Source organism: Klebsiella michiganensis (genome assembly GCA_000963575.1).
GTDB lineage: Bacteria > Pseudomonadota > Gammaproteobacteria > Enterobacterales > Enterobacteriaceae > Cedecea > Cedecea michiganensis_A.
This window is the reverse complement of record CP011077.1, coordinates 4,208,212-4,323,554: the sequence shown is the minus strand read 5'-3', so window position 1 is coordinate 4,323,554 and position 115,343 is coordinate 4,208,212. Positions and strand designations below refer to the sequence as shown.

Annotated in this window: 113 protein-coding genes, 1 tRNA gene and 3 pseudogenes (1 of these 117 running past the window's edge); 70 read left to right on the top strand and 47 right to left on the bottom strand. The window is 52.8% G+C overall.

What is annotated here, in order from left to right:
• On the top strand, positions 1–246 hold the 3' portion of the coding sequence (locus VW41_19980) for a ribose 5-phosphate isomerase (GenBank protein ID AJZ91131.1). The gene continues 414 nt to the left of window position 1, outside the view; 246 of the gene's 660 nt are visible here — the last part of the coding sequence; its start codon lies beyond the left edge, outside the window; the stop codon is at positions 244–246.
• 303 nt (positions 247–549) lie between these two features.
• Complete coding sequence (locus VW41_19975) at positions 550–1,788, top strand: D-3-phosphoglycerate dehydrogenase (protein AJZ91130.1); 1,239 nt, start codon at positions 550–552, stop codon at positions 1,786–1,788.
• Between the two features lie 38 nt (positions 1,789–1,826).
• Here the strand turns inward: VW41_19975 and VW41_19970 are convergent, their stop codons facing one another.
• Both VW41_19970 and VW41_19965 read right to left on the bottom strand, forming a co-directional pair.
• Positions 1,827–2,423 carry a 5-formyltetrahydrofolate cyclo-ligase gene (locus tag VW41_19970; GenBank protein ID AJZ91129.1) on the bottom strand — a complete coding sequence of 199 codons (597 nt, stop codon included), beginning with the start codon at positions 2,421–2,423 and terminating at the stop codon, positions 1,827–1,829.
• 245 nt (positions 2,424–2,668) lie between these two features.
• Positions 2,669–2,998 (bottom strand): Z-ring-associated protein, encoded by a 330-nt coding sequence (locus VW41_19965; GenBank protein ID AJZ91128.1) that lies wholly within the window; start codon positions 2,996–2,998, stop codon positions 2,669–2,671.
• A 168-nt stretch (positions 2,999–3,166) separates the two neighbouring features.
• Here VW41_19965 and VW41_19960 point away from each other — a divergent pair, with 168 nt between their 5' ends.
• The 8 genes from VW41_19960 to VW41_19925 all read left to right on the top strand — a co-directional run bounded on the left by VW41_19960 (position 3,167) and on the right by VW41_19925 (position 13,459).
• Positions 3,167–3,745, top strand: a complete 579-nt coding sequence (locus VW41_19960; protein ID AJZ91127.1) for a hypothetical protein — start codon at positions 3,167–3,169, stop codon at positions 3,743–3,745.
• A 23-nt stretch (positions 3,746–3,768) separates the two neighbouring features.
• Complete coding sequence (locus VW41_19955) at positions 3,769–5,085, top strand: proline aminopeptidase P II (GenBank protein AJZ91126.1); 1,317 nt, start codon at positions 3,769–3,771, stop codon at positions 5,083–5,085.
• Positions 5,082–6,260, top strand: coding sequence for a 2-octaprenyl-6-methoxyphenyl hydroxylase (locus VW41_19950; protein ID AJZ91125.1), 1,179 nt, complete (start codon positions 5,082–5,084; stop codon positions 6,258–6,260). The genes VW41_19955 and VW41_19950 overlap by 4 nt, the downstream gene beginning before the upstream one ends.
• Positions 6,261–6,272: 12 nt before the next feature.
• Positions 6,273–7,472, top strand: a complete 1,200-nt coding sequence (locus VW41_19945) for an oxidoreductase (GenBank protein AJZ91124.1) — start codon at positions 6,273–6,275, stop codon at positions 7,470–7,472.
• A 583-nt stretch (positions 7,473–8,055) separates the two neighbouring features.
• The gene (gene gcvT, locus VW41_19940) at positions 8,056–9,153 is read left to right on the top strand and encodes a glycine cleavage system protein T (protein AJZ91123.1); all 1,098 of its coding nucleotides are present in this window, start codon (positions 8,056–8,058) and stop codon (positions 9,151–9,153) included.
• Positions 9,154–9,182: 29 nt separating this feature from the next.
• Entirely contained in the window at positions 9,183–9,572 is a 390-nt protein-coding gene (locus tag VW41_19935; protein ID AJZ91122.1) for a glycine cleavage system protein H, read from the top strand.
• Positions 9,573–9,627: 55 nt separating this feature from the next.
• Complete coding sequence (locus VW41_19930) at positions 9,628–12,501, top strand: glycine dehydrogenase (protein ID AJZ91121.1); 2,874 nt, start codon at positions 9,628–9,630, stop codon at positions 12,499–12,501.
• Positions 12,502–12,715: 214 nt separating this feature from the next.
• Positions 12,716–13,459: an NAD(P)-binding oxidoreductase gene (locus VW41_19925; protein AJZ91120.1), complete on the top strand. Its 744-nt coding sequence runs from the start codon at positions 12,716–12,718 to the stop codon at positions 13,457–13,459.
• 43 nt (positions 13,460–13,502) lie between these two features.
• Here the strand turns inward: VW41_19925 and VW41_19920 are convergent, their stop codons facing one another.
• The 3 genes from VW41_19920 to VW41_19910 are packed head-to-tail and all read right to left on the bottom strand — an operon-like array spanning position 13,503 to position 15,194.
• Entirely contained in the window at positions 13,503–13,775 is a 273-nt protein-coding gene (locus tag VW41_19920; GenBank protein AJZ91119.1) for a pentapeptide MXKDX repeat-containing protein, read from the bottom strand.
• 36 nt (positions 13,776–13,811) lie between these two features.
• A complete protein-coding gene (locus tag VW41_19915; protein AJZ91118.1) occupies positions 13,812–14,573 on the bottom strand; it encodes an oxidoreductase in 762 nt (253 codons plus the stop codon).
• Positions 14,574–14,582: 9 nt separating this feature from the next.
• Entirely contained in the window at positions 14,583–15,194 is a 612-nt protein-coding gene (locus VW41_19910) for a cytochrome B561 (protein AJZ91117.1), read from the bottom strand.
• 144 nt (positions 15,195–15,338) lie between these two features.
• Between VW41_19910 and VW41_19905 the strand changes: the two genes are divergently transcribed.
• Together VW41_19905 and VW41_19900 are read left to right on the top strand one after the other, a co-directional pair.
• Entirely contained in the window at positions 15,339–16,052 is a 714-nt protein-coding gene (locus VW41_19905; protein AJZ91116.1) for a chemotaxis protein CheY, read from the top strand.
• Positions 16,053–16,056: 4 nt separating this feature from the next.
• Entirely contained in the window at positions 16,057–17,523 is a 1,467-nt protein-coding gene (locus VW41_19900; GenBank protein AJZ91115.1) for a histidine kinase, read from the top strand.
• 193 nt (positions 17,524–17,716) lie between these two features.
• Here VW41_19900 and VW41_19895 read toward each other — a convergent pair whose 3' ends face one another.
• From VW41_19895 to VW41_19885, 3 genes are all read right to left on the bottom strand, one after another.
• On the bottom strand, positions 17,717–19,150 hold the full coding sequence (locus tag VW41_19895) for a 6-phospho-beta-glucosidase (GenBank protein ID AJZ91114.1): 1,434 nt from the start codon (positions 19,148–19,150) through the stop codon (positions 17,717–17,719).
• Positions 19,151–19,315: 165 nt separating this feature from the next.
• Positions 19,316–20,044: a transcriptional regulator gene (locus VW41_19890; protein ID AJZ91113.1), complete on the bottom strand. Its 729-nt coding sequence runs from the start codon at positions 20,042–20,044 to the stop codon at positions 19,316–19,318.
• 42 nt (positions 20,045–20,086) lie between these two features.
• Positions 20,087–20,680: a hydrolase gene (locus tag VW41_19885; GenBank protein AJZ91112.1), complete on the bottom strand. Its 594-nt coding sequence runs from the start codon at positions 20,678–20,680 to the stop codon at positions 20,087–20,089.
• 175 nt (positions 20,681–20,855) lie between these two features.
• Between VW41_19885 and VW41_19880 the strand changes: the two genes are divergently transcribed.
• Entirely contained in the window at positions 20,856–21,509 is a 654-nt protein-coding gene (locus VW41_19880; GenBank protein ID AJZ91111.1) for a hemolysin, read from the top strand.
• A 54-nt stretch (positions 21,510–21,563) separates the two neighbouring features.
• On the opposite strand, the gene ygfZ is transcribed toward VW41_19880, so the two are convergent.
• A complete protein-coding gene (gene ygfZ / locus VW41_19875; GenBank protein AJZ91110.1) occupies positions 21,564–22,550 on the bottom strand; it encodes a global regulator in 987 nt (328 codons plus the stop codon).
• Between the two features lie 246 nt (positions 22,551–22,796).
• Here ygfZ and VW41_19870 point away from each other — a divergent pair, with 246 nt between their 5' ends.
• Together VW41_19870 and VW41_19865 are read left to right on the top strand one after the other, a co-directional pair.
• The gene (locus tag VW41_19870; protein AJZ91109.1) at positions 22,797–23,063 is read left to right on the top strand and encodes a hypothetical protein; all 267 of its coding nucleotides are present in this window, start codon (positions 22,797–22,799) and stop codon (positions 23,061–23,063) included.
• Entirely contained in the window at positions 23,044–23,466 is a 423-nt protein-coding gene (locus VW41_19865; protein ID AJZ91108.1) for a membrane protein, read from the top strand. The genes VW41_19870 and VW41_19865 overlap by 20 nt, the downstream gene beginning before the upstream one ends.
• Here VW41_19865 and VW41_19860 read toward each other — a convergent pair.
• Entirely contained in the window at positions 23,463–23,984 is a 522-nt protein-coding gene (locus VW41_19860) for a flavodoxin FldB (GenBank protein ID AJZ91107.1), read from the bottom strand. The two genes, VW41_19865 and VW41_19860, sit on opposite strands and share 4 nt — an antisense overlap.
• Positions 23,985–24,086: 102 nt before the next feature.
• Between VW41_19860 and xerD the strand changes: the two genes are divergently transcribed.
• From xerD to lysS, 5 genes are all read left to right on the top strand, one after another.
• Positions 24,087–24,983 (top strand): site-specific tyrosine recombinase XerD, encoded by an 897-nt coding sequence (gene xerD / locus VW41_19855; GenBank protein ID AJZ91106.1) that lies wholly within the window; start codon positions 24,087–24,089, stop codon positions 24,981–24,983.
• A 26-nt stretch (positions 24,984–25,009) separates the two neighbouring features.
• On the top strand, positions 25,010–25,726 hold the full coding sequence (locus tag VW41_19850) for a protein-disulfide isomerase (protein AJZ91105.1): 717 nt from the start codon (positions 25,010–25,012) through the stop codon (positions 25,724–25,726).
• Between the two features lie 6 nt (positions 25,727–25,732).
• Positions 25,733–27,466, top strand: coding sequence for an ssDNA exonuclease RecJ (locus VW41_19845; protein AJZ91104.1), 1,734 nt, complete (start codon positions 25,733–25,735; stop codon positions 27,464–27,466).
• Positions 27,467–27,822: 356 nt separating this feature from the next.
• Entirely contained in the window at positions 27,823–28,704 is an 882-nt protein-coding gene (locus VW41_19840) for a peptide chain release factor 2 (protein AJZ91103.1), read from the top strand.
• 9 nt (positions 28,705–28,713) lie between these two features.
• A complete protein-coding gene (gene lysS / locus VW41_19835; GenBank protein AJZ91102.1) occupies positions 28,714–30,231 on the top strand; it encodes a lysine--tRNA ligase in 1,518 nt (505 codons plus the stop codon).
• A gap of 84 nt (positions 30,232–30,315) precedes the next feature.
• On the opposite strand, the gene VW41_19830 is transcribed toward lysS, so the two are convergent.
• From VW41_19830 to VW41_19815, 4 genes are all read right to left on the bottom strand, one after another.
• The gene (locus VW41_19830; GenBank protein ID AJZ91101.1) at positions 30,316–30,945 is read right to left on the bottom strand and encodes a GntR family transcriptional regulator; all 630 of its coding nucleotides are present in this window, start codon (positions 30,943–30,945) and stop codon (positions 30,316–30,318) included.
• Between the two features lie 100 nt (positions 30,946–31,045).
• Entirely contained in the window at positions 31,046–31,852 is an 807-nt protein-coding gene (locus VW41_19825) for an amidohydrolase (protein AJZ91100.1), read from the bottom strand.
• Complete coding sequence (locus VW41_19820) at positions 31,852–32,511, bottom strand: 4-hydroxy-4-methyl-2-oxoglutarate aldolase (protein ID AJZ91099.1); 660 nt, start codon at positions 32,509–32,511, stop codon at positions 31,852–31,854. Before VW41_19820 ends, VW41_19825 begins: the two co-directional genes overlap by 1 nt.
• A 9-nt stretch (positions 32,512–32,520) precedes the next feature.
• The gene (locus VW41_19815) at positions 32,521–33,843 is read right to left on the bottom strand and encodes a glucarate transporter (GenBank protein ID AJZ91098.1); all 1,323 of its coding nucleotides are present in this window, start codon (positions 33,841–33,843) and stop codon (positions 32,521–32,523) included.
• Between the two features lie 295 nt (positions 33,844–34,138).
• Between VW41_19815 and VW41_19810 the strand changes: the two genes are divergently transcribed.
• From VW41_19810 to VW41_19765, 10 genes are all read left to right on the top strand, one after another.
• Positions 34,139–34,852: a lipoprotein gene (locus VW41_19810; GenBank protein AJZ91097.1), complete on the top strand. Its 714-nt coding sequence runs from the start codon at positions 34,139–34,141 to the stop codon at positions 34,850–34,852.
• 87 nt (positions 34,853–34,939) lie between these two features.
• Positions 34,940–35,013, top strand: a tRNA-Gly gene (locus tag VW41_19805).
• A gap of 164 nt (positions 35,014–35,177) precedes the next feature.
• Entirely contained in the window at positions 35,178–36,371 is a 1,194-nt protein-coding gene (locus tag VW41_19800) for an integrase (protein ID AJZ91096.1), read from the top strand.
• A 206-nt stretch (positions 36,372–36,577) separates the two neighbouring features.
• On the top strand, positions 36,578–37,726 hold the full coding sequence (locus VW41_19795; protein AJZ91095.1) for a hypothetical protein: 1,149 nt from the start codon (positions 36,578–36,580) through the stop codon (positions 37,724–37,726).
• Complete coding sequence (locus tag VW41_19790; protein AJZ91094.1) at positions 37,723–39,498, top strand: nucleotidyltransferase; 1,776 nt, start codon at positions 37,723–37,725, stop codon at positions 39,496–39,498. Before VW41_19795 ends, VW41_19790 begins: the two co-directional genes overlap by 4 nt.
• A gap of 192 nt (positions 39,499–39,690) precedes the next feature.
• Entirely contained in the window at positions 39,691–40,044 is a 354-nt protein-coding gene (locus VW41_19785; GenBank protein ID AJZ91093.1) for an arsenic resistance operon repressor, read from the top strand.
• 47 nt (positions 40,045–40,091) lie between these two features.
• Positions 40,092–40,454, top strand: a complete 363-nt coding sequence (locus tag VW41_19780) for an arsenic resistance operon repressor (GenBank protein AJZ91092.1) — start codon at positions 40,092–40,094, stop codon at positions 40,452–40,454.
• Between the two features lie 17 nt (positions 40,455–40,471).
• Positions 40,472–42,223, top strand: a complete 1,752-nt coding sequence (locus VW41_19775) for an arsenic ABC transporter ATPase (protein AJZ91091.1) — start codon at positions 40,472–40,474, stop codon at positions 42,221–42,223.
• 46 nt (positions 42,224–42,269) lie between these two features.
• Positions 42,270–43,559 carry an arsenical pump membrane protein gene (locus tag VW41_19770; protein ID AJZ91090.1) on the top strand — a complete coding sequence of 430 codons (1,290 nt, stop codon included), beginning with the start codon at positions 42,270–42,272 and terminating at the stop codon, positions 43,557–43,559.
• A gap of 12 nt (positions 43,560–43,571) precedes the next feature.
• Positions 43,572–43,997 (top strand): arsenate reductase, encoded by a 426-nt coding sequence (locus VW41_19765; GenBank protein AJZ91089.1) that lies wholly within the window; start codon positions 43,572–43,574, stop codon positions 43,995–43,997.
• Between the two features lie 30 nt (positions 43,998–44,027).
• Here the strand turns inward: VW41_19765 and VW41_19760 are convergent, their stop codons facing one another.
• The 8 genes from VW41_19760 to VW41_19725 form a co-directional block, all read right to left on the bottom strand.
• Positions 44,028–45,785 (bottom strand): arsenic ABC transporter ATPase, encoded by a 1,758-nt coding sequence (locus VW41_19760; GenBank protein AJZ91088.1) that lies wholly within the window; start codon positions 45,783–45,785, stop codon positions 44,028–44,030.
• Between the two features lie 20 nt (positions 45,786–45,805).
• On the bottom strand, positions 45,806–46,168 hold the full coding sequence (locus VW41_19755; GenBank protein AJZ91087.1) for an arsenic resistance operon repressor: 363 nt from the start codon (positions 46,166–46,168) through the stop codon (positions 45,806–45,808).
• 75 nt (positions 46,169–46,243) lie between these two features.
• Entirely contained in the window at positions 46,244–46,789 is a 546-nt protein-coding gene (locus VW41_19750) for an RNA polymerase sigma 70 (protein AJZ91086.1), read from the bottom strand.
• 8 nt (positions 46,790–46,797) lie between these two features.
• Positions 46,798–47,511, bottom strand: coding sequence for an NADPH-dependent FMN reductase (locus VW41_19745; protein AJZ91085.1), 714 nt, complete (start codon positions 47,509–47,511; stop codon positions 46,798–46,800).
• A gap of 1 nt (position 47,512) precedes the next feature.
• A complete protein-coding gene (locus VW41_19740; GenBank protein ID AJZ91084.1) occupies positions 47,513–47,836 on the bottom strand; it encodes an ArsR family transcriptional regulator in 324 nt (107 codons plus the stop codon).
• Positions 47,837–48,021: 185 nt separating this feature from the next.
• Positions 48,022–48,597, bottom strand: a complete 576-nt coding sequence (locus VW41_19735; GenBank protein ID AJZ91083.1) for a hypothetical protein — start codon at positions 48,595–48,597, stop codon at positions 48,022–48,024.
• 102 nt (positions 48,598–48,699) lie between these two features.
• The gene (locus VW41_19730; protein AJZ91082.1) at positions 48,700–48,906 is read right to left on the bottom strand and encodes a Rha family transcriptional regulator; all 207 of its coding nucleotides are present in this window, start codon (positions 48,904–48,906) and stop codon (positions 48,700–48,702) included.
• A 103-nt stretch (positions 48,907–49,009) separates the two neighbouring features.
• Positions 49,010–49,591 carry a hypothetical protein gene (locus tag VW41_19725; GenBank protein ID AJZ91081.1) on the bottom strand — a complete coding sequence of 194 codons (582 nt, stop codon included), beginning with the start codon at positions 49,589–49,591 and terminating at the stop codon, positions 49,010–49,012.
• Positions 49,592–49,969: 378 nt separating this feature from the next.
• On the opposite strand from VW41_19725, the gene VW41_19720 reads away from it, so the two are divergent.
• Positions 49,970–50,767 carry a hypothetical protein gene (locus tag VW41_19720; protein ID AJZ91080.1) on the top strand — a complete coding sequence of 266 codons (798 nt, stop codon included), beginning with the start codon at positions 49,970–49,972 and terminating at the stop codon, positions 50,765–50,767.
• A gap of 232 nt (positions 50,768–50,999) precedes the next feature.
• Here VW41_19720 and VW41_19715 read toward each other — a convergent pair.
• A pseudogene (locus VW41_19715) lies at positions 51,000–51,242 on the bottom strand (hydrogenase).
• A 638-nt stretch (positions 51,243–51,880) separates the two neighbouring features.
• Between VW41_19715 and VW41_19710 the strand changes: the two are divergent.
• Together VW41_19710 and VW41_19705 are read left to right on the top strand one after the other, a co-directional pair.
• Positions 51,881–52,453, top strand: coding sequence for a hypothetical protein (locus VW41_19710; GenBank protein AJZ92029.1), 573 nt, complete (start codon positions 51,881–51,883; stop codon positions 52,451–52,453).
• A 199-nt stretch (positions 52,454–52,652) separates the two neighbouring features.
• Entirely contained in the window at positions 52,653–53,576 is a 924-nt protein-coding gene (locus VW41_19705; GenBank protein AJZ91079.1) for a cation transporter, read from the top strand.
• A 172-nt stretch (positions 53,577–53,748) separates the two neighbouring features.
• Here VW41_19705 and VW41_19700 read toward each other — a convergent pair whose 3' ends face one another.
• Both VW41_19700 and VW41_19695 read right to left on the bottom strand, forming a co-directional pair.
• Entirely contained in the window at positions 53,749–54,351 is a 603-nt protein-coding gene (locus VW41_19700) for a phage integrase family protein (protein AJZ91078.1), read from the bottom strand.
• A gap of 91 nt (positions 54,352–54,442) precedes the next feature.
• On the bottom strand, positions 54,443–54,634 hold the full coding sequence (locus tag VW41_19695; GenBank protein ID AJZ91077.1) for a hypothetical protein: 192 nt from the start codon (positions 54,632–54,634) through the stop codon (positions 54,443–54,445).
• 209 nt (positions 54,635–54,843) lie between these two features.
• On the opposite strand from VW41_19695, the gene VW41_19690 reads away from it, so the two are divergent.
• Together VW41_19690 and VW41_19685 are read left to right on the top strand one after the other, a co-directional pair.
• Entirely contained in the window at positions 54,844–55,929 is a 1,086-nt protein-coding gene (locus VW41_19690) for a hypothetical protein (GenBank protein AJZ91076.1), read from the top strand.
• Positions 55,929–57,581 carry an AAA domain protein gene (locus VW41_19685; protein AJZ91075.1) on the top strand — a complete coding sequence of 551 codons (1,653 nt, stop codon included), beginning with the start codon at positions 55,929–55,931 and terminating at the stop codon, positions 57,579–57,581. The genes VW41_19690 and VW41_19685 overlap by 1 nt, the downstream gene beginning before the upstream one ends.
• Before the next feature lie 342 nt (positions 57,582–57,923).
• Here the strand turns inward: VW41_19685 and VW41_19680 are convergent, their stop codons facing one another.
• Positions 57,924–59,216, bottom strand: coding sequence for a hydrolase (locus VW41_19680; GenBank protein ID AJZ91074.1), 1,293 nt, complete (start codon positions 59,214–59,216; stop codon positions 57,924–57,926).
• On the opposite strand from VW41_19680, the gene VW41_19675 reads away from it, so the two are divergent.
• The 14 genes from VW41_19675 to VW41_19610 all read left to right on the top strand — a co-directional run bounded on the left by VW41_19675 (position 59,215) and on the right by VW41_19610 (position 68,967).
• Positions 59,215–60,108, top strand: coding sequence for a LysR family transcriptional regulator (locus VW41_19675; GenBank protein ID AJZ91073.1), 894 nt, complete (start codon positions 59,215–59,217; stop codon positions 60,106–60,108). The two genes, VW41_19680 and VW41_19675, sit on opposite strands and share 2 nt — an antisense overlap.
• A 150-nt stretch (positions 60,109–60,258) precedes the next feature.
• The gene (locus VW41_19670) at positions 60,259–61,122 is read left to right on the top strand and encodes a hypothetical protein (GenBank protein AJZ91072.1); all 864 of its coding nucleotides are present in this window, start codon (positions 60,259–60,261) and stop codon (positions 61,120–61,122) included.
• Positions 61,123–61,216: 94 nt separating this feature from the next.
• Positions 61,217–62,041 (top strand): hypothetical protein, encoded by an 825-nt coding sequence (locus VW41_19665; protein AJZ91071.1) that lies wholly within the window; start codon positions 61,217–61,219, stop codon positions 62,039–62,041.
• Between the two features lie 208 nt (positions 62,042–62,249).
• Positions 62,250–62,960, top strand: a complete 711-nt coding sequence (locus VW41_19660; GenBank protein AJZ91070.1) for a transcriptional regulator — start codon at positions 62,250–62,252, stop codon at positions 62,958–62,960.
• 25 nt (positions 62,961–62,985) lie between these two features.
• The gene (locus VW41_19655; protein AJZ91069.1) at positions 62,986–63,522 is read left to right on the top strand and encodes a membrane protein; all 537 of its coding nucleotides are present in this window, start codon (positions 62,986–62,988) and stop codon (positions 63,520–63,522) included.
• Between the two features lie 41 nt (positions 63,523–63,563).
• Entirely contained in the window at positions 63,564–64,001 is a 438-nt protein-coding gene (locus VW41_19650) for a hypothetical protein (protein ID AJZ92028.1), read from the top strand.
• Between the two features lie 66 nt (positions 64,002–64,067).
• Entirely contained in the window at positions 64,068–64,478 is a 411-nt protein-coding gene (locus VW41_19645) for a hypothetical protein (protein AJZ91068.1), read from the top strand.
• Positions 64,479–64,555: 77 nt separating this feature from the next.
• A complete protein-coding gene (locus VW41_19640; protein AJZ91067.1) occupies positions 64,556–64,792 on the top strand; it encodes a hypothetical protein in 237 nt (78 codons plus the stop codon).
• Positions 64,793–64,877: 85 nt separating this feature from the next.
• Positions 64,878–65,336: a hypothetical protein gene (locus tag VW41_19635; protein AJZ91066.1), complete on the top strand. Its 459-nt coding sequence runs from the start codon at positions 64,878–64,880 to the stop codon at positions 65,334–65,336.
• Between the two features lie 15 nt (positions 65,337–65,351).
• Positions 65,352–65,828, top strand: coding sequence for a hypothetical protein (locus tag VW41_19630; protein AJZ91065.1), 477 nt, complete (start codon positions 65,352–65,354; stop codon positions 65,826–65,828).
• An 8-nt stretch (positions 65,829–65,836) separates the two neighbouring features.
• Positions 65,837–66,058: a hypothetical protein gene (locus VW41_19625; protein AJZ91064.1), complete on the top strand. Its 222-nt coding sequence runs from the start codon at positions 65,837–65,839 to the stop codon at positions 66,056–66,058.
• A gap of 18 nt (positions 66,059–66,076) precedes the next feature.
• Positions 66,077–66,394 carry an antitoxin gene (locus VW41_19620; GenBank protein AJZ91063.1) on the top strand — a complete coding sequence of 106 codons (318 nt, stop codon included), beginning with the start codon at positions 66,077–66,079 and terminating at the stop codon, positions 66,392–66,394.
• Between the two features lie 20 nt (positions 66,395–66,414).
• A complete protein-coding gene (locus tag VW41_19615) occupies positions 66,415–66,738 on the top strand; it encodes a toxin (protein ID AJZ91062.1) in 324 nt (107 codons plus the stop codon).
• Positions 66,739–67,035: 297 nt separating this feature from the next.
• Positions 67,036–68,967: an integrase gene (locus VW41_19610; GenBank protein AJZ91061.1), complete on the top strand. Its 1,932-nt coding sequence runs from the start codon at positions 67,036–67,038 to the stop codon at positions 68,965–68,967.
• 115 nt (positions 68,968–69,082) lie between these two features.
• Here the strand turns inward: VW41_19610 and VW41_19605 are convergent, their stop codons facing one another.
• Together VW41_19605 and VW41_19600 are read right to left on the bottom strand one after the other, a co-directional pair.
• The gene (locus VW41_19605; protein ID AJZ91060.1) at positions 69,083–69,415 is read right to left on the bottom strand and encodes an NIPSNAP family containing protein; all 333 of its coding nucleotides are present in this window, start codon (positions 69,413–69,415) and stop codon (positions 69,083–69,085) included.
• A 1,285-nt stretch (positions 69,416–70,700) separates the two neighbouring features.
• Positions 70,701–71,429 carry a hypothetical protein gene (locus tag VW41_19600; protein AJZ91059.1) on the bottom strand — a complete coding sequence of 243 codons (729 nt, stop codon included), beginning with the start codon at positions 71,427–71,429 and terminating at the stop codon, positions 70,701–70,703.
• A 222-nt stretch (positions 71,430–71,651) separates the two neighbouring features.
• On the opposite strand from VW41_19600, the pseudogene VW41_19595 reads away from it, so the two are divergent.
• The 3 genes and pseudogenes from VW41_19595 to VW41_19585 all read left to right on the top strand — a co-directional run bounded on the left by VW41_19595 (position 71,652) and on the right by VW41_19585 (position 74,591).
• A pseudogene (locus VW41_19595) lies at positions 71,652–72,206 on the top strand (resolvase).
• A 668-nt stretch (positions 72,207–72,874) separates the two neighbouring features.
• Positions 72,875–73,666, top strand: a complete 792-nt coding sequence (locus VW41_19590; protein ID AJZ91058.1) for a hypothetical protein — start codon at positions 72,875–72,877, stop codon at positions 73,664–73,666.
• 1 nt (position 73,667) lies between these two features.
• Positions 73,668–74,591, top strand: a complete 924-nt coding sequence (locus VW41_19585) for a hypothetical protein (GenBank protein AJZ91057.1) — start codon at positions 73,668–73,670, stop codon at positions 74,589–74,591.
• 14 nt (positions 74,592–74,605) lie between these two features.
• Here VW41_19585 and VW41_19580 read toward each other — a convergent pair whose 3' ends face one another.
• The gene (locus VW41_19580; GenBank protein AJZ91056.1) at positions 74,606–75,103 is read right to left on the bottom strand and encodes a membrane protein; all 498 of its coding nucleotides are present in this window, start codon (positions 75,101–75,103) and stop codon (positions 74,606–74,608) included.
• Positions 75,104–75,342: 239 nt separating this feature from the next.
• Between VW41_19580 and VW41_19575 the strand changes: the two genes are divergently transcribed.
• Both VW41_19575 and VW41_19570 read left to right on the top strand, forming a co-directional pair.
• Entirely contained in the window at positions 75,343–75,807 is a 465-nt protein-coding gene (locus VW41_19575) for an XRE family transcriptional regulator (GenBank protein ID AJZ92027.1), read from the top strand.
• Between the two features lie 174 nt (positions 75,808–75,981).
• A complete protein-coding gene (locus VW41_19570) occupies positions 75,982–76,854 on the top strand; it encodes a hypothetical protein (protein ID AJZ91055.1) in 873 nt (290 codons plus the stop codon).
• A gap of 205 nt (positions 76,855–77,059) precedes the next feature.
• Here VW41_19570 and VW41_19565 read toward each other — a convergent pair whose 3' ends face one another.
• The 3 genes from VW41_19565 to VW41_19555 all read right to left on the bottom strand — a co-directional run bounded on the left by VW41_19565 (position 77,060) and on the right by VW41_19555 (position 80,012).
• Positions 77,060–77,479, bottom strand: coding sequence for a GCN5 family acetyltransferase (locus tag VW41_19565; protein ID AJZ91054.1), 420 nt, complete (start codon positions 77,477–77,479; stop codon positions 77,060–77,062).
• A gap of 60 nt (positions 77,480–77,539) precedes the next feature.
• The gene (locus tag VW41_19560) at positions 77,540–78,181 is read right to left on the bottom strand and encodes a hypothetical protein (GenBank protein ID AJZ91053.1); all 642 of its coding nucleotides are present in this window, start codon (positions 78,179–78,181) and stop codon (positions 77,540–77,542) included.
• A 115-nt stretch (positions 78,182–78,296) separates the two neighbouring features.
• Complete coding sequence (locus VW41_19555) at positions 78,297–80,012, bottom strand: acyltransferase (GenBank protein AJZ91052.1); 1,716 nt, start codon at positions 80,010–80,012, stop codon at positions 78,297–78,299.
• Positions 80,013–80,543: 531 nt separating this feature from the next.
• On the opposite strand from VW41_19555, the gene VW41_19550 reads away from it, so the two are divergent.
• Positions 80,544–82,070, top strand: a complete 1,527-nt coding sequence (locus VW41_19550; protein AJZ91051.1) for an amino acid transporter — start codon at positions 80,544–80,546, stop codon at positions 82,068–82,070.
• 65 nt (positions 82,071–82,135) lie between these two features.
• Here the strand turns inward: VW41_19550 and VW41_19545 are convergent, their stop codons facing one another.
• On the bottom strand, positions 82,136–82,972 hold the full coding sequence (locus tag VW41_19545) for a short-chain dehydrogenase (GenBank protein AJZ91050.1): 837 nt from the start codon (positions 82,970–82,972) through the stop codon (positions 82,136–82,138).
• Positions 82,973–83,133: 161 nt separating this feature from the next.
• Here VW41_19545 and VW41_19540 point away from each other — a divergent pair, with 161 nt between their 5' ends.
• Positions 83,134–84,075, top strand: coding sequence for an AraC family transcriptional regulator (locus tag VW41_19540; protein ID AJZ91049.1), 942 nt, complete (start codon positions 83,134–83,136; stop codon positions 84,073–84,075).
• A gap of 5 nt (positions 84,076–84,080) precedes the next feature.
• Here the strand turns inward: VW41_19540 and VW41_19535 are convergent, their stop codons facing one another.
• Together VW41_19535 and VW41_19530 are read right to left on the bottom strand one after the other, a co-directional pair.
• Positions 84,081–85,349, bottom strand: coding sequence for a chloride channel protein (locus VW41_19535; GenBank protein AJZ91048.1), 1,269 nt, complete (start codon positions 85,347–85,349; stop codon positions 84,081–84,083).
• Between the two features lie 120 nt (positions 85,350–85,469).
• Positions 85,470–86,813 (bottom strand): MFS transporter, encoded by a 1,344-nt coding sequence (locus VW41_19530; GenBank protein AJZ91047.1) that lies wholly within the window; start codon positions 86,811–86,813, stop codon positions 85,470–85,472.
• Positions 86,814–86,943: 130 nt separating this feature from the next.
• Between VW41_19530 and VW41_19525 the strand changes: the two genes are divergently transcribed.
• Positions 86,944–87,837 (top strand): LysR family transcriptional regulator, encoded by an 894-nt coding sequence (locus VW41_19525; GenBank protein AJZ91046.1) that lies wholly within the window; start codon positions 86,944–86,946, stop codon positions 87,835–87,837.
• 112 nt (positions 87,838–87,949) lie between these two features.
• Here the strand turns inward: VW41_19525 and VW41_19520 are convergent, their stop codons facing one another.
• The 4 genes from VW41_19520 to VW41_19505 are packed head-to-tail and all read right to left on the bottom strand — an operon-like array spanning position 87,950 to position 92,396.
• On the bottom strand, positions 87,950–89,233 hold the full coding sequence (locus tag VW41_19520) for a 3-oxoacyl-ACP synthase (protein AJZ91045.1): 1,284 nt from the start codon (positions 89,231–89,233) through the stop codon (positions 87,950–87,952).
• Positions 89,234–89,251: 18 nt separating this feature from the next.
• Positions 89,252–90,814, bottom strand: a complete 1,563-nt coding sequence (locus VW41_19515) for a DSBA oxidoreductase (GenBank protein AJZ91044.1) — start codon at positions 90,812–90,814, stop codon at positions 89,252–89,254.
• Positions 90,811–91,854, bottom strand: a complete 1,044-nt coding sequence (locus VW41_19510; protein ID AJZ91043.1) for a hemolysin D — start codon at positions 91,852–91,854, stop codon at positions 90,811–90,813. The genes VW41_19515 and VW41_19510 overlap by 4 nt, the downstream gene beginning before the upstream one ends.
• On the bottom strand, positions 91,854–92,396 hold the full coding sequence (locus VW41_19505) for an HxlR family transcriptional regulator (protein ID AJZ91042.1): 543 nt from the start codon (positions 92,394–92,396) through the stop codon (positions 91,854–91,856). Before VW41_19505 ends, VW41_19510 begins: the two co-directional genes overlap by 1 nt.
• A gap of 272 nt (positions 92,397–92,668) precedes the next feature.
• Here VW41_19505 and VW41_19500 point away from each other — a divergent pair, with 272 nt between their 5' ends.
• From VW41_19500 to VW41_19475, 6 genes and pseudogenes are all read left to right on the top strand, one after another.
• Complete coding sequence (locus tag VW41_19500; GenBank protein AJZ91041.1) at positions 92,669–93,832, top strand: chemoreceptor protein; 1,164 nt, start codon at positions 92,669–92,671, stop codon at positions 93,830–93,832.
• Between the two features lie 267 nt (positions 93,833–94,099).
• Positions 94,100–95,650: a chemotaxis protein gene (locus VW41_19495; GenBank protein ID AJZ91040.1), complete on the top strand. Its 1,551-nt coding sequence runs from the start codon at positions 94,100–94,102 to the stop codon at positions 95,648–95,650.
• 249 nt (positions 95,651–95,899) lie between these two features.
• Complete coding sequence (locus tag VW41_19490; GenBank protein AJZ91039.1) at positions 95,900–96,751, top strand: short-chain dehydrogenase; 852 nt, start codon at positions 95,900–95,902, stop codon at positions 96,749–96,751.
• Positions 96,752–96,847: 96 nt separating this feature from the next.
• Entirely contained in the window at positions 96,848–97,417 is a 570-nt protein-coding gene (locus tag VW41_19485) for a hypothetical protein (GenBank protein ID AJZ91038.1), read from the top strand.
• A 104-nt stretch (positions 97,418–97,521) separates the two neighbouring features.
• A pseudogene (locus VW41_19480) lies at positions 97,522–98,441 on the top strand (oxidoreductase).
• A 58-nt stretch (positions 98,442–98,499) separates the two neighbouring features.
• Positions 98,500–99,177 (top strand): semialdehyde dehydrogenase, encoded by a 678-nt coding sequence (locus VW41_19475; GenBank protein AJZ91037.1) that lies wholly within the window; start codon positions 98,500–98,502, stop codon positions 99,175–99,177.
• Here the strand turns inward: VW41_19475 and VW41_19470 are convergent.
• Positions 99,174–100,367 carry an MFS transporter gene (locus VW41_19470; protein ID AJZ91036.1) on the bottom strand — a complete coding sequence of 398 codons (1,194 nt, stop codon included), beginning with the start codon at positions 100,365–100,367 and terminating at the stop codon, positions 99,174–99,176. The two genes, VW41_19475 and VW41_19470, sit on opposite strands and share 4 nt — an antisense overlap.
• Before the next feature lie 65 nt (positions 100,368–100,432).
• Between VW41_19470 and VW41_19465 the strand changes: the two genes are divergently transcribed.
• Both VW41_19465 and VW41_19460 read left to right on the top strand, forming a co-directional pair.
• On the top strand, positions 100,433–101,071 hold the full coding sequence (locus tag VW41_19465; GenBank protein AJZ91035.1) for a TetR family transcriptional regulator: 639 nt from the start codon (positions 100,433–100,435) through the stop codon (positions 101,069–101,071).
• Positions 101,072–101,135: 64 nt separating this feature from the next.
• Positions 101,136–101,756: a lysine transporter LysE gene (locus VW41_19460; protein ID AJZ91034.1), complete on the top strand. Its 621-nt coding sequence runs from the start codon at positions 101,136–101,138 to the stop codon at positions 101,754–101,756.
• On the opposite strand, the gene VW41_19455 is transcribed toward VW41_19460, so the two are convergent.
• The gene (locus VW41_19455) at positions 101,753–102,526 is read right to left on the bottom strand and encodes an AraC family transcriptional regulator (GenBank protein AJZ91033.1); all 774 of its coding nucleotides are present in this window, start codon (positions 102,524–102,526) and stop codon (positions 101,753–101,755) included. The two genes, VW41_19460 and VW41_19455, sit on opposite strands and share 4 nt — an antisense overlap.
• A 111-nt stretch (positions 102,527–102,637) precedes the next feature.
• Between VW41_19455 and VW41_19450 the strand changes: the two genes are divergently transcribed.
• The gene (locus VW41_19450) at positions 102,638–103,747 is read left to right on the top strand and encodes a major facilitator transporter (protein AJZ91032.1); all 1,110 of its coding nucleotides are present in this window, start codon (positions 102,638–102,640) and stop codon (positions 103,745–103,747) included.
• A 259-nt stretch (positions 103,748–104,006) separates the two neighbouring features.
• Here VW41_19450 and gabD read toward each other — a convergent pair whose 3' ends face one another.
• The 4 genes from gabD to VW41_19430 are packed head-to-tail and all read right to left on the bottom strand — an operon-like array spanning position 104,007 to position 108,393.
• Positions 104,007–105,452 (bottom strand): succinate-semialdehyde dehydrogenase, encoded by a 1,446-nt coding sequence (gene gabD / locus VW41_19445; protein AJZ91031.1) that lies wholly within the window; start codon positions 105,450–105,452, stop codon positions 104,007–104,009.
• Entirely contained in the window at positions 105,449–106,492 is a 1,044-nt protein-coding gene (locus tag VW41_19440; protein AJZ91030.1) for an alcohol dehydrogenase, read from the bottom strand. Before VW41_19440 ends, gabD begins: the two co-directional genes overlap by 4 nt.
• 9 nt (positions 106,493–106,501) lie before the next feature.
• Positions 106,502–106,999 (bottom strand): aldehyde-activating protein, encoded by a 498-nt coding sequence (locus VW41_19435; GenBank protein ID AJZ92026.1) that lies wholly within the window; start codon positions 106,997–106,999, stop codon positions 106,502–106,504.
• Positions 107,000–107,031: 32 nt separating this feature from the next.
• Complete coding sequence (locus tag VW41_19430; protein ID AJZ91029.1) at positions 107,032–108,393, bottom strand: major facilitator transporter; 1,362 nt, start codon at positions 108,391–108,393, stop codon at positions 107,032–107,034.
• A gap of 242 nt (positions 108,394–108,635) precedes the next feature.
• Here VW41_19430 and VW41_19425 point away from each other — a divergent pair, with 242 nt between their 5' ends.
• The 3 genes from VW41_19425 (at position 108,636) to VW41_19415 (ending at position 111,722) form a co-directional block, all read left to right on the top strand.
• On the top strand, positions 108,636–109,574 hold the full coding sequence (locus VW41_19425; protein ID AJZ91028.1) for a LysR family transcriptional regulator: 939 nt from the start codon (positions 108,636–108,638) through the stop codon (positions 109,572–109,574).
• Positions 109,575–109,653: 79 nt separating this feature from the next.
• Positions 109,654–110,352 (top strand): racemase, encoded by a 699-nt coding sequence (locus tag VW41_19420; protein AJZ91027.1) that lies wholly within the window; start codon positions 109,654–109,656, stop codon positions 110,350–110,352.
• Between the two features lie 203 nt (positions 110,353–110,555).
• Positions 110,556–111,722, top strand: coding sequence for an arabinose transporter permease (locus VW41_19415; protein ID AJZ91026.1), 1,167 nt, complete (start codon positions 110,556–110,558; stop codon positions 111,720–111,722).
• Between the two features lies 1 nt (position 111,723).
• Here VW41_19415 and VW41_19410 read toward each other — a convergent pair whose 3' ends face one another.
• Entirely contained in the window at positions 111,724–112,647 is a 924-nt protein-coding gene (locus tag VW41_19410; GenBank protein AJZ91025.1) for a transcriptional regulator, read from the bottom strand.
• Between the two features lie 306 nt (positions 112,648–112,953).
• On the opposite strand from VW41_19410, the gene VW41_19405 reads away from it, so the two are divergent.
• On the top strand, positions 112,954–114,216 hold the full coding sequence (locus VW41_19405; protein AJZ91024.1) for a diaminopimelate decarboxylase: 1,263 nt from the start codon (positions 112,954–112,956) through the stop codon (positions 114,214–114,216).
• Here the strand turns inward: VW41_19405 and VW41_19400 are convergent.
• Positions 114,208–115,239 carry a LacI family transcriptional regulator gene (locus tag VW41_19400; protein ID AJZ91023.1) on the bottom strand — a complete coding sequence of 344 codons (1,032 nt, stop codon included), beginning with the start codon at positions 115,237–115,239 and terminating at the stop codon, positions 114,208–114,210. The genes VW41_19405 and VW41_19400 overlap by 9 nt on opposite strands.
• Positions 115,240–115,343: the final 104 nt, after the last annotated feature.

Sequence of the window (115,343 nt, the reverse complement as noted above, 5' to 3'; positions counted from 1 at the left end):
GCGCGTAGCGCCGTAGCGCGTGAGCTGGTGAAGCTGGGTGGTCGCCCGGAGTACCGCCAGGGCGTGGTTACGGACAACGGGAACATCATTCTGGATGTGCATGGTTTGAGCATCATGGAGCCGATGAAGCTGGAAAACACCATCAACGGTATTCCTGGCGTGGTGACCGTGGGCTTGTTTGCGAACCGCGGCGCGGATGTGGCGCTGATCGGCACCGCAGATGGCGTGAAAACCATCGTGAAATGATCTGACCGGGGCGCGTTCTGCGCCCCAAAAAACCGTATAAAAAATGACAAATTATTTTAACCGCATATTTGGTGACATATATCACATTTCGGTAACAGTTCTGTGATTCATGCCTGGTTCACTCTCCCGCTTAGCATTTTATTCTGACTCCCGCCGCCTTATTCCCGCCTGACGATACGGCGACGCAATCGTTCATATTGCCCCAAACGTAGATTTTGATATTTTGACAGAAGGGTAACTTATAGGCGGTGGCGCATCACCGCCTAAAAACGAACACAACAGCACTGTAAATAGGGTCGGGAAATGGCAAAAGTATCACTGGATAAAGACAGAATTAAATTCCTGCTTGTGGAAGGCGTGCACCAGAAGGCGGTAGACAGCCTCCGTGCAGCGGGATACACCAACATTGAATTCCATAAAGGCGCGCTGGATTCCGAGGCGCTCAAAGAGTCGATCCGTGATGCTCACTTCATTGGCCTGCGTTCCCGCACCCATTTGACCGAAGAGATCTTTGCTGCGGCTGAAAAACTGGTGGCAGTGGGCTGCTTCTGCATCGGCACCAACCAGGTTGACCTGGATGCGGCGGCGAAGCGCGGTATCCCTGTTTTCAACGCCCCATTCTCTAACACCCGTTCCGTTGCCGAACTGGTGATCGGTGAATTACTGCTGTTGCTGCGTGGCATTCCTGAAGCTAACGCCAAAGCGCACCGTGGCGTGTGGAACAAGCTGGCGGTAGGCTCTTTTGAAGCCCGTGGTAAAAAACTGGGCATCATTGGTTACGGCCACATCGGTACGCAGCTGGGCATTCTGGCAGAATCCTTGGGGATGCACGTCTTCTTCTACGACATCGAAAACAAGCTGCCGCTGGGCAATGCCACCCAGGTTCAGCATCTCTCCGATCTGCTGAACATGAGCGATGTAGTTAGCCTGCATGTGCCGGAAAACGCCTCCACCAAAAACATGATTGGAGCGGGCGAACTGGCCCTGATGAAGCCTGGCTCACTGCTGATCAACGCTTCCCGCGGTACGGTAGTAGATATTCCTGCTCTGTGCGGTGCCCTTTCCAGCAAGCATCTGTCCGGTGCAGCCATTGACGTCTTCCCGACCGAGCCGGCCACCAACAGCGATCCGTTTAACTCACCTCTGTGCGAGTTCGATAACGTGATCCTGACCCCGCACATCGGGGGATCAACTCAGGAAGCGCAGGAAAACATCGGTCTGGAAGTGGCGGGCAAGCTGGCGAAATACTCGGATAACGGCTCTACGCTGTCTGCGGTTAACTTCCCGGAGGTTTCGCTCCCTCTGCACGGCGGCACCAGCAGCCGCCTGCTGCATATTCATGAAAACCGCCCGGGGATCCTGACCGCGCTCAACCAGATCTTTGCCGATCAGGGCATCAACATTGCAGCTCAGTTCCTGCAGACCACGCCGCACATGGGTTACGTGGTGATTGATATTGATGCGCCTGAAGATGTGGCTGAGAAAGCGCTGAAATCAATGAAAGCGATTCCGGGCACCATCCGCGCCCGTCTGCTGTACTGATCTGAATCATGGCCTCTTCCTCCAGCGGGGAAGGGGCATCACCACTGCCATAGGCGCGATGGCGTCACCACGGCAGGTAAAGGAATATCCCACTGTTCTACCGGCAATGTTTCTACCTGCTGGCAATCATGCGCCAGGCCAACCGGGTAAAGACCGTGCTGCTGCCAGTGCTGTAGCGTCCTGTCGTAGAACCCCCCGCCCATCCCCAGACGCTGCCCTGTCTCATCAAAGGCAACCAGCGGTGTAACCAGGACATCCAGCTTATTCAGCGGCAACACGTCGCGAACATCCAGCTTAGGCTCGAGAATTTTCAGGCGATTGGTGACCAGATTACTTTGCGGCGTGTAGCGCAAAAACAGCAGATTACCGGCGCTAAAAGGATGAAGTACCGGGAGATAAACGTTTTTACCCGCCTGCCATAAAGCCTCGATCAGCGGCGTGGTATTAAGCTCGCCGTCGAATGAGAGAAACAGCGCCACGGTCTGAGCACGAATAACCGGCTCAAACGCCAGCATGCGTTCAGCGGCCTGTAGGGCAAAGGTTTGTTGTTCAGCGGGAGTAAGCGACCGTCGCAGTTGCCGGATTGTCTGGCGAATGTCCTGACGAAGCGTTGAGGTTAACGGGGTATGCGTCATGATGGTCGGGTAGTAAAGAGGGAATCTCCGAGATGCCGCCGCAGGCTGTAACCCTTGAACCCTTGGTTCAAGGTGAGTGTGTCGTCATGGTTTTAAGGCTTCTCGGACGGACCGAGCATGCTCACCAACCGCGGAGCGCCACACTCTTGTGGTATGAAATATCGGCTCAGGGGACTGGCCCGCTTGCAAACATCTCAGAGAAATTTTGTCTTCGAAGTTACTCTACCATAGTCAACTGCGAAGTGTTATTCAAACTTTGGACCCTGTCGGTCTGCAATGCGACCTTGCTCAAGCAATGCTTGTTCGATGGTCTGCTGTAGCATCCGAATACGCTCTTCCATGTTGGCGGCGTAGTCACGGGTTTTCGACTTTTCCTGAGCCAGTTCGTAGCAAATGTTCAGTGCTGCGATGAAGACCAACTGCTCGGTATTTGTGACTCTAGTGCGAACTTTTAAATCTTGCAACCGCTGATTCAGCTCTTCCGCAGCCTGATTCAGCGCATCCTGTTGTTCAGGCGGACAATTCACGCGCAATGAACGACCGAAAATTTGAATATCGACTGGTTGTGCAGACATGCCACCTTCCTGCTGTTTACTCGCCTGCCTTTACGCTACCGGCCTCGGTAGCGGAAGGGGCGCCACTATAGCCATCCCGAAATCAAGATACAAGCCCTTTTCTGGTATCTGCGGGGGTCCTGGTGGTAGCATAACACACACTATTCCTGCCAACGATGACGAATGCGCATGTCAATACAGAACGCAATGCCTGACTACGACTTAGTCGGCCAACTTTTGAACCAACAGGGTGTGGGTCTGACGCCCGCAGAAATGCACGGCTTGATCAGCGGCATGCTGTGCGGCGGCAATAAAGACACCAGCTGGCAAACGCTGCTGCATGACCTGACGAATGAAGGCCTGGCCTTTAGCCAGAACCTGGCGGATCCGCTGCGCCAGATGCACGGTGCCATTGGCGACGCGCTGGAAGATGAAGGTTTCCTGTTTCAGCTCTACCTGCCGGACGGTGATGATGTCTCCGTCTTCGATCGCGCCGATGCGCTTTCCGGCTGGGTAAACCACTTCCTGCTGGGCCTCGGCGTCATGCAGAGTAAGCTGGATAAAGTCACCGGTGAAACCGGCGAAGCCATTGACGACCTGCGTAACATCGCCCAGTTGGGTTACGACGAGGACGAAGACCAGGAAGAGCTGGAAATGTCGCTCGAAGAGATTATTGAGTACGTGCGTGTTGCCGCGCTGCTGTGCCACGACACCTTTACTCATGCGGCGCCGACCGCCCCCGAGGTACGCAAGCCTACGCTCCACTAACGATAAAAATGTCAGGAGGTGTGATGAACCAGCAGGAATTTCTTCGCCGCCGCCAGGCGCTACTGGCGAAAATGGTACCCGGCAGCGTCGCGTTAATTTTCGCGGCCCCGGAAGCAACCCGCAATGCGGATAGCGAATACCCCTATCGGCAGAGCAGCGATTTTTGGTACTTCACCGGCTTTAACGAGCCGGAAGCCGTGCTGGTGCTAATCAAAAGCGATGAGTCGCACAATCACAGCGTGCTGTTCAACCGCGTGCGGGATAAAAGTGCAGAAATTTGGTTTGGGCGCCGGCTAGGCCAGGACGCAGCCCCGCAGAAATTAGGGGTAGATCGCGCGCTGGCTTTCAGCGAAATCGGTGAGCAATTACATCTCCTGCTAAACGGCCTGGATGTGGTTTACCACGCTCAGGGCGAGTACGAATACGCGGATAACATCGTTTTTGCCGCGCTGGATAAGCTACGTCGTGGTTCGCGTCAAAACCTGGCTGCACCAGCCACGCTGACCGACTGGCGACCGGTGGTACACGAGCTGCGCCTTTTCAAATCCGAAGAAGAGATTGCCATCATGCGTCGCGCCGGGGAGATCTCCGCGCTGGCGCATACTCGCGCAATGCAGGCCTGCCGCCCGGGAATGTTCGAATATCAGCTCGAGGGTGAAATTCACCACGAGTTTACCCGGCACGGTGCGCGCTATCCTTCGTACACCACTATCGTCGGCGGCGGCGAGAACGGCTGCATTCTGCATTACACCGAAAATGAAAGTGAACTGCGCGACGGCGATTTGGTCCTGATAGACGCCGGATGTGAATACCAAAGCTACGCCGGAGACATCACGCGCACCTTCCCTGTTAACGGTAAATTCAGCCCGGCCCAGCGTGAAATTTACGACATCGTGCTGGAGTCGCTCGAAACCGCGCTAAAACTCTACCGGCCGGGCACGTCCATGCAGGAAGTGACGACGGAAGTGGTGCGCATCATGGTTAAGGGGCTGGTGAAGCTCGGCATTCTGAAAGGCGATGTCGATCATCTGATAGCCAATAACGCCCACCGCGCGTTCTTTATGCATGGCCTGAGCCACTGGCTGGGACTGGACGTACATGACGTGGGGGCTTATGGTCAGGACAGGTCGCGGGTGCTGGAACCGGGCATGGTTATCACCGTGGAACCAGGGCTTTATATCGCCCCGGATGCGGACGTGCCCGCGCAGTACCGTGGCATTGGTATCCGCATTGAAGACGACATCGCGATCACCAAAGACGGCAACGAGAACCTCACCGCCAGCGTGGTGAAGTCCGCAGACGATATTGAAGCATTGATGGCGGCGGCGCGTCAGCCATGAGCGTCATTATTGTTGGCGGCGGGATGGCGGGAGCGACGCTGGCGTTAGCCATCTCAACGTTTACCCAGGGCAAATTGCCGGTACACCTTATCGAAGCCATTGCCCCGGACTCAGCCGCTCATCCGGGGTTTGATGCCAGGGCCATCGCGCTCGCCCAGGGCACCCGGCAGCAGCTGGCCCGCATTGGCGTTTGGTCTGCGCTTGCCGACTGTGCCACGGCAATTAAGACCGTGCACGTCAGCGACAGAGGCCACGCCGGCTTCGTCACCCTTGAGGCTGAAGATTACCAGATTGATGCGCTTGGGCAGGTTGTGGAGCTTCACGACGTCGGGCTGCGGCTTTTTACCCTGTTGCGTAAAGCGCCAGGCGTAACGCTGCACTGCCCGCAGCGCGTTTCGGCCTTTACCCGGCACGAGCATAGCGTGCAGGTTGAGCTGGATAACGGCGTTGAGCTGCAGGGTAGCGTTCTGGTTGCCGCGGACGGCACGCGTTCTAAGCTGGCGGCGCAGTGCGGCGTCACCTGGCAGCCGCAGAGCTACCAGCAAATCGCCGTGATTGCCAACGTCACCACCTCTGAACCCCACCATGGCCGGGCATTTGAGCGTTTTACCGAGCACGGGCCGATTGCCATGCTGCCGATGTCCGACGGGCGCTGCTCGCTGGTCTGGTGCCATGCGCTGGATGCCCGCGAGGAAGTTGAAAGCTGGAGCGAAGCCGAGTTTTGTCAGCAGCTTCAGCGAGCTTTTGGCTGGCGACTGGGGCGAATTACTCATGCAGGTATCCGCCATCACTACCCGCTGGCGCTGCAGCAGGCCTCTCAGACCGTATCCCATCGTCTTGCGCTAGTGGGTAATGCCGCGCAAACGCTGCACCCGATAGCCGGGCAGGGGTTCAATCTTGGTCTGCGCGACGTAATGTCGCTGGCTGAAGGGCTGGCAGAGGCACACGCTGCGGGAACGGATGTCGGCAGTTTCCCGGTACTGGCTGCGTATCAGCAGCGCCGTGCCGCAGATAAAATCGCAACTATCGGCGTTACCGACGGGCTGGTGCAGCTGTTTGCCAACCGATGGGCACCGCTGGTGGCGGGCCGTAACCTTGGCCTGATGGCGATGGAACATTTTACTCCGGCACGAGACGTGCTGGCTCAGCGCACCCTGGGTTGGGTGGCGCGTTAAAGGAGAGTCAATTTGCAAAGCGTAGATGTGGCGATTGTCGGCGGCGGCATGGTGGGGCTGGCGGTGGCCTGCGGGCTTCAGGGCAGCGGCCTGCGCGTTGCGGTCATTGAAAGCCACCTTCCTCAGCCGCTGGTGCCTGACGCCGCGCCGGAACTGCGTGTTTCGGCGATCAATGCGGCCAGCGAAAAGCTGCTGACACACCTTGGCGCGTGGTCAAAAATCAGCGAGCGAGCCAGCAGCTATCACGGGATGGAAGTCTGGGAACGAGACAGCTTTGGGCAAATCGCGTTTGATGATAAGAGTTTCGGCTTTAGTCATCTGGGGCACATCATCGAAAACTCGGTGATCCACCAGGCGCTTTGGCAACGTGCGGAGCAATGCAGCGATATCAGCCTGATGGCGCCCGTGGACATTAATCAGGTTGCCTGGGGAGAAAACGAAGCGTTCCTGACCCTTAAAGATGGAACGATGCTAACCGCAAGGCTGGTGGTGGGGGCAGATGGAGCCAACTCCTGGCTGCGTGATAAAGCCGATATTCCGCTGACCTTCTGGGACTATAACCACCATGCGCTGGTGGCGACGATTCGCACCGCCGAGCCGCATCAGGCTGTTGCCCGGCAGGTGTTCCACGGGGAAGGTATTCTGGCTTTTCTGCCGCTTTCTGACCCGCATCTGTGTTCTATTGTCTGGTCGCTGCCGCCGGAAGAAGCGGCGCGTATGCATCGGGCCGACGATGAAGCATTCAACCAGGCGCTTTCCGTCGCGTTTAACCTGCGTCTGGGATTGTGCTCGGTTGAAAGCGAACGCCGCACCTTCCCGCTGACGGGCCGCTACGCCCGCAGCTTTGCCGGCCATCGTTTGGCGCTGGTGGGGGATGCCGCCCATACCATTCACCCGCTCGCCGGGCAGGGGGTGAACCTTGGATTTATGGATGCCGCTGAATTAATTACGGAAATTCGTCGTCTGCATCGTGAAGGTAAAGATTTTGGGCAGCACCTCTACCTGCGTCGCTATGAACGCAGCCGCAAGCACAGCGCGGCGGTGATGCTGGCCAGTATGCAGGGCTTCCGCGATCTGTTCGCCGGCAGTAACCCGGCGAAAAAGCTCCTGAGAGACATTGGCCTTAAGCTTGCCGATACGCTGCCGGGTGTGAAGCCGCAACTGCTTCGTCAGGCGATGGGGCTGCAAGATCTGCCTTCCTGGCTACGCTAAACCCTCGTCATACTTCGGGCGATGGGAGAACGGCGCTCATTTACCCCAGTCACATACTTTATATAAGTGACTGGGGATAAGCTCCCTTGTTGCCTGGCGGTCACTCGAATTATTTAGAGTGTTCGGGGAGCTGCCTTATTCTGCCTGAACTATATTGATAACCCCGTCACATTTCCCTTCCCGATGACCGGGCAGGGCACTTTCGCCCTCGTTTGAAATATTCTAATCTCAGGACAAATCTCGGATTACATTTTCTAATCTTACAATTTCTGTGATGTAGTCAATTTGTTTCTGAAATGGTCGTAAATGTTAGCTAGTGCTAAATTCGACACTAAATACCTGCTGTTAATGTGGAGCGCATCGCATTTTTACAGTGAATAACTCTGCACACTTCCTCTCCCGTTTTGGTCATAAGCTAATGCAATGACCGTTTTCCGCTTATGGTTTACGCCCCCGTTCGGTGGTAAGTTCAGGTCAAAGGTAACGTTTGCGTCGCTATCGGGGAACGGTGGCGATGCCGGGTTTCGTCTGACGGTTGGCAAAGCCAAATCCGCTTTGCAACCAGATGGTTAAAGAGGAAAAGATGACTCAACAGACCCCCTTATTTGAACAGCACACGCTAAGCGGCGCCCGCATGGTTGATTTCCACGGCTGGATGATGCCGCTGCACTATGGCTCGCAAATTGATGAGCACCACGCTGTACGCACCGATGCCGGTATGTTCGACGTTTCGCACATGACCATCGTTGACCTGCACGGCAGCCGTACCCGCGAGTTTCTGCGTTACTTAGTCGCCAACGACGTCGCCAAACTCACCCAGCCGGGCAAAGCGCTTTACACCGCCATGCTCAATGCTTCCGGCGGCGTGATTGACGACCTGATTATCTATTTCCTCTCCGAAGATGACTTCCGCCTCGTTGTTAACTCCGCTACCCGTGAAAAAGATCTTGCCTGGATTAACCAGCACGCAGAACCGTTTGGCGTGTCCGTCACCGTGCGTGACGACCTGTCGCTGATTGCCGTTCAGGGGCCGAATGCGAAGGCCAAAGCCGGTACGCTGTTTAGCGAAGAGCAACGTAAAGCCGTTGAAGGTATGAAACCGTTCTTTGGCGTGCAGGCCGGCGATCTGTTTATTGCTACTACCGGCTACACCGGCGAAGCGGGCTATGAAATTGCGATGCCGAACGACAAGGCTGCAGGATTCTGGGCACAGCTGGTTGAGGCTGGCGTTAAGCCTTGCGGCCTGGGCGCTCGCGACACGCTGCGCCTGGAGGCGGGGATGAACCTCTATGGTCAGGACATGGATGAAGGCATTTCTCCACTGGCCGCGAACATGGGCTGGACCATCGCCTGGCAGCCGGAAGATCGTGCGTTTATCGGCCGTGAGGCGCTGGAAGCACAGCGCGCCAGCGGCACCGAAGAGCTGGTTGGCTTGATCATGACCGAAAAAGGCGTATTACGTAATGAGCTGCCGGTACGGTTTACCGACGCGCAGGGCAATACGCACGAAGGGGCGATCACCAGCGGCACTTTCTCGCCAACGCTTGGCTACAGCATTGCGCTGGCTCGCGTTCCGGCGGGTATAGGTGAAACGGCGATTGTGCAGATCCGCAACCGCGAAATGCCGGTCAAAGTCACCAAACCTATTTTTGTTCGCGCCGGTAAGCCGGTCGCGCTTTAAATTTTGAAATCAGGTATCAGGAGAAAACAATGAGCAATGTGCCGAACGAACTGAAATACAGCAAAGAGCACGAATGGCTGCGTAAAGAAGCTGACGGCAGCTACACCGTGGGCATCACCGAACACGCGCAGGAACTGCTGGGCGACATGGTATTTGTTGACCTGCCTGAAGTGGGTGCCACCGTTTCTGCCGGTGATGATTGTGCCGTTGCTGAATCCGTGAAAGCGGCTTCTGACATCTACGCCCCAATCAGCGGTGAAATCGTTGCGGTTAACGACGCGCTGAGCGACAGCCCGGAGCTGGTCAACAGTGAGCCTTACGGCGAGGGCTGGATCTTCAAAATTAAAGCCAGCGACGAAGCTCAGGTTGCCGCGCTGCTGGATGCTTCCGCCTATGAAGCGCTGTTAGAAGACGAGTAATTTTTAAACCCCTCTCCCTGGTGGAGAGGGGAAACTATTTCAGGAATCACCGCTCATGACCCAGTCTTTACGTCAGTTAGAGAATCACGAAGCGTTTATCGACCGTCACATTGGCCCGGATGCGCAGCAGCAGCAAGAGATGCTGGAGACCGTCGGCGCGAAGACGCTCCCCGACCTGATCGCCAGCATTGTTCCACAGGACATTCAGCTTGCTGAGCCGCCTCAGATTGGCGCCGCGGCGACCGAGTTTGCCGCACTGGCCGAGTTAAAAGCCATCGCCAGCCGCAATAAACGCTTCAAAACTTACATTGGCATGGGTTACACCGCGGTACAAACGCCGCCGGTGATTCTGCGTAACATGCTGGAAAACCCGGGCTGGTACACCGCCTACACCCCTTACCAGCCTGAAGTTTCCCAGGGCCGTCTCGAAGCGCTGCTGAACTTCCAGCAGGTCACACTCGACCTTACTGGCATGGATATCGCTTCCGCTTCTCTGCTTGATGAAGCCACCGCGGCTGCCGAAGCCATGGCGATGGCTAAGCGCGTTAGCAAGCTGAAAAACGCTAACCGCTTCTTTGTGGCATCTGACGTTCACCCACAAACGCTGGACGTGGTGCGTACCCGCGCGGAAACCTTTGGGTTTGATGTGATTGTCGATGATGCCGCGAAAGTGCTGGATCATCAGGATGTGTTCGGCGTCCTGCTTCAGCAGGTGGGCACCACCGGCGAAGTGCATGATTACACCGCACTGATTGCTGAACTGAAGCAGCGCAAAGTTGTGGTAAGCGTGGCCGCAGATTTCATGACGCTGGTGATGCTGACCGCACCGGGCAAACAGGGCGCGGATATTGTCTTCGGCTCAGCCCAGCGCTTCGGTGTACCTATGGGCTACGGCGGCCCGCATGCGGCGTTCTTTGGCGCTCGCGATGAATTTAAACGCTCCATGCCAGGCCGTATTATCGGCGTTTCCCGTGATGCCGCTGGCCGCACCGCGCTGCGCATGGCGATGCAAACTCGCGAGCAGCACATCCGCCGCGAGAAAGCGAACTCTAACATCTGTACTTCACAGGTTCTTCTGGCGAACATTGCCAGCCTGTATGCGGTTTTCCACGGCCCGGCTGGCCTGAAACGCATTGCAGGCCGCATCCATCGCCTGACCGACATTCTGGCTGCTGGCCTGCGGCAGAAAGGCCTGGTTCTGCGCCACAAACACTGGTTCGACACCCTTTGTGTTGAAGTGGCTGATAAAGCCGCCGTGCTGGCGCGCGCCGAAGCGCGTGAAATTAACCTGCGCAGCGATATTCTGAACGCGGTTGGCATCACTCTCGATGAAGCCACTACTCGTGAAGATGTTGTTGCCCTGTTCGACGTGCTGCTGGGCGACGCTCACGGCCTGGATATCGACAAGCTGGATCGCGACGTTGCCAACGACAGTAAATCCATTCCGGCTCCGATGCTGCGCGACGACGAGATCCTGACTCATCCGGTCTTCAACCGCTACCACAGCGAAACTGAGATGATGCGCTATATGCACTCTCTGGAGCGTAAAGATCTGGCGCTGAACCAGGCGATGATCCCACTCGGTTCCTGCACCATGAAGCTGAACGCCGCTGCCGAAATGATCCCGATCACCTGGCCGGAATTTGCCGAACTGCACCCGTTCTGCCCGGCAAATCAGGCAGAAGGCTACCACCAGATGATCGCCCAACTGTCCGACTGGCTGGTAAAACTGACCGGTTACGATGCGCTGTGCATGCAGCCTAACTCCGGCGCACAGGGCGAATACGCTGGCCTGCTGGCTATCCGTCGCTACCATGAAAGCCGCAACGAAGGCAGCCGCAACATCTGCCTGATCCCAAGCTCTGCGCACGGTACCAACCCGGCTTCGGCACAAATGGCGGGTATGGAAGTGATCGTCGTCGCCTGTGATAAACAGGGCAACATCGATCTGCAGGATCTGCGTGTGAAAGCAGAACAGGCTGGCGAAGCGCTCTCCTGCATCATGGTGACCTACCCGTCCACCCACGGCGTGTACGAAGAAACGATCCGTGAAGTGTGCCAGATCGTGCATCAGTTTGGCGGCCAGGTTTACCTGGACGGCGCGAACATGAACGCCCAGGTAGGGATCACCACGCCGGGTTATATCGGCGCGGATGTTTCACACCTCAACCTGCACAAAACCTTCTGCATTCCGCACGGCGGCGGCGGCCCGGGCATGGGACCAATCGGCGTGAAAGCGCATCTGGCTCCGTTTGTGCCAGGTCACAGCGTGGTGCAGATTGAAGAGATGCTGACCCAGCAAGGCGCGGTCTCCGCCGCTCCGTTTGGCAGCGCGTCTATTCTGCCTATCAGCTGGATGTACATCCGCATGATGGGTGCGGATGGCCTGAAGAAAGCCAGCTCCGTGGCGATTCTGAACGCCAACTACATCGCGACCCGCCTGAAGTCCGCGTATCCGGTACTCTATACCGGCGCGAACGGTCGCGTGGCTCACGAATGTATTCTGGATATTCGTCCGCTGAAAGAAGAAACCGGCATTAGCGAGCTGGATATTGCCAAGCGCCTGATCGACTTCGGCTTCCACGCGCCAACCATGTCGTTCCCGGTGGCGGGTACGCTTATGGTCGAGCCGACCGAATCCGAAGGCAAAGTAGAGCTGGACCGCTTCATTAACGCGATGCTATCGATCCGCAGTGAAATCGACCGCGTGGTGGCAGGTGACTGGCCGCTGGAAGATAACCCGCTGGTGAACGCGCCGCACACTCAGGACGAAATTGTTGCCGAGTGGGCACACCCGTACACCCGCGAACTGGCCGTCTTCCCGGCTGGTCACGGCAATAAATACTGGCCAACCGTGAAACGCCTTGATGACGTTTACGGCGACCGTAATCTGTTCTGCTCCTGCGTACCGATGAGCGAGTACGAATAGTTTTAACAATGTGATGAAGGGCACTTCGGGGCCCTTCAGACTGCTGACAAACCGCTGGTGAGAGTAGAAATACCTGACGATTCGTCAAAAAATAAGGAAATCAATTTATTGATTTTCGGCTGATAACCACAAAGAGGAAAAAACCACGATTTTTCCCTCTTTGTCATCAACAATTAGGGCACTTCGGTGCCCTTTCTTGTTTCTGGAGAGTGACATGAAGATAGCTTTGGTTACCGGCGGCAGCCGGGGAATCGGCAAAGCCACCTCGCTTTTGCTGGCTCAGCACGGTTATAAAGTGGTGGTGAACTACCTTCGCAATAAGCAGGCTGCGGATGACGTGGTGAATACGATTATTGCCAACGGCGGCGAGGCGCTCGCGCTACGGGCTGACATTGCCGACGAGCTTCAGGTGATGGCGATGTTCGTCGAAATCGATAATGCATTCGGGCCGCTTACCGCGCTGGTGAACAACGCCGGGATCTTGTTCCAGCAATCGACCATTGAGAACCTGACGGCGGAACGTATTAATCGCGTGCTGGCGACGAATGTTACCGGGTATTTTCTCTGCTGCCGGGAAGCGGTGAAGCGCATGGCCTGGCGCCACGGCGGGGAAGGCGGAGCAATTGTGAACGTCTCTTCTGCCGCATCCCGTTTAGGGGCGGCGGGTGAATACGTGGACTACGCAGCGTCTAAAGGGGCGGTCGATACGCTGACCACCGGGCTGGCGGTAGAAGTTGCCGCGCAGGGCATTCGCGTGAACGGCGTGCGGCCCGGTTTTATTTATACCGAAATGCATGCCTCCGGCGGAGAAGCGGGGCGAGTAGATCGGGTGAAAACGGCATTGCCAATGCAGCGGGGCGGCCAGCCAGAAGAGATAGCGGAGGCTATTCTTTGGCTACTGAGCGAGAAGTCATCCTACGTGACCGGCACCTTTATTGATGCGGCCGGAGGGAAATAAGTTCGCTACGCCAGAAGAGGGTGAGACTGGCGTAGCGTAAGGCTTATTGCTTGCTCATGCTGTCTTTCGCCATACCGTCTTTGGCCATGCTGTCTTTGCCCATATGGTCTTTACTCATCCCGTCTTTCTTCATGCCGTCTTTGGACATGCAATCTTTCTTCATGCCGTCCTTGTTCATACCGTCTTTACAGGTGTGGGTCATTTTGCCCATGCCGTCTTTGGCCATGGAATCTTTGCTCATCGAGTCCGCAGCCTTAGCCCCAGCAATACCGAACAGCATGGTGGAGCACAGCAGGGCAGCGTAGATCTTTTTCATGATGTATTTCCTTCATTTTTCAGTGAGTGATTAGAATTAACTACCGCCGAACCAGTTATAGCCCTGGTCTTCCCAGTAGCCGCCGGGGTAGCGATTAGTGACTTCAATAACCTGAATATGCTTCGGGTTCTTGTAGCCGAGTTTGGTTGGGATGCGCAGTTTCATCGGGTAGCCATATTTGCGCGGCAGCACTTTGCCATCCCAGGTCAACGCAATCAGCGTTTGCGGGTGCAGCGCGGTGGCCATATCAATACTGGTGTAGTAATCATCCGCACATTTAAAGCTGACGTATTTGGCTCGCAGATCGGCGCCAATCCCTTTCAGGAACAGGGCAAAAGGTACGCCACCCCACTTGCCGATGGCGCTCCAGCCTTCGACGCAGATATGGCGAGTGACCTGGCTGACCTGCGCCATCTGGTGAAGCTGCGCCAGCGTCCACGGGCGCTTGTCGGTAATCAGCCCGGCAAGCTCAAGGCGATAGCTGTCGCCGCTGATGTCAGGCGCTTCATCCTCGCCGTAAAAGGCGTTAAACGGGAAGTTAACGTCGATCATGCTTTCCGGGTAAACCGGTGCCAGCTGACTGCCGTTAAACAGCCACGCCTGAATGCGGTCGTTAAAACGTGAAATCTTGCTGAGCGAACTTTCAACCGTTGCGTTATCGCTAATATCGCAGCCAGTGAGCATCGCGATGCCGCCGAGCGTTAAACCCTGCTTTAAAAAACGACGGCGGCCTTCCTGCGTGAGCTGCTTATTAATCAGCTGCGTCGCTTCTTTAATGATTTCGTTTTTATCGCTCATGTTTCTTCCTTAGCGGCCACGGAGCATGGCGAGCAACGTGCGGGGCACCAGCGCCACCATCAGCAGATGAATTGCCACGAAACCGACCAGCGCGGACATGGCATAAAAGTGGATAAATCTCGCCGTGTCGTAGCCCCCAAGCAATTCTCGCAGCAGGGAAAACTGCACGGATTTCCACACCACCAGGCCGGAAACGACCAGCAGCAGGCTATCGGCGATAACGAACAGGTAGGCTGCCTTTTGCACCATGTTGTAATGGCTCAGGTCAGCGTGGGCTAATTTCCCCCGCAGCGCCGCAAAGGCATCCTGGAAGAATTCACGAGGCGATAACGGCCAGTATTTCTGCCTGAAGCGGCCGCTGAAAAGATTGCACAGCAGGTAAATCACGCCGTTGACCGCAAACAGCCACATCCCGGCGAAGTGCCACTGCAGCGCCCCGCCCAGCCAGCCGCCGAGCGTCAGCTCGTTGGCAAACTGGAAATGAAACAGGGGAGAGGCGTTATAAATGCGCCAGCCGCTGGTGACCATAATCAGTATCGCCAGCGCATTCAGCCAGTGGCAGAGCCTTAGCCATAGCGGGTGAATGAGCGTTGGGGCGGTATGCAGCGTTGAGCTTTCCATCGTCCGGCTTCCTCGTGATTCGATGCAGCGAGTATTGGCCTGATTTGTTCCCCATTGCCTCACGCAAAGTTAAATTAAATGTGACAACTTAACCGACGCGAGTTGTGTAAACTTTGGCTATGCCAGGCGTGGGGGACAGACAAAGTGAATCAGGCAAAAAAAATACTGATCGTGGAAGACGACGAAAATATCGCCGAGCTTTTACAGCTGCATTTGCGGGAAGAAGGCTTTGAGATTGTGCATGCCGCCGACGGCAATGTTGGGCTGGAAAAGCTGAGACAGGGCGGCTGGGATGCGTTAATTCTCGATCTCATGCTGCCCGGCGTCGATGGCCTGGAGATTTGCCGCTTTGCCAGAAGTATGACGCGCTACACGCCGATTATTATGATCAGCGCTCGCTCCAGCGAAACGCACCGCGTGCTGGGGCTGGAGCTGGGCGCGGACGACTACCTGGCGAAACCCTTTTCAATGCTGGAACTGGTCGCTCGCGTGAAGGCACTGTTCCGCCGCCAGGAGGCGATGAGCCAAAACCTCAAGATAGACGCCGGTACGCTGACGTTTGGCCCACTCACGATTGATCCCCTGGCAAGAGACGTTCGCCTGAACCAACTCCCGGTGGAGCTCACCCCGCGTGAGTTTGACCTGCTCTACTTCTTTGCCCGCCACCCGGACAAAGTGTTTTCGCGGCTGCACTTGCTCAACCAGGTTTGGGGCTATCAGCACGAAGGCTATGAGCACACCGTTAACACCCACATCAACCGGCTACGCATCAAGATTGAAGATAACCCGGCTGAGCCGAATTTCATCCGCACCGTGTGGGGTAAAGGCTACAAGTTTACCGCCCAGATACGTGAGTAACCCTATGCGAATCCTTACGCTCTCCCGGCGCCTGACGCTGGTTTTTGCCGTGTTGTTGCTGACCGCCTGCGCCTTTTTGGGCTGGCTTCAGGTGCGTACCAGCACCCAGTACAGCCAGGCCGTTATTCAGCAGCTTTCCGGTGACCTGGCGCAGCACATCAACCAAAGCTACCCGCTGCTCGGGCAGGACGGACTGAACAAAGACTCGGTGCGCACGCTGTTCGATCACCTGATGGCGGTGAATCCCAGCGTGGAAGTTTATTTGCTGGATAAACAGGGCAACATTATCGGTGATGCGGCGCCGGATGGGCATATTAAGCGCCATCAGGTCGATCTTGGCCCGCTGCGTGCCGCGCTGAACGGCGGCAAATTCCCGCTTTATGGCGACGACCCGCGTAGCCTGGACGGGCAGAAGGTGTTTAGCGTGGCGCCGATGATGCGGGACGGTAAGCTGGAGGGCTATTTATACGTGGTGCTGCTGGGTGAAACCTACAATCAGCTGGCCAACAGCGCTCAATTCGATGCGGTGTTGAAACTGAGCCTGTTTCTGCTCAGCCTGATCTGCGTCCTGGGGCTGGTGGTTGGTGGCCTGGCGTTTCGCTGGATCACCCGCCCGCTACGCGAACTTTCGCAGCACGTTAAGGCCCTGGAATCAGGGGGCATGGCCGAAATGCAAGCGATGGCGGCTCTGCCGCAAAAACCTGGCGGAGACGGGGATGAACTTGCCCAGCTACGTCATGGGGTGATAGCCATGGCCGGGCGAATCTCCGAGCAATGGCATAGCCTGACCCAACAAGATCAGCTCCGCCGTGAGTTTATCGCCAATATTTCTCATGACCTGCGAACCCCGCTGACGTCGCTGCATGGCTACCTTGAAAGCCTGTCGGTGATGTCGGCCACCCTGAGCGAGGCCGATAAAAAACGTTATCTGGATATAGCCCTCGCGCAGAGCCAGAAGGTAGGGGCGCTGGCTCAGTCGCTGTTTGAACTGGCGCGGCTGGAATATGGGGTAGTGAAGCCGCACAAAGAGAGCTTCTCCATCAGCGAACTGCTGCAGGATGTGTTCCAGAAATTTGAGCTGCCGGCGCAGACTCGCCAGCTTGAGCTTTTGGCTGATATTCAGCCTGGATTGCCGCTAATTGAGGCCGATGTCAGCATGATTGAGCGGGTGCTGACCAATCTGCTGGACAACGCGATTCGCCATACCCCGGACAAAGGCGTGATTTCTGTCCGGCTGTGGAAAGAGGTGGATAAAGTCATGGTGCAGGTCAGCGACAGTGGGCCTGGCATTCCGCAGGAGCTTAAAGAGGGGCTGTTTGTACGGCCTTCGATAGTGAATCAATCCCGGCTTAGGGTTGGCGGGCTTGGCCTGATGATCGTTCGCCAGATGCTGCAGTTGCACGGCAGCGATATTTCGCTGGTAGACCTGCCGCAGCGCGGCGCCTGCTTCCGGTTTGGCCTGCCCGTTTAAATAAGAAAGGCGCCATACAGGCGCCTTTGAGGTTGCTGACAAAGAGAAAAAAAGCGTGGTTTTTCCCTCTTTGTGGTTATCAGCCGAAAATCAATGAATTGATTTTCCAGTTTTTTTAACGAGCAGTCTGGTACTTCTTCTATTGCCAGAGGTTTGTCATTTGTTTGAAAGGCACCATGAAGGTGCCTTTTGCTCAGAGATTCTCGCCGTTGCTGGCTATCACTTCTTTGTACCAGTTGAAGCTCTTCTTGCGGGAGCGGGACATATCGCCGGTACCGTCGTCGTGCTTGTTCACGTAGATAAAGCCGTAGCGCTTGCTGTACTGGCCGGTGGTAAACGACACGCAGTCGATGCAGCCCCACGGCGTATAGCCCATCAGATCCACGCCATCGTAGGTCACGGCCTTTTTCAGTTCTTCAACGTGAGCGCGCAGATAATCAATGCGGTAGTCATCGTTGATGGAGCCGTCTGCCTCGACCTTGTCGTACGCGCCAAAACCGTTTTCTACAATGAACAGCGGCTTTTGATAACGCTCATACAGTTCGCACAGCGCATAACGCAGGCCAACCGGATCAATCTGCCAGCCCCAGTCGGAGGCTTTGACGTGCGGGTTCGGCACGCTGCCCTGGAAGCCGGAAAGTGCATCGCCGCTGCCGCCTTCGGCCTGAACGGCGTTCGTCATGTAGTAGCTGAACCCGAGGTAATCACAGACGCCTTCGCGCAGAATTTGCTCGTCACCGGCTTCCATTTTGATATTGAACTCGCGGCGTTCCCACTCGTTCAGTACGTAAGACGGGTAATAGCCACGCAGCTGTACGTCAGTAAACACATAGCGTTCGCGCATCGATTCCTGAGCATACATTTGATCTTCAGGCTTACAGGAGAAGGCGTACAGCGGCACCATGGCGAGCATGCAGCCGATTTTCATCTCAGGATTAATGCGGTGGCCTATCTTGACCGCCATCGCGCTCGCCACAAACTGGTGGTGCAACACCTGGTACATGACCTCTTCCGGGTTGTCATGCTCGGTGTAAACCACACCGGAGCAGCAGTAGCCGAACAGCGGCGCGCGCCAGTTACGCTGATTATTGATTTCGTTAAAGGTCATCCAGTACTTCACTTTGCTCTTGTAGCGCTCGAACACGACCTCGGCGAAACGAACAAAGAAATCGACCACTTTACGGCTGGTCCAGCCGCCGTATTCGGTGACCAGATGGTGCGGCATTTCGAAGTGGGAAAGGGTGATGACCGGCTCGATGTTGTACTTCAGCAGCTCATCGAACATGTCGTCGTAGAACTTGAGGCCGGCTTCATTAGGCTGCTGCTCGTCGCCGTTAGGGAAAATACGGGGCCAGGCAATGGAGGTACGGAAGCACTTGAAGCCCATCTCAGCGAAGAGCTTGATGTCTTCTTTGTAGCGGCCATGAAAATCAATCGCTTCATGGTTTGGATAATATTTACCGGGTTCTACCTGCAGGGTTATCTCGCGCGGGACGCCGTGGGCGCCGCCCGTCAGTACGTCACAAATGCTTGGGCCTTTACCGTCTTTGTTCCAGCCGCCTTCCACCTGGTGAGCGGCAACCGCGCCGCCCCATAAAAAGTCTTTCGGTAACTTCAGTTGTTTCATATTATTTCATCTCATCGTTAGCGCAGGAAATAATGTGCGTTGAATCACACTGTGGCGCTGAATCTATTATTTCTGTTTTGGAGTCTAACAAATGAAATGGGATTGTCACGATATAACAAATAGCGTGAATTGTGATTTGTCACAAATAAAAAACAGGGTGTTTTTTTACATCATTCTTTTCGCCAGTCGGCGGCCAATTGTTTCCAGAATATAAATGACAGGGATTTGTGTGGTGATGTCATAAACCCCAGCGATACGCACCGGCGGAATATGCCAGGAGATATTAAAGTCGGCTAATTTAGCCAGCGACGAGTTCTCATGGCTGGTGATAGACATCACTTTGCAGTGGTGGAGGCTGAACTGGCTGGCAAAGCGCAGGATTTCTTCGGTCTCGCCGGAAACGGAAAGCACAATAGCCAGCGCGTTACGTGCCATATCATTGGTGACCGGAAAATAAGGGTCATCTATATGATTGCTAAATTTCCCAACGTTTGAGAAAAAGCGTGCGCCGTATTTGGCTAAAGCGCCAGATGTTCCCGCGCCAACAAAAATAATACGCTCGGAGGAGCAAATAATATCTACCGCACGATCGATGAGATTATCAAATTCTTCGTTATTGGTGCTTTTAAAAAAACTGATGATTTCGCTGCTGCCGAAATTAGCGGGCTGGGTTTCCGTTTGCTCCAGATATAATTTAAAGCGAACGCGAAATTCAGAATACCCCTCACAGTTGAGCTTGCGGCAAAAACGCAGCACGGTAGTGGTGGAGACACCTGCGGCATCCGCCAGCTCCCGGATGGTCATGTACATCACTTTGTCTTTGTTTTTGATGACAAAGTTGTACACCATCATCTCGAGGCCGTTCAGGTTGGCGATTGCCGCGTGGGTAAACATACTCTCTCTTCCTGCTGAGTCGACTTTTGCTAACGGCCAGGGCTAACGCAGCCAGCCTTTCTCGTGTGCCACATATAATTGGCGCTCGACATGTTGCCATAATTCCGGCCAGCTTTCTCCCACCTGCGCATTGCGGGTTAATACCTGCTGCAGGGAAATATTATTTTCTCGCCAGCTCTGCCCTTGGTTATGCAGGTTTAGCAGAATAGGCAAAATGCGATCCAGCGCCCCGGCAAAGCGGGCATCGGGCGTGGTGCCCGCCTCATATTCTTCCCACAGCGCGAGGAATTGTGGCCCCTGAGGCTCGGGTAATAAACCAAACAGGCGGCGTGCGGCCACAGCTTCTTTTTCGGCGATAGCTTCGCGGGCCGCAATGTCATAAACCAGCACATCGCCAACGTCGATTTCCACGATATCATGTAACAGCGCCATCTGAATCACTCGCTGGATATCCACGTCTTCCCTGGCCCAGGGAGCCAGGCTCATCGCCGCCACGGCGAAGTGCCAGCTGTGTTCGGCAGAGTCTTCATGTTGTTCATGACCAATGATTTTGGTACGGCGTTGAACCAGCTTCAGCTTATCAATCTCCATCAGGAAATGGATGGCCTCGCTCATTTCGCCAAATGCCTGTTGCATCGTTTTATCCCTGTTTTTTCGCTGTCGTTTGATTGTAAAAGAAATCCTCCAGGCTGACGAACTGCGGTCGTCACAGGCGCTCACACATTTATTTTAGCTTACATGTGTTCACTGGAATCATTCTCAGTTAGGCTAGTGGGGCTGCGTTATTCTTCTTTATCTCGGGAGGAGCCAGATGGCTCGTAAACCAATTATCGCGCATGGATATTCTCTGGCTGAGGAAGTAGCCAATAGCATCAGCCACGGCATTGGGCTGGTGTTCGGCATTGTTGGCTTGGTGTTGCTGCTGGTACAGGCGGTGGACGCCAACGCCAGCGCAACGGCAATCACCAGCTATAGCCTGTACGGCGGCAGCATGATCCTGCTGTTTCTCGCCTCAACCCTTTACCACGCCATTCCGCACGAGCGGGCCAAGCGGTGGCTGAAAAAGTTTGACCACTGCGCCATATACCTGCTGATTGCCGGAACATACACACCTTTTCTGCTGGTGGGACTCAACTCACCGCTGTCAAAAGGATTGATGATTGTCATCTGGAGCCTGGCGCTGGCCGGGATACTGTTTAAGCTCACTATCGCGCACCGGTTTAAGGTGCTGTCGCTGGTGACCTATCTGCTGATGGGCTGGCTGTCGCTGGTGGTTATCTACCAGATGGTGGTCAAACTGGCGCCGGGCAGCGTTACGCTACTGGCGATTGGCGGTATCGTTTATTCGCTCGGGGTAATTTTCTACGTCTGCAAACGCATTCCATACAACCATGCCATCTGGCACGGATTTGTGCTGGGGGGCAGCGTTTGCCATTTCCTCGCGATTTATCTCTATATTCGTTAGCGTGCGCCTAACCTGCCAAAATGTTGAGCCCCGGTCTCGGGGCTCAACATGCGATTATTTTTCTTCCAGAGAATAAGGCAGTGGTTCAAGTGCGAGCTTGCTGTTTGCATCGTCACGTACGCGCAGGACGCTGTCCGGCTCCAGATCGTTGTTCATCACCGCCTGCACAATAAGACGGCCATCTTCTAATCGCACGGCGGCCAGCACGGTACCGGTACGACGCCAGTTTTCACCCAGCTGCAATTCAAGGTCTTCGCCTGCCTCAGGTACGCGGCTGGCGCTACCGGCCAGCAGCCAGAGTGCTCGCTTATTTGCTCCGCGGAACTTGGCTCGGGCAACCATTTCCTGGCCGGTATAACAGCCTTTTTTAAAGCTGATGCCGCCCAGTGCCTGAAGGTTGGTCGCCTGTGGAATGAACTGTGCGCTGTTTACGCTATCAATGACTGGCAATCCGCCTTCGACATCCAGCGCCAGCCACTGCTGGCTATCATTGCGCTGTGCTTCTTCGCTGAGTTTCTCGGTTAGCGTCTGAGCCGTTTCTTCGTCAGTGACAATCAGGAAGCGTTCAGCTGGCTGGTTCAGCCACAGTAAAGTTGTTGCTCCGTGCTGGACGACCTGGGTTTCTTCATCCGGCAGCGTATCGAAAACGGCGGCTAGCGCAGAGCGCGCCTGGAAACCGGCTAACCCTAACAAAACGCTGGCGTCATCCGCACTGAAGGTGACTTTGGAGAAGACGGCGTATTTCTTTAGCTCCGTCAGTTGGGCGTCACGCAGGTTGCGACGCTCAATAAATGCAAAGCCTTCACCGCGATGGAACAGGCGCAGGTTACTCCACATCTTCCCTTTGGCATCGCAATGGGCGCAAAGTAAATGCTGGCCCGCTTCAAGCTTAGCGACGTCGGCAGTGACCTGCCCCTGAAGGTACTTCTCGGCATCCGCGCCTACGGCAGTGACGAGAGCCCAGTCATCAAGCGTCATTAACGTCAGCGGCAGACGGGCGGAGGCACAGGGCTGGCGAGGAGGAAACGGATTAAAAGCCATAACAAAGATCCCGGGTTATCCAACGGTTTAATTTCTCAATGGTAAAAGAGCCAGAGGGCAATGCAAGCAGTTTGATAACGCCATTTGTGCGTTTGCGTGCTGCCTCGGAGAATCTTGTGCAATCGGTGCTGTGACACGGGTTTGTATGGGGAAAGCGCGCACAATGGAACATTCAGGTAATCCCGGTGACAAAAACACGTTACACTAACTCCGTACCCAATTTGATGGTTAAGCAGGAAAGTGCACATGGATATCAATAATAAAGCCCGAATTCACTGGGCATGCCGCCGTGGAATGCGCGAGCTCGATATTTCGATTATGCCGTTCTTCGAACATGAATACGAAACGCTTAGCGACAGCGACAAGCAGCTGTTTGTCCGCCTGCTGGAGTCTGACGATCCAGACTTGTTTAACTGGTTGATGAACCACGGTAAACCAGCAGATGCCGAACTTCAGCGTATGGTTGCCCTGATTCAGACACGGAATAAAGAACGTGGTCCTGTGGCAATCTGACCTGCGGGTTTCATGGCGCGCGCAATGGATGTCATTACTCCTCCACGGCCTGGTGGCGCTGTTCGTGCTGCTAATGCCGTGGCCGATGAGCTACACGCTGGTCTGGATGCTATTGCTTTCCCTTGTGGTTTTTGACAGCGTGCGCAGCCAGCGCCGTATTCACGCTCGCCAGGGCGAAATTAAACTGCTGACGGACTTTCGTCTGCGCTGGCAAGGGCGTGACTGGGATATCGTCGGAAACCCGTGGATTATTGATAGCGGGGTGATGCTAAGACTGCGACGGGCTGGAAAACAACGTTGCCAGCACCTTTGGCTGGCCGCTGACAGCATGGACATCGGTGAATGGCGTGACTTACGCCGCCTGCTGATGCAGCAACAGGCGAGCGGAAGCGGGCAGGTTTAAGCGAAGCGCTCGGCCATTTCGCCAAGGATTTGCTCACACCAGGTTTCAATACGTTCGTCGCTCAGATCGTACTGATTGGTTTCATCCAACGCCAGGCCAACAAACAGCTGCCCGTCGGCAATGACCGGTTTTGGGCTGGTAAATTCATAGCCTTCAGTTGGCCAGTAACCGATGAATTGCGCCCCGCGCGGTGCCAGCTTGTCGTGCAGCATGCCTAACGCATCCAGGAACCATTCACCGTAGCCAAGCTGGTCGCCCATGCCGTAAAGCGCCACGATTTTGCCTTCCAGATTCAGTTCGTCTAACTGCGGCCAGACGGTTTCCCAGTCCTCCTGCAGTTCACCAAAATCCCAGGTTGGAATGCCAAGGATCAGAACGTCATACTGCTCCATCAGGGCCGGAGTGTCGTCTTTCAGGTTGTGAAGCGTCACCAGTTCCGGGCCAATGATGTCGCGAATTTTTTCGGCTGCCATTTCGGTGTAGCAGGTGCTGGAGCCGTAAAAAAGACCAATGTTCATAGCAATAACAACTCATTTTAATCGCGTGCAGATGGCCAAGTGTACCAGATCCCGTTCGCCATCATGCATAATGGACACAATTCGCCAAATCAGGAGTGGAGCGTGGAGCAGGATAAGATTCGTATAGAACAGTTTCTGGATGCGCTGTGGCTGGAGAGAAACCTGGCTGAAAATACGCTCAGTTCTTATCGCCGCGATCTCACTATGGTGGCCGAATGGCTGCAGCGCCACCAGCTCAGTTTTTTAACGGTCCAGGCTTCGGATCTCCAGTCGCTGCTTGCGGAGCGCGTTGAGGGCGGTTATAAAGCCACCAGTTCCGCACGCTTGCTTAGCGCCATGCGTAGGTTATTTCAGTATTTGTACCGTGAAAAAATGCGGGAAGACGACCCTAGCGCGCTGCTTTCATCCCCCAAACTTCCTCAGCGTTTGCCAAAGGATTTAAGCGAAGCTCAGGTTGAGCGGCTGTTACAATCTCCGTGTATCGATCAGCCTATTGAGCTGCGTGATAAAGCAATGCTTGAAGTTTTGTACGCAACCGGGCTGCGCGTCTCGGAGCTGGTCGGGCTGACAATGAGCGACATCAGCCTGCGGCAGGGCGTTGTGCGGGTGATTGGTAAAGGCAATAAAGAGCGTCTGGTACCGCTGGGGGAAGAGGCGGTGTACTGGATTGAAGAGTACCTGAAGTATAGCCGCCCGGACTTGTTAAACGGACAGTCTCTGGACGTGCTATTCCCCAGTAACCGCGCACAGCAAATGACGCGGCAAACCTTCTGGCACCGCATTAAGCACTATGCCGTGCTGGCTGGCATCGACAGCGAAAAGTTGTCTCCGCATGTGTTGCGCCACGCTTTTGCCACGCACTTGCTGAACCATGGCGCGGATCTCCGTGTCGTACAGATGCTGCTGGGCCATAGTGATTTGTCCACGACACAAATTTATACACATGTAGCGACGGCGCGTTTACGCCAGCTGCATCAACAGCACCACCCTCGAGCGTGAGTGCCACAAGAGATAAAGGAATCCTCATGAAAAAAGGTTTTTGGCTGCTTTCGCTGCTGGCCGCTTCTGTTTCCGGTTTTGCTCACGCGGATGACGCCGCCATTAAACAATCCCTGGCGAAGCTGGGCGTGCAGGGGGCGGAGATTCAAGCTGCACCGGTTGCCGGAATGAAAACCGTGCTGACCGACAGCGGCGTGCTCTACGTAACCGAAGACGGCAAGCATGTGATTCAGGGGCCGCTTTATGATGTGAGCGGGGCCCAGCCGGTGAACGTGACTAACCAACTGCTGGTCGGCAAGCTGAACGCTCTGGAAAAAGAGATGATCATCTACAAAGCGCCGAAGGAGCAGCATGTGATTACGGTGTTCACCGACATCACCTGCGGCTACTGCCACAAACTGCACGAAGAGATGAGCGACTACAACGCGCTGGGGATCACCGTGCGTTATCTGGCATTCCCGCGCCAGGGGCTGCAAAGCCAGGCTGAGAGCGACATGAAGTCCATCTGGTGTGCGAAAGACCGCAACAAGGCGTTCGATGCCGCAATGAAGGGCGGAGATGTGGCACCGGCAAGCTGTGACATAAACCTGGCTAACCATTACAACCTGGGCGTGCAGTTTGGCGTTCAGGGCACGCCGGCGATTATCTTGAGCAACGGCAGCATGATCCCGGGTTATCAGGGGCCAAAAGAGATGAAACAAATGCTGGATGCCCACAAGCAGCTAACGAAAGCGGGTGGTTAATTTCGGGTGAAACAGCAAACGCAACTCCGCCGCCGGGTCGTTGACAGCTCGGTGGCGCTTCCGGCTACGCTGCCTCCTCTGCTACAGCGGCTGTACGCCAGCCGGGGCGTGCGTGGCGAGCAAGATCTGGAGCGCGGCGTAAAAGGGATGCTGCCGTGGCAGCAGCTCAGCGGCATCGACCGGGCAGTCGTCATGCTTTACAACGCTTTTCGCGAAGGTCTGCGCATTATCGTTGTCGGTGATTTTGATGCCGATGGGGCAACCAGCACGGCGCTAAGCGTTTTGGCGCTACGCAGCATGGGGGCTGAAAATATTGGCTACCTGGTGCCGAACCGCTTTGAAGATGGCTATGGGCTTAGCCCGGAAGTGGTCGATCAGGCCCATGCTCGCGGCGCGCAGATGATAATGACCGTTGACAACGGTATTTCATCCCATGCGGGCGTTGAGCGCGCCCATGCGCTGGGGATCCCGGTGCTGGTGACCGATCACCACCTGCCGGGGGAAACGCTCCCCGCCGCTGAAGCCATCATTAACCCGAATCTCGCCGACTGCGCGTTTCCATCGAAATCCCTGGCCGGCGTTGGCGTCGCGTTTTATTTGATGCTGGCGTTACGCACGCATCTGCGTGACAAAGGCTGGTTCGAACAGCGTGGACTGGCCATTCCGAACCTTGCCGAACTGCTCGATTTAGTCGCGCTGGGCACCGTGGCGGACGTCGTGCCTCTGGATGCCAACAATCGCATTCTGACCTGGCAAGGCCTAAGCCGTATCCGCGCGGCTAAATGCCGCCCCGGTATTCGCGCCCTGCTGGAAGTGGCCAACCGAGAGCCGCAAAAGATCGCCGCCAGCGATCTCGGCTTTGCGCTGGGGCCGCGTCTGAACGCCGCAGGCCGGCTGGATGATATGTCAGTTGGCGTCGCATTGTTGCTCAGCGAAAATATCGGCGAAGCACGTATGCTGGCTAATGAGCTGGACGCGCTGAATCAGACGCGGAAAGAGATTGAACAAGGTATGCAGGTTGAGGCGCTAACCCTTTGCGAACAACTGGAGCGCAGCAGCGAAGTGCTGCCTTACGGGCTGGCGATGTATCACCCGGAGTGGCATCAGGGCGTGGTTGGCATACTTGCCTCGCGAATAAAAGAACGTTTCCACCGGCCGGTAATCGCGTTTGCGCCTGCGGGAGACGGCACGCTAAAAGGTTCCGGCCGCTCGGTGCAGGGGCTGCACATGCGCGATGCCTTAGAGCGTCTGGACACGCTCTATCCGGGCATGATGCTGAAATTCGGCGGGCACGCGATGGCCGCTGGTCTGTCGCTGGAAGAGTCGCGTTTTGAGGAGTTCCGTCAGCGCTTTGGCGACCTGGTCGGTGAGTGGCTGGATCCGGCGTTGCTGCAGGGGGAGATCTGGTCTGATGGCCCGCTGTCTGCTCAGGAGATGACGCTCGAAGTGGCGGAGATGCTCAGAGATGCCGGCCCGTGGGGGCAAATGTTCCCGGAGCCGCTGTTTGACGGCAAGTTCCGCATTCTCCAGCAGCGCCTGGTGGGCGAGCGCCATCTGAAGGTCATGGTGGAGCCTGTCGGCGGTGGCCCGCTGCTGGACGGCATTGCCTTTAACGTGGATACCACCCGCTGGCCGGACAACGGCGTGCGCGAGGTTGAGCTGGCCTACAAGCTGGATGTGAACGAGTTTCGCGGCAACCGAAGCGTGCAGCTTTTGATTGATCATCTCTGGCCAATCTAGCCTGCATTCTCAACGCGGCTGCAGCGTTAATTACTTGGCTATATGTCAGGGAGAATGCTACAAAATGCGGCGTAAATCCGGTAAACTTTCCGGTTTACGATCGCATTTCATCTTCTGAAATCAACATAAGAAATTAAGCATGTTTGAAATTAACCCGGTAAAAAGCCGCATCCAGGACCTCACAGAGCGCAGCGACGTTCTTAGGGGGTATCTTTGACTACGATGCCAAGAAAGAGCGCCTCGAAGAAGTAAACGCCGAGCTGGAACAGCCCGATGTCTGGAACGAACCTGAACGCGCACAGGCGCTGGGTAAAGAGCGTTCCTCGCTGGAAGCGATTGTCGACACTTTAGACCAGATGTCTCAAGGCCTGGAAGACGTTTCCGGCTTGCTGGAGCTGGCGGTAGAGGCCGACGACGAAGAGACCTTTAACGAGGCCGTTGCCGAGCTGGAATTGCTGGACGCCAAACTGGCGCAGCTTGAATTCCGCCGTATGTTCTCCGGTACTTATGACAGCGCCGACTGCTACATCGACATCCAGGCCGGTTCCGGCGGTACTGAAGCGCAGGACTGGGCAAGCATGCTGGAGCGTATGTACCTGCGCTGGGCAGAAGCTCGCGGTTTCAAAACTGAAATCATTGAAGAGTCCGAAGGCGAAGTGGCGGGCATCAAGTCCGTGACCATTCGCATTCAGGGTGACTATGCCTTTGGCTGGCTGCGTACCGAAACCGGCGTTCACCGCCTGGTGCGTAAGAGTCCGTTTGACTCCGGTGGCCGCCGCCATACCTCGTTCAGCTCCGCGTTTGTTTATCCGGAAGTGGACGACGACATTGATATCGACATCAACCCGGCGGACCTGCGCATTGACGTTTATCGCGCATCCGGCGCGGGCGGCCAGCACGTTAACCGTACGGAATCTGCGGTACGTATTACCCACATTCCAACCGGCACCGTGACCCAGTGCCAGAATGACCGTTCTCAGCACAAGAACAAAGACCAGGCGATGAAGCAGATGAAGGCGAAGCTGTACGAGCTGGAAATGCAGAAAAAGAATGCTGAGAAGCAGGCCATGGAAGACAACAAATCGGATATCGGCTGGGGCAGCCAGATTCGTTCTTACGTCCTCGACGACTCCCGCATTAAAGATCTGCGCACCGGGGTTGAAACCCGCAACACGCAGGCGGTGCTGGACGGCGATCTGGACAAATTTATCGAAGCAAGTTTGAAAGCAGGGTTATGAGGAACCAACATGTCTGAACAACAAGCACAGGGCGTTGACGCAGCAGCCGATCTTAACAATGAACTGAAAGCGCGCCGTGAGAAGCTGGTGGCTCTGCGTGAGCAGGGTATCCCATTCCCGAACGATTTCCGCCGCGATCATACCTCAGACCAACTGCACGCTGACTTCGATGCGAAAGAGAACGAAGAGCTGGAAGACCTCGGCGTTGAGGTAAGCGTTGCTGGCCGTATGATGACCCGCCGTATCATGGGTAAAGCCTCCTTCGTGACTCTGCAGGACGTCGGTGGCCGTATTCAGCTGTATGTGTCCCGCGACGACCTGGCGGAAGGCATCTACAACGATCAGTTCAAAAAGTGGGACCTGGGCGATATCCTGGGCGCGCGCGGCAAGCTGTTCAAAACCAAAACTGGCGAGCTGTCCATTCACTGTACTGAACTGCGTCTGCTGACCAAGGCGCTGCGTCCGCTGCCGGACAAATTCCACGGCCTGGCCGATCAGGAAACCCGTTACCGCCAGCGTTACCTGGACCTGATCGCTAACGATGAGTCCCGCAACACCTTTAAAGTTCGCTCGAAAATTATGGCCGGCATCCGTCAGTTCATGGTTGGCCGTGACTTTATGGAAGTGGAAACGCCAATGATGCAGGTGATCCCAGGCGGCGCATCCGCTCGTCCGTTCATCACGCACCATAACGCGCTGGACATCGACATGTACCTGCGTATCGCGCCAGAGCTGTATCTGAAGCGCCTGGTGGTGGGTGGTTTCGACCGCGTCTTCGAGATCAACCGTAACTTCCGTAACGAAGGCATCTCGCCGCGCCATAACCCTGAGTTCACCATGATGGAACTCTATATGGCTTACGCGGACTACAAAGATCTGATTGAGCTGACTGAATCTCTGTTCCGCACCCTGGCGCAGGACGTTCTGGGCACCACCGAAGTGCAGTACGGCGAAGAAACCTTCGACTTCGGCAAGCCGTTTGAAAAGCTCACCATGCGTGAGGCTATCAAAAAGCACCGTCCAGAAACTAACCTGGCCGATCTCGACGACATGGACAAAGCGGTGGCTATCGCTCAGTCCATCGGCATTAAAATCGAGAAGAGCTGGGGTCTGGGCCGCGTCGTGACCGAGATCTTCGAAGAAGTTGCGGAAAGCCACCTGATTCAGCCGACCTTCATCACCGAATACCCGGCTGAAGTCTCTCCGCTGGCGCGTCGTAACGACGAAAACCCGGAAATCACCGACCGCTTTGAGTTCTTCATCGGTGGCCGTGAAATCGGGAACGGCTTCTCCGAGCTGAACGACGCGGAAGACCAGGCCCAGCGCTTTGCTGACCAGGTTGCCGCGAAAGACGCCGGCGACGACGAAGCAATGTTCTTCGACGAAGACTACGTCACCGCCCTGGAGCACGGCCTGCCGCCAACGGCGGGTCTGGGCATCGGTATCGACCGTATGGTTATGCTGTTCACCAACAGCCATACCATTCGCGACGTTATTCTGTTCCCGGCTCTGCGTCCAACTAAGTAAGCCTTTGTCCAGGCGGGAAGCCGCCTGCACAGTGATAAAAAAGCCCCGTCAGGTATCTGACGGGGCTTTTTTTAACTCGAAGGGTTACCCGGACACTGCTTTTTCCCGGCCACGCAGAATGTGTGTGGTCATCAGTCGCTCCGCCAGAGCAATGTCCTGATTTCTCAGGGCGGCCACAATAGCTCGATGCTCCTCGGTGGATGCCGTGTAATAAGCGTGGCGGCGTAAAGGATCGGGCTGATAATACACGCGCTGACGAATATTGTCGGACAGCTCGAGAAAAACGTCATTGTTGGTCAGTGACATCAGATAACGATGGAAGCTTTTGTCTTCCTCGAGCCAGCGGTCATAGGCCTGATGCTCTAGCGCATCCTGCTGTCTGCTAATTAACTGCTCCAGCGGATGAAAATGCTCCTCAGTCAGATAACCCTGCAACTGCCGCAGCGCCTGTAGCTCAATGGCTAAACGTAAATCATAGTAATCGCGGATCTCTTTAAGGGAGAGTTGCTGGATAAGAATTCCTTTGCGCGGAATGATTTTGAGCAAACCTTCGCTTTGCAGCTGATGCAGCGCCTCTCGAATCGGCGTGCGGCTCATGCCCAGTTCTTCAACCAGCTGATTCTCAGAGGTATAGCTATCACGCCGATACTCACGCTTAATGATCCGGTTCTTGATGGCGATATACGCCTGATGGCTCAGGGAGTGCTCTGACATACTGCATGGTTTCCTTAACCCGCGTGGAGACCCTGAGTATAAGAAGTTGCCCGAGGAGGGACAAGCGCCCGCAATCAGGGAGCTGCGGGCGCGGCTTAGGTTATTTTTTCAGATGGATGTAGAGATCTGCGCGACGATGCCCAAGGCAGGGCAATGCCTCCCGGGTTGTACGCGTGTGCTCGTAATCTATATCGCTGTAGATCAGGCCTTGCTCGACGCCCATGCTACTGCGGGTGACACCCATTGCATCACACACCAGGCTACGGCCACTGTAAATATTTCCCGTCTGATCGCAGGCGATTACGGGCAGGGTGTTTTCCAGCGCGCGGGCAGAGACCAATGCCTGGAAATGCTGTTCTTTAAGCGGGCCATGAACCCAGGCCGTAGGGACGATAAGCACATCAGCTCCCTGAAGTGCCAGTTCGCGAGCTATTTCGGGGAAACGAAGTTCGTAGCAAACCATTAGCCCAATGCGGCCGAGTTCAGTTTCAACCACCTTAATCGGGTTGTCTCCCGGAATGATGTTACGGGACTCCTGGTAAGAGAATGCATCGTACAAGTGTGTTTTACGGTAGGTATGCAGGATTTTGCCATGATTATCAATCAGTAGCGTGGTGTTCCAGGCACGGATATCATCCTCTGGATTACGTTCAAACATTCCTACTATCAGATAAATACTGGCTGCCTTAGCCGCCGCGCAAAGCCGGCTGACGAAAGGTCCATCAAGAGGTTCGGCTATATCTGCATATCGAGTGTCAGAAGAAGGTGAGATAAAGGCCATGAAGGTTTCCGGTAGAACCAGAAGCCTGGCGCCATTCTGGCTGGCCTCATGAATTACCGACTCCGCTTTCGCGAGGTTAACGGCTTTATCTGTATCGGTAATAAACTGCCCCAAAGCAATTTTCATTAACGGGCCTCCGACTCAAAGAAACGTGCTGCTCCGGAAATTGCCGCCAGAGACTCCCCCTTATCAATGCGCTGCTTAATAGATATCTCCGCATGCTGCGCTTTCAGCGCGCGCTCTGCCCAGCCGCTGACCTGATCGGGAGGGATAACCATAACCCCGTCGTCATCGGCAAGGATCAGGTCTCCCGGATTCACCGTTACGCCACAAACTGACACCGGGACGTTAATCGCGCCTTCAATACCTAAAATGCGGGTTGTTAGCGGACTGACATCGCGGGCGTAAAGCGGTACGCCAATTTCACGCAGTGCGCGCAGGTCGGTCACGCAGCCATCAATAATTGCGCCGGCAATGTTGCTGGCGCGAGCCATGTACGAAACTAATTCTCCCCAGCAGGCGCGGTCGGTATCCCCCGACATATCGATACAGACCACATCGCCCGCTTGCACCGTATCAAACACTTTATGCACTGCGCAGGAATCCATATGAGGGATACGTACAGTGACGGCATTTCCCGCGAAGCGCTTTCCGGGAAGAATGGATGTCAGTGATTTAATAAAACCAAAATCCGTCATATGTCCCAGGGTAGAAGGGCAAACCTCAGCCACTTCTTTTACCTGAGCAGGGCTGATGCCAGAGACGCGAGGGTTTATCGTAAACATAGAGACTCCTTAAGCGGGTTGGGAAGGATTTAACGGGCGATCGGGATTGATGAAGAACCAGCAGACAATGGCGAGAGCAATCGGCAGGATGTTAAACAGCAGGGCGATATTCCAGCCGAAGTGCTGGGCAAGAAAGCCGCACAACACGGGGGATATCACGCCCCCGAGATTGCCCCAAAGATTCATCCAGCCGCTGACAGAACCTGAATATTGCTGGCCTTTATCGGCTGCAACGGCCCAGGAAACGACCACGGGTAACCCGAGAGCGCCCAGCGTTAGGGTCAGCCAAAACACGCTGATAAAGGGATTAATCGTCATCGCTACACCCAGCGTGCCGACGATAAACAGGATGAAGCCGCCGATGGCAAGGTAGCCACGAGCGGCCATTAGCGAACGGCCACGCTGCAGCAAACTGTCCGATAATTTACCGCCGAAAAGTACGCACAGGCAGATAGCCAGCCACGGGAAACTGGCCGCGATCCCCATATGCGTAAGGGAAAAGCCTCGCGCTTCCTGAAGATAGGTTGGCAGCCAAATCATGAATAGCGTGGTCATATACACCACGAAGAAATACTGGATCCCAACGGCCCAAAACTCACGATTACGCATGAACTGGCGCCACGGGGCTTTCGCTTTCGCCTCTTTCTGAGAAATCGCGCGGCCCTCGCGGATGTGTTTCAGCTCAGCGCTTGAGATCCATGGGTGTACATCCGGCCTGTCACGAGCAAGAAAGAACCAAAGTAAAGCCACCGCGATGCCTGCCGCGCCGAAAATGAAGAACACCGCATGCCAGCCCCAGGCAAGCATAATCAGTACCGTAATTGTTGGCGCAATGACGGGGCCAAAATAAGAGCCCGCCAGCAGCAGACTTGCCGCTCTGGCTTTTTCATTTTTGCGGAACCACCAACTGTTAAATACGGCATTACCGGGATAGGTTGGCGCTTCGCCGACCCCAAACAGGAAGCGAACGATACACAGCCAAATAAAGCGTGGGGTTGTGGCCGTTAGTATCGTAAATAATGACCATAACAAGAGACTTAGTGTCACAATCAGCCGGCAACCAAACCGTTCAGCCAGCATGCCGCTGGGAATTTGCGCCAGGGCATAACCTAATGAAAACAGGGCTCCCAACAGGCCAAATTCGACCTTCGTCATACCGAGGTCGCGCATCATATGTTCCGCGACGATGGAAATATTGGCGCGATCCATATAAGCGATAAGGCCTATTACAAAGAAAAACAGGCCCAGCCCCCAGCGTAACCGACCGCGTGTCTGAATCTTTTCTGTGGAGACCGGCTGGCTGGCCGTAAGGGAAGTTTGATGATTATTCATAGCATTATCCTGAGGTTGGTAGCGCCATTCATTCTTGTATTCATCTTGTATACAAGTAAAAGCTATGAGAACCCTCCGTCGATGTCAAAGAGTTGTTGCTGAATTGTGATCTGGCAGAGGGGCTAAAATAGCTTTGCTTTTACTATCAGTTAATTGGCAAAAGGAATGGTCAATCACCCGTGAAACGTGCAAATCGTGACGCGATTTTGGCCGCAGGCTGAGAGATGGTACTATTCTGCCCGGAATAAATTTTGCCTGATGCGAGGTTGTTTTGAAGCCAGGATGCCGGACTGCGATGCCTGGATGTATCGCCCTACTAGCTGCTTGCCTGTTATTGGCGGGGTGCAGCAGCAAATCTCCTTCATCAAAAGAAGGCACTTTCAGCGGCGCGGTTTATACCGTGAAACGCGGCGATACACTCTCTAAAATTTCCAGAATGACCGGCAGCAGCGTGGGCGACCTCGCCCGGCTGAACGGGATCCCTGCGCCTTATACTATCCAGGTGGGCCAGCGTATTCGGATTAAAGGCTCAGGCTCTGCAAGCAGGCCGAAAAATACCGCGACGGCAAAAAACACCGCGCCTGCCCGGTCGCAAAATACGACCATCGCCAAAGTAGCCCCGCCGCCGGTGGGGGCTCGCTGCTGGCTGTGGCCGACCAAGGGCAACATTGTTGAGCCGTTCTCCAGCAGTGATGGCGGTAACAAAGGTATTGATATCTCAGGCTCTCGCGGGCAGCCCATTTATGCCTCCGGCACGGGAACGGTGGTTTACGTCGGCAACCAGCTGCGTGGCTACGGTAATTTGGTGATGATTAAACACAGCGAAGAGTACATCACCGCTTATGCCCATACCGACACGATGCTGGTGAATACCGGAGAGAAGGTGAAAGCCGGGCAGAAAATTGCCACGATGGGCAGCACGGGGGCGGATTCGGTGCGTTTGCACTTCCAGATTCGCTATCGGGCCACCGCCATTGACCCACAGCGTTACTTAAAACCGTCGTGTTAATTAAAAAATGCTTGAAAAACCATCACCTGGACGCAAAGGCACTTGCCAGCAAGTGCTGAAAGTCTATAATGCCTAACGCACCTCAAAGCGGGCGTAGTTCAATGGTAGAACGAGAGCTTCCCAAGCTCTATACGAGGGTTCGATTCCCTTCGCCCGCTCCAAACTCAAGTCTTCTGAAGTCTACCCAACTCAATTTTTCCTTGATAAATCAGCAGTTATAGCATTCTATTAGTCTATTGAACTCAATAATACTCCCCCAGGGTCAAGCTCAATGTGGGGGTATGGATGGGGGTATAATTGTACCCCATGCTGAGAGGTACCCCCAATGAAGTTAACTGCTCGTCAGGTTGAAACTGCAAAGCCGAAAGAGAAGCCCTACAAATTGGCTGATGGTGGGAGTCTTTACTTATTGGTTAACCCCAACGGTAAGAAATACTGGCGTCTGAAGTATCGTACGCCTGGAGGGGAAAATGTACTTGCGCTTGGTGTTTATCCTGCTGTTTCTTTAGCTGAAGCACGAAGCAAGCGTGAGGATGCTAAAAGAACATTAGCAGCTGGTAACGATCCTTCTCTCGAAAGAAAAATGGAGAAGCTCAGTCGCAAGCAGGACGCTGAAAACTCGTTTGAGGCTATCACTCGGGAGTGGTATCAGCGTCGCTATGATCGCTGGTCTGTCTCCTATCGTGAAGAGATGATGAGAACCTTTGAGAAGGATGTATTTCCTTATATCGGCCACCGACCAATCAAAGATATCAAACCGATGGAGTTGCTTGCTGTTCTTTCAAAGATAGAAACTCGAGGAGCAACTGAGAAGGTCCGTAAGGTTCGCCAGCGTTGTGGAGAGGTCTGGAAGTATGCGGTTGTGACTGGCAGGGCTGAGTACAATCCAGCTCCCGATCTAGCCAGCGCCGTAGCTCCCCATGAGAAAGAGCACTATGCTTTTTTGACCCAGGATGAACTGCCTGAGTTTCTTCGGACTCTGAACACCTATGCCGGTAGTGTGATTGTTAAGATTGCGATGCAATTACTTATTTTGACTGGAGTAAGGCCTGGGGAATTGAGGCAAGCGGAGTGGCAGGAGTTTGATTTTGAGCGGAAGGTTTGGAACGTACCAGCAGAGCGAATGAAAATGCGCCGACCTCATCTGGTTCCGTTATCAAGCCAGGCAATTGACCTGCTTAATCAGCTTAAACCCATGACGGGAGCAGGAGAGTTGCTGTTCCCAGGACGTAATAATCCTAAGAAACCGATGAGTGATATGGCATTGACTGTGTTGGTAAGGCGCATCGGCTATGCAGGACGCGTTACAGGGCATGGATTCCGCCACACGATGAGTACCATTTTGCATGAGCAGGGATTTAACTCGGCCTGGATCGAGCTACAGCTGGCTCACGTCGATAAGAACTCAATTCGTGGAACGTATAACCATGCTCAATATCTGGAGGGGAGGAGGGCGATGATGCAGTGGTATGGTGATTTTACTAGTAATTTAGGCAAGGAAGGGATTATTACAAGCTGAAATGTTGAAAGGCAGTCTCGAAAAGCAATTGCATTCGTCTGGGTACCTAGACGTCTGGATGGATGTAATTCAATATATGCTGCTAACTGCAATAGTTGAAAACCAGAGAAATAGTGGCTATTGCTACAAATTTTTTGCCTAAGTCAAAACTTGGTCTGCCTATACACTGATGCTATTTTAGACAAAACTAAATAAGGGAGGTAAGTATGTTTGAGGCGATCCAGCCATTGGATATATACAATAAGAACATCAACATACTGATTGGCTCAGGCGCTTCAGCAGACTTGTTCCCGACGCTGTCCCTAGCCATCAAGAATGCAGAGGGACGGCGAGAAACGATCGAAACGCTCGCCACACAGTTTGAAAACTCGCCAGAGAAGCGAACCGCGTTATTCATGCACTACTACAACACATGTATTTTTCCAGTGCAGACATTCAATCCAAGTTTCGTTACAACGAATAAAGGAAAAGAAAATCTCAAGAATTATGAGATTTTTTTAACAACCCTTTTGGGGTTGTTGGATAGAAGGAAAGACCTCAACCGCAAAATCAATATTTTTACCACAAACTATGATGGATGCCTGTCCCATACAGCTGACAGCCTTCTCATGAAGGGATCACATGATTTTGTGGTGAATGATGGTACCTCCGGATTTCACACAAAGCATCTTCATTCCAAAAACTTCAGTACGTTTCAATGTCAAACTGGAGTATTTGAACGAAGCAACTATGGCATCCCGCAGCTAAACATTATCCATCTTCACGGTTCGGTTTACTGGTCAAAAAGCGGTGATAAGATTGAAGTCAATTACCGCAATGATTTTAGTAACCTTTTGACAGAAGAGACACTCGGAAATTTAAATGGATATTCCGAATTTCTTGGTGTCGATGGCAACAGAACTGAAGGCATTCCATCCTTGGCATTCAGTCAAGACCAGATAGATATTTTCTGGGGGGAGTACAATAAGCTACCTATTGTCAACCCCACTAAGTGGAAGTTTTACGAAACTGTCTTCGAAGAACACTACTACCAGATGCTCAGGCTATTAAGCTATGAGCTTGAAAAACCAAATTCTATACTCATAACATTTGGCTTTTCGTTTGCTGATGAACACATTCTCAGACTTATCCAACGCTCCCTCTCCAACCCACAACTTCATACTTTTATTTGTTGTTATAGCAACAATAGTGCAAATAGCATGCGGGAAGAATTCAAATCTTGGAAAAACGTCCAAGTAATTGGGCCCGCTGAAGATATGAATATGGACTTCACCAATTTCAATAAATATGTTTTCTCACTCACGCCAGACACTTATGAACCTCCATTAAAAGCTGAAGAGGAGGATCTGATATGAGTATCATCGTAGGTGAGGTTATTGCAGTGAGTGGAGTGCGTATCTCCCTTCGAATTTTTGAAGACTCCAATCATGAGACTATTTTCTACGGAGGAGTTAAGTACAGAGGTATTTCACTTCGGGAGCACGTATCTATTCAGCGAGGCTTTATAGATATTGTCTGTCTTGTTGAAGGTGAATTTTTGGATGAGAAAAGGCTAGAGACTGATGCCGAGAAGGTCCAATATGTACGAAAAGTGGATGTTCGCCCCATTGGTTATATAGTAGATGATAAGTTTTTTGAAGGTGTGAAGTACATGCCGATGATCCGAGACAAGGCATCTCTACTCAGCGAACTTATGGTAGGGAAAATTTATGGGGCGGACGGTAAAACAGGTTTTTCTATTGGCTCTATGCTCAAGGAGAATGTACCCATCAACCTCCCATGGATGCGATTATTCAACAGCCATTTGGGCATATTTGGTAACACCGGGAGTGGTAAATCTAATACGCTAGCTAAACTTTATACTACACTTTTTAATGAGCGGCTCCAAGCATTACAGCACAAGAGCCAGTTCGTTATCATAGATTTTAATGGTGAATACACGGAAGATCAGCTACTACCAGCTAAGAATAAGCAAATCACAGTGCTGGACTCTAAAAAAGCAAAGCACAAATTCAAGATTGAAGGCGCTCATTTTTGGGATGTCGAAACCCTAAGCCTCTTGTTTCAGGCAACTACGAACACACAACAGCCATTTCTGCGTCGCGTTCTATCTGGTAAGGAAAAATTTAAAACTACGCCACTCAAAAGGTATGTAGAAAAGGTTTTTGAAAAAGTTTTTAGTACAGGTGAAGCGAAATCAGATGCTTTGGATTTGAGCCGTGAAATTGCACGCATGATTGACTGCGAATTGCTTCAAGAACATTTAAAAGGAATTATTTATTACAATAAAGATAAGTATTTTAAGCATGCCAGCGGCACGTACTATAATTCAAATGGCAATGGATTTGACGCGAATATCAAACCCATTATTGATGAGAGTGTTAATTTAGATGGAATTGATCAATTCGACGAACTAATATTGCGGTGCTACCTCCAACTCTGTTCAGATGTTGTATTTGGCTATGCCCAATACGAACACATTCAACCGGTGCTAGCTAGGGCCAAATCATCTATATCGGCTCTGCGTAATGTTCTTGAAATCGTTGATGTGCCACAACCTCCGCATCTCTTACATGTCATCTCTTTAAAGAAATGCAAGAATGAGATAAAAAAGATCTTGCCACTGCTTGTAGCCAAAAATTTCTACACAAATCATAAAGATGCAGAGAATCTTAAAAGCCCTCCAAGCCGGACTCTGCACCTTATCATTGATGAGGCACACAATATTTTGTCAGAGCAGTCCACCCGTGAGCATGAAATCTGGAAAGACTACCGGCTTGAACTCTTTGAAGAAATAATTAAGGAGGGACGCAAGTATGGCGTATACCTCACACTATCTAGTCAGCGGCCTGCAGATATTTCACCTACTATTGTTTCCCAGATTCACAATTTCTTCATACACCGATTGGTTAACGATCGCGACCTTATGCTATTAGACAATACAATTAGCACGTTAGATTCCAGTTCTAAGGCTCTCATACCGACTCTAGCCAAGGGCTGCTGCGTAGTCACTGGAACCGCTTTTGATCTTCCAATGATATTGAAAATTGACCCGCTGCTGAAACAGCATCGACCCAGCAGCGACGATGTGAACCTTGAAGAACTTTGGGCGCTACCTCCAGCTTAATATTAACTCTAACAGAATGTGCCCTGTGGATGTCTTCAGGGCTTCCTAGTATAAGAGGTTACTCTAGATTATCTCGCTGTCCATACTAGACGTAGAGAGAAGCTTTGCTTCTTTCATATATGGAAATTCAAATATATTTTTTGACATTGCACTGTTATAGAGAGAAACTGCGAGATAATAGCAGGAGGGCTTATGCCACAATTATCAGCATTACAACTCTTCAAAAACCTCTCCGATGAAACCCGTTTGGGCATCGTGTTGCTGCTCAGAGAGATGGGAGAGCTGTGCGTGTGCGATCTCTGTACAGCGCTGGATCAGTCGCAGCCCAAGATCTCCCGCCATCTGGCAATGCTCCGGGAAAGCGGTCTATTGCTGGATCGCAAGCAGGGGAAATGGGTTCATTATCGCTTATCCCCGCATATTCCATTCTGGGCTGCTCAGGTGATTGAGCAGGCCTGGTTAAGCCAACAGGACGATGTACAGGCCATCGCCCGTAAGCTGGCATCGGCAAACTGCTCTGGTAGCGGTAAGGCTGTTTGCATCTAAAAAATTTGCCTGAACATATATGTTTTTCCAAATGTGAGGTATTCAGAATGAAGACGTTAACGGTGTTTGACCCGGCAATGTGCTGCAGTACCGGCGTATGTGGCTCAGATGTCGATCAGGTTCTGGTTGATTTTTCTGCTGATGTGCAGTGGCTGAAAGGACGTGGTGTACAGGTTGAACGTTACAACCTGGCGCAGCAGCCCATGAGCTTTGTTCAGAATGAGAAAGCGAAAGCATTCCTCGAAGCATCTGGAGCAGAAGGTCTTCCGTTACTGCTATTGGACGGTGAAACGGTGATGGCAGGGCGATACCCAAAACGCGCTGAGCTGGCTCGCTGGTTCGGTATTCCGCTGGAGAAGGTAGGGTTAGCTCCCACCAGCTGCTGTGGTGGTAATACTTCCTGTTGCTGAATATGTCAGGAGGACATATGAAATTCTTACAGAATATCCCGCCTTACCTGTTTTTTACCGGCAAGGGTGGTGTAGGAAAAACTTCTATTTCCTGCGCGACGGCTATCCGCCTTGCTGAACAGGGTAAGCGGGTTTTGCTGGTCAGTACTGACCCAGCCTCCAATGTCGGTCAGGTGTTCGATCAGGCTATCGGTAATACCATTCGCCCTGTGGCAGCAGTTCCTGGACTTTCCGCTCTGGAAATCGACCCGCAGGAAGCCGCCAAACAATACCGCTCCAGAATCGTTGATCCTATCAAAGGTCTTTTGCCTGATGACGTTGTTAACAGTATCAGCGAGCAGCTTTCAGGAGCCTGTACCACTGAGATTGCGGCGTTTGATGAGTTCACCGGCTTATTGACAGACGCTTCCCTGCTGACCCGCTTCGATCACATCATTTTTGATACAGCGCCGACGGGCCACACGATTCGCCTTCTCCAGCTTCCCGGTGCCTGGAGTAGCTTCATTGAAAGTAACCCGGATGGTGCTTCCTGTCTTGGCCCAATGGCCGGGCTGGAAAAGCAGCGTGAGCAGTATGCTCATGCGGTAGAGGCGTTATCCGATCCTGAACGTACCCGCCTGGTTCTGGTTGCGCGACTGCAAAAATCTACGCTGCAGGAAGTCGCCCGCACCCATGAAGAACTCGCCGCAATTGGCCTGAAAAACCAATACCTGGTGATTAATGGTGTGCTGCCTAAAGCCGAAGCTGAACATGACGCCCTGGCCGCTGCGATATGGCAACGTGAGCAGGAGGCACTGGCAAATCTTCCTGCCGGTTTATCTGGGCTACCGACAGATACCCTATTACTACAGCCAGTCAATATGGTTGGTGTTTCAGCATTGAAGGGACTTCTGGATACCGGTTCTGAGGCATTACCGCTCCCGGTAACGAACATCCAGTACACGCCTGAAAACTTATCGCTCTCTGGCCTGGTTGATGATATCGCTCGCAGTGAACACGGTCTGATTATGCTGATGGGTAAAGGCGGTGTGGGTAAAACCACAATGGCTGCGGCTATCGCCGTCAGTTTGGCAGATAAGGGTTTTGATGTGCATCTCACTACCTCAGATCCTGCTGCACACCTGAGTACAACGTTGAATGGCAGCCACAAAAATCTGCAGGTCAGCCGAATCAACCCTCACGATGAAACTGAACGCTATCGTCAGCATGTTCTTGAGACGAAAGGCAGGGATCTGGATGAGGCAGGGAAACGGCTGCTCGAAGAGGATTTACGTTCTCCTTGCACGGAAGAGATTGCGGTGTTCCAGGCGTTCTCACGCGTAATCCGTGAAGCAGGCAAACGGTTTGTGGTCATGGATACGGCACCTACCGGGCATACGCTATTACTGCTTGATGCGACCGGGGCTTACCACCGAGAGATTGCCAAAAAAATGGGGAGTAAAGGTCATTTTACTACCCCAATGATGCAGCTTCAGGACCCGGAACGCACCAAAGTCCTGCTGGTCACTCTGCCTGAAACCACACCGGTACTGGAAGCGGCAAACCTGCAGTCCGATCTTGAGCGTGCGGGGATTCATCCGTGGGGCTGGATTATCAATAACAGCCTTTCCATTGCGGATACGAGTTCTCCGTTGCTTTGCCAGCGCGCCCAGCAGGAACAGCCTCAGATTGAGGCTGTTAAGAATCAGCACGCTAACCGTATAGCGCTCGTTCCGGTACTGGCTTCTGAGCCAGCCGGTATTGAAAAACTCAGAGAGTTGGCGAGTTAATTTTTTGTTTTTACAGGGCGGTAGAACCGCCCTGTCAGGAGGATGTATGTTACTGGCAGGCGCTATTTTTGTCCTGACCATTGTTTTGGTTATCTGGCAACCGAAGGGATTAGGGATCGGCTGGAGTGCAATGCTAGGCGCAGGACTGGCTTTGATATCTGGCGTTGTGCATGTAAGCGATATTCCGGTGGTGTGGAATATCGTCTGGAACGCGACAGCGACCTTTATTGCGGTGATTATCATCAGCCTGCTGCTCGATGAATCCGGCTTTTTCGAATGGGCGGCATTGCATGTTTCACGCTGGGGTAACGGTCGTGGCCGTTTGCTCTTTACGTATATCGTCCTGCTAGGTGCAGCGGTGGCGGCATTGTTTGCCAACGATGGTGCGGCATTGATTCTTACTCCAATTGTCATCGCCATGCTGCTTGCATTAGGTTTCAGTAAAGGTACTACGCTGGCATTTGTCATGGCCGCCGGGTTTATTGCCGATACGGCCAGTCTGCCGCTTATCGTGTCCAACCTGGTTAACATCGTTTCTGCAGACTTCTTTGGGCTGGGCTTCACTGAGTATGCGTCGGTAATGGTGCCGGTGGATATTGCCGCTATTATCGCCACGCTGGTGATGCTGCATCTGTTCTTCCGCAAAGATATTCCGCCGACTTACGACCTGGCTCTCCTGAAAGCACCTGCAAAAGCTATTAAAGATCTGGCAACCTTCAGAACCGGATGGATAGTGTTGATCCTTCTTCTGGTTGGCTTTTTTGTCCTTGAGCCGGTGGGTATCCCGGTCAGCGCGATTGCTGCTGTAGGAGCTGTCATTCTGTTTGCGGTGGCGAAACGAGGCCATGCCATTAACACTGGCAAAGTGCTTCGCGGTGCGCCATGGCAGATTGTCATCTTCTCATTGGGGATGTACCTGGTGGTCTACGGTCTGCGCAACGCTGGGCTAACCGAATACCTTTCAGGTGTGCTGAACGTACTGGCGGATAAAGGACTCTGGGTTGCGACGCTTGGTACTGGCTTCCTGACGGCTTTCCTGTCTTCCATCATGAACAACATGCCTACCGTGCTGGTTGGCGCTCTCTCTATTGATGGCAGCACTGCAACAGGCGTTATCAAAGAAGCGATGATCTACGCCAACGTGATTGGCTGCGATCTGGGCCCGAAAATTACACCTATTGGTAGCCTGGCAACGCTGCTCTGGCTGCATGTCCTTTCACAGAAGAATATGACCATCACCTGGGGATACTATTTCCGCACCGGGATCGTCATGACTCTGCCTGTGCTGTTTGTAACGCTGGCAGCGCTGGCGCTACGTCTCTCTTTCACTTTGTAATGAGATACTGATATGAGCAACATCACTATTTATCACAACCCGGCCTGCGGCACGTCGCGTAACACGCTGGAGATGATCCGCAACAGCGGTAATGAGCCGACTGTTATTCTTTACCTTGAGACCCCACCTTCACGCGATGAGCTGGTCAAACTCATTGCAGATATGGGCATTTCCGTCCGGGCTTTGCTGCGTAAGAACGTCGAACCGTATGAGGAACTGGGTCTTGCAGATGATAAATTTACTGACGACCAGCTAATCGATTTTATGTTGCAACATCCGATCCTGATTAACCGTCCGATTGTAGTGACGCCACTGGGAACTAAACTTTGCCGTCCTTCTGAAGTCGTTCTGGATATCCTGCCAGAATCTCAGAAAGGGGCTTTCACCAAAGAAGATGGTGAAAAAGTCGTTAATGATGCAGGTAAAAGACTGAAATAAAAATGAAGGGGGCATTTGCCCCCTTCATGGTTACTTAGCCATTTCTTTCAGTAGGTCAATACCTACCGGCTCTTCGCTCTGTAACGCAGTTAATGCAATACGCTTTGCATACTGCTCTTCCACATCAGAGATGAGAGGCAACTCGCGGTTCGCCCTGGTCTTCAGGAAAGGTGAAGACGGTTCAGCTGCCGCCAGGCTGTTATTCACAACCCATGCCCATGGCTCGATGCCAGCGCGACGTAAATCCTGCTGTAGGTTCGCCGCTTCAAGTACCGGTGTCGTTTCGGCAAGCGTCACGATAATAACCTTTGTCTTCTCCGGGTCCTGCAATTGCATCATTGGCGTCATCACATGGTCATGTGTTTGCCCCATCTGACGCACCATTTCCCGGTGATAGGCTCCTGTTGCATCCAGTAGCAGAAGTGTGTGACCTGTTGGCGCGGTGTCCATAATAACAAAATGATCGTCTGCCTCTTTGATGATCCGCGAGAATGCCTGAAACACGGCGATCTCTTCAGTACATGGCGAGCGGAGATCTTCCTCCAGCACTGCTAGTCCCTCAGCGTCTAATCCTTTGCCCTGATTTTCCAGCACAAAGCGGCGATAGCGCTCTGTCTCCACCTTCGGATCGATACGGCTGACCTGAAGGTTTGGCAGCGAGCCATCCAGCGTATAAGACAGATGTGCTGCCGGATCGGACGTCGTCAGATGGACTTTATGACCGCGTTTTGCCAGCGATACCGCGATCGAAGCTGCAACAGTCGTTTTGCCCACGCCACCTTTACCCATTGCCATTACCAGACCTTTACCTGTCAGGCTGAGTTCATCTACCAGTGAGGCAAGTTTCGGTAAATCCAAAGTATTCAGCGTGGTAGCAGGGAGCGGCAGCGAGGCTTTGTTCTCCGTAAATAACTGACGCAGCGCTTCCAGACCGACCAGATTAAATGGCTTCAGATACAGCTGCGAGCGGGGAAGGTTCGCCAGGTTCTCTGGCATTGCCTGTAATGCTTTTTCTTCTCGAGCCAGAATACTTTGCGCCAGTGGATCATTTTCACCCGCAAACGGCGGCAGCACGCCATTAATGGCAAGGTGTTGATGCTGCAAACCGATAGCAGAAAGCTCATCGTGCGTATGAGAGACTTCTTTCAGTGTTGAAGCTTGGGCTCGGGCAACCAGAACCAAGCGCGTGAGAGCTGCATCAGACAGCGCCTTAACCGCGTCTGAGTACTGGTGCTGTTGTTTCTCCAGCCCCACCAGCGGCCCGAGGTTAGCGGCGGCATCAGGGTTCGCTTCGAGATAACCGCTCCAGGCCCCCGGCAACTCAAGCATACGGATGGTATGACCGGTTGGCGCAGTATCAAATACGATATGGTCATACTTTTCCCGCAACTCATGGTTGGTAAGAAGACCAGTAAACTCATCAAATGCCGCGATTTCCGTAGTGCATGAACCGGAGAGCTGTTCTTCAATGCTGCTGACCACATCGGCTGGCATCAGCCCGCGAACCGGGTCGAGTACTCGGTCACGATATGCCTGTGCTGCAGCCATCGGATCAACTTCCATCGCGGCAAGATTTTCTACGGTACTGATATCTGTGATTCGGTGGCCGATAGTCTGGCTAAAGACTTGGCCGACATTGGAAGCCGGATCGGTACTCACCAGAAGCGTTCTCTTACCCTGATCGGCCAGCCATACCGCAGTAGCACAGGCCAGGGATGTTTTACCCACGCCACCTTTGCCAGTGAAGAAGATGAACGGGGGAATGTCTTTTAAAAATGGCATATTCATCAGTGATTGCTCCTCTGGAATTAAGGCATACGTGGAATGCTGCAGCAGCGTGGTTGCGTGCTGTCTTCACTCCAGTCCTGACTAAGCGGAATACCTGCCCAACGGGCGATATCTTCACGAGTCGGGAGTTTGCCTGCCATCACGAGTTTGCCGTCGAGCAAGGTGACAGGGAGAGACTCCATCCCTGATGTGTTCAGAAACTCTTTAATGACCGGCGAATTCAGGAACTGCTGCGGGTTCTTCGCAAGGCTGTAGCGCTGTATATCAACGTCATTCTTTTTCGCCCATTCGGCGCTGGCGTTCCATTTGACGGCTTCGTCACTGACTACAACGCTGCTGGTTGCACAGCAGCCTGCTGCTTCAAAGATCTCAATTTTTGACATGGACTGTTTACCTCAGTGTTTAGTCATTTGGCTTTACACTGAGGTAAACGAAGGTGGTGGGGAAAAGATGCGCGATTAATTCATTTTTTTGTGGCAGCAGACGGAAGACGTGTCATCCGCCTCAATCTGACAAAGTTCTGTCATCGTCTCTTTCAGGTGTTTTCTGGCCCGAAGTAGTCGGGATTTAAACGCCGTAAGCGTGATTCCCAGTTCATCGGCCAGGGACTGCTGGGGACGCCGGTTAAGGTCGGATTCTTCAATCAACCACCGCTCATCTTCAGGTAATGCCTGCAATGTTTCAGGCAGGCAAATATCCAGCGTTGAGATTGCATCAGGGGATGCATCAGTGAATGGGGCATCATCTTCCAGCTCAACGAATTCCCTGGTGGTGCGGTACTCATCAATCAGCAGATTCCTCGCCGCCCGATACAGCCAGGCTCGCGGATTCTCCATTTCGCAGAAACTGTCTGAATGAGCGCGGGCACGCAGGAATAGCTCTTGCAGAAGGTCTGCTGCTTTTTCGCTATCACCTGTCTTAGATGTCAGAAAGCGAGAGAGTTCGGCTTCATGTTGCCGCCAGAACACGCTCATGCAGTTGTTGAATGCCGTTACATCACTCATACCAGCCCTCAAATTTTGCTCTGATTAACCCGCCGTGAAAGTTCTTCTGCAGACTCTTTTCGTTCGCTGTAGCGATCAACGAGATAGGCTGAGTTACCTCGGGTCAGCAGAGTAAATTTCACCAGTTCTTCCATCACATCCACGATCCGGTCGTAATAAGACGACGGTTTCATTCGTCCATCTTCATCAAATTCCTGCCAGGCTTTTGCCACAGAGGACTGATTCGGGATGGTGATCATCCGCATCCAGCGGCCAAGAATGCGCATCTGGTTTACGGCATTGAAAGACTGAGAGCCACCGCAGACCTGCATAACGGCCAGAGTCTTACCCTGCGAAGGGCGAACAGCGCCTTCTGATAACGGTATCCAATCAATCTGGGCTTTCATGATGCCGGTCATCGCACCATGGCGTTCAGGGGAACACCACACCATCCCTTCGGACCAACGAACCAGCTCGCGCAGTTCCATGACTTTAGGATGCGAGTCAGGCGCATCATCAGGAAGAGGCAAGCCAGAAGGATTGAAGATCCGCACTTCTGCGCCCATGGCGGTCAGTAACCTTGCCGCTTCTTCCGTTGCCAGTCGGCTGTAGGAACGTTCGCGCACAGAGCCGTACAACATGAGGATACGTGGAGGATGGGGAACGGCAGGAACACCGAATCTTGCCTCTGTGATTGAGGTGTCGAACAAACCCGAATCAACATTCTTAAGATCACCTGTCATTTTACTTCTCCGTCTTCTGGGGCAGGGGGAGGCAGTCGTTAGTCCCTGAGCAGCATTCTTCTGTCAGGAAGGCAATCAGAGCCTCAAGGTTTTCATATCGAGCGTGGCAAAAAAGCGTTCTGCCCTGACGTTCCTGGCGTACCAAAGAAACTGATATCAACGAGGAAAGATGATGGCTCAACGTAGACGCTGGGATTTCGAGCCGCTTCTGCAGTTCGCCAACCGGTAGCCCTTCATGCCCGGCTTTAACCAGCTCTCTGTATACGCTTAGGCGCGTAGGATGACCCAGCTCTTTCAGGGTTTCTGCTGCTTTCGAAAGCTCCATTTATATCTCATTTCTATATTTCCGGAATTATAGAATAATATCGTATCTTCCAATAAATACCAATAGTGAATGGGCCTTGCCCCTGAACATTTTGGATAAAGGGGGAGCATCATTGAGAAAAAGTGGGGAGTAGCTCTGCTCTTTTTCCCAGGAGTAAAACGGTTAGGCACAGATCGGAACTGATATTAGTGGCCGGTAAATAGCAGATATTCATCCATCATTTGCGTGAGGGATATGTTTTCCTCCTGCCGTCCAACCAGCCACAAGCCTAGATCTTCAGGTGCCTTACGTTTCAGGTTATCCAACCAGTCTTCCAGCGTCGCACCCATCATCAAATCGTACCAACATAGCCAGACCAGTTTGTGGCGATGCTCCGGTGAACTGAATTGGTGTAACAGGCTAATCAGCCTATTTGCCAGTGGGCGTTGTTTGAGGCGGATACATTCACTCAGTAATATCCCTTCCAACATTGGGTGGTGCAGTAAAGTTTTTTGCCTTGTCTCAAGGCTGATTTGCATATCAGTCAATACCGACACTGGCTCTGGATGCTGACTTCCGTAAATCAGTCGGTAAAGGCACTGTGGTACCACTGCAGTCATCTGCCCTGCGCCGGGAAAGTACAGACTGCCCACCATCAGATGGTGGCTGGCCTGAATATTGGGATGACACATGCCATTTATGATGGCCAGTTTTGTGAACCCGTTTAGCCAACGTTGATAGCTGACCAGCAAACTGTTATATCGCGTCTTTGTCTCTTTCATGGTGGATTATCCCTGGATACTGAATGACAGGCAGCCGCAAACCTCCGCTATGAGAGGATAAAGAGTTTGCCTGTCAGGAAAGTGATATGTAAGGAGAGGTATTTAGCTGCGTGATTCGTGGATTCTCGCCTGTAGCCAGGCTTCCACTTCACTCTGTAGCCATCGTGAACTTCGCCCCAGTTTGATGGGTTTTGGAAATATGCCATCTTTGATGAGTCGGTAAATCCACTTATCACTGACCCCCAGCAGGCGGGTGATGAAAGTCATATCAACGAACTGATCTTCAAGCAGGGAAGGTTTAATTGCCATGGTGAGATTCTCCGGTAGCTAAGTAAGTACCGGAGTCGTGTGATGAATCACTGTACCCTTCTCCGGCATAACAACCGGAACTGACGTAAAAAAGTGCGTCGTTTTATCGAAGCCCTCGCGGTCTGCCCAGTCCACTCGCGGGTGGTACCTCGTTGGCCCCGTAGTAAGTCTGCCCGTATTTTGATTTCTCCTTGGCGAGATAGCTGATGATGTAGCGCAGGTTGTCGATGGCTGCAGCATCATCGTAATTGACGGGGCGGGTGATATCGGCTTCGTAGCACTTCTTGGGATCACAGCGATTGTGGTACCCCTCACCCTGTGTAATCTTCTGCCAGGCAGCCCCCGCCTGTTCAGCCACCGGAAAGGTGGCCTGGTTATGGTGACCATCAAGATACATCACGATATGGGCATGGCATTTGTGTCGGGAAGTACACTCCAGTACCCAGAAGTGGCCCACGATGTTGCTCTCTAACATCAGATGTTCTGTTAACTGGCGTACCTCCCTTTCTGTCTCGTACCATCCGTGATGGTTATAACGCCATGTGTCATTCTGATAGAACACATCGAGTCTGAGGGGCTGAAGGCGGGAGTAACGTTCCAGTAGCTGATCAAGATGGTGGTTCAGTAACGACAACAGGAACCAGTTCATTGTGTATTTGCGATTCCAGGGCCAGGGAAAGTCCATGATTTAATCCTCTGTAGTGTGTGTACAAAGGAAGGTGGTGATATGTAATTTTTATGCAGGAAAGTCACAGTATTTCTGTTTACTGAGCAGTACTGTGGGGACAGAAGATATACAGACGGGGTAAGCGGATCACTGGGGAAGGGGATATGAAGAGGAAGTTCTTAAAACATGAAGACCTTAATTATACTAAAAACCCAAATGTTCGCTCCTGGTATCCAGGCTGTCCTGACAGCATCATATTCAGTATTTTTACGTGAGAGCATGTTACTATGAATTGATAACTAAAGAGAAAGAGCAATAGAATAAACTTGTTGATAATAAAGGTGTTTAAGGTTAATTGTTATGCACTTTTTCTAAAATGCTTAATAGGTGATTGGCATGTCAGAACGAATCACTTTCAATGTAACCAATTCTGAGACTCTGCGTGTTGTGGATGAATACAGCAAAAAACAGAAGATCTCACGATCGCAGGTTATTTCCACATTGCTGGATGCCACCGTTCCGGTACTGAAAGATATTAATCGCTATTATCAGCTTGCGGACGAACTTAAGGCCCGGCTACTGTCTGGTGTCTACCAGCAGGATTTGCCTCGCCGAAGAAATGTTGTAGCTGCTGAAAAGTATTGTATGGAGATCTGGGAGAGTAAGCTTCAGGTTGGAAAAGGGTACGACTTTGACAGCGTCAATGGCAAGGTGCATGTTCGCGAACATAAGCGACACCTCCGTCGGGATAATGCAGTTGGCAGGGTCGAAAATCGACATATCAAAGAGTTCTGTCAGTCGCTCCTGGAAAGATCAGAACAGGATGCCCGCTATGCCTGTTTTATCTATACCGAAAGGATTATTTTTGCTGATGTTGAAACCTCTGGACACTCTTCATCCCCAATAAAACTGGCAGCAGGTGATGCTGTAATTTTGCTGGCAAAAGATGTGGTTTTTAACGAGTTTTTCTTTGATATAGGTAAGGCGCTTTTTATTAATGTGGTTGATCTTATGTCATACGGTACAAGTGGTATCCCGGAGACGACAGGAGACCCACGTGTTCATTGCTGGGTGCCAATTCTGTTTAGTGGGAAAAATGCCGTGATAGTACCTGTGTACCTGATTGACCCTGCTACGGCCCCGACGTTAAGAAAACCAGACAACATCACAGTGGTTTACCAGGACAAAAAGTAACGTTGATTCTTGTTCCTGCCATGCCATGCGTTTTCATCTATCCCGTGGCAACCTCAGACTCATCTAGGTTGAATTACCTTGTGCAGGTGAAAGTCAGCAATGTGATAAAGAATATACAGTACTGAGCTGCAGGCATTCTGTCTGACATGAACCAGGGCTACAGGGGATATAACGAAGCGTTGAGGGCAGCAATATTGCTGCCGGGAAGACGCTCCCCCGGCAGAAACACAAATTAAATCGGCTTGTTGTGATCAGGAAGCATTCTACATAGTGTGTTGTCCTTCTGGACATAGTGATGAAGCAACGCCGCTGCCGCATGGAAAGCAATGAAGAAATATCCGGCATTACCCAGTGTTTCGTGAATATTTTTCAGTACTGACTTCACCAAAGGGTCGGGCGTAGCAAAAGGAGAAATAGTGAGCCCCAGAAAAATCCAGCTCTTACCGTTAATAGCCATCAGAGCGACCTCCAGTAATTTTCTCCGAAATGAATGCTGCATAGCCATGATCTTCTGTCGGATTATCGCGCTTCAGCGGCCAGTCGATATCGTCATCCTGCCGGGCGATATAACCATCAAGTGCCCCGTATTCAGGTTGCATAGACCCGTTGAACTCACAGCACGAAGCGGTTAGAACTAACTGAGCTGAAGGTCCGTTGTGAGCGAGAAGCGGACATTGCAGACTGCCCAGTAGAAAAAGTGCTATCAGAATTATCTAAAGGAAGATCGTATTTACCATGTCTCATTCTAACTGTTTAATAAATTACAAAAATTAAAATTTCCATTTAATATCATCGCGTTAAGCAAGAGAATTAAACCTCTCATTTAATTTATGATTCTTATTTAATTCATGAGTTGGTGTAAAAATAGGTTGCCGCACTATAGAAAGACACATATTTAAACCCAGCAGGAAATCATATTTGAAAGTAATGTGTTTAAGGGGCTGCGTAACAAGAACAGCAAGTAAACACATAGTAATAACAGTTACCATTCCCATTTCGCAAGTGGCCATATCAGAGGTGAACTAATGCCTGCTGCAATTTTAAGAATTAAGGTTATCCTAATAATTCTTTTGTATGATTAAGATCATCGATAAATTTACTAAGGACTCATTAATGAAATTGCGACTCTGGAATCTATTACCCCATGATTACGCTCCTTTTTTTCGTATTCTTCACATCATTGTGGCATTTCTAATATTATCACAAATTATTAACTCTAATCTGACAGAGACCGAAGCAATTGGTGAACATAGTCTTGAAGGAGTTATAACCTGGATGCACATTATTTCAGGGTTAGGACTGATTATTTGTGGTTTTATTATGTTAAGTTGGATGCTTACTCAAAGAGGTTTTACTTATTATTTTTCATGGGTAGGGCTTGACTTTAGTGGTATTAAGCAAGATATAAAAACGTTGACTAGTTTCCGACTGCCCGATGCACATTCGGGAGGTATTGCCAGTACAATCCAAGGATTTGGAGTTCTAGCATTGCTAATTGTAGCACTTTCAGGTGGCCTATGGTTCTTGTTGAATACCATGCAGTCAAATCTGGCTGAAACAGTAATCCACTGGCATAAGTTCTTTACTACTTTCATTGAGGTCTATTTTTATGCACATGGTGCAATGGGAGTTTTGCATATTTTAATTGAAAAATATAAAAGCCGCTCAGTTAACCTAAGTGACTAATCTGTTGTGAGATAATATTACTTCAAGTTGAAGAAAACCCTAAAAATAAAATTTAGTTTACTAGAAGATGAAACAGCACTTGCAGAGACTTTTTAATTAAATTTAATAAAAACGAAAAAATATTCATGGCGAAATGATTGTTTAATTATCTATCATGGATAGAAATGTGAGTTAGTCGTCCTATTTTAGGAAGTTAATAATGACTAAAACAAAAGGGTTACCTCGTCCGCTGACGCACTACGCTTGGCTTTCCATTGCCACGGCTATTGCCACTATCGGACTCAAAGGTGTGGCGTGGAAAATGACCGGTTCGGTCGGTCTGCTATCTGATGCCATCGAATCCGTAGTTAACCTCGCAGGAGCCCTAATGGCGCTCTGGATGCTGACCTTGGCTGCGCTTCCGGCCGATGAGAACCATGCATATGGGCACGGCAAAGCCGAATATTTCTCGAGTGCTTTCGAAGGATTTCTGATCCTATTGGCGGCAGCCAGTATCGCCTATACCGCAGTTGAGCGGATGTTAACTCCACAGCCGCTTGAGGAGATTGGTCTCGGATTACTGGTTTCAACAGTCGCATCAATCCTTAATTTTGTGACGGCTCGCATTTTGTTAAGGGCTGGCAGGCAGCACAACTCTATCACTCTTGAGGCAGATGCTCATCACCTGCTGACCGATGTCTGGACGTCGGTCGGTGTCATTTTTGGTGTCGGACTGGTTTATCTGACCGGCTGGTTTTGGGTCGATCCGATCGTTGCATTGCTGGTCGCAGCCAACATCGTTTGGACTGGTTATCAGCTTATGAGTCGTTCAGCTGCAGGTCTGATGGACGTATCGCTACCCACGGAAGAACTCAAAAAAATCGAGTCACTGCTGGCAGGATATCGTGAACAGGGGCTTGATTTCCATGCACTACGTACACGCCAGGCTGGCGGGCGGGCGTTTATGACAATGCACATCCTAGTTCCTGGGCGATGGACTGTTCAATATGGGCACGACTGGGCCGAGCGTATAGAGAATGATATCCGCACCGCACTGCCTTTTATCCATATCACCACTCATGTGGAACCGTTGGAAGATCCCGCGTCAATGAACGACCAAACGCTCGACATTTCTGATCACTAAACTAACCACATGTCGCTGGTCGGGCAGGGTAACAAACCTCGCTCTACAAAAATTTCAGGTATTCTCTATAATTCTGAGGGTACTTGATGTGACCTGCGCCCAATTGTTGGGCACGCAATATTTTTAAAAAGTCCGCTTCTGGCACAGGGCTGCTGTTGCAGCCCTGATAACCTTAGACTTCAATCGATTCAGAAATCTCTAACGCATCATCGACTTCAATGCCCAGATAACGGACTGTGCTTTCCAGTTTCTTATGACCCAACAGAAGTTGGATCACCCGGAGATTCTTGGTTTTCTTGTAGATCAGGTAAGGTTTTGTTCTTCTCATGGAATGTGTGCTGTAAAGCGTCTCTTCGAGACCAAGCTTTGCTACCCACCCATGAAAGATTCGGTTGTATTGCCGGGTTGAAATATGCTGGTTAGTTCCGATCCGAGACCGAAACAAGAAGTCTTTACTGTGCAAATTGCCAAGCTTTATCAATGCAGCAACAGCTTCTCTTGTCCCTTTGGTTATCTCAAATTGCACAGGGCTACCGGTTTTCTGTTGCAATACCGTTGCTCTGCTCGAAACAGAGCTACCATATGCAACATCAGATACTTTGAGTTTGACCAGATCACAGCCTCGAAGCTTACTGTCCAGTGCCATATTGAACAGAGCTAAATCGCGCGTTTTACCTTCCAGTTCAAGTCGGATTCGGATACCCCAGATATGAGATATCTGAAGTGGCCTTTTTTGGCCTATGATACGGTCTTTGTTCCACGGTGACGTGTTCATACTCAAATCTCCTGCAATGTGGGAGATTTGAGTATGGTTGTCCCTTATGAGCGATCTGCTGACATTACCAGCATAGTGGCGTATTAATCATCTAGGAGCAGGTCACAATCTCAGCCATCAAGCTCTGGACTAACCCAACTGCGAAACGCTGCAGACTAACAAGACCATCTTCGTCGTCCTCGCCGTAGAAACGTGTGAAGGCAACCGATCGCACCTTCTCATAGTCTTCACCATGTTCATCGCCTCCAAAACGCTTGGCGAGCGCCGCCAGCACGTACTTCAAAGACTCTTGGTCCTCCTCTGAACGAATAGAGCTATGACTTCGCTAGAGACAAAGTCGCTTACTTAGCTTCCCTGTTTCGATGTTGCAACTCACATATTTTTAACTTTCAGAATGTGTTACCCAATAGTTCGTGCTAATGCTACTATTTGTATTCAATCGGATTAATGATGTTGTTACGCGAGTCCATTGAACTAAACATAAGGGAGTATATGGGGTTAGCTGAAACATTAGTTAGTATTCCGCAGTCTGAAAGAGGCGGTGAGATTGCTCAACGTGGGTTTGACTATCAAACTTGCTGGGCTTTATCTCAAATGCTGGAATATGAACTAGATGAAAAGAACTATGTGTTTATCTTCGAATATCATGATGATGTTCTTATTCTTGATGACGAAGTTTCTCCAACACAACTCACATTTGCTCAAGTAAAAACAAGAGAGAAACACTGGACTGCATCCACTCTTAGTAATAGCACCAAGAAGAACCCCATATCTATCATCGGTAAGTTATTTATTCATCAAAAGAATTTCGCCGAATATTCACCCAAGCTCCTTTTTGTTACTAATGCTTCTTTCAATCTATGTGAGGAAAACGGTGGTAAGTCTTGTTTTGGTGCAAATGAAGTCAAAGTGGAGTATCAGACGAGCTTTAAGAAAGCAATCAAAGATCAAGTAAAGCTTGATGACTCCAGTATCGATCTTTCTGTTATGCGTTTCGTTCAATCCTCATTAAGCCTAGATGACCACATTACACATCTAAAAGGTAAACTATGCGATTTCCTTAGCAAGAAGTTTGGCGATAGCATTAGCCTGAGTGTTAATGCATTAGCTTCTTTGCTTGAACAGGCGTGTCGAGAAAAATCCAAGGTAAAATCCGCAGATATTATTAATTTTCCTGAACTTATCTCACGAAAGGGTTTCTCATCAGAAGCATTGAATGGTGTGCTTGATTCCTTGAATGCAAGTAATAGTTTAAAGCCTGATTGGGACAAAGCTAGTCCCCTATTCAATGATCTTGGCAAAACATCGCTTCAGCTCATTATCCTGCAAGCCATGTTCTCACAAGTTTGCATCGACCTTAACCAAAACAAAAAAAATCCTTCGACTGTATATCTAGAATATGCAATTAGCCTTTACGATGAGGCGAGTGCTCACTCGGATTTGAAATTATATCTAACTGAAACCATGTACAAAATTGATGCACTTTGTCCAGATTATGCATTGACTTTAAAGTCAGGGAAGAAAGAATGCATAGTTATTTACTCAATAATCCAGAAGCTCTTAGAGGGAGGTGAATAATGAAAAGCATATACTTTAAAAGTGCTCATATATTATCCCTTCGCGATAAGAAAGGATTCTCCTTCAAGTTCTCACCTGATATTAATATCATTACAGGTGAGAACGACACAGGTAAGTCTAGCTTTATTAAGAGCTTATATCATACATTAGGTGCTGATGTTCGACTGGATAAAAAGTGGAAAGAAGATAACTTTGTTTCAAAAGTTGTTATTTGTGTTAATAATCGTGACTATGCGTTTCTTCGCCACGAAAAACGTATTTCCATTTTCGATATAACAGCAGGACAAGAGCATCACTTAGTGACCTCTAGCTCTCGTGCAGAGATTGCATTAGCTGTGCGTGATGTCTTTGATTTCAATTTGGAGCTTGTGACTAAAACTAATTTGGTTCAGGGACAAGCACAACCAGCAAGTCTTTATCTCCCTTACTATATTGATCAAGATAACGGTTGGGGGAAGGTTTTAGATTCATTTAGCAGTTTGGCTATGTATGAGGACTGGCAAAAAAATATCTTGAATTTTCATACTGGTGTAAAACCAAAGGAGTACTATACTTTACAAGGAAAGATTAATTTAATTGATATCGATCTTGTTGAAATCCGAACGACGTTAAAAGCTCTAAAGAGAGCTAAAAAGCGATTCGAAGAGTCATTTGGAAGAGTACTTTTCGATGTGGATGTAAAATATTATGAAGAGCTGCTGGAACGTTTCCTTCGTAAGTGCCAAGACTTACATCAAGAAGAAACAGAATACAGAATTAAGCTCATAAAAATATTATCTCTACGAGATGAATTAGTAACAGAAATAGAGGAATCAAAAAGACAGCTCGATGAAAATGATATAGATTCTTTGCTACCATCGGCAGGCTTAGAAGCGAGATATGTAGTACTTGAGAATAAAGAAAAGCTATTGCAAATCATACCAAAGTTGTATGAGGAAAAATCTGTATATGATGATCAACTCTCTAAAATTAAAGAAGATTTGAAACAGGCTATAAGCTTAAGCTCAGAACTCAAAAACATGCTTCTGGAAGTCAAAGAGCAACTGACTCTTCAAGACGTTATTAAGTCTCAAGCAAGTAAGCAGGTTGAGGTAACTTTCGATGAGCAAATTAACGAATTACTGCTAAAAATAGGCGAATTGGATGTTGCTAGAACTCAGCTTTCAAAAGAAATAGCAAAGTTCGAAGATAAAAAGCGAGCAAAAGAAATCAATGATAAGTTTAAAGAGTCACTGAAGTTTGCGCAAACTGAGTTAGGTATCAAAGATCCTAAAGTTGGAACTATTCTTCAATATGGTCCGATTTCTAAGAGCGAAACAGGCAGCCGTGCTCCAAGGTCAATATTGGCTTATCACTATGCTCTTCTAAAAACAATAGAAGATAAATCGACAAGTCCTATGCTTCCAGTAGTAATTGACTCGCCTAAACAACAAGATCCAGATCCGCGCACAACAAAAAAGTTATTCGATTTATGTATTAATGGTTTATCAACTAATAGCCAGCTAATTATCGGCTCAGTTTCATTTGAAAGAGAAACGAATCAGTTTAAAACACTTATTATGACTGAAAAATACAGTCTGCTAAAATCAGAGCTTTACAATCAGGTTTATCAAGAGATTATGCCTCTTTATGAACGAGCTGCGTTATCATAATCTGATCATTTATATGGGAACACGCTCATCACTATGAGTGTGTCTCCTCATAGTTACGCTAGCTATCAATTAAATTAGCCTATTCAATTGACCAGCTCTTCATTGATCAACAATAAGTGCTATTAGCTACTTCAGCTTTCGGCACAGAGAGGACGAGATGGCTGGTTTGAAGGTCCGCTGTGAGCGAAAAGCAGGCGCTCCGAAAGCAGCAAGACATAACAGCAATCTTGCGCTCATCGTTATTACCGCATGCCTTAAAACGGCATGCGGGTGGTGGCGGATGTCACTTACCTCTCTGCAGCCACGCGATATTGCTAGCGCAAGCTATTCTTACTGAACTCACTACGTTCCTGATGGATTTGAAATCAGCAGCCGCCAACCTCCGTCAACGCTTCGCAACAACACCTGCGTTGCTGTACCGGACTCTTCGTGCAGTGTTCTATCCTTGGTGGTTATGGTCAAAGTCCAGTCAATAATAAGCAGAGCAATTTCACCGGCGGAGAGGATCGAGCGGATATGGTTTCTGATAACTGGCTGGGATGATGTCAGTGACAAAAAAGTGTCCCGAAGCTTTTCAGGATCGCTTTCGATGACCACACCATCAGTCATTTTCATAGTGGCACGGTTACTGAACAGAGCCAGCAGGTCATCAACCCTGCCTGCATTGAAAGCATCATCAAACGCGGCTATCGTTTCGACAGGCGAATGGTAGACTGCTGTCCCCCCTTCAATGGCGGCTGTAAATTTTAACAGGTGGCTGGCGACCTCTGTAGGGGCCTCCAGAGGCAAGAGATGTCCGACGTCTGGAATAATATACATTGATGCATGTGAAATAAGGGGCAGCAATTCTCTTTGCAGAGTAGCCGGAAGGTCTACACGATCCAACTCCCCTGAAATGACCGTCACAGGGACATTAATTGAGGCCACTTCCTGGGTAATGTCTTCGCCGATAGCCGTATTAGGCCAGCCTTCTTTGGCCTCGGATGAGGCCCTCAAACTGTCCTCGATTACCTGTTCACGCAGAGCAGAACTTAGTGCCCCCGCTGTCAGGACATTATCAATCACAAAGCCGACAGATTCGCGGCTGTTATATGCGCTGGATAACGTATCGCGCTGCTCAGGCGTGAGACGCATAGGTGAAGGTGGAGAGGGAGCGATAAGCATCAGGCCTTCAAGACCTGCAGGCCGACGCGACGCCATCAGTTGGGCAACTTTTCCCCCCATCGAATGGCCAATAAGAATGTAGCGTTTAAGCTCAAGCGCTGAAATAACCCCTTCGGCATCCCGAGCAAGGTCACCAATTCGGTATCCTGATTTAGGTGCGTCTGAGCCCCCCCAGCCCCGGTGGTCGATTGCAACTGTGCGGTAGTGGTCAGGTAACTGACTTATCACGCTCTCCCATGTACGGGATGAACCGCCATAATAATGCAAAAATACCAGTGCAATTTCACCGCTGCCCTGTTGCTCAATGTGGATACCCGTTCCATTCACCTTAATTTTCATCGTCTCATGCCTCTTCATGTCATTAAGGTAATGGTAATTGCTGTCATGAGTGATGATAATCAGCGTAATTGTGTCGACAGCCGATACTCTGATTATCGAATGGTGGTAAGTTATGGACAGGTTCACCAGCATGCAGATTTTTATCGCGGCAGTGGATGAAGGCAGTTTCGCCGCCGCCGCGAGACGTTTTAAGCTTTCGGCTGCAATGGCAGGAAAGCATGTCAGCGCTATAGAATCTGATCTAAATGTACGACTTCTTCAGCGTTCAACACGCCGTCTTAGCCTGACGGATGCCGGTGAGCGGTATTATGAACGTTGCAAAGTTATTCTTGAGGTTCTTGAGGATGCGAACCGGGAAGCCAGTGATGTTCAGAAAACACCGAAGGGGTTGCTTCGCGTTGCAGCACCGGTCGCCTTCGGTGCAATGCATCTTGGTAGGATCGTATCACGCTACCTGGAGCAATTTCCGGAGGTCAGTCTGGACGTTGTACTGGAGGATAAATACGCCGATCTGCTCGAAAATCGAATCGATGTTGCCATCCGAGTTGGGCGTTTTGAGGATCCGACACTGGTTACGCGGCGGCTGGCACCTTGCAGGATGGTTTTGTGCGCTTCACCGGAGTATTTGAAAAAACATGGCACACCAGAGACGCCGGATGATCTTTCCCGTGCGCCTCGACTGGCGTTCAGCCAGGCGGTTTCAGCGGGAGACTGGACGATTTATGATGCACAAGGCAGGCCGCACAGTATTGAAGGCCCATGCCGTATGACTGCCAATAACATTCAGTTGCTTCTTGAATCCGTACTGGCCGGAACAGGCATTGCTTACGGGCCCAACTTTGTTTTTGGCGAGCATATTAAGCAGGGCAAGCTGATAAAGCTGCTGCCAGCATACCGGACGACTGAACTTACTATTCAGGCTGTTTATCCCAGCGCGATCCGTATTCCTTTCAAGGTTCGCAGCTTTGTTGATTTTATTGCTAAAGCGTTAGGAGATACACCGCTGTGGGGAGAAGAAAATTGAAATATGCAAGAAGTAACATCCGCTTCTGGCACAGAACGGCCTATCAGCATTCTAAAAATATTCAGATATATATCATTCCCCTGAACATACCTCATTAAAGGCAGAACCTCACGGTCTTGCCTTTTTTGTTTTCATTTCAGAGGAGCAGTAATGAATCAATTTGAAGGTTTACAGTCACTGCAGCATTCGCTTTCTAACCTGCCGCACTGGGCATCAGAGCGTATTCTGCAGCAGATAAATCAGCTTACTGACTATGAGCCGGTGATTGGCATCATGGGTAAAACTGGCTCGGGCAAGAGCAGCTTATGTAATGCCCTGTTTACCGGTGAGATTTCACCGGTCAGCGATGTGACCGCCTGCACACGCGAACCCTTACGCTTTCGCCTGCAAGTGGGGAAGCGCTTTATGACGCTGGTGGATTTACCCGGCGTCGGGGAGTCTGAGCGCCGGGATACAGAGTATGCCACGCTGTACCGTAAACAGCTCCCCCAGCTGGATCTGGTTCTGTGGTTGATTAAGGGTGATGATCGGGCGCTGGCCGTAGATGAACATTTTTACCGGCAGGTGATTGGTGAAGCATACCGGCATAAGGTGTTGTTTGTTATCAGCCAGTCTGACAAGGTTGAACCCACCTGCGGTGGTGAAAAGCTGTCTACAGAGCAGAAACGAAATATCAGCCTCAAAATCTGTCTGCTGCATGAGTTGTTCCAACCTGTAAACCCTGTCTGTGCGGTGTCGATACGTTTGCAGTGGGGGCTGCGGATGATGGCTGAGCGGATGATTCGTTGCTTGCCACGGGAGGCCAGTAGTCAGGTGGCAGTACAACTCAGTGCGCCACTTCGTACCGATGCCGTTAATAAAAAAGCCCGTGACGATTTTGGTGAAACGGTCGGCTCGGTACTGGATACAGTAAGTTCCATGCCCCTGATACCGGCCCAGGTTCGGTCAGTCATCCAGTCTGTGCGCGACATCGTGGTATCAGTCGCCCGTGCAGTCTGGAATTTCTTCTTCTGAACATTAACCCTTCTAACCCGTAGTTTCCTGAGCCCTGCCGCGATTTTGCGGCGGGGCTTTTTGTATTTAATTTTCCATCATGAGGAGTCTGCTTATGACCCGTCTGGCTTCGCGCTTTGGCGCAGCAAACCTTATTCGTCGTGACCGTCCGTTAACCCAGGAAGAGCTGTTTCGTGTAGTGCCCAGTGTCTTCAGCGAGGAGAAGCATGCGTCTCGTAGCGCACGGTATACCTGGATACCAACCATTACCGTTCTTGAAAATCTGCAGTGTGAAGGCTTTCAGCCTTTCTTTGCCTGCCAGACCCGGGTGCGTGACCCAGGGCGTCGCGAGCATACAAAGCATATGTTACGTCTGCGCCGGGAGGGACAAATTACTGGCAAGCAAGTCCCAGAAATCATTCTGCTCAATTCTCATGACGGCACCAGCTCGTATCAGATGTTACCGGGATTATTCCGTGCGGTATGCCAGAACGGGCTTGTCTGCGGTGAATCGTTCGGCGAGGTGCGGGTACCGCACAAAGGAGATGTCGTGAGTCAGGTGATTGAGGGGGCGTATGAAGTGCTGGGTATTTTTGACCGTGTGGAAGAGAAGCGGGATGCCATGCAGTCGCTGATGCTGCCGCCACCTGCACAACAGGCTCTGGCACAGGCTGCACTGACGTACCGTTTTGGTGAGGACCACCAGCCGGTGACAGCACCTCAGATACTCTCCCCACGCCGCTGGCAGGATGAGAGCAATGACCTGTGGACCACATACCAGCGTATTCAGGAGAACCTGATTAAGGGCGGGCTCAGTGGCCGGAGTGCAAAAGGTGGGCGAACACATACCCGCGCCGTGCGTGGTATCGACGGCGATGTGAAGCTCAACCGGGCTCTCTGGGTGATGGCGGAAGCGATGCTGAGTGGGTTTCAGTCCTGAGCTTGTTATCAGCATGTTGGGAAAGGACACTCCCTGTCCGTTTTACCTCCATTGGATTGAGTGTTTTATCACCGTATTTCACGGTGCGCCGCGTTGGGCTTGCCTCCGGTGGCAGATAAAAAATAGTTCATTCCATGTCCATACCCTGTCCGCCCCCCTCTTTAGAATCATTTCATATTCAGTCAGTTAATTATTACGGAGATTTGAGATAACACAGGCAGAGCGCCGTCACGACCGACTGGCTGTCAGGCTGTCACTGATAATCAGCCGCCTGGTTGCCGGTGAGACGCTGAACATGGCCCGGCTGGCTGCAGAGTTTAGTGTGTCAGTCCGTACCCTGCGACGGGATTTTCGCGAACGGCTGATGTATCTGGACCTGGAGTATCGACGAGGGCAATGCCGCCTGCGCAGCACCAGTGGGGGCGTACAGGGTGAGCTGGATGCGCTGACCTTTGCTCACCGGTCCGGACTGGCCGATATCTTTCCGGGGCTGGACCGGCGTCTGGCGGGCATGCTGCTCACAGCAGGAGGGATGCCCTGTCTGGTGTGGCAACCGCCACAGACTATATCACCGGCCACCTCACTGGTGTTCTACCGTCTCGTCAGTGCTATTACCGCCTGCCAACGGGTACTGCTGCTGGCTGAGGGAGAGCGCTGTGACGGACTGGCCCCGTACCGCCTGATATCACTCGACGGCTGCTGGTACCTCACCGGTGAACTTAACGGGCATATCACCGTGCATCCACTGGCGACCATCCATGCGGTGACAGTCCTCAATACAACTTTCACCCCGCTAAAACGTCTCAGCCAGTTAACCACACAGGCGGGCTTTATCCGGGCCCTTCCGCACTTCAGCTGTATCCGTGAAGTCCTGTCTCCTGGGCCCTCAGAGGAGGAGCCGGGCAACACACTGATTTAATTACCTCTGTTAAGAAGGAAAAACAATGACCTGGCATTACGAGAAAAATGGCATACGCCACGACAATGTGACCGAAGACGACATCACCAGCCTGATTATGCGCGGTGAACTGACTGCATCCACTCTGGTGTGGCGACAGGGAATGGCAGAGTGGCAGCCGGTCTCCGCTACTCCGCTGGCTTCGACGCTGCTCCGGAGCACCACACCACCAGCGCTGCCGGGGAACCGCATTCCGGGTGGCGTTGTGTGGACGCTGGCATTTGCTCCCTTCATTGGCTACGCGCTGGAGTTGTGGACTGCAGGATTGAGCGGGATGTCATTTGACGAGGCATATGATGCCGTCTCGGGTGGGCAGTACTGGTTTATCACGCTGCTGCTCAATATTGCTCTGGGGTATCTCGATGAACGACGCCTGCGTAAGGCCGGAGTGGACACCACCACGTTCGGCAAACTGGCCTGGCTGGTGCCGTTCTATCTGTGGCGGCGGGCGAAAACTCTCGGTCAGAAACCGGCTTACTTCTGGGTATGGCTTTTGATGCTGGCCCTGACTGTCTGGGCCTGAATGACCGCTACCTGATTCTTTCTCTGTTTAGGACCAACGTAATGAAAACACTGATTAAAGTACTGGGTATTACCGGCAGCCTTCTGCTCTGTGTGGGCGCTCAGGCTCAGCCTTATAACCGGACCCTCCCTGCTGTAGTTAATGACAACAACGGGAACATTTTCTGGTGCGATGCGCATCGTCAGGTTACCGGAAAATGCGAAGCCATGTCTGTTGACCGCCTGGGCGGGATGGTCACGGTGCGTTCCGCACCCTTTAAAGACTGCGAAGGCGGCCTGTGGGGCTGGATAACTATCATGCGCAACGATGTGTCGAAAGGATTCACCATTACTCCGGACAAGAAATACGGACTCACCGTAAAAGACCTGTGCCGTCCGGGCACGGTAGTGACCTTTAAACCCAACCAGAAGAAGCCGGAATATGACGACCTGGTGGCACTTTACCAGGGCAAAGAGCTGTTTCGCTACCGGCGCTTCTGATAACACCCGATATCAACCTCTCTCATTTTGCCCGACAGCGGGCTGGATTAATTCAGGAAGAAGACCATGCTGAAAATAATGACCTCTGCTGTACCTGCCCTCATTCTGTCACTTGCCGCCTTCAGTGCCGGTGCCGCTCAGCTTCCGGCAAGTCTGATGGATAAAGACAATCCCGGCCAGGAGTACTGGTGCCAGGGAAACGACATCAATACGTCCATGTGCTCACTGACCGGTGTCAGCGACGACCATAAATTTGCCCTGATTCAGGACCTGCCGGGCCCAGCCTGTGAAGATTTAAGCTTCGGGATTATCGACCTGGTGCGCCAGACCGGCATCAATGTTCCTTACGATGGTGGTGACTGTAAGGGCGATGTGAAGGCCGGTTTTGTACGCAGCGCGGAAGATAATGCCCTGTATGTGAAGATTGTTCGGGGCAGCAAAACCCTGCGGCTGTATAAGGTACAAACCGGTTACTGACAATCTCCCCACACCCGCATATTCCCAAAGCCCCTGACGCGTCTGCGTCAGGGGCTTTTGCTTTTAAGGTACATCGAATGTCTGAATCTCACATGCTGCCACCGGGACCTTTTACCCGACAGCAGGCCGAAGCGGTTACCCGCAGGTATCGCAACATCAGCATTGAAGACGACCAGGGCACACACTTCCGCCTGGTGGTTCGTGACTCTGAAGGTCGAATGATCTGGCGGGCGTGGTGCTTTGAACCGGATGCCGGTGAAGGGCTTAACCGTTATATCCGCAACTCAGGCATGCTCAGAGCATCCTCCTCCTGACCACACCCATTCATCATCCCTGTCTGTCCTTTATTTCCCATACGCCAGCCATCGTCGCTGGCGTTTTTATTGACGGAGAAAATCCATGACGACACAAACTCAATGCGAATTGGTACCCGCTAATGAACCTCAATTTGCCCTTACAGCAACACCAGTACCTGACGAACAGCGTCTCGATTTCTGGCCGCTGTACTTTGGCACTATCCCGCAGTGGATAACGCTGGAACCGCGTATTTTCGCCTGGATGGAGCGCTTTTGTGATGAGTACAGCGGTGGTATCTGGTCCTTTTACACGCTCAGTAATGGCGGCGCGTTTATGGCCCCTGATGCTGACGGTGGCGATAAATGGCATCTGTTTAATAGCATGAACGGCAATGGCGCGGAAATGAGCGTGGAAGCCGCAGGTATCGCGGTCTGCATGATTGAATACAGCCATCACGCCTGTCGCACAGAGTGTGACGCAATGACCGCACACTATTATCGCTTGCGGGACTATGCCCTGCAGCATCCTGAAGCTCACGCCATTCTGCGTATCATCGACTGAACGGAGGAACAAAGGATGAAACAGCTCTCCTTTTTACCCGGCGAGATGACGCCACAGGACCGGCGTCTCATTCAGCGGGCGCTCAGGGCTCTGGAGCGGCACCTGCATGAGCCAGGGGTAGCCTTCACCTCTACTCACGCCGTTCGGGAGTGGTTGCGACTGCATATGGCCGCACTTGAGCGGGAAGAGTTCCGGGTGCTGTATCTGGATAATCAGAACCAGCTTATCGCCCATGAGACGCTCTTTAGTGGCACGATTAACCGCACCGAGGTCCATCCCCGGGAAGTGGTCAAACGTGCACTGCACTTCAATGCGGCGGCGGTGATACTGGTGCATAACCATCCTTCCGGCGAGACGACACCCAGCCAGGCTGACAAAGCCCTCACGCAGCGACTGACTCAGGTACTTCAACTGGTGGATATCCGTATTCCTGACCATCTGATTGTTGGTGGCAGGCAAATCTATTCGTTCGCAGAACACGGTCTGTTGTGAGGTATTACATGAAAATTATCAGTAAACGCCGGGCAATGACGATATACCGCCAGCATCCTGAGTCCCGAATCTTTCGCTACTGCACCGGAAAATATCAGTGGCACGGTAGCGTCTGTCATTACACCGGCAGGGATGTTCCGGATATCACAGGAGTCCTGGCTGTGTACGCCGAACGCCGCCAGGACCGCAACGGGCCTTATGCCTGCCTGATGAGCATCACCCTGAACTGACAATTGTGGAGAACTGTAATGAGCAACATCATTTGGGGCCTGCAGCGCGATATCACGCCGCGCCTGGGAACACGTCTGGTGCAGGAGGGCAACCAGCTGCACTACCTGGCTGACCGGGCCTGTATCACAGGTAAGTTCAGTGATGCCGAATGTCTTAAGCTGGATGTGGCATTTCCGCATTTTATCAGCCGGATGGAATCCATGCTGAGCACGGGTGAAATGAATCCTCGCCACGCCCACTGCGTCACCCTGTACCACAACGGTTTTACCTGCGAAGCCGATACCCTTGGCAGTTGTGGCTATGTATACGTCGCTGTTTATTCCACTCAGCGCTAACAAATTTCACGAGAACAAATATGAAAATTCTACCGGCTACAATTTCGCGGGCGGCGAAGCCCTGCCTGCCACCCGTTGCAGTCTGGCAATTGCTTCTTACACGGCTACTGGAAAAACACTATGGTCTGACCCTGAACGATACGCCGTTCAGTGATGAAACCGTTATAAAGGAACATTTCGATGCCGGTATCACTCTCGCTAATGCCATTAACTTTCTAGTGGAAAAGTACGAACTGGTTCGTATCGATCGCAGAGGGTTTAGCTGGCAAGAACAAACGCCATATCTCACGAATATTGATATCATGAGGGCCCGCCGCGATCTGGGTTTATTAAATCGTAATTAGTCTGATGCTACTGGTGTCGCTGCTTTCGAGTATGCCTGCCATTTGCTATCATCTCGCTTCCTGCTGATTTATCGACAAAGGTAATTACTTGAATTCAAAGCCTCTGTGCTTTGGGGGTATCTTTGGGGGTATAAGTTAAGATATAACTTGAAAATTCTATATTTTTCAAGTTATTGGCGGGGTTGTTCTAACCCCTTCGCCCGCTCCAAAAACTCCCTAACGTATTCATTCCTCAGTATTTTTCTAAATTATACGTAACGGCACTCGTGATCCTCCTACAAGGAGTTCATACAGCCGATGGCGCAACGTGGTAATCTCTATCGACGTCCTAGCGGGGTCTATGTTCTGCGGATAACCGTTCCGGTTCGGTATCGTGCCCTGATAGGGCAGCGTGAAATACATGCATCTACCCGCACAACCCACCTCGCAAATGCTAAGGCAATCGCCACGCGTTTGTTGGAGAAGTGGTATGCGTCTCTGGAAGAGTTCAAGCAAGTGGATAAAGAGAAAATTCGGGGAAACGCCCCGTTGTTGGCGGGGGCTGGCAAAATCAGCTTGGCTCTGTTTTGCGAATCATTTGATGTAGGGCTTCAAACGGTTGTTCCGCATCTTTTGGCAGACAATATTCCGCTGTATGCTTTTGTAGATAGCCAGCGGGGCTTTCTGATTGATGATTTTACTGCCATTGATCGTGACCCTGATACGCATGGCTTTGTTTTAAACGACGTTGCTCATTACGGCAGTGAGGCTATGGTTAACGGCTATATGCAGATTTACATGCCGCTACATGCCCTCAATAAATTGGAGAAAGGGCTATCAACGGAAATAACTGCATTCAGGGCTACCAACGGTAATCCCCTTGCTCTTTGGCTACTGGACTTGCCCGGGGTTACGGTAGATTCAAGTTCTTTATTTATCAACAATGTGCAGGCTGAAAAGCTGCGTAGCATGTGGGATAAAGCGTTTGCGAAATCTGAGCCTGAATTACCTCCTGTTCCGGCTGTTGTGCCACCACCACCTGTTGTCATCACCAATCCGTATTGCAATCCGCTATTCGCTTCGAAAACGGTTTCAGAAGTTCTTGAAAAGTTTATTGAACACAAAAACACTGGAGACCTTAAACTTGCCAGTGAGGATAAAATTCGCTCACGAATCGCTCATTTTATTGACGTTATGGGCAACTTAACGCTTGGCGAGTTAGATCGTGATGTCGTAAAAGTCTACGTTGCTAAAATGCAGAAGATGCCCGGTAATTTGTATTTGATGCGGCGTCGATATGCAGCCGAAGATTTAAACCAGCTCATAGAAAAAGCACTTGCTGCTGGCGAAGTAACTATGACTAAAGATGCTATAGAGCGCCATATTACTGCACTGGGAGCTATGCTGGAATGGGCGCGTAGGGAGACATGGTTGATCGCCAATCCAACTGAGAACGTATTAGCGAAACGTAAAAGAAAAAACAAAGATCAAGATAAGCGTTATCAATTCACAGAGGAAGAGTTAAAGCTTATTTTTTCTGCAAGCTGGTTCAAAATTGGTGCAGGTGAACCCAATCAATTTGGGCGTTACATCAACTTTCGTCCCTATCATTATTGGTTGCCATTATTGGCATTATATACTGGTGGGCGAATTAATGAGCTATGTCAGCTTTACCTCTCTGATATTCGTGTGAGTGAAAGCGGGGTTGCATATTTAGATTTCAATCTTGATACCCCGGATAAAGTAAGGGACGATGAAACAGAAACTGATAAATCGTTGAAAACACCGAATGCTCAGAGGCAAATGCCGATTCATCCCGAACTTATCAAACTTGGTTTTCTGAAATATGTTGAAGCTTTGAAAGTTGATGGGCGAGAGCGACTTTTCCCTGAATTGAAACACCACGAAATTAAAGGTTATCGTGGTTATGCATCGAAGTGGTTTAACGAAAACTACCTCGGAAAAAAACTTGAAATGCCGCGCGACGGCAAGAGGGTTTTCCACTCACTTCGTCATAATTATGTTAACAACCTCGACAGGTTGGAATTAAGCGAGCGTATGATCGCGCAGTTGGTCGGCCATGCTCGCGGTAGCACAACTGCAATGACAACTTACCGCAAAGACCGGGCAGTCGAAGAACAATTCGACGCTATCTCTAAGTTAGCCTATGACCTTCCTGATATTAAGCCATTTGATGTCAACGCGGGGCTTAAAGCTTTGAAGGATGCTTTACGTAAGCAGAAGCCGTGATATGTGTCACTTCCATCCGCTGGGACGCTTCCTGGCGCATTCTTTATCAAAGGCTGTAGATTGGCTAGTGCTGAATTTGGAGGCGCTCAAAACGTGTCTGGTGAAGCATGATGACCTATGATTGCACTCGCAGCCCTTCCACGCTTTCTGATGGTAGATTCATCACTGTTTTCATGCTGGTCTCTATGCTGCCAATGATGTCTTCACGTGGGCCGCTGCGCCAGTCATCACACGCATAAAAGGCATCAAGAACCGCAGCCATTTTTTCTGTGCTGTCAAAGGCGCGGATCAGGTAGTAGCAATCCGGGTCATGCAACGAGTTGCCAAACGAAACAACATCGATCCCGTGGCGCTGGTGTAGGGGAACGCTGATTTCCTGCATAATGGCATGAAAAGTGGCGCCGCTGCCTTTGCGTAAGGTGTATTGCAGTATCTCGACGGTTCTCAAGCGTTATCTCCGTGTCGCCCTTGGACGGCTCCTAGTTGATAGCAATAAAGTAAACCAGACTGGGTTATGAAGCTACCACTAATCAGACAATCATCCGTAAGCAGAAGCCGCGATATGCGGTTCAAACTCGATGCAAGGCTCTCTGGCAAGTTTTTATAATGGGGTGTGAATTTCACGGTTCAAAAGTTGTGGCGCTCTCTCAGCTTGACTGCTTGAGCTGGTTTAAACTTTTGCATACTGCCACCTGCTGAATATGCGGCATCGTGCTGAAAAATTTCAACTAGAGGAGTATGGATGTTAATGGCGACCTACCGACAAATTGCTGATGATGTTAAATCCCGAACGGGGAAAGCAGTCAAAACATGCTGGATCGCTCATGTTAAATCATTGCATGGGCTGACCCGTCGCGTATCACCGAACCGGATCAGCACTGAAAGCCGAGTTTACCCTTGTCCTGAAAAATGGGTAGCGGAGATCGAGCAATCAATGAGAAATCTGGGTGAGCTTTAGCTTGACCGCGTTGCTTAACTTTGGAGACTGTTTGCCTCTATAAGGATAAGCCTGCCACCGCCGAAGTTTTTGAATGCAATACCAGAGAGAAGGGCTTGCAAACCTAGGGCTTCCATTTTCCCGCACCCAACTTATCCGGCTGCATTTAGACCGCGAACACGTTGAAGGTTAGCAGCTTCTGGTTCGTGTTTGGTTGTTACGCAGGTGAGGCAAAAACGGCAGGTTTACATTTGACGGGAACGCATTAAGACACCAAACAGCAGAGAAGTGTAATTGTTAAAAATGTTAAAACATAAATTGTTTTTTAAGATGTTAACCCTTCCTCGGGGGGGAAGCCGGACATATCAACCCTAAGGCCATCTGAGAAGATAGCCTGTAGGTTTGCTCGGTTCCCCTGCCAGATGAAGAACAAGTCTTCCTCGTGGTGTGACGACCTTTCTCGAAAGATGCATTATGCGCAAAAGTAGCTACTCAAGAATCCGCCGATATCTACTTTCACCCTCTGCTTGGCTGCATCAAACGCTTACGCGCCCTACCTACCACAATCAACGTTACGCAGAGTTCCCATCCTGACGTTTTCCGCAAAAAAGCGGTGATGCTCCACCTGCCCGGATCGGTTTACCGCATGAGGTAGGTGTCAGAGCCAACATAGCATACGTTGTTTTTCAATAAAAGTGTTATATATCATATAAGTGTGTTCATATTCTGAACGCATTAAATCTCACCGTAAAGTTGGTAAAAGCTGCTGTTTTTTAACTTTTTGAAAATGGTCGGTCTAAATTCTCTGTGCAGTTTTTCGTTGCTCATTGATATATTTGAGCAGGGTATCAAGGCGAGCAATAGCTTGTGCCACAGGGTCATGTTTAGAATCCTTAAGGTTTTCGGCTATTCTTTCTTTTTCTTTTTTAAACAATTGAATAGCAAAATCTGGGATTAAATTGGAGTTTGTGAAAGCTTCTTCTAGGTCAGCCATTTTGAAGGGGGTGCCTTCCAGAGAACTGCTCTCTTTTGTTTCAAGCAGTTTTTGGCGTAGAAGGTGGCAAAAATCATCAGCAAACTCTAGGCAAAGGGTGCGAACATCATTATTTGGTGCAGGGATTTCTATAACTTGTCCTCTATCACCTAGTCGAACAATTTTGTTGGCAACGTAGTATCTTCCGTCAACCCAAGCGTTTATGACAGGATTACCATCATGCGTTGCTGCATTTCGCGCATCCTGAAAAAAAGACCCATGGCTTAGTTGCTGTATCTTCGACCAAGGTAACTGCTTGCCTGTAACTGTTTTTATAGAATCTTTAAGGGTCTGAATGACATTCGTGAACGATGAAAATCCATAAATAACAGCCTGACTATTTGACTCGGGAACCTGTTGGTTACTAGTAAATAAGTTAATCGATGTATCGCAAGCCGTTATGATAGCGGCTAAGTGGTATTGCAATTCTTCAATTTTCCCACTGCAATAGTTGGCAACCCAGCGGCGATGGTTATCTGGCAGATCGTTCATGATTTTCTCTTATCCGTAATGTGTTGGTGCATTATACCTCTATCTGATGACTAGATTGTCCTAGGTCTATTTGTTAACTAATTAGTATGCCAACAAACGACCGTTTTCCGACACCTTCCAATCGCGTGCTTTCATACTGTTGGAAAATTAGCCTTGGCTTTTCTGGCAGGCCATCCTAATGTTGGCCTCGTTTTCTGGCAGGGGCCGGATGAGGAGATGACTATGGCGATTTTTGGCTACGGGCGTGTTTCGACATCGCAACAGGATACTGAGAACCAACGGCTGGAACTTGGGCAGGCTGGGTGGCAAATTGATTACTGGTTCGCTGATGTTGTTAGCGGGAAGGTTCCGGCAATGCAACGTAAAGCGTTTTCTGAAATGCTCAATAAAATCCGTGATGGTGAAACGTTGGTGGTAGCGAAACTCGATCGTCTGGGGCGTGATGCGATTGACGTCCTGCAAACGATAAAGGCGCTGGCTGAGCGTAATATCAAAGTCATTGTCCACCAGCTTGGCACAACTGATCTCACCTCTGCTGCCGGTAAGCTTCTGTTGTCGATGCTGGCAGCAGTTGCGGAGATGGAGCGTGACTTGCTAATTGAACGCACTCAGGCGGGGCTGTCACGAGCAAAAGCCGAAGGCAAGAAGCTGGGAAGACCGTCGAAAATAGCGCCTGAAGCCCGTGACGCGATTGTAGAGAAAAAGTATAGCGGAACCAGTGTCAGTGCGTTAGCACGAGAATATGGCGTTTCTAGAGCGACTATAGCGTCTATCATGTCTTTAAACGAGAGCAGAGTGTCACAGAATGAGAAGGATGAGATTGATGTCATTTATAAGGTGTTGTAGATTTTCTGAGTAGCTCATGATCGTCATAATGAGATAAGAGCGTAGTAATCATTATAGGGGGTGTAAATGTCGCTTGTTCTTCCTGTGAGATTAGATAGCGAAATATTAATTTCGAACGGAAATGATTCTTTTTCGATAACTCAATTAACAGATTTTTATATAACTGGTAATTATAGGTTTTTTGATTTGTCTGGGATGCCAACAAAGGTGAATGGTTATGACTCTTCAAATGAAAATGAAGGTAGAGGACTGAGGGTAACCAATCTATGTGGGATTCTAAATGGAGAATTTCTTAAGCTATGTCCAAAATGTGGTCAGGCCAAGAACTTTTATCATTATGGAGCTTCATATAGAACGACTAATGAGAAAAGAGACCAAAGTGAATGTGAGGTTTGTAGAGGTAATTATTAAAAACTAAATGTTGCTAGGTGGTTTTTATGACAAGAGTAACTTCTGAATCCCACATTGGCGAGCTAGGTTCAGCGTTTTTACAATATCTATGTAGCAAACAAGAAGTAATTTACCGTCCAGTTAGGATTTTTGATGTTGGTATAGATGCGTTTATTGAGCCTCAAGTGGGCAATATTGCTACAGGAGCAATGATAGGAGTTCAAATAAAAACAGGGAAAAGTTTTAAAACGAGTTCAGGTCGTTACTCTTTCAAAAGTGATAAAGCTCATTTTGAATATTGGTCTAGATGCACTTTACCTATAATAGGTGTCGTCTATGATCCTGAGGATGAAAAAGGTGTTTGGGTTAATTTGAGCGATATAGCTAAGGACAGGCTTACCAATAAAGGGCCATGGGTAATTAATCTTTCGGTTCAAGAACACTTATTAGACTCTGACAGCTTGCAAACCCTTATTGATAGCGCTGAATTAACAAGGATTAAGAAAGATTTTATTAAATTTTCTTACTTAACCATGCCTCAATCGAATCAAAAGAAAGAGAAAGATTCATTTCAAAATTTAAGCACCATCTCATCTCATACTGCATGGGATGAACTATTAGATACTTTTCTTTCCCTTCTTTATGATGACAGAATTGTTGCTGATGCTGGTTATAGATTAAGTTTATATTTCCCGAAGGAAAAAAGTGATTTTCGCTACCAATATATAATAAAAAGATTGTCTTTGCTTAATGATGTCCAGTTAATCAAAATGATATTTTCAGTGAAGGTTGCATTGGATGATTGTTATGAGCATGTGGCGGAGCATATATGTAATATAATGAGATACATTCCAAATATATGTTTAAGGTTGGAAAGTATTATCTTCAACAATAATTTGAGTAATGATGTGAATGCTGTTGCTATTCAATTGATTGAATCTTTATCAGAATATGAACGTCAAGATTTATGGGACATGATTAGTAATAAGAGGTTGTTGTAACATGATTTCTATATTTTTGGGGGCCGGTTTTTCTAAATGGGCTTTCGATTTGCCACTGGTAAGTCAGCTTTTTGATTTTAATATCTCTTACCTTACTGCCTCAGAAGAGAAAAAGCTCTATCTAATTAAGGAGGATTGGTCTGTCTGGATACAAAAAAATCCGGAAGCAACATACGAAAATTTTGTTTATTGGTGTATTAATAAATCTTCTCACCGTAGGAGCAGAGTTGTTTGGTATGTTAATAGAAGGTTAACTGAACCATTCATTACTAGGATTCGTGGTGGATATTCTGCTGCTATGTTCGATGAAAAAATTGTGAAACAAAATGAAAGGATAGTTTTTTTACGTAATTTATTTAATGAGCTAGAGCGGGCTGGTTTAAAAAATATCATTACTTGTAATTATGATAATATTGTCGAGTATATCCTAGGTTGCTCTGGATTTAATTATGGTATAAAAAATGAAATTTTAGTGGGAAGAGGAAGAAATCCACAATTTCCTTGGCAAAATGCAGATGTGAGAGTTACTGGTGAGATCCTGCTGGCTAAATTACATGGCTCTTTATCGTGGGACAAATATAATAAATACACCAGCGGCAAACCTGGCAGGACAGGGAAAGCTTTAATTGTTCCCCCTGCTCCTGAAAAAGAACCTCCGCTTGAATTACTAGATGTTTGGACATTTGCTAGGAATGCCTTAGCCAATAGCAAAGTCTTAATTGTTTTTGGTTTTTCTTTTAATGCGTATGATAATGCTTTGCTGAATCTATTGAGGGAAAGTGGCTCAAATTTGAAAAAGGTAATTTTGATAGATCCCTATCCGAAAGTTGATGAGGCCAAATGTCTTTGGCCTTCGGCATCAATAGAGACTATCAACCCCTTAAATGATATTGTTTTTCCGGAAAAGTGGTTCGAAATATTATGAGCAGGTTGCTTAATTTATTCAAATGAAGCTGCGATTACTTCCCCGGTATTGGCGTTGAAAACACAAAAATACTGAAGCGGTGTTTGCATCCCAAGACTGTTAATAGCCTTAGCCTGTTGTCCAAATGCTTGAATCGTTTTCTTTTTCTCGTCGTGCCATAAGTAAGTTCCGAAAACCGGTTGAGCTTCACTTTCCTGCCACACATGGCGAAACGTCGCTTTATTGTCCATTACCTGCTTGCACTGTCTGACGGGGTTGTGGTGCGCTTTTGCATAGCATTCCGGTGTATTATCTGAGCAAGAAGCACCTTGCTTTTCTGTTGTGTGTTCTGCACTCACAGCAGAAAACGCACACACTCCCAGCACCAAAGCGAGAGTTCCCAAAATGCCCCATGATATTGCTCGTATGCTGCTGATCTGCCGTTTTATTGAAACGTGAGCAACTATGCTGTAACTGGCCCAGCTAAGCACGGCTCCCGCTGCCATCGGTAATATAAAGCCTGATTCCGTCATGATTCCCTCATTTGCCAAACAACATCACAGCTTGTAGTGAGTGCTGGAGACACTTAACCAGTGATGACCATCATACGGTTTTGATTTTATTTGTCACTATTGGTATTCATTTTGAATCTATTTGGTGTAGTAATACAGGCTTCTTGCGAGGGAGATTGTGCTCACAAATAGAGCTTTTAGATTCAAAATGTCTCATATGGAGCGTGGCCTTACAGTGGTCAAAATTGCACATTCAGTGCATGAAAAAGACCTTGAGAATACAGTTTGGCGAGCGGGTAAAAGAACTGCGCATTGCCACCGGAATGAGCCAGGAAGCCTTTGCTGATCGGTGTGGGTTTGCTCGTAGTTATATGAGTCGTATTGAACGTGGTGGCTCCAACGCGTCTCTTGATGCGATTGAGGTGCTGGCTAACGCTCTGAGTGTTGAGCCATGGCAGTTATTAGCGTCTGACTCATCTAAAGATGACGACCCGGAACTGTTGGTTCCATACGCGGCCGATGGCTCGTGCTTTAATCCTGGACTTGCGAGTAGTCGCGATGGTTCGTTTGGCGTAGGTGATAAAGCGGCTCAGAAGCGTTTTGGCACGTTTTCCGAAGCACTTGAGTATCTACGTAGCATGGAGACCGCAAAGTGGCGTAGGCCCAATGCCAGTGGCAACTGGGGCATTGTTTCGGCAGTGCGGTGGGGCAAACTGAGAAAGTGAAGTAAGTGTAAGTTTATGAATTCTGGATGCTGTATTAATGAACAGTCTTCTTTGGCAAAAGGTGAGACACCTATGAATCAGTCTTACTCTTCTATAAGAGTCGACAAAACATCAAAATCCAGGTGCGTTACGTAGGCGTTACAGTGGCATTTCACTTCGGTAGTGGAGAGTGTTTTGAACAATAATCATTTAATATCATATGATTGGCTAAATGCGCTGAATAATCTTGAGTTACTGTCACTTCATTCCGAAATTTTAACGCAGTTGCGTTTTAGAGGTGTCATTCGCACCAAGAATAATCCTGTTGGTGACTATGCTGAATGGCTGGTTTCTAAAGCACTGGGTATGACTCTTCTCAGTAATTCGTCGGCGGGCGCTGATGCCATTGATGCTGATGGCCTGAAAGTGCAGATCAAAGCTAGGAGAGTTACGCCGGATAATCCTTCCCGGCAGCTTAGTGCCTTGCGTAACTATGAGGCAGCCGATTTTGATTATTTAATCGCGGTTATTTTCGATGAGACTTACAACATTCTTGATGCTTACAAAATCCCACATGAAGTAATACGAGATTATGCACGGCATAGTGACCACGTTAACGCACATATCGTTAACCTCAAGGGCGCGATTCTTACTGATCCCCGAGTTAGTTCCATCAAAGAAGACTTGATTGTCAGGAGTTCGGCTTCAGTCAATGAAGCGGCTATGCAAACCCTTCCACCCGAACCTATGGAAGAGGTTTTGAATCAACCAGAGAAGATAACGAGTAGTGTTACCCTGGTCAGCCTCCTTAAGGCTATTGGGATGGAGTGCTTCGTAAACTACTACCATCATTTTGCCGATTCAAATTTACCAAGCGCTTATATCATTGAGCAAATGCACTCACGTGAGGGTTATACAGAGAAAAGTTGCCGGAGCCGTCTCAGTAAAGCGCGAAAAGTGATCAGGGATGGTTTAAGTATTGAGGCTTTGGCGTTGATCGCTGACTCTGAGCGAATACAAGATTCTGTCAGAAATGACGCGCTAAAACTTATCAGCGTTCTGGAGTGAAGCGGTTTGCAAAACGTTGTAGTTCCTCCTACAAAAACCTCCTACAATGCATCACGTTTTTGTTAATAAATCCATGGGATTACGAGAACTTTGGAGCGGGGGTGATTTCCCTTCGCCCGCTCCAATTCTTCCCTGTTATACCCATTGTCTCTGATGACGTATATGACGGCTGAGCCAGCCCGCCATTAGCTTTTCGATTTATAAATCACAGAGCCTGTTTGCCCCACACCAGAGCCATGCCCTCGCTTTCCGGACGCACGCTTTTGAAACCGAATTTTTCATACAGCTCAGGTACATCTGCGACGAGGGTGATATATGCGCCGTCGGGAGACTGCTGCTCGAACCATGCCATCAAATTCTCCATGACTGCACGTCCAAGACCTTGCCCCTGATATTCGGGATCGACTGCAATATCAACGATTTCAAAATTCAAAGCACCATCGCCGACAATTCTGCCCATACCGACCACACGCCCGGAATGTTCAATATGAACTCCGTAACAGCTTCTCGGGAGTCCATGCCTGGCGGCTTCTAAAGGCCGGGGCGTCAGACCGGAAATTATACGTAAGCGACAGAAATCTTCTGCAGATGGAACAGTGTTAATGAGTGCATACTTCGAGTCCATTTTTAACCTCAACATCAGGGAGTATGGTTTATCACTAACATTGAATTAAGCGCCGCACAATCATGTTTTACCCGGTTTGATTAACGCTTTGCCCTGCGATTTTCGATAAGCGTTAGCATCCCGCAAAGAGTAGGCACAGCCGCAATACTCCTGCTGATAAAATTGCTCGCGTTTGCCGATCTCCACCGTACGCGCTGACCCGCCCTGTTTACGCCAGTTGTGGGTCCAGTAAAACATTCCCGGATGGCGTGCCGCCGCTCTCTGGCCGCATTCGCAAACCTGCTGAAAATTTTTCCAGCGTGAAATCCCCAGTGAACTGCAAATCGCACCGAAACCGTGTTCAGCCGCATACAGCGCGGTGCGCTCCAGGCGCATATCAAAACAGACCGTACAGCGCGCGCCGCGTTCGGGTTCCCACTCCATGCCTTTCACTCGCGCAAACCAGTTATCGACGTCGTAATCTGCATCAACAAAAGGCACGCCGTGTCGCTCAGCAAAGCGCTTATTCTCTTCCTTGCGGATGAGATACTCCTTTTGCGGATGGATATTTGGGTTGTAGAAAAAAATCGTAAAGTCGATGTCAGAGGCCAGCAAAGCTTCTATCACCTCGGAAGAGCAGGGCGCGCAGCAGGTATGCAGCAGCAACTGGCTTGCATCGTTTGGCAGCGTAAGCGTTGGGCGCTTAAGTTCGGTGGTTGTCATGGTCTGTCAGTGGAAAGAAGGGAAACAGCGAGGATTGTACCACTAAACCTGTGGGTAATGGGCTTTGCCAGACCAGGGTGAGGCGGGAGGCCGTTTTTCCCGCCTTAACTGATTGCTACCCCTGGTCAGACAAATGCATCCCAACATAGCGCTCATAGCGGCTCTTTTTCAGGAACGTTAAATCGACCAGCACCAGGCCGTCGACGCAGTTGTTGAACGCAGGGTCGCTACCAAAATCAATAAACTGCACGCCGCCTGGTTCGCAGAGTTCCGAATATTGCTTATACAGCGTCGGGATGCCGCAACCCATATTGCTGAGCAGGGATTTTAGGCGTATGAGGTCTTCGCCGTAGTCCTCCCCTTTGAACTGCGCCAGCACGTCGGGGAGGCTTGCCGGGTAGGGGCTGCGGGACGAGGCAAGCGGATGACTCGCCGGGAACCACAGCCGATAAAACGCGACGAGAAGGTCGCGGGCATCCGGCGGCAGACCTCCGGAAATAGACACCGGGCCGAACAAATAGCGGTACTGCGGGTAGCGGGCAAGGTATGCCCCAATGCCCGACCATAAATAGTCCAGGCCACGGCGGCCCCAGTAGCGAGGCTGAATAAAGCTGCGCCCCAGTTCGATGCCGTGTTGCAGCACATCGTCCATTTTTTCGTCGTAGTGGAACAGGCTGTAGCTGTACAGTCCGTTCACGCCGCACCTTTCGAGCTGCCGGGCTGTGGGCATAAAGCGGTATGCGCCCACGATCTCCAGATCCTGCTCATCCCAAAGGATCAAATGCAGGTAATCATCATCATAACGATCGAGATCCCGACGTTTACCGCTCCCTTCACCGACGGCACGAAATGCTATTTCCCTCAGCCGGCCCAGTTCGCGCAGCAGGGGAGCCTCTTCTCTGCTGTCGCTGCGCTGCCAAAGATAAATCATTTTGTCGTCCGCGGTGCGGCCCAGACACTCGGCTTTTGCCAGCTCCCGGCGCAGCGTGGCGCGGTCTTCCGCCCGGGCGATGGCGCTTTCCGTTGTGAATTTGCCGGAAAGCCCTTTACCCAACAGTTGAACGTGCTGCCGGCACTTCTTGGCCAGCTCACGCGGGACCTGCTGCGGACTATGCCAGCTCTCCCAGGGAATGCGCTGACCCAGAGTGACTGGCAAAGTGGAATTACGCCGGCGGAACATTTGCTGCATCAGCAACACCATCGGTAGCGCAGGGGAAATCAGCGCGCTGGCATAAAACAGCGCGCTGTTCCGGGCGTGGATAAAGGCGGGCAGCAGCGGCACGCGATACTTCGCGGCAAGCTTCACAAAGCCGGTGTGCCAGTGCCCGTCGGCTATGCCCTGGCGAGATAAACGGGACACTTCCCCCGCCGGGAAGAAGATCAGCACCCCGCCGTTTTGCAGTTGCTGTTCCATCTGCACAAGGGACGATTTAGGCGTGCGCCCATTGATATTGTCGACCGGGATAAACAGCGAACTCAGCGGCTCGAGATGATTAAGCAGGCGGTTGGTCACCACTTTAACATCGCGGCGAACGCGGGAAACGGCATACAGCAGCGCCAGCCCGTCAAGGGTGCCGGTAGGGTGATTTGACATAATCACCAGGGGGCCGTGTTCGGGGATGTTTTCTAATTCGCGGGGAGAGATGTTGCAGCGGATGTGTAGGTGGTCAAGGACTTGTTCGATCATATCCAGCCCGCGAAGGTGCGGGTGATGTTCGGCAAAGGCCTGAAATTCTTCCTCATGCAGCAGGCGTCTTAACAGGTTTTTTTGCCAGGGCGCAGGGTTTGCCTGGGGCCACAGGTCGTCAAGTACGTTATCGAGACTAAACATATTCGCTCCTCTTACCGTTCTGCGCCTGACGGTAGAAGATCAATATGAACGCTGCGTGTCAGTGAGGTGACGTTTCAGGGATGGGGGAAGCAAGTGCGTGTCCGCCGCGATGTTTTTTTATCCGGGTGAGACAGCGCTACGGGCAAATAACGCGGTTTTTGGCTTAGGTAACAGGGTAAACCCTGATGAATTGTAGGTTGATGGTGGGTGTTTCGTGAAAAAGTTGGGTTTTTATTTAATGTACTGTTTTTAATGATTTTTATTTTTTGTTTTTTGATATTTTGTTGTCAAGTGATAAGCGTATTTAACGAGACTTTTATCATGAAAAATGAGAGTTAAATCGATTTTTAATCTAAAAACCCATTCTTAAGCAATAAACTTTATCTGTGCCATGATGATTTTTCGACGAACTACGCTAAAGTAGCCGCCGCTGGCTAACGACCAGCCTATGATTAAAAATCAGCAACTGAGCGTCGGAACCGGCGTTTTATCAACACCGCATCAAAAGAGATAACCTATGGGAGTTCACAGATGAGTCACTCTGCGACGAAAACAAAAACCTTTTTCGGGCATCCGTACCCGTTAAGTTCGCTCTTCCTCACCGAAATGTGGGAACGTTTTTCTTTCTACGGGGTTCGCCCGCTGCTCATTCTGTTTATGAGCGCCGCGCTGCTTCAGGGCGGGATGGGGCTGCCGATTGAACAGGCCTCCGCCATTGTCGGGATCTTCGCCGGCGGCGTATACATCACCTCATTACCCGGCGGCTGGCTGGCCGATAACTGGCTCGGGCAGCGCCGCGCCGTTTGGTATGGCTCGCTGATTATTGCGCTCGGCCACCTCTCGATTGCCCTGTCGGCATTCGTGGGCAACACCTTCTTCTTTGTCGGCCTGCTGCTGATCGTTCTGGGTACAGGGTTGTTCAAAACCTGTATTACCGTCATGGTGGGCACGCTGTATAAAAAAGAAGATACCCGCCGCGATGGGGGCTTCTCGCTGTTTTACATGGGCATCAACATGGGCTCGTTTATTGCCCCGCTGATCATTGGCCCGCTGCATGAGAAGTACGGCTGGCATATGGGCTTTGGCCTCGGTGGCTTAGGGATGCTGATTGCGCTGTTCATCTTCCGCTTCTACGCCATTCCGCAAATGCGCCGCTACGACAAAGAAGTCGGCCTGGACTCTACCTGGAATCGCCCGACGACCGAACGTAAAAACGTCGGTAAATGGGTGACGCTTGCTATGGTGCTGCTTGCCGGGCTGGTGGTGCTGATCTCCAACGGTACGATTCCGTTCAACCCGACGGTGATTGCTAAAAGCTCCGCATACATTATTTCTACCTGCGTGGGCCTCTACTTCCTGTTTATGTTCTTCTTTGCGGGTTTAACCAGTAGCGAACGTTCGCGCCTGCTGGCCTGCCTGATCCTGCTGATTGCGGCGGCATTCTTCTGGTCTGCCTTTGAGCAGAAGCCGACCTCCTTCAACATCTTCGCCCGTGACTACACCGACCGCCAGATGGGCAGTTTTGAAATCCCGACGATTTGGTTCCAGTCGATCAACGCGCTGTTTATTATCCTGCTGGCGCCGGTGTTTAGCTGGTTCTGGCCTTCGCTGGCTAAGCGCAACCTGAACCCGAGCAGCATGACGAAATTCGTCATCGGTATTCTGTTTGCGGCGGCAGGTTTTGCCGTGATGATGGCGGCGGCAAATCAGGTGCTGGCGACGCAGAGCGGCGTTTCCCCGTTCTGGCTGGTGGGGAGTATTCTGCTGCTGACCCTCGGCGAGCTGTGCCTCAGCCCGATTGGCCTTGCCACCATGACGCTGCTGGCGCCGCAGAAAATGCGCGGCCAGGTCATGGGGCTGTGGTTCTGCGCCAGCGCCCTGGGCAACCTGGCGGCGGGTATTATGGGCGGGCACATCAAAAAAGATCAGCTTAGCTCGATGCCGGAGCTGTTCTCCCACGTTTCTATCGCCCTGGTTATCTGCGCCATTGTGCTGGCCGCGCTGATTATTCCGGTAAGAAACATGCTGAGAAACGCGGACGCCAACGAAGCGAAATAACGGCTTTTAAGCGCCAGGCCCGGTAGCCATTTATGGGTTACCGGGCTTTTTTGTTTCGTGGACAGCTACTGCACATCAGTCGAACGACTTACCGTTTCCCACGTCTTAATATCCGCCGCCATCCGCTCAAGCTTCTCTTTGACGAAAGTGACCGCGTCGCTGCCCAGGAGCAGGGCTGCCGGTGGATTAGGGCTGCCGATAAGCTTCAAAATTGCTTTGGCGGCTTTGACCGGATCACCCGGCTGCTGTCCGCTACGCTTCTGACGCGTGTCGCGAATCGGGCCGAAGCTCTGGTCATAATCGCTGATGCTGCGCGGGGTTCGCACCATGGATCGTCCGGCCCAGTCGGTTCTGAAGGAGCCGGGCTGCACGGCGGTGACGGCGATATTAAAAGGTTGGAGCTCTTTGCTCAGCGTTTCGGAGATGCCCTGCAGGGCGAATTTACTGCCGCAGTAGTAGCTGATGCCGGGCATGGTGATAAAGCCGCCCATCGAAGTGATATTAATAATATGGCCGGCGCGCCGAGTGCGGAACCCGGGCAAAAAGGCTTTTATCATCGCGACGGCGCCAAACACGTTGACGTTGAACTGGTGAATAAGCTCGCTTATCGGGGATTCCTCCATCACCCCCTCGTGCCCGTAGCCTGCGTTGTTGATTAGCACATCAATGTCGCCTATCTCCTGTGCCACCGACGCCGCCAGCGGGGCTGCGGCATCAAAGTCGGTGACGTCCAGAATGCGGGCAAAACACTTGCCGGGCGCCAGCGCCTCAAAGGCTTCCTTCGCTTGCTGATTGCGCACGGTTCCAACCACGCGGTGTCCGTCTTTCAGGGCTTCTTCTGCCAGCGAACGGCCAAAGCCGCTGCTGACGCCGGTAATTAAAAATAACTTCGACAGGCTCATTATTATTTCCTCCGTAAGTGAGAGGTAAAGCGTAGGGCCGGCAGGGCCGAATGCGTAGCCTGGATCCTCTCGGATGTTTGCCTATTCCTATGAGGCATCTGGACGAGGGGCGGTTTCACTGCCAGACTCTGGCAACATCTTCCTTTGCCAGATGGCCCCCTATGACAAACGCCAGCCCGCCGGCCAGTAAACAAATGGTTGAACTTCTGGACAGCTTAACCCCGCATGAAGGCTACAATCTCACGGCGCTTAGCGAAGTGCGTTTCTTACGCTCTAACCGCCCGCTAATACGAACCCCCGTTCTTTATGAGCCCGGCATTGTGATTGTGGTACAGGGGCGTAAACGGGGTTTTTTAGGGGAGGATGTCTATTTATATGATGCGCAGCACTACCTGATGGTTTCCGTGCCCGTACCGTTCACCATGGAAACGGAGGCCAGCGCCGAAGAACCCATGCTGGCTATCTACATGAGGTTAGACTTCACGCTGGCCGCAGAGGTAATGCTGGCGCTTGATGGGCGAGGAACCGGGCTGGCCGCCGAGCCACGCAGCATGATGTCCAGCCCGATGGACGACGCGATGAGCGCTTCCGTTCTGCGTTTTCTGCAGGTGATGTCGACCCCGCTGGATGCCGATTTGTTGGGGCCGGCTATGATGCGAGAGATTTATTACCGGGTACTGACGGGGGCGCAGGGGCACACGTTACGCAGCGCGCTGACGATGCAGGGGCAGTTTGGCAAAGTGGCGAAAGCGCTGCGCAAGCTTCATGCCGAATTTGATGCCCATCTGGACGTTAACGCTCTGGCAAAAGAAGCGGGCATGAGCGTGCCCACGTTCCACAGCCACTTCAAAGCGGTGACCAACACTTCGCCCATGCAATACCTCAAATCCACAAGGTTGCATCAGGCGAGATTGTTGATGCTGCGAAATGAACTGACCGCTTCGGCGGCCAGTGCCCGGGTGGGTTACGAAAGTGTTTCGCAGTTCAGCCGCGAATTTAAGCGCCTTTTTGGGCTCACGCCGCTTAACGAGGTGGCGCGTATGCGGCAGCATTTCTCAATGCCGGCCCCGCTCGCTGAGTCGGCATTTATCTCTTCCCACTGAAGAGTTTAGTACCGGTACTTCTGATCCAGAACCCGGCAGGTTGTGTAAGCTCCGGCGGCGCAAAGCAGCGCGGGGGCAAAATAGCTGTGATCCATATGGGTGAACTCCATCACCAGCGCCACGGCGGTGACCGGCATCTGCATCGAAGCGGCTAAAAACGCCGCGCCACCGACCAGGGCAAAGCTGCCCACGTCTCCGCCCGGGAAGACAAACTGCCAGACCACCGCCAGCAGCAGGCTCAGCAGAGCGCCTACCGTTAAGCCCGGGGTCAGCAGCCCACCCTCAGCGCCGCCGCGCAGGACGGCGAGGATCACCAGCATTTTCAGCGCGAGCAAAATCGCAGCGAAGTTAAAGCCCAGGCCGTTGCTGATGGCAAGCTGCATCGGGCCTTTGCCGTTGCCCGGTAGCTGCGGGAACCACAGGCTAAGCGCGGCCAGCAGCGCAAAGGCCAGCAGGCAAAATACCGGCATCTGCCAGTTGGTTTTTACCTGGGTTCTGACGCGGGTTGTCGCCTTGCGGAACAGCCAGGCGGCATAGCCGAGCAGCGGGCTGGCGACAAGCGCCCAGCCGATAAACGCGTGGGGAAGTGCAAAAGAAGCGAAGTGATACTGTGACTCATCGCCCAGGCCCAGGGTCGCCACCCAGGCCGCCACTGCGGAAGTGATGACCGCCGCCAGGGCTTTTTCCCAGCTAAACGAGAGCAGCAAGACTTCCAGCGTGAACAGCGCCCCGGCGAGGGGAACGTTATACACCGCCGCCAGTCCGGCACCCGCCCCGCAGGCAATCAACGTGCGGGTTTCATCCGGCTGCAGGTTGAATTTTCGGGCGAGAATACCCGCCGCCAGCGCGCCCATTTCCCGGGGGGCGACTTCTCGCCCGAGCGGTGAACCCAGCGCGACGGTGATGATTTGCAGTAAGGCATGAACAGTCGTGGTGCCAGTCGGCATTGGCACGGCAGGATTTGCCACGGCTGCAGCGATAGACACTCTTTTCTTGCCGTAGCGCGCGAGCAGCCACCAGCCAAACCCGGCGACGGCCCCACCGCCAAGAATTGCCGCTACACGGCGTAAATGCGAAGCGTCCGTCACGCCCTCAAGGAACGTCTCGCTCCCCACCAACTGGTCAATGCTGTAGCCAAAGGCCAGATGTTGAATGGCGTGTAAAATCAGCGCGAGAAGCATCCCCGCGATGCCGGCAAGAATGCCGGTAAGTACGACCGCAATCAGGCGCACAGGGTAGTTTTTAGCGTCAGCCTGTTCAGTTTGCTGGGTCATCTCGGGATCCTTAACGCGGGAAAATTCGATGATAAGGGAGAAGAATTAAACAGTTAGTATAAATGTAGCATTCATCCGGCCCGAACCCCTCTCACCTTTCCCCGCGCAGGTTCCCCTTATTCAGCCAGCTTTATGGCAGGCGGCAATCAGCATGCCTGTTGCAGCCGCAGCGCCCAGAAGCCGGAAGGCCGTTGCCCACTGTGCTATATCGGGAGCCTGCCCGAGCACCACGGACAGCACCGCCAGCATCATTGCCCCGGCCATATACTGGCTGGTGGCCATCAGGGCGCTGGCGCGTCCCTGCTGATCAAGCGGGGTGGAGGACAGCCCCACGGCGAACATCGCCGGGAAGATGAGCCCGTGGCCAATCCCGCTCAGGGCGATACCGCCGAAAAAAGCCACAGACAGCGGCGAGGCTAACCCGACGGATAACAGCCCTAGCCCCAGCGCCGAACAGGCAAACCCGGTGGCCAACACCGGGGCGCTGGCGTAGCGGGCTGTCAGACGGGTAAATAACGTATTGCCCGCTACGATTAACAGCGCGAGCGGCGTGAACATCAGCCCGGTTGTAACGGCATCCTGCTGCAGCGTCTGCTGCCAGAGCAGGGTCATGGCATAGAACTGGCTACCTACGCTTGCCATATAGCAGGCGCTGCTGAGCCAGCCCGTTTGCAGGCCCGGTAGAGCGCGAAGCGAGCGGGCCAGTAAAGGTTGAGGGGCGAAGCGTTCGTGCAAAAGGAACAAGATCCCCATGGCAACGGCGAAGCGGTTGGCAACATAGTCAGGCTGCCCGGTTTCGCCATAGCGCATCAGCGCCCAGACCAGCGTCCCGGCGGCGAAGCACCCGACCAGTGACCCGATGCCCGTCCGCTGTGTTTCGCCCTGCGGACTGAGGGAGAGATAATCCCGGCGAATCAGCCATAGCGCAATCAGCCCCGGGGGAATATTAATAAAGAAAATGGTCCGCCAGTCCAGCGCGGCAAGGACGCCGCCGAGCATCACGCCCGCAACCAGACCCAGCGCGCCGATGGCGCTCCATATCGCCAATGCCTGCCTGTGCGCCTCACCGTGAAATCGCTGCGCCATCAGCGCCAGAACCGCGGGCTGAAGTAGCGCCGCCGCCATCCCTTGCCCGCAGCGGGCGATGAGCAGCAGTGTGCCACTATGCGCCAGCCCGCCAGCCACTGACGAGAGCAAAAACAGCGCCATGCCAAGGCTGAACATCCGGCGCGCGCCCAGGCGATCGCAGAGGGTGCCGCCCGCCAGCAAGAGGGCGGCAAACGTCAGGCCATAAAGGGAAACGACCCACTGCATCTCGCTGAGTGAAAGATTCAGGTCTTGGGCCAGTGTGGGTAGCGCGACGTAGACAATCGCGTAGTCCAGCGCGATCAGCGCCTGCGCAATACCGGGCGCGAATAAAGCGCGATATCGCCCGGCGGCGGGTATCGCATAAGTTTGTGTCATCGGCGTTTCCTGCTATTTTCTTTTTGATGAATCATTTTCATCATTTGATAGGCGTGGATAACAGGCTACGCCTTTATTTATGGCGCAATCAAAATCATATTATTCAGCAAAGGATGAGTTAAATTCATTCATGAAAAGTCGTCGACTCCCGCCGCTCACGGCCATTCGGGCCTTTGATGCCGTGGCACGCCACGCCAGCTTTAAAGCGGCCGCGGAAGAAATTGGCGTGACGCCTACCGCCATCAGCCACCAAATTCGCCTGCTTGAGGATTCACTGGAGCAGCGGTTATTCACCCGCTCCGCTCGTAGCGTGGCGCTGACTCCGGCGGGGGAGACTCTGTTCCGCGCCTCCGGGAATATTTTCACCACGCTTCGCGAGGCCGTTGAGTCTATAGAAACGCTCTCCCATCCTGGCACGCTCACGCTCAGCACCACGTCTAACTTCCTGACTAACTGGCTGGTGCCGCGTTTGCCGTCTTTACATCAGCGCCACCCTGCGCTGGAACTGCGCTTTCACAGCGGCGTCGCCCTGGCGGATCTCCACGGCAAAATGGCGGACTGTGCGGTGCGTTATAGCATGCAGGCCGACGGATCTCTCGACAGCACACTTCTGCATAGCGACAAGTTTGTGCTGGTAGCAAGCCCGCAGCTAAAGCTCAGGAGCGTGAATGATCTGCCGGGGATGACGCTTTTTCATATAGATAACCGGCATGTACCCAGCCCTGAACCCAGTTGGCAGCACTGGAAATCGGTTTTTGGACCGGAGGATTTGGACGTTCAGAGCGGTATTCATTTTGACGACGAAACCCATGCGATTCAGGCGGCGATAGCCGGGCAGGGGATCTTGCTGGCGAGCGAACTGCTGATTCGCCGTGCGCTGCAGCAGGGCTTATTGCATATCGCGCTGCCGGGCGCGTTGCCTGGGGCGAACTATTATTTTGTGACCAGCCCTGAAAAGGCCCGAAGAGAGGATGTGCTGCGGGTTAGGGCGTGGCTGCAGCGGGAGTTTGAGGCAGGAGAGTGATGCTTGCCCCTCTCCCTAACTCTCTCCCCGAAGGGGCGAGGGGACTGGAGCGAGCAGAAATCCACTTTTGGGTTTCTCCCTCTCCCTTCCAGGGAGAGGGCCGGGGTGAGGGTTATTCCCCGGAGCCCCACCGCTTCAACAGCAGGCTCGCATTCACGCCGCCAAAACCAAATCCGTTCGACAGCGCATAACGCAGCGCCTGTGGCCGGGCGGTCAGCGCCACCAGATCCAGCCCGGCCGCCTCTTCATCGGGGTGATGCAGATTCAGCGTCGGCGGCACAATCTGGTCACGCAATGCCTGAATGGTAAAAATAGCTTCAATGCCTCCCGCCGCGCCCAGCAGGTGGCCGGTGGCGGATTTCGTCGAAGTCACCGCCACGGGATGCGTGCCGAAAAGCCCTTTAATCGCCGCGAGCTCGCCTTTATCCCCGACCTGAGTCGAGGTTGCGTGCGCGTTAATATGGTCAATATCCGTGGCCGTTACGCCAGCCTGATGGAGAGCGGCTTCCATCGCTCGCCTTGCGCCGTTGCCGTCCTCCGGCCCGGCGGTCAAATGCCAGGCATCCGCGCTGGTGCCGTAGCCAACCAGCTCAGCCAGCGGCGTGGCGCCCCGGGCCTGCGCGTGCTCCAGGGATTCAATCACGATAAGCCCGGCGCCTTCGCCCATCACAAAGCCGTCCCGGTCACGGTCGAACGGCCGTGAGGCGGCTTCTGGATTGTCGTTGGATGCGGTAGACAGCGCGCGAGCGGCGGCAAATCCAGCCAGGCTAACGCGGTGAATAGCCGCTTCTGCGCCGCCGCAAAGGGCAATATCGGCCTCGCCGCTGCGGATCAGACGGGCGGCATCGCCAATCGCCTGGGCTCCGGCGGCGCAGGCGGTGACCGGCGCGCCAATCGGCCCGCGAAAACCGTGTGCGATGGACACATGCCCGGCGGCGAGGTTGGCGAGGAAAGAGGGGATAGTAAACGGCGACAGGCGACGCGGCCCGCGCTCGTCCGTGGTGTGCACAGCATTGGCGATTTCGCTGAAGCCGCCGATCCCGGTGGCAATCACCGTCGCGGTACGATCCTTCTCTTCCTGAGAAGCTGGAGACCAGCCCGCCTGCGCGAGCGCTTCATGGGCGGCAACGAGCGCAAACTCGATGAAACGATCCATCTTTTTACGTTCTTTGGCGGGGATTGTCGCCAGTGGATCAAAGCCGTGCTGGGGATCTTGCTCAATAGACGGCACCTGGCCGGCCACTTTGCAGGGAATGTCTTCTACGACTTTCTCATCCAGCGCCGAGATGCCAGATTTCCCCGCTAACAGCGACTGCCAGACATGCTGCACGCCGCAGCCCAGCGGGCTGATGATGCCCATGCCCGTGACCACGATGCGTTTAGCTGAAACGCTCATCATTATTCTCCTGAAATATCAATGTGGCTGCGGCTTTTTCATTAACGGAACCAGCATCGCAGCAATCAAAAAACCTATCATGATCAGGTAAAAAGCATCTGAAAACGCCTGGGTTCTTGCCTCACGCAGCGCCAGAGAAGACAAATTTTTAAGCGCCCCGCTGGTGGCGGCATCCGGGGACAAGCCCTGCGCGGTTAAGCTGGCGGCGCTGCGCTGGACAAAGTCTGTCATCGCGAGGTTAGCGGTATTGAGATGGTCGGCCAGGCGGCTGTAGTGCAGGTTAGTTCTGTCATTCAACACCGTGCCGCACAGCGCAATGCCGATAGCGCCGCCGAGGTTGCGCATTAAATTGAACAGGCCTGAGGCAAGCTTCAGCCGCGCTGGCGGCAGACTGCCCAGCGTTAACGTCACCGTTGGCGCGACGGCAAACTGCTGCGCAAGGCCACGAAACGCCTGTGGGAACAGCAGTTGATCTGCCCCCCAGTCGTGCGTAATTGGCACGAAGCTGTACATGGAAATGGCAAAGCCGACCAGCCCGGCCATCAGCAGCCAGCGCAGGTCCACGCGGTTAGCCAGCCAGGAATAAAACGGAATCGACATCACCTGGAACAGGCCGGTAGAAAACACCGCCAGGCCGATTTCCAGAGCGCTAAAGCCGCGCACGGTGCCGAGATACAGCGGTGTTAAATAGATCGTGGCAAAAATGCCCACCCCGGCCATAAACGAGAAATAACAGCCGAGGCTAAAGGTTCTGTCCTTGAGTGCCCGGAGATCCATCACCGGTTGGGCGTGGCGCAGCGTTCGAATGATAAAGGCGATGCCGCACAGCAGCGCTATCCAGCCGGTGGTGGCGATGGTGCTGTCGTCAAACCAGCCCCAGCGCGGGCCTTCTTCCAGCGTGTATTCCAGGCAGCCGAGCGAGGCCGCCAGCAGCAAAATACTGAAATAGTCGGCGCCGCGTAGCAGCGAGAAATCGGGGCTATCCACCTTCACCAGCAGCGGGACCGCGACGGCGATATAAATCCCCGGGATCACGTTAATAAAGAACAGCCAGTGCCAGTTAAAGTTCTCGGTGATCCAGCCGCCGACGGTAGGGCCAAGCGTCGGGGCCAGCGAAGCCAGGCCGCCGATGGTTGCCGCGGCAATAACGCGCTGTTTTCCCTGGAAGAAGGCGAAAGCGGTGGTAAACACCAGCGGGATCATCGAGCCGCCAGCCAGCCCCTGCAGGGCGCGGAAGGCAATCATACTCTGGATATTCCACGCCCAGCCGCAGAGCAGGCTCATCAGGGTGAAACCTGCCGCCGAGGCGGCAAACAGCCAGCGCGTGGACATCACCCGAGCCAGCCAGCCGGACAGCGGAATAATAATAATCTCAGCGATCAGGTAGCTGGTCTGCACCCAGACGGTTTCATCATCCCCCGCTGAAAGGCCTCCGCCGATATCCCGCAGCGACGCGGAGACGATTTGAATATCAATCAGCGCAATGAACATCCCTACGCACATGCTGGCAAAGGCGAAGATCTTTTTTGCCATTGGCATAGAGATGCCCTGCGGCATCGGTGCGGCCTGGGCGGTGCTCATCGCGTGCTCTTTTGATCGACAGTTACGATGACCGACAGCCCCGGACGAAGCACATCCAGTTTTGCGCCGTCACCTTCCAGCGCGATCCGTACCGGGACTCGCTGGACTATTTTGGTGAAGTTACCCGTGGCATTTTCCGCTGGGAGTATGCTGAATCGCGAGCCGGTCGCCGGGGAGACGCTGGTGACGTGTCCTTTAAAGGTGTGGTTTGGCAGCACGTCTGCAACCACGGTCACCGGTAAACCGGCCCGCATATGCGCCAGCTGGTTTTCCTTGAAATTGGCATCGACCCAAAGCCCCTGGGAAGGCACCAGCGAGAGCAGCTGCGTGCCGCTGGTCACGAAGGAGCCTGTCCACGCGCGGCGGTTGCCTATCACGCCGTCGAACGGGGCGCGAATTTCGGTATAGCTAAGATTCAGCTTCGCCATCGCCAGGTTAGCCTGCGCCTGTTCCAGCGCGGCCTGGGTTTGCTTTTCACGGGCATCAAGCACCGCGAGCTGTCGCTGGGCTACGGCCTTATCGGCCAGGGCTTTGCTTTGTTCCGCTCGCGCCCGGCGATAATCCGCCGAAGCGTTGTCACGTATCTGGGCTGAAATCGCGCTTGAGGCTTCCAGGGCGTTATAGCGACGGTTGTCGTTGGCCGTTTTGTCCGTTGCCGCCGCCGCTGCCGCCAGGGAGGCTGCAGAACCTTCGATAGTCGCCTGTTGTAGCTGGCGCGTGGCGGCGATATCCGCCAGGGCAGCCTGCTGGGCGGCAACCTCGCCGAGGGCTTTCGCCAGTGCGGCCTGATAGTCTCGGTCATCAATGCGGATCAGCAGGTCGCCTTTTTTCACCGCCATGTTGTCCTGCACCGCAATCTGCTGAATGTAACCGGACACTTTGGTTGAAATAGCGCTGATATCCCCGCCGATGTAGGCGTCGTCAGTAGACTGAATAAAACGTCCGCTTTGCCACCACCATGCGCCATATCCTGCGGCCGCGAGTACCGCAGCACCGAGCACGGTAAGCGTTATCAATTTTTTCTTATTGGCGGTGTTCATTACTGGGGTTCTCTGTACGGTTCTGGCTGGAATTTAAGCCCGGCATCACCGGCGTGCTTGCGCTGCAGGTAGTCGTGGCGATACTTCATCATCGGTGAGGCCGCGGGGCCCGGCACCATGGCGTATTTTCCGGGCACAATCGGCTCGCCGGTTTCTTTATCGGTGAGGATCGGCTCTACCGGACGCTGGGTTTCACGCTCAACCAACTGCATCTGCCGTCCCTCGGGCGCGAAATGGCGATTGCCCCATTCCGCCAGTGCGAGCAGCACCATGCGGAAATCGCGCCCGCGCTGGGTGAGGTGATATTCGTAGCGCGGCGGCGCGCTGCTGTAGCAAACCTTCTCCAGCAAACCGTCATCAACCAGCTCTTTCAGGCGGCGTGAAAGAATATTGGGCGCCACGTTGCTGCTCTTCTGAAACTCATCGAAGCGGGTAAAACCGGCCAGGGCATCCCGCAGGATCATGATGCTCCAGCTATCGCCAATACGGCCAAGGCTACGGGCAATGGGGCAGGGAGCACTGCACAGAGGTTCATTTTTCATGGATCGGTCCGGGGGCTGGTTATCATCTGGCGACAAATTGGCATGGTGACTATCAAAATGCAAGTTACTAAATGTAGCGCTGGTGAACGTGACTTTCTCGTAACGTCACGGATATATTCAGAAAAGCGCTGCTCTTAAACGAAAGGTGCGGATTTAAAATCTTTTCAGTTGGCTTATGTCGATATTAAACGCTAATTTATTTTATGAGATGGATTTTCCATAAATCCAGGTAATAAATAATATACCCGCCCAAGTCTCGCACAGGATTATCTATGCTTAAGAATGCAAGCGTTCGAAGCGTTATTGTCTATTTTTTGGCAATATCCTTTTTAGTTATAGATTTATTAGCATTTGCTTTATCAGCCAGCGTGCTTGTTTTAGCCATGCTTAATATTGCCTGGGTTGCCTTAATTGTTTCATTGTGGACGTATATGACGATATATCTTGTACGGCCCATTAATAACGTTAAGCGGAGCATTGACGAAATAAACTCAGGGAATTTATCGGTGCATATCCCTGAGTTTGGTAATAATTGCGCTGGTCGACTAATTCCGGGCATAAATACGCTTTCTGCCGAAATTACTACTCTGGTAATGGATATTCGCAAATCCTCCCAGTCGGCTAAATCACTCTCTGAAAGCCTCGCACACCAAAGCGCCACGCTGTCGGTGAAAACCGAGCAGCAGTCAGCAATGCTGATTCAGACGGCGTCCAGCATGGAACAGATCTCTGCCGGGACAAAAAACAATGCCGACAGCACCCGCGAGCTGAGCAACATTACCAGCGGCGCACACCGTTCGGCTAACCACGGCAGCGACCTGATGCAGAAACTGACCAGCAACATGACCTCGATAACCGACTGTGCCAACAAGATGACGGAGATCATTACCATCATCGACAGCATTGCCTTCCAGACCAATATTCTGGCGCTGAACGCCGCGGTGGAAGCAGCCCGCGCCGGTGAGCACGGTAAGGGCTTTGCGGTAGTGGCCGGTGAAGTCAGGAACCTGGCGCATAAAAGTTCAGAATCGGCCAAGAACATTAAGTCGTTAATTGATATCACCAACCAAAATGTGCTGCAGGGCGCAAGCCTGGTCTCCGAGGCGGAAAAAAATATGAAAGATATAGTTTCCGGCTCAGAAAATATCGACGCGCTGATGGGGCATATTTTTATCTCGACCAATGAACAGGAAAAAGGTATTCAGCAAATTACAACGGCGCTCTCCGAACTGGAAAAAGTCACCCAGGGTAATGTGGCGGTGGTTGAAGAACTGGCCGGGTCTTCAGAAGTGCTGAATAAACAAGTTTTCGAGCTGGAAAAAAGAACCAGCAGCCTGCATCTGGGGGCCAGTGATGAGGCGAGCGTAATTTTATCGCCCCAGCTGACTCCGCGCAGGGCGTTAAAAAGAGAAGAGGAACACTGGCAGGCTTTTTAACATTTAACTTTGGCTTAAAAAATAAAATGCCCCTTCGCATAAATATGCCGGGGCTTTTATTTTTCAATTATTTTTCATTGTGATCGGGATCACATTAAGGGATTGTTTCGGACCCAAATGCTGCTTTATCGACCGTTCCCCCCTGGTTTTTGCCTGCAGAAAAAAACGTTACCTCCGATATCGGTTAACAACGTGGTTACAAAACACGCCATTCCCTCGCGCATTCGCCGGGGAGGACTCTGGGATGTGGTTTTCTAAGGAACGAGAATGAAACTAAGTAATTTGCGTGTAGGCGTAAGACTGAGCGGCGGTTTTTTCCTGCTACTGTTGTTGATGATTCTGATGGGGATCGGCGCCAGCTTGTTCAGTCGCAACAATGTCCATGCTGTTGATGAGATGATTAACCAGCATTTGCTCAAAGAAAGGCTGGTCGAGGAATGGCTGGCGCAAGTCGATAAAAGCAGCGGGAACGCTATCGCGGCAATGGGAACGGAAAATGCAATACTGCGTAAAAAACTGCTCGCCAGCATTGCGCAGAATTCGGCGGTAACAACCCGAGTCCAGTCTCAGCTCACGTCTCTGATTGCGTTAGAAACCGGTAAACACCTGCTGGCTAATCTTGTGCCAGTGCGAGAAAAGTATTTGCAGGTTCGTTCTGAGGGGTTAGCCCGGGCTGAGCGGAGTGAACATGAGGGCATGGATACCTATATCTCGGAACGTTTTATCCCGGTAAGCGAAGAATACAGACAGGCGCTACAGGCCCTGCTGGATTTCCAAAAGCAGCTTATCGACAACACGCATACCAGTATCCAGACTAACTCCCGGAATAATGAGTTTCTCATGCTGCTGCTGGTAGCGTTTGGTGTGGCCCTTGGGGCGGCAACGGCCTGGTATATAACCCGCAGTATTACGCATCCGTTACGGCAGGCAGTTAACGTGGCCGGCAAGGTGGCGCAGGGAGATCTCACGGCAGAGGTGCATGTGCATTCCCGGGACGAACTAGGACAACTCATGCGGTCATTAAAAGAGATGATTACTTCGCTGGGAAGCACGGTGCGGAACGTCAGCACCGGGGCGGAAAGTATTGCCCTTGCTGCCGATGAAATAGATGCCGGTAACCAGGATCTGGCCTCGCGAACAGAGGAACAGGCTGCCAGCGTTGAGCAAACTGCCGCGACGCTGGAGCAGTTAACGTCGACCATCAAGAGCACCGCCAGCAATGCCCATCGGGTTAATACGCTGTTTAATGAGTCCGGGGAAATGGTAAAGGCTAACAGCGAACGTATGCATGTTGTTGCCGATGCAATGGGCGAAATTCATGATGATGCAGGCAGGATGACCGATATCATCACGGCCATTGAAGGTATTGCTTTCCAGACGAATATCCTGGCATTAAATGCCGCCGTTGAGGCTGCCAGAGCGGGAGAACAAGGGCGTGGTTTTGCGGTGGTGGCAGGGGAAGTCAGAACCCTGGCGCAGAGAAGTTCGGCTTCCGCGAAAGAGATTCGTGAAATTATTAGCGCGTCGGTGAACAAAATAACCGATGGTCGTAAGCTAGTGACAGAAGCGGACGCAGGTATGCAGGAGATCGTTGAAAATGTTGCCCGCGTGCAGCAGCTGGTGGATGAAATCGCCAGAGCAAGTAATGAGCAAAGCGACGGTATCGCGCAAATAAATGCTGCGATGGGGCAGATTGATACCACCACTCAGCAAAACGCCTCCCTGGTTGAGCAGTCCTCCGCGGCCAGCGGTTCGCTGAAGGAACAGTCCGGCATGCTGCTGAGCAGCATTCGTGTCTTTACGCTGCACGGCGCATAGTACTTTTTAGATTTGGGGCAGAAGAGTGCCCCTTCTTATCAAAAAAAATTTCCCTCCAGCAAATTGATAAATAGGCTTTTTGTTTTCGTTCCCACCTAACCGATGGATAAATTTCATTCCCACGTATTGCAAATTAAATCGCCAGTTTTATAATTGAGTGAGTGGTCAGTCATTTAATGGGTTGACCACAACACTCACAACACACAGCCGCCAGGCCACGCGCCGCGCTTATCAACCGAGGATACAAAGATGACGTCTAAAACTGAAAAGTGGTTTATCACCGGAGCTTCCGGTGGCCTGGGCCTGGCGCTGACCCGCCGCGTGCTGGAAGCGGGCAATACCGTTGTGGCCGCGGTGCGTAATCCTGCCGCTCTGGCCGGGCTGCAGCAGCAGTTTGCCGCGCAGCTTATCGTTGAAAAACTGGATGTGACTGACTTTGCCAGCCTGCCAGAGATCGCCAAAAAGCACGGCGATAGCGACGTCATCGTCAATAACGCCGGGGGGGCTATCATCGGGGCGATGGAAGAGTTCACCGAGCAGGAAATTGAGCATCAGTTTGCCCTGAACCTGCTTTCGCCGGTGCACATCACTCGCGCATTCCTGCCGGCCTTACGCGCTAAAAAACAAGGCCGCCTGATTTACATCACCAGCATGGGCGGCCGCGTCGCTTTCCCTGGCGGGGCGTTCTACCATACGGCGAAGTATGGCCTGGAAGGGTTTGCTGAAAGTACCGCGCAGGAAGTGGCGGAGTTCAACATCAAGGTGCAAATTATCGAGCCAGGTTCGATTAAAACTAACTTCCAGGCGAATGTACGCTGGACGGAAGAGTCCGAAGCCTACAAAAACGGTACCGTGGGGCAGCTGCGCCGCTGGATTGCCGAGCACGGCGAAGAGAGCAACGCCGGTGATCCGCAGAAAATGGCCGATGCTATTTATACCCTCAGCCAGCAGGCGGAGCCGCCGCTGAGAACTGCGCTCGGTGCGGATGCGTTCCAAATCCTCAAGGGCAGCTATGAGAAGAGCCTGCAGTCGCTGGAGGAGCAAAAAGCGCTGTCGGCCTCGGTGGTGATTGAAGGCAAAACCGGATTTATTCCTGAGTAATGTGCCGTTCCCGCCGCAAGTGGGAGCAAAGCTGAAACCCCGGTGGCTAAATCTATTACACTATCCGGATATTTTATTGACCCCGGAGACGCTGGAATGGCAAGACCCCTAAGTCCGCAAAAACAGGCGGCACTTCTGGACGCCGCGGTGGCGATTATTGCGGAAAGCGGTTTGTCGGCCACCACGGCCAGCATTGCGAAACGAGCGGAGGTGGCGGTAGGCACGCTGTTTACCTACTTCCCCACAAAAGATCAGCTGCTAAACGAAGTCTATTTAAAGCTGAAGCAGGATATGTCCGACCTGCTGGTGGCCGGCTATCCAAAGGATGCCGACTTCCGTACGCAGATAGTACACATCTGGCGAGGCTACACGGAATGGGCGCTGAAGAATCCTGAAGGAAAGCAGGTTCTCAGGCTGCTGACGGTGTCGGATCTGCTTACCCCGGAAACGCTCGCCAGCACGCCGGAGGCGCTAAATCAGGCGGATAAGATGTTTGATGAGGCCATTAAACAGTCGCTGTTTGTTACCGACAGCAAAACGTTTATCTATGCCATTATTCAAAATATTTCTGATGCCACCAGCGAGCAAATCGTCAGGCATCCGGCAGACAAAGAGAAATTGCTGCAGCTCGGTTTTACTATGATGTGGCGGGCTATTACCGTCTGAAGTTAAAGCCATTACTGGCCCATTAAATATAGCTTAAAGAGCTGGTGTTTTATTTATCACCTGCTCTTTGTTGCGCCCTTTTTAAAATTTCAGAGTGATTAAATATGAACATTAAAACGCAGTTTAATTTTAATAGTACCGCCAATGATATTATTAAAGGCCAGGATCTTAGCGTTAAGCGCGCGGTAGTTACCGGGGCGGCTTCGGGCATTGGTCTGGAAACCGCCAGAGCACTGGCGAGCGCTGGCGCTGAGGTTACGCTGGCGGTAAGAAATATGGATGCAGGTAAACAGGCGGCCGAAGATATTATTAAAAGCACCGGTAATAAAAAAATTCATGTTGCCTATTTAGATTTAACCAACAGAAGTTCTATTGCCGATTTTATTTCTTCCTGGTCCGGTGCGCTGCATATTTTAATTAATAATGCTGGCGTAATGGCAATGCCAGAAACCCGCACTTCCGAAGGTTGGGAGGCGCAGTTTGCGACCAACTATCTTGGCCATTTTGCCTTAACAACAGGGCTGCATGAGGCGCTGAAAACAGCGGGGGGGCAAGGGTCGTGATGGTTAGCTCCAGCGCGCATCATTTTAGCCCCGTTGTGTTCGATGATATTCATTACCACATTCGTCCTTACGATCCGTGGACGGCTTATGCACAGTCAAAAACGGCGCTGGTGCTGTTCGCCGTCGAAGCTTCCCGACGCTGGCTTGAGGATGGCATTTTCGTTAATGCAGTCATGCCCGGCGCAATTAAATCTAATCTGCAGCGCCACTCCGGTGAGTTGCCGGTCCCGGAACATTTGTGGAAAAGCGCCCAGCAAGGGGCCGCCACATCAATAATGGTTGCCACGCTACCGGATCTGGAAGGCATTGGTGGGCGTTATTTTGCCGACTGTAACGAGGCGGAGTTGATTACCCGTACCAGCGGGGACCGCATGGCCGAGTTTTCCGTGGTGGCCGGCTGGGCGCTGGATAAAGCTAACGCCGCGCGCCTGTGGGATCTGACGGCAGATCTACTAAATTGATACCAGAGCGGCCACCGAAAAGGTGGCCGACACATAAAGCATCGGCCAGAGAGGGCGCATGAAAATTGTGATTGTAGGTTCCGGCGGCATGGTCGGGCAGGGTGTTCTGCTGGCGAGCCTGGCGGCAAAAGACGTGAGCGACATTATACTGCTCGTCAGGAAACAGCCTGAGGGCGAGCACGATCCCCGTCTTCGTTACGTGGTGAGCGGCGACCTGCTGACGTTCGACGCGACAGACCCGCTATTCAGCGATGTGGATGCGTGTTTCTTCTGCGCCGGGATCAGCTCCTCCGGCGTCAGCGAGGCTGCATATCGGCGGGTCACTTACGACATGACGCTGCGGGTGGCGGAACAGCTCAAAGCCCGCAGTCCGCAGATGAAGTTTATTTATGTCTCCGGAGCGGGGGCAGACAATAGCGGGAAAAGCTCGCAGATGTGGGCCCGGGTGCGGGGTGAAGTGGAAAACGCATTGCTGGCGTTATTCCCTGGCAAGGCCGCTATCTTCCGTCCGGCGGTTATTTTGCCGACGCCGGAAGTGCAGTCCCGAACGCCGGCTTACCGGCTCCTGTATACCGTTATTGCCCCGGTAATGCGTCTTATCAGCGCCACTACCGGCAAGCGATTTTTATCGATTATCGACATCGGCAACGCCATGCTGAATATCACGCGTTTCGGCGTGGAAAAAACCATTATGGCGAAGCCGGACATTGTGGCCTGCGCCGACCGCCGTCGCTAGGCTGGATTATGCTCGGCTTGTCTGCCGCGAGTGCTGAATAACACCAGCGGCACGGCAATGACGTACACCACAATCACCGACAGCCAGATTGCGCCGGGCCAGGATTCCCGCACCACAAAATAGAAGCTTGAGAAGCCCAGCGGGGCAATGATAGACGCCAGGCTGACCGCTGAAGCCAGAATCCCCTGTAGCTGCCCCTGACTCGCTTCATCCACTCTGCGGGTGGCTAACGCCTGCAGGGCCGGGGCGCCGACGCCGCCGAGCCCGAAGAGCGGCATAATCACAAACACCTGCCAACCTGCTTGCACAAAGGCCAGCATCGCCAGCGCGATACACGAGCTAAAGATGCCGAAAAGCACCGCCCCGCGCTCGCCCAGCCAGCGGGTTATCGGGCCGGGAAGCAGCGCCTGCGTTAGCGTCTGGCAGATGCCGTAAGCGCCGAGAGAAAGTCCAATCCACAGCCCGTTCCAGCCGAAAGTATCGGCCCCCCAGAGCGCCCAGCAGGTGCCGTACACTTCGCCGGTTGCGCTCAGGATGAAAAAGACCATCGCAATCGGGATAAGCCCTTTCAGGGTGAAAATCCGGCGCAAAGGCTGCAGGGGATTAAGCACGGCAAAACTGAACCGCTGGCGCGTGGGTTCGCGGGATTCTGGCAGCATAAATAGCGCCATCAGCAGGTTAACGGTGTTTAGCACCGCCGCCGCAATAAACGGCAGCCGCACCCAATAATCGCCCAGCAGGCCGCCAAGCACCGGACCAATGATAAACCCGGCGCCAAACATGGCGTTAAACAGCCCGAAGCGGCGGGCGCGTTTATCTGCCGGGGTGACGTCGGTGATGTAAGCCATTGCCACCGAGACGTTAGCGCTGGTCAGCCCGGCGATGGCGCGGCCCAGCAACAACATCCACAGGTGCGGTGCGAAGGCCATGATCAGATAGTTCACGGCGGCCCCGACAAGAGAAACGAGTAACACGGGGCGGCGGCCATAGTTGTCGCTCAGCGCACCGAGCAGCGGGGCGAAAACAAACTGCATCAGGGCATACAGCGCGGTCATGATGCCGATCCAGTGGGCGATATCCGGGGTGTGCGTCACCTCTTCCAGCAGGCGCGGCAGAATGGGAAAGACCAGGCCAATGCCGACGGCATCCAGGCAAATGGTGGAGAAAATCACAACCAGCGCTTTGTTCATGTTTACCTGTACTAAGTACCAATATATACTCAGTACATAATTATCCATTCAGCAGGATCCTGTCAATGTCCGTCGATCGCCGAACGCTTAACCGACTCGCCACCCGCCAGAAAATATCTAACGTCGCCACCCGGCTGTTTCTGGAGAAGGGGTTTGAGCAGGTGACAATTGATGAAATCGCCGCGGCGGCAGAGGTGGGAAGAATGACGGTGTTCAACCACTTCCCGCGCAAAGAGGACATGTTCTTCGATCGCGAAGAAGAGGGGCTGGAGATGCTGCGCCATGCGCTGCACCAGCGGGATAAAAACACCGGGCCGCTGGAAGCGCTGCGCCGCTTTGCTCACCACCTGGTCGTGCAAAACAGTCCGGTGGTGGCCTTCTCCGTTGCCGGGCAGGGGTTTGTCTCGACGATTGAGAACAGCCCGGCGCTTAAGGCGAGAGCCCGGGAGATACGAGATGAATTTACCCAGGTGCTGGCGTATGAACTGGCCGCCGGGGCTGGCCTTGAAAAGCACGATCCGCAAACCCAGCTGGCGGCGGGACTGGTGCTGGCAACGTGGAGTACGGCGCTGATTCTGGCTCACCGGACTTTTAGTCAGACGCGGAGTAACGCCGCCGCTGCCGCCGTGTTTCTTGACCTGATCGACAGGGGAACTGCCGGCGTTATCGTGGCGATGGAGGGGACGGTTTACGGCGAAAAATAACGCTGTCAGGGCATTGTCGGCTTGGCCGAATTTCAGTAGATTTATCGTTTTCGGAGTCAGAAAAATGTCCGTCACTGATGCGCTTTTTGCTTTCACGCTAGCCGCCACCTTGCTCACGCTTACCCCCGGCCTTGATACCGCGCTTATCCTGAGAACCGCCGCCGCAGAAGGGGGCAAAAAAGCTTTTCATGCCGCGCTTGGCATCGACGTCGGCTGTTTTGTATGGGGCGCGCTGGTTGCCTTTGGGCTGGGTGCTCTGTTGGCGGTTTCTGAATTTGCCTACACCCTGCTGAAGTGGTGCGGTGCGGCGTATTTATGCTGGCTGGGTATTCAGTTGCTTGTGCGTCCTCGGGAGAGTTTTAGCCTCGCTGCTGCTGAATCAACCCGCGCCAACAACTGGTTTTTACGCGGAATGTTAGGCAACGTGCTTAACCCGAAAATGGGCGTGTTTTACGTCTCTTTCCTGCCGCAGTTTATTCCCGCCGGGCACTCCCCGATCCTCTGGACTTTCCTGCTAGTTTCCATTCATGTGGCGCTCGGTACGCTGTGGTCCCTGACGCTGATTCTTGCCACGCGCTACGCTTCCGGCGTGCTCCGAAAGCCAGGGGTCGTAAAATGGATGGATCGCATCACCGGCTGCGTGTTCCTGCTGTTTGCCGCGAAGCTGGCAAGTAGCCGACGTTAAGCCTGTTTCGCCGTCAGCATGCCCGGTGTCTGGCCGGTCATGCTGCGGTAAAAGTAGATAAAGGCGCTGTCGCTAGAAAAACCGAGTTCCCCCGCAACATCGGTGAGTCGCCTGTGGCTTGCCAGCATTTCCACCGCCTTCATTAAACGCCACTGCTGCCGCCATTGCTGGTAGGACAGGCCGGTTTCCCGGCGGAAAATACGCCCAATGGTACGCTCACTTGCGCCGCTCACAGCGGCCAGTTCGTTGAGCGGCAGCGGCAGCGTGTCACCCCTCAGGTGGCGCAGCCGTTTATCCAGCGGGAAGCGCAGCGTCATCGGCTCTTCCCTCGCGGCGTGCAGTTCCGCCACGCAAAGGGCGGCCATGTGCGTGGCCGGGCCATGTTCCCAGTCAGTTTCCCAGGGGCTGGCCGAAATCCTTTCCAGTAGCTCATTGAGCAATGGCGTGACGTTGAGCACTTGTGCGTCGGTGGGCAGCGTGGGGTAGCGTTTTGTGTCGAACCAGATTGAGCGGTAGGCTACGCTACTTTTCATTTCTGCCCGATGGCTTACGCCGCCGGGGAGCCAGGCGACTTTGCCCGGGGGCAGTAAAGAGAGCATCCGGCCTTCATCCAGGGTGAGCTTCACGCAGCCTTCCCGGGTAAACAGCAGTTGCCCCATACGGTGCCGATGCAGCCCGGAATCATGATCTCCAAGTTCAGCCTGCACGCCAATCACGCTGTTATTCAGCGTGTCAGGGTTAAATTCTGCATCCGCACTTAGCCAGCTCATGATGTCTGATTTCCGATATTAAATGTCATGATGTTTATAATGGAGCATTTGCCATTTGCCTACAATGGCGCCTCTTTCTAAGGAGGTCGTCAGGTGAACATACCTCGTGACATGGCGCTATTAACGGCGCTGCTGATGTTTCCGCAGATGGTGGAAACTCTTTATAGTCCGGCGCTGACCGATATCGCCCGGCATTTTTCTGTAACCCCCCAGGACGCGGGCTGGACGCTCTCGCTGTACTTTTTGGGCTTTGCCGCCGGGGTGCTTTTTTGGGGAAGGATTTGCGATCTTTTAGGTCGTAAACCGGCGCTGCTGCTGGGGCTGCTTTGCTATGCGGGAGGTGCGTTTGCGGCGCTCACGGCATCGCATTTTATGCTGCTATTGGCGGCACGTATGCTGGCGGCTTTTGGTGCGGCCACGGGATCGGTAGTCACCCAAACGGTGCTGCGCGATCGTTTTAACGGCAGTGAGCTGGCGCGAATATTTTCCTTTATGGGTATAGCGCTGGCGGTGAGCCCGGCGCTGGGCCTTTGGCTGGGCGGGGTGATTGTCTCCGCCGCAGGTTTCGAAGGCGTATTTTACCTGCTGGCAGGTTTGGCTATTGCTCTGCTGGCCTGGAGTGCGTGGCAGCTTGAGGAAACAAGGCCGCCGCTGAACGCCCGGCAAGGGTTTGTCGCGGTGATGAGGCGTCTGCTGCGGGACATGCAGATCTGGCGAGCAATCGGACTGGTGGCGCTGTTCAATATCAGCCTGTTTAGCTACTACAGCCAGGGGCCATTTCTGTTTCAATCCTTAGGCTTTAGCCCCGCCGCTTTTGGCCTGACTGGCGGCGGGCTGGCGCTCGGTTCTTTGGCGGGGGCGCAGCTTAATCATGTCCTGATGAAACGGGGGCTGAGCGCTAAAATATTGCTGAATGTGGCGAGTGTCATAGGGCTGGCGGGCAGCGTTAGCGCCGGGTTACTGATGCACAGCCTCTGGTTTTTAGCCCCGATGTTTTTGGTCATGATTGCGTTTTCAATGGCGATTCCGGTGGTGCTCGGCACCGCGCTTAGTGCCTATGCTGATTGCCGGGGTACGGCCGGGGCGCTGTTCGGCTTTGCTTACTATTTACTGATAGGCATTGGGCTGATGGTATCCGGCTGGGGTCAGCAGTTGGGGATCACGTTGGTGGTTTGTGCCGTGGGGGTGGTGCTCGTGGGGCGGGGGTATCGGCGAGGGTAATGCTCTTGCTGTAGGGATGACCTTCACCCAAGCCCTCTCCCTGGAAGGGAGAGGGGATAAATAAATTCCAGTGCACGATTTCCCCCTCTCTCCCATTTGGGGGGATGACCTTCACCCTAACCCTTTCCCTGAAAGGGAGAGGGAATAAATAAATTCCACTGCACTATTTTCCCCCTCTCCACCTTGGGGAGAGGGCCGGGGTGAGGGGCGTTCCTGCGGAACGGAACGATAGCCGATCCAACTCAAACCGGCTTCGCTGTTACAGCAACCCACCCAGATTCACATACTTGGTTTCCAGGTACTCTTCCAGCCCGCAGTCGGAGCCTTCGCGGCCGAGGCCGGACTCCTTCACGCCGCCGAAAGGTGCCACTTCCGTGGAGATGATGCCTTCGTTAACGCCAACCATACCGCTTTCCAACTGCTGGGTGACGCGGAAAGCCCGGGCCAGGTCTCGAGTGTAGAGGTAGGCCGCCAGGCCAAACGGCGTAGAGTTGGCGCGTTCAATCGCCTCCAGCTCGCCGCTGAAGCGGAAACAGGCCGCCAGCGGGCCGAAGGTTTCCTCGCGGGCCAGCAGCATGGATTCGGTGGCGTCGGCCAGCACGGTAGGCTGGTAGAACGATGCGCCGAGGGCGTGACGCTCGCCGCCGCACAGCAGGCGCGCGCCGTGCTCAAGGGCGTCTTTTACATGGGCTTCCACTTTCTCAACCGCTTTCTGGTGAATCAGCGGCCCCTGCTGGGCACCCGGCGTCATGCCTGGGGCAACCTTCAGCGCCCTTGCGGCGGCGGCGAGTTTCTCGACAAACTGCTCATACACGCCGTCTTGGACGTAGAAGCGGTTAACGCAGACGCAGGTTTGCCCGCTGTTGCGGAATTTGGCGGCCATCGCCCCTTCCACGGCGGCGTCAATATCCGCATCGTCAAAGACGATAAACGGCGCGTTACCGCCCAGCTCCAGCGACAGTTTTTTCACGGTATCCGCCGCCTGACGCATCAGTAACTTGCCGGTTGGCGTGGAGCCGGTGAAGGAAATTTTGCGTACCGTTGGGCTTGCCATCAGCGTGCTGCCGATTGCCACTGTGTCGCCGGTGACGGCGTTAATCACCCCAGCCGGAACGCCTGCCTGCTCGGCGAGCACGATAAGCGCGAAGGCCGAAAGCGGCGTTTCATTCGCCGGTTTAATCACGGCAGTGCAGCCGGCCGCCAGCGCAGGGCCGAGTTTGCGGGTCAGCATCGCCAGCGGGAAGTTCCACGGGGTGATGGCCGCTACCACGCCAACCGGCTCCTTGAAGGTGAGAATTTGGTTGCCGACTTTCGGGGAAGGGATCGTTTTGCCGTTGGCACGTTTAGCTTCTTCAGCAAACCATTCGATAAAGCTTGCGGCGTAGGCCACTTCGCCTTTGGCTTCCGCCAGTACTTTGCCCTGTTCGGTGACCATCAATTCCGCCAGTTCGGCCTGGTGCTCGACGATCAGCGCGAACCAGCGCTGGAGGATCTGCGAACGGGCTTTGGCGGTTAATGCTCGCCAGGCGGGCAGGGCGGCGTGCGCGGCGGCTATGGCCGCTTCTGTCTCTTTTGTTCCGGCGTTTGCTACCTGAGCAACGACTTCATCGGTTGCCGGATTTAATACGGCGTAGCGCTCGTTGGCATCCCGCCATTCACCGTTGCAGTACCAGCCGGTGCGGACCAGTGCGTCAAAACTGCTCATGCGATATTCCTTGTGGTTACGTTGTCGATAAACAGGCCGCGTGCGGCACGGCCTTCTCGTGCGATGCGTTTGCCTGCCGTGTAGTCGTTGATGACGTCGCACGGCGTGTAGTTGCGCTCCAGTTCGTAGCGTTCATCTTCATCAAGCGCCGTGCTGAGTGCGGCAACTGCGCTGTCAATTTGCTGCACGGAATCCGCGCCAACCAGCATGCAGTCCACGCCGGGGTGGTTCAGTACCCACGCCTGAGCAATTTGCGCCGGAGGCAGGCCGCGCAGCTGAGCTACATGGCTGACGGACTGGGCGACGTTGCGGGAAGTAAGGTCCGCATACATCTCCTGAGTGAAGAAGTCGGTCTGGTTGCGCACGGAGTTAAAGTCGCAGCTCAGCAGGCCACGAGCGAGCGGGCTGAAGACTGAAACCCCAAGCCCCTGGTCGCGGCAGAAGGGGATCATTTCCCGCTCTTCTTCGCGGTAGGCGCAGTTCAGCTGCAGCTGCATGTTGATTGGTTTTGCGTAACCATAGCGCTCGCAGCACCAAAGAATTTTTGCCAGTTGCCAGGTGTACATGGTTGAAACACCGACGTAGCGCGCTTTACCACTGCGGACGATGTCATTCATCGCCGCCCAGGTTTCCTCTACGGGCGTATTCACATCGAAGTAGTGCAGCATGTAGATATCGACGTAGTCGGTGCCGAGGCGCTTCAGGCTGCCGTCGATGCTTTCCATGATGTGCTTGCGTGAATGGCCCTGGTTGTTAAATCCGGTGCCAATGGGGTAGCCCACTTTGGTGGTGAGTACCAGATCATCCCGGCGGGCAATGCGTTTTAATACGTTGCCGACCACTTCTTCCCCGGCGCCGCTGGAGTAGAAATCTGCCAGGTCGATAAAGTTGATGCCGGACTCCAGCGCGTGGCGGATCAGCGGCTCGCTTTGCGACTCGTCAAAAATCCACGGTTTCCACTGCTTGCTGCCCATGTTCATGGTGCCAAGGCACAGGCGAGAAACTTTCAGGCCGCTGTGGCCCAGATTGACGTATTCCATTTCGCCTCCTCAGGCTTTTGGGGTGTAGAAAGGGTTGCCGAGCTGCGGCAGTGCGTCAGCAATCTGGCTGCGCTGCGGCAGTTTGCCCATCGCCGCGCGGATGGCCTGACGGCAGGCGCGATAATTGTTGTGGTACACCTCATCGATATCGTTGCAGCCGGGGTTCACCCAGTTGGCGGTGACGATGCACCAGTTGTCTTCCGCTTCCGGCGGCAGCGTGCCGTCCAGCAGCGCTTCGGTGACCGCTTTGGCGATGGCGGCCTGAGACGCACCCCAGGTGGCATTGCCGTGCAGTTCGCCGCTGATTTCCGCTTTATTGACATACAGCGTCATCGGTTTGGCCGGAACGTTAGGCTTGATCACCACCATAAACGGGCAGTGACCCTGGCTTGGTGAAGCGAGGCTGCTGGAAAAAGCCTGGCCAACCACGCCGCTGCGTGGGCCAATCATGATGTTGATGTGCGAGGCGTTAACGCCGTTACCTTCAAACCCTTCTCCGATATACATTTCCACGAAATTTCTCCTGTTAAGCGTGAGCGTTATTTAGCCGGTTCAGCGGCGGCATTGCCGTGGCGCTGGGCCGGATCGTGAGCGGCATCTACCAGGGTTAGCCCTTTGGTTTCTGGCGCCCAGGCGAGAGAGACAATGGCACCGATGACGAGGATCAGCGCCAGCATGCCGGTGGTGGCCTGCATGCCGTAATTCAGAATGGCCAGCGGCAATAAACCGGTGCCAATGGCGGAGCCGAGGCGGCTCATGGAGGTGGCAAAGCCGACGCCCATGGAACGCACTTCCGTCGGGAAGCTCTCGGCCGGGAAAACGCCCACCAGATTGCTGACCGCCGACATCACCAGCGTGAAAGCGGCAAAGAACAGAATTAACCAGCCGGACTGGCTGACCGGAATGATGCTGAGCATCACCAGGCAGGCGGCGAGGAAGACAAACGAACCGATCAGGAAGCCGCGGCGCGAGCAGACAACGGTCAGCAAGATCCCCAGGAGCGCGCCGACGATCAGCAGGGCGTTTAGCAGCAGATCGGTGGTGAAGTTATTGTTCAGCCCCATGACCTGCAGAATCGACGGCAGGAAGGTGTAGATGGCGAAATACGGGATCACCAGGCAGACAAAAAACAGGCTATTAAAGGCGGTACGACGGCGGTATTTCGGCCCGAACAGCGACATAAAGCGCTGTTTCGAGGCGACCGGGGCTTCATCCACCAGCAGTACGTTAGGGCCGAAGTACTTGCGGACAATCGCCATAGCTTCTTCTCGTCGCCCTTTGCCCATCAGCCAGCGCGGTGATTCTGGCGTGCCGATGCGCATCAGCAGAATAATCAGCGCGGGCAGGGCCGAAGAGGAGAGCAGCCAGCGCCAGGCGTCCGGGCCAAGCGCCGTTAAGAAGTGCCCGGCAAAACCCGCGGCCACGTAGCCAAAGGTCCAGATCACGCTGAATGAACCGAGCAGGACGCCGCGATGTTTCCGTGGGGAAAACTCCGCCAGCATGGTGTGGCCGACAGAGAAGTCGCCGCCGAGGCCGATACCGACCATTACCCGCAAGAAGAACAACTGTTCTGGCGTTGTCGCGAAAAACTGCAGCGCTGAAGCGAGCGTGATCACCACAAAGCTGAAGCAGAAGATCTTCTGGCGGCCAACGTAATCGGAGATCCAGCCCAACACCAGGCTGCCGAGAAACAAGCCGATCAGCGCCGAGCTGCCGAGCATCCCTTCCCAGAAGGGCGTTAATCCCATTTGGGGTTTGATCTGAGCCAGCGCGAAGCCGATGACGCCGAGCACGTAGCCGTCGGTAAAGTGTGCGCCGAAGGTGAGACCGGCGATTTTGATATGGAAACGGTTTAACGGCACGTCATCCATACGGGTGTACTGTTGTGTCAGGTGGGACATGACGCCTCCTCCTGTGAGGTGGTTTTGTAGGGTATTTGTATTTTTTATGTTTCAGTTGCGTTAACAATGTGGCAGCAAAGCGCATCAGCAGGCGAGTGCGTTTTAGTCATACCCCCAGGCAAAAAACGCATGTGATCCCTCTCCTGTTTTGCAGAAATAGCTGCGCGGGGGGATGGCGTTTCAGGGCCGGTTAGAAACATATTATTAACATGACTGGTGCTTGCCCGCGGATGATGACAACAATGAGAAAACTCCCGTCACTCAGCATGTTAAGAGTCTTTGAAGAGACCTGCCGGACGCTTAGCTTTAGCAAGGCGGCGCAGGCGTTGTGCATTACACAGAGCGCCGCCAGCCGGCAAATCAAGCAGCTTGAAGCGTTTCTCGGCAAACTGCTGTTTGTTCGTACCCACAGCGGGCTGGAGCTGACTCAGGATGCGGTGCTGCTGTTACCGGTAGTGCGCCAGTCGCTGGATATTCTTGAAGAGGGCGTTTGCCACGTTCAGCTTCGCAACCCCTTACAGCATCTGCGCCTGCAGGTTGCCCCGACATTTGCCACCCGCTGGCTGGCGCCGAGACTGGTGGCGCTTCGTCAGCGTAACGGCCAGCTACAAATTGCCCTTATCAGCGAAACCCGGCAGAAATACAGCGATTTTGACTGCGCCATCCGCTTTGGCACCCGCCAGGAAAGCGAAGGCCGGGGGCAGTGGCTGTGCCATGAAAAACTGCTGCTGGTGGCCAGCCCGCTGCTGATGATTGATGGCGTTTTTCCGCCGCTGGCATCCCAGCCGCAGCTGCATATTCTTAACGGTGAGATCCGGCTGGATAACTGGTCTCGCTGGCTTGCGGCGACCGGTGAAAATGAAAGTCTGCTTTCCGGCGGGCTGGAGTTCAGCACTGAGGATCAGGTGATCAACGCCTGTGTGACCGGGGCGGGGTACGCGGTGCTCGACAGGATGATGATCCGCAACGAGCTACGTGGGGGATTATTAGTGCCGCTGGCGGAGCTGGAGCTTGAAAGCGGGAATGGTTACTGGCTGGAGATCCCACAGGGCAAGCGGGAACTGCCGCGCGTCGGCTATTTTTGTGACTGGGTGCAGGCGGAGATAGTCCGGTTCTGGGGGGAAGAAGAGCCACTCGCTCAGCGAGCGTTACCCTCACCTGATGCATTAGCTGTCGGCTGATGTCAGCCTCCCGTCTGAGGCTTTTTTCTTACCGGGATAAAGGTTATAACCGGAGGGAAACAGCAAACAGGGGATAAGAATGAAAACGATTGGGCTGCTGGGCGGCATGAGCTGGGAATCCACCATTCCCTACTACCGGTTAATTAACGAAGGGATCAAACAGCGTCTGGGTGGGCTGCACTCGGCCAAAATTGTGCTGCACAGCGTTGATTTTCACGAGATAGAGGCTTGCCAGTCTGCCGGCGAGTGGGACAAAGCCGGTGAGATGCTGGCCGAGGCGGCGCTGGGGCTGCAAAAGGCCGGTGCCGAAGGCATTGTGCTGTGTACGAACACCATGCACAAAGTCGCGGAGCATATTGAGTCCCGCTGCGCTTTGCCATTTCTGCATATTGCCGACGCTACCGGGCGAGTGATTGCGGCGCACGGAGTAAGTCAGGTTGCTCTGCTGGGAACTCGCTATACCATGGAGCAGGACTTTTATCGTGGCCGCCTGCAGGAGCAGTTTGGCATCCGCTCTATTATTCCGGACGCGTCCCAACGTCAGCGAATTAACCAGATAATCTTCGATGAGCTGTGCCTCGGGATCATTAACCCAGAGTCGAAGCGCTATTATCAGCAGGTCATTCAGGCGCTGCAGGCGCAGGGTGCTGAGGGGGTTATCTTCGGCTGCACCGAAATTGGTCTGCTGCTTGGTCAGCGGGACTGTCCGCTGCCGGTGTTTGACACCGCAGCAATTCACGCCGCCGATGCAGTTCTCTTTATGTGCGGTGAAGAATAGGTGTTTTTCTTTTACCATCAATAAATTAAATGTCGTGCCTACTTTATCCCCACCCCGTGCCGGGTCATGCCCGGCCTCTTATGTGTTATAAATTTGTTATGTAGCGCACATTATTCCAAAAAGCTGCTCCTCTGAAATCCTCACACTACAGGCGATTGCGCACAGCAATGGCTATTCATCATGTCTGCAACCGGAGTTATACAATGCCTGTTTCCTTACTGGCGCTGGCGATGAGTGCGTTTGCCATCGGCACGACGGAGTTCGTGATTATGGGGCTGCTGCCCGAAGTGGCGGGGGATCTCCATGTCTCCATTCCCGTCGCCGGCTGGCTTATCAGCGGCTATGCGCTGGGGGTTGCCATTGGCGCGCCAATCATGGCTTTGCTCACCGCTCGTTTGCCGCGCAAGCTGTCGTTAATTTTGCTGATGGTGATTTTCATCGTCGGCAACCTGCTGTGCGCCCTGGCGCTGAGCTACAACTTCCTGATGCTGGCGCGCGTTATCACGGCGCTGTGCCACGGCGCGTTCTTCGGGATTGGTGCCGTCGTTGCGGCAAGCCTCGTGCCCGCCGGACGCAAGGCTTCGGCGGTGGCGCTGATGTTTACCGGCTTAACGCTGGCCAATGTGCTGGGCGTGCCCATTGGAACCTGGTTTGGGCAGCTTTACGGCTGGCGAGCCACTTTCTGGGGCGTGGCCGTTATCGGGGTCATTGCTTTCCTGGCCCTGGTGGTCAGCCTGCCGTCGCAGAAGGATGAAGAGGCCACCGACTTAAAAAGCGAAATCAAAGCGCTGGCGCACGGCAAGCTTTGGTTGTCCCTCAGCATGACGGTGTTCTTCTCTGCCGCGATGTTTGCGCTGTTCAGCTATGTGGCGCCGATGCTGCTACAGGTCACCGGGATTACGCCGAGGGGCGTGAGCTGGACGCTGTTCCTGATAGGCGCGGGGCTGACGGTGGGTAACATTCTGGGGGGACGCCTGGCGGACTGGCGCGTGTCGTTCAGCCTGATCCTTAGCTTCAGCCTGATTGCCGTCTTCTCGCTGTTGTTCCGCTGGACCAGCCACGGAGCATGGCTTGCGGAAATCACACTGTTCCTGTGGGCGATGGCGGCGTTTGCCACCGTGCCTGCGCTGCAAATCAATGTGGTGCTGCACGGCAAAGAGGCGCCGAACCTGGTCTCCACGCTTAATATTGCCGCCTTTAACGTGGGTAATGCCCTGGGCGCGTGGGTTGGCGGGACGGTGATTGAACGTGGGTACGGCCTGACGGCGGTGCCGGTGGCCGCGGCCGGATTAGCGGTTGTGGGGCTGATTATTTGCCTGATTAACTTCAGTAATGGCTCCGGCCACCAGCAGCCCGTAACAGAGCAGTAAGCTAGCGGTTGAGCAGCGCGTTCAGCGGGTCACTGTACAGATGCATGCTGTGCTGTAGGCGGTCGCTGAACGCGCTGACCAGCGCTGAGGCCGGGCGGTGCAAAGGCCGGATCAGGCTGACGGTAAAAGGCACCGCCACGCTGAACCGGCGCACCACCACCCCTCGCGCGTGGTAATCCAGCGCGGTTAACGGGTTGACAATCGACACGCCCACCCCCGCCTGGACCATCGCGCAGACGGACGCGGCGCTGTGGGTTTCAACCACCATTCTTCGCTTCACGTCGTGCTCCTGAAACAGCGAGTCCAGCAGCTGGCGATAGCTGTCGGTACGCGACAGGCTAATGTAATTCTCCCCGGCAAAATCCTGCGGCGTGAGTTCTGCTTTCGCGGCGAGTTTGTGCCCGGCAGGCAGGACGCAGACTTCGTTCAGCGTGAGCAGGGTCTGGCGTTCCGTTCCGGCAGGCGTGGTGACGTTTTCCGTCAGCCCCAGGTCATGGCGCTGGGCGGAAAGCCACTCTTCCAGCAGCGGCGACTCCTGCGGCACGATGTTCAGGCTGAGGTCCGGGTAACGGGCCAGGAACGGCTGCATCAGGCGCGGCAAAAAGGATTGAGAAAACACCGGCAGGCAGGCGATGGACAGCTCGCCCTGGCGGAACTCGCGCAGGCTTTCGGCGGCATTAAGGATACGATCCAGCCCGTACCAGGAGCGCTGAACCTCTTCAAATAGCCGCAGCCCCTGAACGGTGGGGTAAAGACGGCCCCGACTGCGCTCGAACAGCTGCAGGCCGATGAGTTTTTCAAAGCGAGCCAGTTCCCGGCTGACCGTAGGCTGGGAGGTGTGCAGCAGGCCTGCGGCTTCGGTGAGGTTGCCGGCTGTCATCACAGCGTGAAAGATTTCGATATGGCGCAGGTTGATGGCTGGCATGGTTTGTTCCGCTGATGTTGTTTACCCTCACCCCGACCCTCACCCTGGAAGGGCGAGGGGGAAAAACTGGTTTGCTGAGGCGTTGAGTGATTGCCCTTAACCCGGCCGTTTCCCAGAAATGGCGAGGGTGAAAAATAAATTGCATAGGGGCAATTTACTGTCCCCTCTCCCCTCAGGGGAGAGGGTTAGGGTGAGGGGTATTATCTAAACCATATCATATTTGAATAGACTCGCTAGAAAACGATATTTTTTATCCCTCACTCTCTGTGGCGTAATAAAGAAAATGACCGTTACCCGGAGTTCACCATGCCACGCTCGCTGCACGACACCACCACCGCGCTGAATGCGCAAAACCTGCTGACCCTGCCCGCCGAATTTGGCTGTCCGGTTTGGGTTTATGACGCTGAAATCATCCGGCAGCAGATTGCCCAGCTGCGCCAGTTCGATGTGATTCGCTTTGCCCAAAAGGCGTGCTCGAATATTCACATCCTGAAGCTGATGCGTGAGCAGGGCGTAAAGGTGGATTCGGTATCGCAGGGTGAAATCGAGCGTGCGCTGGCGGCAGGCTACACGCCGCTGGAAAACCCGGACGATATCGTCTTTACCGCCGACGTGATTGATACCGCCACGCTGGCGCTGGTGGCCGAGCAGAAAATTCCGGTCAACATCGGATCTGTGGATATGCTGCATCAACTGGGCGAAATCTCTCCGGGGCACCGCGTCTGGCTGCGCATTAATCCGGGCTTCGGTCACGGGCATAGCCAGAAAACCAATACCGGTGGTGAGAACAGCAAGCACGGCATCTGGCTGAGCGATATGCCGAAAGCGCTGGAGGCTATGCAGCGCTACGGGATCCACCTGATCGGTATTCATATGCACATTGGCTCAGGCGTGGATTATGGTCATCTCGAGCAGGTTTGCGGTGCGATGGTGCAGCAGGTGATCGACTTTGGTCAGGATCTTGAGGCGATTTCGGCCGGCGGCGGGCTGTCTATTCCTTACCGTGAAGGTGAGGAAACCATCGATACTGACCATTATTACGGCCTGTGGAATGCCGCTCGTGAAAAAATTGCGGCTCATCTGGGACACCCGGTGAAGCTGGAGATCGAGCCGGGCCGTTTCCTGGTGGCGGAGGCTGGCGTGCTGGTCTCACAGGTGCGCGCGGTGAAAGATATGGGTTCCCGTCACTTTGTACTGATCGATGCCGGTTTCAACGATCTGATGCGTCCGTCGATGTACGGCAGCTATCACCATATTTCCGCGCTGGCGGGTGACGGGCGGGATCTGGCTGCACTGCCGGCGAGGGAAACCGTTGTGGCGGGGCCGCTGTGCGAGTCCGGGGATGTGTTTACCCAGCAGGAAGGCGGTAAGGTAGAAACTCGCCTGCTGCCGCCGGTAAAACCGGGGGATTACCTGGTCCTGCACGATACCGGCGCATACGGAGCTTCAATGTCGTCTAACTACAATAGCCGCCCGCTGCTGCCGGAAGTGCTGTTTGATAACGGCAGTGCCCGCCTGATTCGCCGCCGCCAGACGATTCAGGAACTGCTGGCCCTCGAATTACTTTGATACTTTTCGTCCGGCCTCGAAAAAGGGGCCGGGCGCAACGGAATCTCTCAGTACCAGCGTCCCCACGAACGGTGGGATCGGCGCTAACGGTTCACCGCTCGCCAGCTTAATGGCCTGATCGATTGCGGTAATGATCATATTGTCGATAGGCAGGTAGACGGAGGACAGCGCTGGCTCCAGCCACTGTGCGCTCGGCGCGTCGTCAAAGCCGAACAGCGAAATATCCTGTGGAATACGAATTCCGGCCTGGTGCAGCGCTTTGGAGGCCCCCAGCGCCATATCGTCGTTACAGGAAAACAGTGCGCTGAAGCTGACGCCGCTGGTCAGCAGCTCCTGACACAGATGGTGCCCTTCGGTCATGCTGGAATCCCCGTATTTCACACGGTTTTCGTCCCACGCAATACCATGTTTTTGCAGCGCTTTCCGGTAGCCCATCAGGCGAGCCTTGCCGGTTGGCGTGGAGATAGGCACGGTAATACAGGCTATTTCTCGGTGGCCTTGCTGGATCAGATATTCGGTGGCCTGAAATGCGGCATCCTGTTGTTCGAAGAAGACGCAGCGTTCACGGGCCTGGGTGACGTCCCGGTTAATAACCACCAGCGGCACCTGAATGGCTTCCATCAGCGACATCAGCGCCCGCTCGCTCATAAAACGCGTGTAGAGAACAATGGCGTCACAGTGCCGGTCCGCCAGCATTTGCACGGCGTCCAGCTCTTTTTCCGGTGTGTCATGCCCGTCGGTGACGATCAGCTGTTTACCGTAGAATTCCGTGCGGCGTGAAGCCTGCTGCAGCAGGCGACCAAAGTAAAAGCCATCAAAGGTGGAGACAACCAGCCCGATGCTGTTGCTGCTGCGGTTTGCCAGCGATCGTGCCAGAAAATTAGGCTTATAGCCCAGCTCTTCCATGGCCTTAAACACCTGTTCGCGGGTGCTTGCTTTAACCTGTCCGGTGCCGTTTAACACGCGAGATACCGTCGCTTTGGAAACCCCTGCGCGTAACGAGACATCTAACATTGTTACCATTGTTTCCTTCCCGATCTGGACGCTGTCGCGATTTTCCAGCAGTTTATCACAGGAGTTTCGCTCACAAGCGGCCTTGCCGTTTCGCCGTGCAAATTGTCGTACCA

Bases quoted from the DNA above. Each gene is read 5' to 3' on its own strand.
- VW41_19800 (AJZ91096.1), top strand. From the start codon at position 35,178: ATGAAGTTAACTGCTCGTCAGGTTGAAACTGCAAAGCCGAAAGAGAAG.
- VW41_19975 (AJZ91130.1), top strand. From the start codon at position 550: ATGGCAAAAGTATCACTGGATAAAGACAGAATTAAATTCCTGCTTGTG.
- VW41_19655 (AJZ91069.1), top strand. From the start codon at position 62,986: ATGACCTGGCATTACGAGAAAAATGGCATACGCCACGACAATGTGACC.
- VW41_19650 (AJZ92028.1), top strand. From the start codon at position 63,564: ATGAAAACACTGATTAAAGTACTGGGTATTACCGGCAGCCTTCTGCTC.
- VW41_19540 (AJZ91049.1), top strand. From the start codon at position 83,134: ATGACAAACGCCAGCCCGCCGGCCAGTAAACAAATGGTTGAACTTCTG.
- VW41_19935 (AJZ91122.1), top strand. From the start codon at position 9,183: ATGAGCAATGTGCCGAACGAACTGAAATACAGCAAAGAGCACGAATGG.
- VW41_19790 (AJZ91094.1), top strand. From the start codon at position 37,723: ATGAGTATCATCGTAGGTGAGGTTATTGCAGTGAGTGGAGTGCGTATC.
- VW41_19895 (AJZ91114.1), bottom strand. From the start codon at position 19,150: ATGAAACAACTGAAGTTACCGAAAGACTTTTTATGGGGCGGCGCGGTT.
- VW41_19620 (AJZ91063.1), top strand. From the start codon at position 66,077: ATGAGCAACATCATTTGGGGCCTGCAGCGCGATATCACGCCGCGCCTG.
- VW41_19970 (AJZ91129.1), bottom strand. From the start codon at position 2,423: ATGACGCATACCCCGTTAACCTCAACGCTTCGTCAGGACATTCGCCAG.
- VW41_19870 (AJZ91109.1), top strand. From the start codon at position 22,797: ATGGATATCAATAATAAAGCCCGAATTCACTGGGCATGCCGCCGTGGA.
- VW41_19580 (AJZ91056.1), bottom strand. From the start codon at position 75,103: ATGACGGAATCAGGCTTTATATTACCGATGGCAGCGGGAGCCGTGCTT.
- VW41_19925 (AJZ91120.1), top strand. From the start codon at position 12,716: ATGAAGATAGCTTTGGTTACCGGCGGCAGCCGGGGAATCGGCAAAGCC.
- VW41_19455 (AJZ91033.1), bottom strand. From the start codon at position 102,526: ATGAGCTGGCTAAGTGCGGATGCAGAATTTAACCCTGACACGCTGAAT.
- VW41_19600 (AJZ91059.1), bottom strand. From the start codon at position 71,429: ATGAACGATCTGCCAGATAACCATCGCCGCTGGGTTGCCAACTATTGC.
- VW41_19550 (AJZ91051.1), top strand. From the start codon at position 80,544: ATGAGTCACTCTGCGACGAAAACAAAAACCTTTTTCGGGCATCCGTAC.
- VW41_19950 (AJZ91125.1), top strand. From the start codon at position 5,082: ATGAGCGTCATTATTGTTGGCGGCGGGATGGCGGGAGCGACGCTGGCG.
- VW41_19815 (AJZ91098.1), bottom strand. From the start codon at position 33,843: ATGAATAATCATCAAACTTCCCTTACGGCCAGCCAGCCGGTCTCCACA.
- VW41_19915 (AJZ91118.1), bottom strand. From the start codon at position 14,573: ATGAGCGATAAAAACGAAATCATTAAAGAAGCGACGCAGCTGATTAAT.
- VW41_19690 (AJZ91076.1), top strand. From the start codon at position 54,844: ATGGGGTTAGCTGAAACATTAGTTAGTATTCCGCAGTCTGAAAGAGGC.
- VW41_19635 (AJZ91066.1), top strand. From the start codon at position 64,878: ATGACGACACAAACTCAATGCGAATTGGTACCCGCTAATGAACCTCAA.
- VW41_19495 (AJZ91040.1), top strand. From the start codon at position 94,100: ATGAAACTAAGTAATTTGCGTGTAGGCGTAAGACTGAGCGGCGGTTTT.
- VW41_19740 (AJZ91084.1), bottom strand. From the start codon at position 47,836: ATGGAGCTTTCGAAAGCAGCAGAAACCCTGAAAGAGCTGGGTCATCCT.
- VW41_19465 (AJZ91035.1), top strand. From the start codon at position 100,433: ATGTCCGTCGATCGCCGAACGCTTAACCGACTCGCCACCCGCCAGAAA.
- VW41_19850 (AJZ91105.1), top strand. From the start codon at position 25,010: ATGAAAAAAGGTTTTTGGCTGCTTTCGCTGCTGGCCGCTTCTGTTTCC.
- VW41_19425 (AJZ91028.1), top strand. From the start codon at position 108,636: ATGAGAAAACTCCCGTCACTCAGCATGTTAAGAGTCTTTGAAGAGACC.
- VW41_19520 (AJZ91045.1), bottom strand. From the start codon at position 89,233: ATGAGCGTTTCAGCTAAACGCATCGTGGTCACGGGCATGGGCATCATC.
- VW41_19900 (AJZ91115.1), top strand. From the start codon at position 16,057: ATGCGAATCCTTACGCTCTCCCGGCGCCTGACGCTGGTTTTTGCCGTG.
- VW41_19415 (AJZ91026.1), top strand. From the start codon at position 110,556: ATGCCTGTTTCCTTACTGGCGCTGGCGATGAGTGCGTTTGCCATCGGC.
- VW41_19630 (AJZ91065.1), top strand. From the start codon at position 65,352: ATGAAACAGCTCTCCTTTTTACCCGGCGAGATGACGCCACAGGACCGG.
- VW41_19890 (AJZ91113.1), bottom strand. From the start codon at position 20,044: ATGTTTACCCACGCGGCAATCGCCAACCTGAACGGCCTCGAGATGATG.
- VW41_19565 (AJZ91054.1), bottom strand. From the start codon at position 77,479: ATGGACTCGAAGTATGCACTCATTAACACTGTTCCATCTGCAGAAGAT.
- VW41_19725 (AJZ91081.1), bottom strand. From the start codon at position 49,591: ATGGACTTTCCCTGGCCCTGGAATCGCAAATACACAATGAACTGGTTC.
- VW41_19470 (AJZ91036.1), bottom strand. From the start codon at position 100,367: ATGAACAAAGCGCTGGTTGTGATTTTCTCCACCATTTGCCTGGATGCC.
- VW41_19885 (AJZ91112.1), bottom strand. From the start codon at position 20,680: ATGCAACAGGCATTTGGCGAAATGAGCGAGGCCATCCATTTCCTGATG.
- VW41_19405 (AJZ91024.1), top strand. From the start codon at position 112,954: ATGCCACGCTCGCTGCACGACACCACCACCGCGCTGAATGCGCAAAAC.
- VW41_19745 (AJZ91085.1), bottom strand. From the start codon at position 47,511: ATGACAGGTGATCTTAAGAATGTTGATTCGGGTTTGTTCGACACCTCA.
- VW41_19625 (AJZ91064.1), top strand. From the start codon at position 65,837: ATGAAAATTATCAGTAAACGCCGGGCAATGACGATATACCGCCAGCAT.
- VW41_19755 (AJZ91087.1), bottom strand. From the start codon at position 46,168: ATGTCAAAAATTGAGATCTTTGAAGCAGCAGGCTGCTGTGCAACCAGC.
- VW41_19960 (AJZ91127.1), top strand. From the start codon at position 3,167: ATGTCAATACAGAACGCAATGCCTGACTACGACTTAGTCGGCCAACTT.
- gcvT (AJZ91123.1), top strand. From the start codon at position 8,056: ATGACTCAACAGACCCCCTTATTTGAACAGCACACGCTAAGCGGCGCC.
- VW41_19485 (AJZ91038.1), top strand. From the start codon at position 96,848: ATGGCAAGACCCCTAAGTCCGCAAAAACAGGCGGCACTTCTGGACGCC.
- VW41_19475 (AJZ91037.1), top strand. From the start codon at position 98,500: ATGAAAATTGTGATTGTAGGTTCCGGCGGCATGGTCGGGCAGGGTGTT.
- VW41_19830 (AJZ91101.1), bottom strand. From the start codon at position 30,945: ATGTCAGAGCACTCCCTGAGCCATCAGGCGTATATCGCCATCAAGAAC.
- VW41_19775 (AJZ91091.1), top strand. From the start codon at position 40,472: ATGAAATTCTTACAGAATATCCCGCCTTACCTGTTTTTTACCGGCAAG.
- VW41_19675 (AJZ91073.1), top strand. From the start codon at position 59,215: ATGCAGATTTTTATCGCGGCAGTGGATGAAGGCAGTTTCGCCGCCGCC.
- gabD (AJZ91031.1), bottom strand. From the start codon at position 105,452: ATGAGCAGTTTTGACGCACTGGTCCGCACCGGCTGGTACTGCAACGGT.
- VW41_19795 (AJZ91095.1), top strand. From the start codon at position 36,578: ATGTTTGAGGCGATCCAGCCATTGGATATATACAATAAGAACATCAAC.
- VW41_19545 (AJZ91050.1), bottom strand. From the start codon at position 82,972: ATGAGCCTGTCGAAGTTATTTTTAATTACCGGCGTCAGCAGCGGCTTT.
- VW41_19820 (AJZ91099.1), bottom strand. From the start codon at position 32,511: ATGTTTACGATAAACCCTCGCGTCTCTGGCATCAGCCCTGCTCAGGTA.
- VW41_19435 (AJZ92026.1), bottom strand. From the start codon at position 106,999: ATGTATATCGGAGAAGGGTTTGAAGGTAACGGCGTTAACGCCTCGCAC.
- VW41_19955 (AJZ91126.1), top strand. From the start codon at position 3,769: ATGAACCAGCAGGAATTTCTTCGCCGCCGCCAGGCGCTACTGGCGAAA.
- VW41_19730 (AJZ91082.1), bottom strand. From the start codon at position 48,906: ATGGCAATTAAACCTTCCCTGCTTGAAGATCAGTTCGTTGATATGACT.
- VW41_19770 (AJZ91090.1), top strand. From the start codon at position 42,270: ATGTTACTGGCAGGCGCTATTTTTGTCCTGACCATTGTTTTGGTTATC.
- VW41_19440 (AJZ91030.1), bottom strand. From the start codon at position 106,492: ATGGAATACGTCAATCTGGGCCACAGCGGCCTGAAAGTTTCTCGCCTG.
- VW41_19510 (AJZ91043.1), bottom strand. From the start codon at position 91,854: ATGAACACCGCCAATAAGAAAAAATTGATAACGCTTACCGTGCTCGGT.
- VW41_19780 (AJZ91092.1), top strand. From the start codon at position 40,092: ATGAAGACGTTAACGGTGTTTGACCCGGCAATGTGCTGCAGTACCGGC.
- VW41_19410 (AJZ91025.1), bottom strand. From the start codon at position 112,647: ATGCCAGCCATCAACCTGCGCCATATCGAAATCTTTCACGCTGTGATG.
- VW41_19530 (AJZ91047.1), bottom strand. From the start codon at position 86,813: ATGACACAAACTTATGCGATACCCGCCGCCGGGCGATATCGCGCTTTA.
- VW41_19825 (AJZ91100.1), bottom strand. From the start codon at position 31,852: ATGAAAATTGCTTTGGGGCAGTTTATTACCGATACAGATAAAGCCGTT.
- VW41_19460 (AJZ91034.1), top strand. From the start codon at position 101,136: ATGTCCGTCACTGATGCGCTTTTTGCTTTCACGCTAGCCGCCACCTTG.
- VW41_19685 (AJZ91075.1), top strand. From the start codon at position 55,929: ATGAAAAGCATATACTTTAAAAGTGCTCATATATTATCCCTTCGCGAT.
- VW41_19840 (AJZ91103.1), top strand. From the start codon at position 27,823: ATGTCTCAAGGCCTGGAAGACGTTTCCGGCTTGCTGGAGCTGGCGGTA.
- VW41_19615 (AJZ91062.1), top strand. From the start codon at position 66,415: ATGAAAATTCTACCGGCTACAATTTCGCGGGCGGCGAAGCCCTGCCTG.
- VW41_19810 (AJZ91097.1), top strand. From the start codon at position 34,139: ATGCCTGGATGTATCGCCCTACTAGCTGCTTGCCTGTTATTGGCGGGG.
- VW41_19760 (AJZ91088.1), bottom strand. From the start codon at position 45,785: ATGAATATGCCATTTTTAAAAGACATTCCCCCGTTCATCTTCTTCACT.
- VW41_19490 (AJZ91039.1), top strand. From the start codon at position 95,900: ATGACGTCTAAAACTGAAAAGTGGTTTATCACCGGAGCTTCCGGTGGC.
- VW41_19750 (AJZ91086.1), bottom strand. From the start codon at position 46,789: ATGAGTGATGTAACGGCATTCAACAACTGCATGAGCGTGTTCTGGCGG.
- VW41_19590 (AJZ91058.1), top strand. From the start codon at position 72,875: ATGATAGGAGTTCAAATAAAAACAGGGAAAAGTTTTAAAACGAGTTCA.
- ygfZ (AJZ91110.1), bottom strand. From the start codon at position 22,550: ATGGCTTTTAATCCGTTTCCTCCTCGCCAGCCCTGTGCCTCCGCCCGT.
- VW41_19575 (AJZ92027.1), top strand. From the start codon at position 75,343: ATGAAAAAGACCTTGAGAATACAGTTTGGCGAGCGGGTAAAAGAACTG.
- VW41_19555 (AJZ91052.1), bottom strand. From the start codon at position 80,012: ATGTTTAGTCTCGATAACGTACTTGACGACCTGTGGCCCCAGGCAAAC.
- VW41_19965 (AJZ91128.1), bottom strand. From the start codon at position 2,998: ATGTCTGCACAACCAGTCGATATTCAAATTTTCGGTCGTTCATTGCGC.
- VW41_19640 (AJZ91067.1), top strand. From the start codon at position 64,556: ATGTCTGAATCTCACATGCTGCCACCGGGACCTTTTACCCGACAGCAG.
- VW41_19860 (AJZ91107.1), bottom strand. From the start codon at position 23,984: ATGAACATTGGTCTTTTTTACGGCTCCAGCACCTGCTACACCGAAATG.
- VW41_19430 (AJZ91029.1), bottom strand. From the start codon at position 108,393: ATGTCCCACCTGACACAACAGTACACCCGTATGGATGACGTGCCGTTA.
- VW41_19920 (AJZ91119.1), bottom strand. From the start codon at position 13,775: ATGAAAAAGATCTACGCTGCCCTGCTGTGCTCCACCATGCTGTTCGGT.
- VW41_19525 (AJZ91046.1), top strand. From the start codon at position 86,944: ATGAAAAGTCGTCGACTCCCGCCGCTCACGGCCATTCGGGCCTTTGAT.
- VW41_19705 (AJZ91079.1), top strand. From the start codon at position 52,653: ATGACTAAAACAAAAGGGTTACCTCGTCCGCTGACGCACTACGCTTGG.
- VW41_19710 (AJZ92029.1), top strand. From the start codon at position 51,881: ATGAAATTGCGACTCTGGAATCTATTACCCCATGATTACGCTCCTTTT.
- VW41_19680 (AJZ91074.1), bottom strand. From the start codon at position 59,216: ATGCTGGTGAACCTGTCCATAACTTACCACCATTCGATAATCAGAGTA.
- VW41_19450 (AJZ91032.1), top strand. From the start codon at position 102,638: ATGGCGCTATTAACGGCGCTGCTGATGTTTCCGCAGATGGTGGAAACT.
- VW41_19720 (AJZ91080.1), top strand. From the start codon at position 49,970: ATGTCAGAACGAATCACTTTCAATGTAACCAATTCTGAGACTCTGCGT.
- VW41_19880 (AJZ91111.1), top strand. From the start codon at position 20,856: ATGGCTCGTAAACCAATTATCGCGCATGGATATTCTCTGGCTGAGGAA.
- VW41_19515 (AJZ91044.1), bottom strand. From the start codon at position 90,814: ATGAGCACCGCCCAGGCCGCACCGATGCCGCAGGGCATCTCTATGCCA.
- VW41_19910 (AJZ91117.1), bottom strand. From the start codon at position 15,194: ATGGAAAGCTCAACGCTGCATACCGCCCCAACGCTCATTCACCCGCTA.
- VW41_19400 (AJZ91023.1), bottom strand. From the start codon at position 115,239: ATGGTAACAATGTTAGATGTCTCGTTACGCGCAGGGGTTTCCAAAGCG.
- VW41_19560 (AJZ91053.1), bottom strand. From the start codon at position 78,181: ATGACAACCACCGAACTTAAGCGCCCAACGCTTACGCTGCCAAACGAT.
- VW41_19765 (AJZ91089.1), top strand. From the start codon at position 43,572: ATGAGCAACATCACTATTTATCACAACCCGGCCTGCGGCACGTCGCGT.
- VW41_19930 (AJZ91121.1), top strand. From the start codon at position 9,628: ATGACCCAGTCTTTACGTCAGTTAGAGAATCACGAAGCGTTTATCGAC.
- VW41_19420 (AJZ91027.1), top strand. From the start codon at position 109,654: ATGAAAACGATTGGGCTGCTGGGCGGCATGAGCTGGGAATCCACCATT.
- VW41_19610 (AJZ91061.1), top strand. From the start codon at position 67,036: ATGGCGCAACGTGGTAATCTCTATCGACGTCCTAGCGGGGTCTATGTT.
- VW41_19665 (AJZ91071.1), top strand. From the start codon at position 61,217: ATGACCCGTCTGGCTTCGCGCTTTGGCGCAGCAAACCTTATTCGTCGT.
- lysS (AJZ91102.1), top strand. From the start codon at position 28,714: ATGTCTGAACAACAAGCACAGGGCGTTGACGCAGCAGCCGATCTTAAC.
- VW41_19535 (AJZ91048.1), bottom strand. From the start codon at position 85,349: ATGACCCAGCAAACTGAACAGGCTGACGCTAAAAACTACCCTGTGCGC.
- VW41_19645 (AJZ91068.1), top strand. From the start codon at position 64,068: ATGCTGAAAATAATGACCTCTGCTGTACCTGCCCTCATTCTGTCACTT.
- VW41_19785 (AJZ91093.1), top strand. From the start codon at position 39,691: ATGCCACAATTATCAGCATTACAACTCTTCAAAAACCTCTCCGATGAA.
- VW41_19700 (AJZ91078.1), bottom strand. From the start codon at position 54,351: ATGAACACGTCACCGTGGAACAAAGACCGTATCATAGGCCAAAAAAGG.
- VW41_19735 (AJZ91083.1), bottom strand. From the start codon at position 48,597: ATGAAAGAGACAAAGACGCGATATAACAGTTTGCTGGTCAGCTATCAA.
- VW41_19670 (AJZ91072.1), top strand. From the start codon at position 60,259: ATGAATCAATTTGAAGGTTTACAGTCACTGCAGCATTCGCTTTCTAAC.
- VW41_19500 (AJZ91041.1), top strand. From the start codon at position 92,669: ATGCTTAAGAATGCAAGCGTTCGAAGCGTTATTGTCTATTTTTTGGCA.
- VW41_19585 (AJZ91057.1), top strand. From the start codon at position 73,668: ATGATTTCTATATTTTTGGGGGCCGGTTTTTCTAAATGGGCTTTCGAT.
- VW41_19505 (AJZ91042.1), bottom strand. From the start codon at position 92,396: ATGAAAAATGAACCTCTGTGCAGTGCTCCCTGCCCCATTGCCCGTAGC.